We start from the raw sequence: 115,343 nt of genomic DNA on the forward strand, positions 1-115,343 counted from the left end.
CGGATTTACGCAGCCTGATCCTTGACCACAAGAGCTTCGCGATCTTGATTTACGCAGCCTGATCCTTGACCACAAGAGCTTCGCGATCTTTTGCTCGCTCGCCCTGATCGGCTTCGCCTTATATCCGGTTCTTGTCCATCGGCTCGCGGTTTCGATTCACGCTTCCTCCCCACACTCGGTCGCCCTCATGCAGTTGCGCTTCACTTCGTTCGCTGTGGTCAGCTTACGACGGGACTTTCACCCGCAAGATTGCGCCCATGCTGGGCGCACAAAAAAAGGGGAGCACATGCCCCCCCGAGGTTTAAAACGTTGTTATCGCGGCTGTTAACTCAGCCTTCGATCTCGATCAGAATCTCGCCCGGGTTCACCCGGTCGCCCTTGGCCACGTGAATGGCGGTGACTTTACCGGCGATGGCCGCCTGGACTTCGGTTTCCATCTTCATCGCTTCGGTGATCAACACGGCCTGGCCTGCCTTGACGGTGTCGCCCTCCTTGACCAGCACGTCGACGATGTTGCCCGGCATGGTGGTGCTGACGTGACCCGGTGCAGTGGCTTGCTTGCGCTTGCTGCTGCCGCCGCCAACGAATTCATTGAGCGGTTCGAACACCACTTCTTCCGGCATGCCGTCGATGGACAGGTAGAAGTGACGCTTGCCTTCAGCCTTGACGCCGACACCGGTGATGTCGACGCGGTAGGTTTCGCCGTGAACGTCGATGACGAACTCAGTCGGTACGCCTTCGCCACCAGCCGAGGCGACGCCGCCGGCTTCAGGAATCGGCAACAGCACTTCAGGTGTCAGGGTGCCCGCAGCACGCTCTTCGAGGAACTTGCGGCCGATGTCCGGGAACATGGCGAAGGTCAGCACGTCCTCTTCAGACTTGGCCAGTGCGCCGATGTCGGCACGCAGCTTGGCCATTTCCGGCTTCAGCAGATCGGCCGGGCGAACGTCGATCACTTCTTCGCTGCCGATGGCCTGGCGACGCAGTTGTTCGTTCACGGTGCCCGGCGCCTTGCCGTAGCCGCCTTGCAGGTACAGCTTCACTTCGTTGGTGATGGTCTTGTAGCGCTCGCCGGCCAGCACGTTGAAGAACGCCTGGGTGCCGACGATCTGCGAAGTCGGGGTCACCAGCGGCGGGAAGCCGAGGTCTTCACGAACACGCGGAATTTCGGCCAGCACTTCGCTCATGCGATTCAGTGCGCCCTGCTCTTTCAACTGATTGGCCAGGTTGGAAATCATCCCGCCCGGTACCTGGTTGACTTGAACACGGGTGTCGACGGCGGTGAATTCGCTTTCGAACTGGTGGTACTTCTTGCGCACGGCGTAGAAGTACAGACCGATCTCCTGCAGCAGCTCCAGGTTCAGACCGGTGTCGAACTCGCTGCCTTTAAGGGCGGCGACCATCGACTCGGTGCCCGGGTGGCTGGTGCCCCAGGCGAAGCTGGAGATCGCGGTGTCGATGTGATCGGCGCCGTTTTCGATGGCCTTCATCTGGCACATCGCAGCCAGGCCAGCGGTGTCGTGGGAGTGAATGAACACTGGCAGCGACTGCTCGGCTTTCAATGCCTTGACCAGTTCGCCGGTGGCGTACGGGGTCAGCAAACCGGCCATGTCCTTGATCGCCACCGAATCGCAACCCATGGCTTCCATTTGCTTGGCCTGGTTCACGAAGGCCTCGATGGTGTGCACCGGGCTGGTGGTGTAGGCGATGGTGCCCTGGGCGTGTTTGCCGGCGGCTTTCACCGCTTCGATGGCCACGCGCAGGTTACGCACGTCGTTCATGGCATCGAAGATGCGGAACACGTCGATGCCGTTGACCGCTGCCTTGGCGACGAAGGCTTTGACCACGTCGTCGCTGTAGTGGCGGTAGCCCAGCAGGTTCTGGCCGCGCAACAGCATTTGCAGGCGGGTGTTAGGCAGCGCGGCGCGCAGTTGGCGCAGACGCTCCCACGGGTCTTCTTTCAGGAAACGTACGCAGGCGTCGAACGTTGCGCCGCCCCAGCACTCCAGCGACCAGTAGCCGACTTTGTCGAGCTTGTCGCAGATCGGCAGCATGTCTTCGGTGCGCATGCGGGTCGCGAGCAGCGATTGGTGGGCGTCGCGCAGGATCGTGTCGGTTACATGAATTTTCTTGGACATTGTTCTATTCCTCACAGGCCTGCGTGGGCGGCGATGGCGGCGGCGATGGCCAGGGCCAGCTCTTCGGGTTTGCGCTTGATCGAGTAGTTGGTCAGTTCAGGGTGGCTTTCAACGAAGCTGGTGTTGAACTGGCCGCTACGGAATTCCGGGTTACGCAGGATTTCCTGGTAGTACGCGGCGGTGGTCTTGACCCCTTGCAGGCGCATGTCGTCCAGGGCGCGCAGGCCACGGTCCATCGCCTCTTCCCAGGTCAGCGCCCACACCACCAGTTTCAGGCACATCGAGTCGTAGTACGGCGGGATGGTGTAACCGGTGTAAATCGCCGTGTCAGTGCGCACGCCAGGGCCGCCGGGGGCGTAGTAACGGGTGATCTTGCCGAAGCTCGGCAGGAAGTTGTTCTTCGGGTCTTCGGCGTTGATCCGAAATTGCAGGGCGAAACCACGGTGCTGGATGTCTTCCTGCTTCACCGAAAGCGGCAGGCCGGAGGCAATGCGGATCTGCTCGCGGACAATGTCGATTCCGGTGATTTCTTCGGTGATGGTGTGTTCCACCTGCACCCGGGTGTTCATCTCCATGAAGTACACCTCGCCCTCGGCGAGCAGGAACTCCACGGTGCCGGCGTTCTCGTAACCCACGGCCTTGGCTGCGCGCACCGACAGGTCGCCGATGTAGGCGCGCTGTTCCGGGGTCAGTTGCGGGCTCGGGGCGATCTCGATCAGTTTCTGGTTGCGGCGCTGGATCGAACAGTCACGCTCGAACAGGTGCACCACATTGCCGAAGCTGTCGCCAAGAATCTGCGCTTCGATGTGCTTCGGATTGACGATGCATTTTTCCAGGAACACTTCCGCCGAACCAAAAGCCTTGGTGGCCTCGGAAATGACCCGTGGGAAAGCCTGTTCAAGTTCTTCACGGCTGTTGCAGCGACGAATGCCGCGGCCGCCACCACCGGAAGTGGCCTTGAGCATCACCGGGTAACCGATGCGATCACCTTCGGTCAGGGCTTCTTCGATGCCCGACACGTTGCCTTCGGTGCCCGGTGTAACCGGGACGCCGGCCTTGATCATACTGCGGCGGGCTTCGGTCTTGTCGCCCATGCGGCGAATGACTTCAGCCGATGGACCAATGAATTTGATTCCGCGCTCGGCGCAGATCTCCGCCAGTTCGGCGTTTTCCGAAAGGAATCCGTAGCCTGGGTGCAACGCATCACAGCCGGTTTCCACCGCCAGGTTCACCAGCTTGCGCGGGTTCAGGTAACCGGCCAGAGGTTCGGCACCAATGCTGTGGGCCTCATCTGCACGCTTTACGTGCAGGGCATGACGGTCGGCGTCGGAGTAGATCGCGACCGAGCGAATCCCCATTTCGGCGCAGGCACGTACGATTCGTACGGCAATCTCACCACGGTTGGCGATCAGGATCTTTGTTATCACTTGGAGGTTCCCTTGAGCCGGTGTACCCACGACCTGCTAGACCAGGTCGACGAGTGACCAAATGTTTCAGTTTGGTCGCAGGTCCACACTAGCGCCCACAAGGGATTAACAAAAATGAATAAAAATTGGGTCGTGCATAAGTAAAGACTTATAGTTGATTCACCAGCCAGCGACGAGAGTGACCAGATAATGCGTAAGTCATTGATGCGTATGACTTTACGGCAATTGCAGATCTTCAACGAGGTCTGTGATTTGCGGTCCTACAGCCGTGCGGCCGAGGAAATGTCGCTCACACAACCTGCCGTCAGCCTGCAGATTCGTCAACTTGAAGAGCTGATTGGCCAGCCTTTGTTCGATTACGTCGGCAAAAAACTCTACATGACCGAAGCGGCTGAAGCGTTACAGCGGGCCAGTCGGGATATTTTCGGGCGCCTGGAAAACCTCGACATGCAGCTGTCGGACATGCAGGGCTCGTTGCAGGGGCAACTGAAACTGGCGATCGAATCCAGCGCCAAATACTTCGTACCGCATCTGTTTGCCGCGTTCAAACGCCAGCACCCGGAAGTGAACCTGCAATTGACGGTGGTCAATCGTGGCCAGGTCATTCGGCGCCTGTCGGACAACCGCGACGACCTGGTGATCATGTCCATGGTGCCGCAGGACATGGGCCTGGAATTCCTGCCGTTCCTGAACAACCCGATCGTCGCCGTGGCGCCACCGGATCACCCGCTGTGTCATATGGGGCCGCTGCGCCTGCAGGATCTCGAGCCCTACACCCTTCTGCTGCGCGAACCCGGCTCGGGGACGCGGCTTGCGTGCGAAGAATACTTCAAGGAGAAGCGCGTGCACTTCAACCAGACTCAGGAAGTCTCGTCTGCCGAAGCTCAGCGCGAATGTGTACTGGCAGGCCTGGGCGTTGCGCTGTTGACGCGCCACGCCCTGAGCCTTGAGCTGGCAACCGGTGGACTGATCGAGCTACCGGTCGAGGAGCTGCCACTGTTTCGCAGTTGGTGCCTGGTGCAGGCCAAGGCGAAACGCCTGTCACCGGTGGCGCACGCCTTCCTGGCGTTTATCCGTAGCGAACGGCTTCAGATCAGCGCGCTGGCTGAGCGCTTCGACGGGAAGTCGAGGCAGATGCCTGCCAGAAGTTGAGTTCCAACTCCGGAAAATCGCCAATTTCGGCCAGAAGCTGACGGCGTTCGCAGCGATCTTCGATGGCGCGGCGGAATTCCATGCGGCGCTGATCTTCTTGCTGACGACGGGTTCTGACAGCGCTGTTGCGTTCTTCGTAGGGCATGGCCATTTCGAGTCTCCCAAGGCGAGTACGGGAGTTTCAAGATAGGCGCGGGGGATGACGGTTTGGCGGCTCGGGCGTTACAGGCTGATGAAAGTTGCGGTGTATTCTAGGCCGCCATCGCGAGCAAGCTCGCTCCCACAATGGATCTCGAGCGCTGCACAAATTGCATTTACAGCACTGAACCCTGTGGGAGCGAGCCTGCTCGCGATTAAGGTCGGAACGACCTTACGACGACGTCAGTCGTCCAGCGCTTTCACCGACTTGGGCGACAACCGCAAGCTGCGCAGGCTGCGCTTGACGCTCTTGAGGTGGTTGACCAGGCTCGGGCCACGGGCCATGGCCACGCCCATCGCCAGCACATCGATCACCACCAGGTGGGCGATCCGCGAAGTCAGCGGCGTATAGATTTCAGTGTCTTCATGCACATCGATCGCCAGATTGACCGTAGACAGCTCGGCCAATGGCGTCTGGCTCGGGCACAAGGTAATCAACGAGGCACCGCTTTCACGCACCAGGTTGGCGGTGATCAACAGGTCCTTGGAGCGCCCGGACTGGGAAATGCAGATCGCCACGTCGGTTGGCTTGAGCGTTACGGCCGACATCGCCTGCATGTGCGGGTCGGAATAAGCCGCTGCTGTCAGCAGCAAACGGAAGAACTTGTGCTGGGCGTCCGCCGCAACCGCACCCGAGGCGCCGAAGCCGTAGAACTCGACACGCTGGGCCTGGGACATCAGTGTCACTGCCCGCTGCAATTCCAGCGGATCGAGCTTCTCGCGAACCTCCATCAGGGTATGCAGGGTGGTGTCGAAGATTTTCAGGCTGTAGTCGGCGACCGAATCGTCTTCGTGGATCGCAAACTGGCCGAAACTCGCACCTGCCGCCAGGCTCTGGGCCAGCTTCAGCTTCAGGTCCTGAAAGCCGGAACAACCGATGGCACGGCAAAAACGCACGATGGTCGGTTCGCTGATGCCCACGCTGTGGGCCAGGTCAGCCATGGAGCTGTGCATCACGGCCGCAGGATCGAGCAGCACGTGGTCGGCGACCTTGAGCTCCGACTTGCGTAACAGGTGGCGAGACTGGGCGATGTGTTGCAGCAGGTTCAAGGGGCTGGACTCTTTGTTATTGGCAGGTGCCGGTGATGTAGCACGCTTGTAGTTATACTACATGAATCGGCTTTTTGCCTGCTCAATGCGTAACCGAATCCCTCGATTTCAGGTGCCCGCGCTTCATGTAGCACTCATGGCGCCTGTCCAGGTGCGCCGAGTGCGCGTTTAAATGGACAAAAGCGCCTTACGTATCCTCGTCAGCTTGCGGCTTGCGTGTGCAGTAAACCCGCCAATGTCTCGGCCTCAACCGGGCGACTGATCAAATAGCCCTGTACTTCATCGCAGCGCTCGGCTTTCAAAAACTCAAGCTGTTCTCCCCGCTCCACCCCTTCCGCCACGACCTTCAGAGACAGGCCATGAGCCATGGCAATGATCGCCCGGGTGATCGCCGCATCCTCGGCGCCCTCACCCAAGCCACGGATAAACGCCTGATCAATCTTCACGTAATCCACCGGGATCCGCTTGAGATAGCTCAGGGATGAGTAGCCAGTGCCAAAATCATCAATGGCCAGTTTCACCCCGAGATCACGCAATTGCTGGAAGGTTGCGATGATGTGCTCGACGCTGTCCAGCAACTGGCTTTCGGTGAGTTCCAGCTCCAGGAGATGCGGTGCCAGCCCGGTTTCTTCCAGCACCTGTCGCACCAGGCTGACCAATTTGCCCTGGCGCAATTGATGCACCGACAAGTTGACCGACACTCGAATCGCTTCAAGCCCCTGCCGCTGCCACTCACAGGCTTGCCAGCAGGCCTGACGCAGCACGAACTCACCGATCGGGCCGATCAATCCGGTTTCTTCAGCCAGGCCGATGAAATCCCCCGGCGGCACACGGCCCATGGTCGGATGATCCCAACGCACCAAGGCTTCAGCGGCATTCAACCTGCCCGTAGCAAGGCACAGTTTCGGTTGGTAAAACACCTTCAGTTGTTTGTCTTCGATGGCTTTGCGCAAGTGGTTTTCCAGCTGTAAACGCTCCAGCGTGCTGGCTTGCAAACTGTCGGTATAAAACTGGAAATTATCACCACCCAGGTGTTTGGCGTGCTGCATGGCCATGTTCGACTGACTGACCAATGCAGAAATTTCCCGGGCGCTGTCCGGCAACAAGCTGATGCCCATCGACACGCTGACCACCAGTTCATGCCCCTCAATGGTCACCGGCAAACGCAACTTGCTCGCCAGGCGAGTCGCCACCCGGGCCAGGCTCGAAAGGTTGCCGTAAGCGTTGAACAGCACGGCAAACTCATCACCGGAAAGGCGCGCGATGGTGTCTGCTTCAGGCAATGCATTCACCAGCCGCCGGGCCATTTTCTGCAGCAACTGATCGGCGACTTCATGCCCGAGGCTGTCGTTGAGTTGCTTGAACCGATCGAGATTGATGTGCAGCAATGCCAGGCTGCGATAACCGCCCTGTCGCACTCGTTGATGAGCCTCGCTGAGTCGTTCGCGAAACATCGCGCGGTTGGCCAGACCGGTCAGTTCGTCGTAGTGGGTCAGATAGCGCATGCGCTCTTCGGATTCTCGACGGGCTGAGAGATCGGCGAAAAAGCCCACAATATGGCTGACATTTCCCCGAGTATCGCGCACAGCATTCAGTTGCAGCCATTGCGGATACATCTCGCCGCTCTTGCGGGTTTCCACCAATTCGCCTTGCCAGCTGCCTTGCTGTTCCAGCGCCTGATGTATTGCGGCGTAATGCCGACGCGCATCGCGACTGCATGGCAGTTCAATGACATTACGTCCGATCATGTCTTCGATGTCATAGCCGGTCACCCGACTAAAGGCTTGATTGATCGCGATCAGGGCGTAGTTCGGATCGAAAATCACGATCCCTTCGCTGGCCGCCTCGAACACGGTCGCTGCCAGTTGCTGCTGCTCTTCCAGGCCTTTGCTGACGCTGATGTCGCGGCGAGTGCCGACCATGCGAATCACCCGGCCGTTCTCGGCGCGCTCGACCGCCCGCCCGCGGTCCTCGATCCAGACCCAGTGGCCGTCGCCATGCCGCACGCGATACTCGATTTGATAGTCCTCGGTGCGGCCCTTCAAATGCTCGACCAGCGCCCGTTTCAGCGCAGGAAGATCCTCGGGGTGAAGGCGCGGCTTGAGGTGACGCAATATCGCCGTGACCTGTTCCGGCTCCAGGCCGAACAATTCCTGAATCTGCGTGTGATGGACTTCGTCGGTTTGCAGATTCCAGTCCCACAACCCCAACTCGCTGGCCTTCAATGCCAGCGCCAGACGCGCCTCACTCTTGCTCAGTGCCTGGTTGGCGGCATCCAGTTCCAGGTTGCGCTGAGCGACACGGTTTTCCAGGTCGATCTGGATTTCTCGCAATTCATCCTCGGCACGTCGACGCTGTTCAATCTCCTTGGCCAACTTCTGATTGAGCTGATCACTGCAGCTTTGTGCCTGCTGCAGATGCTCGATCAGCGCCTGATTCTGAAAGCGCCGCATCAAGCCCCGATCGATCAATCGATTGACTTGCCAGGCAACCACGCTCAATGCACCGAGCAGGATCAGCCCGAACCAGCCCCAACCTTGCTGCTGTTCGTCAGCCCCCCAAAACATATAGGCGATGGCCGGCAACAGGCAGGGCAAGGTAAATGACAGAAAGGCCGGCAAACTGACCGCATAAGCAACACTGGCCGAGAGCGCTGCGGCACCGATGAGGCCGAAGACCCAGGCTTGCTGAATGAAGTTATCGGCGGGAACCAGGGCGATGCCGGCACCAGCCAGGGTCAGACCGGTGAGGCCGGAGCCCAGCAAAAACATCCGTCGCCAAATGGGATGGGCCTGACGATTGGGAATGGCCGAATCGAAGGCTGCGACCTGAATCACCCGCAACGCCACCAATGACAATAACCACACCAGCCAGACACTGACCAGGAAATAGCGCTGCGGACTCCAGAGCAAACCGGCGCAGACCAGGCCATTGATCAGCATGAACAACGTGGGCAACAGCGAGCCCTGATACAACAGGCGCGTGCGTTCGACCGCCATTTCCATGGCGTACTGTTTACGGATGACCCTGGGCTCCACAATGGGGCCCGACAGGTCGAAGCTGAGGGTCATAGGCGATGTTCTTGTTCTTATAATGATGAGCATGGGCCCGAAACTGCTCGGAGCATACACAAGCAATTGCCCGGACCAAACTGCTGCAGATCAATAAATGGCCAAATTTTTTCAGCCGCCGATCCCCCTGAAAACGCTACGGACACGCCCCGCCAACGCCTGCAGCCAATGACCGACCGGTCGTCCTTCACTTAACTTTCATCGGCTAAAGCAAAGTGGAGTTTGCCCGGTGTGTCGCCGCCCCCTAGAATGCCCCGATGCGCGATGATCTCTCCCTTCTGCTGAACTCCCTCAACGATGCCCAACGCCAGGCTGTAGCAGCCCCCGTGGGTCGTCAGTTGGTCCTGGCCGGTGCTGGTTCCGGTAAAACCCGAGTGCTGGTGCACCGTATCGCCTGGCTGATCCAGGTCGAAAACGCCTCGCCCCACTCCATCCTGTCGGTGACCTTCACCAACAAGGCCGCTGCCGAGATGCGCCAGCGCATCGAACAGCTGATGGGTATCAACCCGGCCGGCATGTGGGTCGGCACCTTCCACGGCCTGGCGCACCGCTTGCTGCGGGCGCACTGGCAGGAAGCGGGCTTAAGCCAGACGTTCCAGATTCTCGACAGCGACGACCAGCAACGGCTGGTCAAGCGGGTGATCCGCGAGCTCGGCCTGGACGAACAGCGTTGGCCGGCCCGTCAGGCCCAGTGGTTCATCAACGGGCAGAAAGACGAAGGCCTGCGTCCGCAACACATTCAAGCCAGCGGCGACCTGTTCCTGGCGACCATGCGCGGCATTTATGAAGCCTACGAGGCCGCTTGCCTGCGCGCAGGCGTTATCGACTTCTCCGAGTTGCTGCTGCGTGCTCTCGATCTGTGGCGGGACCATCCGGGGCTGCTGGCGCACTATCAGAAGCGCTTCCGGCACATTCTGGTGGACGAGTTCCAGGACACCAACGCCGTGCAATACGCCTGGTTGCGCCTGCTGGCCAAGGGTGGCGACAGCCTGATGGTGGTGGGCGACGATGACCAGTCGATCTACGGCTGGCGCGGCGCGAAAATCGAGAACATCTACCAGTACTCCGAAGACTTCCCGGACGCCGAAACCATTCGCCTGGAGCAAAACTATCGCTCCACCGCCGGCATCCTGAAGGCTGCCAACGCCTTGATCGCCAATAACACCGGGCGCTTGGGCAAAGAGCTATGGACAGACGGCGGCGACGGCGAAGCGATCAACCTGTACGCCGCCTTCAACGAACACGACGAAGCACGCTACGTTGTCGAAACCATCGAAAGTGCGCTGAAAACCGGCTTGTCTCGCAGCGATATCGCGATTCTATACCGCTCCAACGCCCAATCGCGGGTTCTGGAAGAAGCCTTGCTGCGCGAGCGCATTCCCTATCGCATCTATGGCGGCCAGCGCTTCTTCGAACGCGCCGAAATCAAGAACGCCATGGCCTACATGCGCTTGCTCGAAGGCCGTGGCAACGATGCGGCTCTGGAGCGGGTCATTAACGTGCCGGCCCGTGGCATCGGCGAGAAAACCGTCGAAGCGATCCGCGACCATGCGCGCCACAGCGATGTGTCGATGTGGGAAGCGATGCGCCAACTGGTGGCCAACAAAGGCCTGACCGGTCGCGCGGCCGGTGCCCTTGGCGCGTTTATCGAGCTGATCGAGAACCTCGCCGCCAAGTGCATGGAAATGCCGCTGCACCTGATGACCCAGACCGTCATCGAGCAGTCGGGGTTGATCGCCTATCACGAAGCGGAAAAAGGCGAGAAAGGCCAGGCCCGGGTGGAAAACCTCGAGGAACTGGTCAGCGCCGCGCGCAACTTCGAAAACAGCGAAGAAGACGAAGACCTGACGCCATTGGCGGCGTTCCTCGGTCACGCGTCGCTGGAGGCCGGCGATACGCAGGCCGACGAGCACGAAGACAGCATTCAACTGATGACCCTGCACAGCGCCAAGGGCCTGGAATTCCCTTACGTGTTCCTGGTGGGCATGGAGGAAGGCCTGTTCCCGCACAAGATGAGCCTGGAAGAACCCGGCCGCCTTGAGGAAGAGCGTCGTCTGGCCTACGTCGGCATCACCCGGGCCATGCAGAACCTGGTGATGACCTATGCTGAAACCCGGCGCCTTTATGGCAGCGAGACCTACAACAAGGTGTCGCGCTTCGTACGCGAAGTTCCGAAAGGCCTGATTCAGGAGGTGCGGTTGTCCAACAGCGTCAGCCGTCCGTTCGGTGGCAACCAGTCGATGAGTGGCAGCAACCTGTTCAGCGGCAGCGAGATTCCGGAAACCGGCTTCAGTCTGGGTCAGACTGTGCGCCATTCGATCTTCGGTGACGGCGTGATCCTCAACTTCGAGGGCGCCGGTGCACAGGCCCGGGTGCAGGTGAACTTCAGCGAAGGCAGCAAGTGGCTGATGCTGGGTTACGCCAAGCTGGAAGCGATCTAGCTTTTCTGTGGGAGCAAGCTCGCTCCCACAGGTTGTAGACAGGCTCCAGGCCGATATCTGAATTTAAAGGTGCGATGAGATGGGCTCAGGCTTTTTTTCTTCCTGGACATTCTGGGCCCTGTTATCGGCGGCATTCGCGGCGATGACCGCCATTTTCGCGAAAGTTGGCATCGAAAACGTCAATTCCGACTTCGCCACCCTGCTACGTACGATAGTGGTATTGGTCAGCCTGGCCTTGATTTTGTACGCCACGGGCCAATATCAGTCATTGGGATCGATCTCTGCAAAGAGCTACCTGTTCCTGCTGTTGTCCGGTCTGGCTACTGGTGCGTCGTGGATCTGCTATTTCCGCGCACTCAAGGTCGGTCCGGCGTCACTGGTTGCCCCGGTGGACAAACTCAGCGTGGTGCTGGTGGCCGTTCTTGGCGTAGTCCTGCTGGGTGAAAAACTCGACCTGCGTCAATGGGGCGGAATCGGTCTGATCACGGCCGGAGTCGTCATGCTGGCATTACGTCGCTAGGCGACCGTCCTACAAAACTTATCCACTCATCTGACATATCAAAGTCAAAAGGCCCTATTGCGCTGACTGAAGCTGAATGAAACCTGTCAGGCAAAAGCCCGAAACACTCTGCCGCTAGCCAGTAACACTTCAGCTGTGCAACATGGCGCGCGTGCCTTCCACAAATGGGAATTCCCTTTATGAAACGTTTTCTTAGCATCGCCATGGCGTTGTGCATCGGCCTGACGATGAGTCTCGACGTCAATGCCGCCAAGCGCTTCGGTGGTGGCAAAAGCGCCGGCGCTGCGCCGACACACCAGACCAGCCAGATGGCTCCTTCTTCTCCAGGCATGGGCGGCGCTGCGGCGACCGCTGGTGCTGCCGGCGCCGCTGGCGCCGCCGCCAAGGCCGGTGGCGCCTCGCGCTGGCTCGGCCCTCTGGCCGGTATCGCGGCCGGTGGCCTGCTGGCCTCCATGTTCATGGGTGACGGCTTCCAGGGCATGCAGATCTTCGACATCCTGATCATGGCGGTTATCGCGTTCCTGGTCTTCCGCTTCATCGCCGCCCGTCGTCGCAAGCAGCAGGAGCATTACGCTCCGGCCGGTCATGCGCCGATGCAGCGTGAAGCGTTCGAACAAAAGCCTGCCGGCGGTTCGATCTTCGGTGGTTCGGCTGCGCCTGTTGCCGCTCGTCCAGTGATCAATGCTCCAGCCTGGTTCAACGAAAGAAACTTCGTCGAAGCGGCTCGCAATCACTTCCAGTCCCTGCAACAGCACTGGGACGCCAACGAAATGGACAAGATCGCCGAGTTCGTGACCCCGCAAATGCTGGAATTCCTCAAGCGTGAGCGTGCTGACCTGGGTGACGGTTTCCAGTCCACCTACATTGATAACCTCAATGTACAACTGGACGGCGTGGACGATCGCGCCGACAAGACCATCGCTACCCTGACCTTCACTGGCGTGTCGAAAACCTCGCGTTTCGACCAGGGCGAAGTCTTCAGCGAAAGCTGGAACATGGAACGTGCACAGGGCGAAAACCAGCCTTGGCTGGTGGCTGGTATCCGCCAGAACGGCTGATCCCGCGTAGAACTTCACTTGCTGTAAACAAAACCCCGGCTCAGGCCGGGGTTTTCTATTTCGCGGTTGCATCTATAGCGAGCTACTGTATAAACCGCCCCATATAAACCGCGCCATACAAGCAAGAGGATCCCGGACGTGGAAGAAATCATCGAACAACTGCGTGAAGCCAACGAACCGGTACCGGTCCCCTTGGAATTGCCTGACGAAGACCTGCTGGTCGAAATCGAAGAACAACTGTTCATCGACATTCCGTTCGTCTTCAGAGAGTTTCTGCTGACCGTCAGCGACGTGGTCTACGGCAGCCTGGAACCGGTCACCGTGACCGACCCGCAATCCCACACCTACCTGCCCGACGTTGCCGCCAACGCCTGGGACGCCGGCGTCGATCGCAGCCTGATCCCGATCTGCCAGGACGGTGATGACTACTATTGCGTCGAAGAAGACGGCACCGTGGTGCTTTGGCAAGCCGAAGAAGAGCTGATCGCCGAAGAAACCTGGGAATCGGTGTGGCACTGGGCACGGGACGTCTGGCTGGAAAGCTGACCCAGTCAACGCCGCAGGGTGGTCAATGCCCGGACGACTCTTTGTGATTGTCGAGGGTTTCCAGCAACGCCACCTGCATCCGCGTATGCACACGAATGAACCAGCGCCACAGCAGCGCCGCTACGGCGGCCGCGACCACGGCGATCAGCACCAGCAACTTGTTGGTCGGCAGAATACTGGCCGACAAGGCTGCCAGCAGTAAAAAGATCACCAGCAACGACAGAATCGGGATCACTTCGGCGATCACCCGGCGCACTCGCTGCGTGTGGCGCCCGGCCATCTCCGGCTTCACGCCCATTTCCGCCAGCAACATCGACAGTGCCTTTAGCTTGCGGTACGCCGCAATCAAAAACGGCAGCGATAACAGCAGCGCCCCACCCCAGATCAACGCCTTTTGCCAGCTTGGATCGCTGATCCAGCCTTGCAGGTAAGCTGACATACGTTCGGCGAAGTATGCCCCCGAGAAGAAGATCGCGATCACGAGCGCCAGATTGACTCCCACCTGCAGCAAAATCCGCCGAATCATGGATGCCAGTAACGCCCTCTCACCCTGAGGCTGGATGCTGCGCAGCCATTCGCCGTACATCCCCAACACTCGTCCCAGGCGTTCTGGCATGACACCGGCGAGCTTGATCGACAATGGATCAGCCGCACGGATCAGATAGGGCGTCAGTAAGGTCGTGATCACCGAAACCGCCACAGCCACGGGGTATAAAAAGTTACTGGTGACCTGCAGCGTCATGCCCAGTGCCGCAATGATGAAAGAGAATTCGCCAATCTGTGAAAGACCCATCCCGACTCGCAGTGAGGTGCGTCCGTCATTGCCGGCGATAAATGCACCAAGGCCGCAGGACAACATCTTGCCGAGCACCACGGCTACGGTGATTACGGCGATTGGCCAAGCGTATTGAAGCAGGATCGCCGGATCGAGCATCAACCCGATGGCCACGAAGAAAATCGCACTGAAAAGATCACGAACCGGTTCAATCAAGCGTTCAATTTTCGGCAGTTGCCGGGATTCAGCCATGATTGCGCCGATCAGGAACGCCCCGAGGACCATGCTGTATTCAAGCTTGACCACCAGCAGGCAGAAGCCGAAACACAGGCCCAGCACGGTAATCAGTAGCATTTCGTTGCTGTCGAATCTGGCCACGTAGGCCAGCAACCGCGGCACCATCAGAATACCGATGACCAATGCGACGATCATGAACAGCGACAGCTTGCCGACTGTAGAAAACACTTCGCCGGAGCTGACCGTACCGCTGACAGCGATACTGGATAACAGCGCGATGATGCCAATGCCCAGGATGTCTTCGACGATCAGCACCCCGAATATCAACTGGGCAAACCGCTCGTTTTTCAACTTCAGGTCGTTGAGCGCCTTGACGATGATGGTGGTCGAGGAAATCGCCAGGATCGCGCCGAGGAACAGTGAGTCCATGGTGTTCCAGTCGAACCAGCGACCGATTTCGTAGCCGATCCAGATCATCAGCACGATTTCCAGGAATGCCGCGATGAATGCCGTGGCACCGACCTTGAACAACTTGCGCAGGCTGAATTCCAGGCCCAGGCAGAACATCAGGAATATCACCCCGAGTTCGGCCAGGGTCTTGATGGTTTCTTCGTCATGGATCAGGCCGAATGGCGGGGTGTGCGGGCCAATGATGAAACCGGCGACGATGTATCCCAGCACCACCGGTTGTTTCAGGCGATGGAAGACCACGGTGACCACTCCTGCGATCAACATGATCACTGCCAGATCCTGAATGAAACTGATGGCATGCATGGCGTGAGACTCCCTGGATGGCATTGCTCGATCCCCGTCCGCAGGAAAAGTCTGATCGAGCAGAACAAAAATCGGAATTGCACGTAGGAAATGCCCTTAAGTCAGGGCTTTTTGCAGGGTAACACCGCGACTTCTGGCAGAAAGGCGGTGCAATATATGGAAACAGATCGATCCGGCGTGACGGCGACTCCGCACCCGGCGTCCCGATAACTGTTGGTTTGAAAAAACCGCCGAGGCACCCGCAGAGGTGCATCCCTCAAACCTGGCCTTGACCCGTGAGAATGCTATGGAACCCGGAAACGCCCAGCTGTCGATGACGGTATTGATGACCCCCGACATGGCCAACTTCTCTGGCAATGTTCACGGCGGCACCCTGCTCAAATACCTCGACGAAGTGGCCTACGCCTGCGCCAGCCGTTATGCCGGCCGCTATGTGGTGACCCTGTCGGTGGATCAGGTCATTTTCCGTGAGCCGATCCATGTCGGCGAACTGGTGACCTTTCTCGCCTCGGTCAACTACACCGGCAACACCTCCATGGAGGTGGGAATCAAAGTGGTGACCGAGAACATCCGCGAACGCTCGGTGCGTCACACCAACAGTTGCTTCTTCACCATGGTCGCGGTGGATGACCAGCGTAAACCTGCCTCCGTACCACCGTTGCAACCGGATAACAGCGAGAGCAAGCGCCGCTTCATCCAGGCTCAGCAGCGCCGGCAGATTCGTCAGGAGCTGGAAAAGCGTTATCAGGAGATCAAGGGCGACGCCTAAGGCGGGTCGCTCTTGCGTGATCTTCGGACCGCTATCGCGAGCAAGCTCGCTCCCACAGGTACAGCATTAACCCTGTGGGAGCGAGCTTGCTCGCGATGGGGGCAGCGCCGAATCAAAGGCTGATCGACGTCGCCTCGAACCTCACCCGCGGATGGGCAATCCGGTCCTGAGCCCGAACCAGTTCCAACTCGTAGCTGGCACACGCCTGGGTTTCCAGCAGCACTTCATGCACCGCCGATGCCGTGAACTCGAACGCGGCCACCAGGCTGTCGCCCAACAGCACACGCGCCAGGAACAGACCAGACGTCAGATCGCCCACGCCCACCGGCTGACGCGGGAACGCCAGCAACGGGCGCTGCAAATGCCAGCTGCCTTCGGCCGTCACCAGCAGCATCTCGAAGACCTCTGCCGATTTGCCTGGGTAGTCCAGATGCTTGACCAGCACCGCTTTCGGGCCGCGCACCAGTAATGCACGCGCCATGGCCAGGCAATCGAACAGCGATTGCGGCTTGCGCCCGGAGAAGCTGTCCAGCTCCAACTGGTTCGGGCACATGAAGTCCGCCACGGCGGCGGCCTCTTCCAACAGGAAATCACTGACCTCCGCCGGAACACTGCAGCCCTTCTCCGGATGCCCCATGACCGGGTCACACAGGTACAGCGCCTTGGGATTCATCGACTTGATCCGCGCCACCCCTGTCAGGATCGCCCGGCCCTGGGCCGCACTGCCGAGGTAACCGGAGAGCACCGCATCGCAGTTGCCCAACTCGCCAATCGCCGCGATGCCTTCGACCAGGTCCGGGATCTGGTGCGGCGCCAGCACTTCACCGGCCCACTGACCGTACTGGGTGTGATTGGAGAACTGCACGGTGTTGAGCGGCCAGACATTCACCCCGACCCGTTGCATCGGGAAAACCGCGGCACTGTTGCCGGCGTGACCGAATACCACGTGGGACTGGATAGCGAGCAAATGCGGAGTACGTTTCATGCGGTGGATTTCCGTAAAACGATTGAAATTCTAGCCGCGCAGTATGCGACTAAACGCAGCCTGTACGACAGACCAGCGACGCAGTTAAGCTGACACTATCTTGTTGGAGCACCCTGTTGATGCTGACCCTTGGAAATATATTCGTGCTGATGCTGTTCGCCACTGCCGGCGCATGGCTATGGCACAACCACGGCTTGCGCGAGCGCGCGCTGGAGCGGGTGAAGCAGCATTGCGGCAAACTCGGGATCGAATTGCTTGACGGCAACGTGGCCTTGAAAAGAATCGCGTTCATCAGGGATGCCAGTGGTCGCCGACGCCTGGCCCGTGTGTATAACTTCGAATTCACCGTGACGGGCGAAACCCGCCACAACGGCACCATCACCCAGTTCGGTGCTCACAGCGCACAGATTGAGCTGGCACCCTACCCGGTCCCGTTCGACGAAACCGAACCAGTGGTCGAAGTGGCGAAACCTCGCGCGGAAGTGATCGAGCTGAGCCAGTGGCGTCAGGACCATACCAAGTGGCGGCCTTGAGCCGTTAACCCGATCCGGATCGGCACGCTGCCAGCTCACGCTGCAGTCGTTCTGCATTCTGCGCTTCACTGAAAATCAGCTCGATACGCGAATCCTGCCGCCATTCACTGGGCCGCCAGTCCAGCACCGAGTTATCCACCGCGTTCGCCGAGACCCACCTGTGCGAGCTGTGGATAACCAGCTTCGCCCGCCTCCATCCAAGACTTTCAAGCCACCGGCTCACCAGAGCGACATCAAATACCTGGCTTGGGTGCCAACGCCATCCGATGCTCCAGCCACCGTCCTGTTCCTGACTCAAGCAAATGGGCAACGCGGGATCGCTCCAGACCGCCGGCAACTGCGCCAATCCCTTGGGTACGACGAAGTTATTCACACCTGCCAGTGCTTTGGTATTCAGCCCCGGCAACTCGCTTAAGGGTAAAGCCGCCTGTTGCGTCCAGCACAGGGGGAGCGGCGGCAATTGTCCGGCGATTCGCTGGCGGCTTTCTTCTTCGAGACCTTCAGACTTGTTCAACAGCAGTAGCCCCGCATGGCCCAGCGCTTGCTGTTGCGCATCCGGCAATGGCTTGCCTGCGGCGAGCGCCTGGGCGTCCAGCACCAGCACACAAGGCTGAACAGCCAACACGCCTTGCCACGGCGCTTCACTCAATTGCCTGAGCAACTGCGCCGGATGCCCCAGCCCTGAGGGTTCGATGAATAGCCGATCCGGTTGTGCCTTGCGCAACAAACGCCCAAGACCAATCTGAAACGGCGCACCGTTGACGCAACACAAGCAGCCCCCGGCCACTTCCCCCAGTGCGATACCATCGGCGTCCTGGGTCAGTAGCGCAGCGTCGAGACCGATCTGGCCAAACTCATTGATCAACACCGCCCAGCGCTCGCCAGCCGGGCGCTGGGCCAGCAAGTGCTTGATCAGGCTGGTCTTGCCGGCGCCCAACGGTCCGGCAATGACATGAGTGGGGATATTCTGCAGCATGGTTGATGATTTCTGAGGAGGTGGTGGATGCGGTTGATTGGCTTGTCGTTGCTCCTGGCACTCGTTTCAGGCGAGGTGCTGGCCCAGGCTTGTGTGGTTCACAGCCAGGGCGAGCGGCTTGATGTCCAGGTTTGCCAGCAGAACCGCAACATCCCGCCAAAGCTCTTTGCCGACGGCTTCTGCCAGCCGAACCTGGCGGGGCAGAAAGTCGAGGTGCAGTATGTCGATCAATGCCCCGGCGGCGCATTTGGTATCTGCAGCAACGCCCAAGTCGCCAATATGCCCTACCGCCAGGATATTCACTATTACGGCGTTGCCACCGACGCGGCATATTTGCAGCCGTACTGCGAGGCCCAGAGCCAGGGCACCTGGCTCAAGCCCTGAAGCGCCAGTAGAGGATCAGGCGGCCTCTTCGTACCAAGGGCCGAATGGATCGGGCAGCAAACGCCAGCCCTCTACGCCCAGCGCCATTTCCTCTTCGGTCAGCAGGCAGGCGTCCAGTTCGGCCGTGAGCTGCGTGAAGTCGATGTTCTGGCCGATGAACACCAGTTCCTGACGACAGTCCCCGCTGTCGGCAGTCCAGTTTTTCATGATCCCGGCGGTACTTTCTGCGTCCTGCGGCCACTGGTTTTTCGGTACGAAACGCCACCAGCGCCCGGCAAAACCATAGCGCATCAAACCACCGGCCTGGGACCAGCTGCCAGCGTCCATTTGCTTGCTCGCCAGCCAGAAAAAGCCCTTGGAGCGCAGCAGTTTGCCGTTGTCCCAGGGACCGTCGATGAAGTTGAAGAAACGCTGTGGATGGAACGGCCGGCGAGCCCGGTAAGCACTGGAAGCGATACCGTACTCTTCGGTTTCCGGCACATGTTCACCGCGCAGCTCCTGCAACCATCCCGGTGCCTGGGCAGCCTTTTCGAAGTCAAAACGACCGGTGTTGAGAATCTTGTTCAAGGGGATTTCGCCCATCGACATCGGAATGATTTCCGCCCGGACGTTGAGCCGTTCAAGAATGGCGATCAATTCTTCGCGCTGGTGGCTGCTGATCAAGTCGATCTTGCTGAGCAAAATCACATCGGCGAACTCGACCTGCTCAATCAACAGATCGGTAATCGAACGCTCGTCTTCCTCCCCTAGGGTTTCTCCTCGGGAAGCCAGGCTTTCGGCAGCCTGGTAGTCGAGCAGGAAGTTCATGCCATCGACCACCGTGACCATGGTGTCGAGACGTGCGATGTCGTTGAGGCTCTGGCCGTTTTCATCGCGGAAGGTGAAGGTTTCCGCCACAGGCAGCGGTTCGGAAATCCCGGTGGACTCGATCAGCAGATAGTCGAAGCGACCCTCCCTGGCGAGTTGACTCACCTCCTCCAGCAAGTCTTCACGTAACGTACAGCAAATACACCCGTTACTCATCTCCACCAACCGTTCTTCGGCTCGGTTCAGGCTGACATCGCGCTGGACTTCGGTGCCATCGACGTTAATTTCGCTCATATCGTTGACGATGACTGCCACTCGCAATCCATCGCGATTACGTAGTATGTAATTAAGAAGTGTACTTTTTCCGGCGCCTAAAAAGCCGGAGAGAACGGTCACGGGGAGTCGATTGGACATCTGCATATTCCTCACAGGGTGCCCGGTCGCTGCGTCGGGCTTACACAATGTTATACTGTAACAACAACAATATGCCATCCCCTCTTGCCCGGTAGGGCAAAGGACACGATGCTGTACGCGTTCCTTCCATGAGAAGCCCTATGCACAACGTCCTGAAACCTGCACTGATCATGCTTTCCCTGCTGGTGGCTGCCGACGCGATGGCCCAGATCCCGAGCCTGGCCAAGTGCACCCGTAGCGCCAACCTGTTGGCCTGCGTGGATGCGGATGGCAACGCCTACAGCGTCAATACCGCCGGAAGCACCATCTATCTGCGGGGTTTCGAAACGGCCGGAAAACGCTATTGGGCGCAGACCAACAGCCGCTACGGCCAGTTTGTATTTTTCACCGGTATCGCTTCCGATGGCGAGGCCTGGGTTGGCTACAACCAGCGCGTCGGCTGGACCACAATCAACCGGTTTTCCAGCTCCGGCGGCAGCAGCGCCAGGTTCACTTGCAGCCGGATCGCTGGCTGTTAAACCTCTTTGTTTTTCTGTTGATGGCGTGAAATCAGGCTGAGCATGTGGCGGTTGCGCATGATGAAAGTCCGCTCATGAAAAAGGCATCGCCGACTTAGTTGTTATGATATAACATTTTAAGTCAACTCTCTCGATGGACCTGCTCATGAATGCGCTGACTCTGCCGGATATCGCCGCGCAGGCCTCACGCCAAGCCCTGCCACTGGAGTGGGTGGGCATGTGCGGCATTGCTCTACCTGTTTTGTTTGATGGCCAACGATTGAATGCAAAGGTCGATGCCGGCGTGAGTCTCGACGATGGCAACGCGCGCGGCATTCACATGTCACGGCTCTATCTGGCGCTTGAATTGCTGGAGCAGGAAAACCTTTCTCCGGCTTTATTGAGGAGGGTTCTGCAGCGTTTTCTTGAGAGCCATGAAGGGCTTTCCAACAGTGCTCACTTAGCCATTCACGCCGATTTATTGCTGAAAAGGCCGGCGCTGATCAGTCCATTGTCTGGCTGGAAAAGCTATCCGGTGAACATCGAAGCACGTTTGAAAAACGCAATGTTCCACGTGGAACTAAAAGTCGATGTGTCTTATTCCTCAACCTGCCCGTGTTCCGCGGCCCTTTCTCGACAGCTAATTCAGCAGCACTTCGTCGACGATTTCGCCAACAAGGCACTGCAACACGCCGACGTTTTAGCGTGGCTCGGCTCCACGAACGGCATCGTCGCCACACCTCACAGCCAACGCAGCAGCGCAAAGTTGCGCGTACGGTTGGCTGATTTTTTGGACGATCTGCCTCTGATCGCCGTCATCAACGACGCCGAAGCCGCACTCGGCACCGCCGTTCAAACAGCGGTAAAACGCGCCGACGAACAAGCCTTCGCCCTGGCCAATGGTCAGAACCTGATGTTCTGCGAGGACGCCGCACGCCGTTTGAATCTGGCCCTGAAACGCTCCACAGGCATCAATGCCTTCCACATTCGTGTCACCCACGCCGAAAGCCTGCACGCCCATGACGCCGTAGCCGAAAGCCGTTTCAACTGGGAGGTCGCATGATTGGTTGCCAGGCCTTGCGCTGGGGCGCACCGGGGCAGCCACTCACGCCAGCGCTGGACTTCGAACTGTCGAAGGGCAGCCTGACCGCCATCATCGGCGCGAACGGTTCCGGGAAAAGCAGCCTGTTGAAGGTCATCGCCGGCTTGCAAAAACCGTTGGCCGGAAAGGTGCGACTGAGTGTTCCAATCAAGGGCGGTGTGTCGTTCCTGCCCCAGCAACAACACCTGGACAGGCAATTTCCGATCAGCCTTCAGGCATTGGTCGCCGCCGGTTTCTGGGGCAACAAAAAGTCGCCGGAGATCCGCAGCCAACGACTGAAAACCGTCCTCGAAAATTGGTGCCTGAACGGTCTGGAAGATCGACCCTTGATGGCCCTCTCCGGCGGCGAATTGCAACGCGCCCTGCTCGCCCGATTGAGCCTGACCGACGCACCCGTACTGTTGCTCGATGAACCCCACGCGGCCCTCGATGAACTCGGCCAGGTATTGCTCTGGAAGCACATACACGATTGGCACCTCGAAGGCCGGACACTGGTGATCGTATGCCATGACCTGGCCGCCGTCCGCGAGCACATCCCATGCACGTTGCTGATCAAAAGCAGCGGTTGTGCATTCGGCCCGAGCACCGAACTGATCCGCCAACTACCACAGGCACAGGTGGCCTGATGATCGCTACCGCGCATCTCTGGCAACCGTTCCACGAGTTCGTGTTCATGCGTCGGGCGCTGCTCGGCGGCTTGCTCCTGGCGTGCAGTACGGCGCCCCTTGGGGTGTTTCTGATCCTCAGGCGCATGAGCCTGATCGGCGATGCCGTCGCCCACGGCATCCTTCCCGGTGCGGCGCTGGGTTTCTGGTTTGCCGGGTTGAGCCTCCCGGCGTTGACCATAGGCGGTCTCGGCGCCGGCCTGAGCATGGCTGGCCTCGCGGCCTGGATTACGCGACGCACCGGCCTGCGAGAGGACGCCAGCCTCGCGGCGATTTACCCGATATCCCTGGCCGGTGGCGTGCTGATTCTCGGCATCGCCGGCAAACGCCTGGACCTGTTGCACCTGCTGTTTGGCTCGGCTTTGGCTGTCGACGGTCCGACCTTGACCGGCATGCTTTGGGTCTCGGGCCTGAGCCTGATTGCCATGACACTGATCTACAAACCACTGCTGCTCGACACCCTCGACCCGCTTTTTCTGCAAACCGTCAGCCGACTCGGCCCATTGGCCCACGGCGTGTTCCTGACGCTGGTGGTGTTGAATCTGGTCATCGGCTTCCAGGCGATCGGTGCGTTGATGGTAGTCGGCCTGATGATGTTGCCTGCCGCCGCGGCACGCTTCTGGAGCCGCCGCCTGCCGGTGCTGATCGTCGTCGCCGCGTTGCTCGGCAGCCTCTCGGTGTGGATGGGTTTATTGATCTCGTTCTATTACTCACTGCCCAGTGGCCCGGCAATCGTGCTGGTGGCCGGCGGCGGGTATCTGTTGTCCGTGGTGTTCGGGCCGGTGCACGGCTTGCTGCGCCGCCCACCTTTGCTCACATCCCAATGAGGTGTTACCCGATGCGCGCTTTACTCGTGTTGTTCAGCTTGATGGTGTCGATGTCGCTGTCTGCCGCCGAAAAACTTCAGGTGGTCACCAGCTTCAGCATCCTTGCCGACATGACCCGACAGATCGGCAAGGATCATATCCAGATCACCAACATGGTCGGCCCGGACGCGGATGCCCATACCTACGAGCCGACACCGGACGACGCTAAAGCACTGCTCAAAGCCAGACTCATCATCAAGAACGGCCTGGGTTTCGAGCCCTGGCTGGATCGCCTGGTGACGAGCACAGAGACCCGGGCGCCGGTCATCAGCGCGAGCCGCGGCGTTATACCGCGTAGCCTGGATGAAGACGGCGAAACCGTTCCCGACCCGCATGCCTGGCATAACCTGGCGAACACCGAACTGTACATCGCCAACATCACCAGGGCGCTGATCGCCGCCGACCCGGCGAACACCGCCGACTATGAGCGCAACAGCCAGATGTACCTGAAACAGGTCTACGCCCTGCTCGCCGAAGCCAAGGCCAAACTCGGCTCACTGCCACCAGGCAACCGCAAGATCGTGACGTCCCATGACGCCTTCGGTTATCTCGGCCAAGCTTACGGTATCGAGTTCATGGCGCCTCAAGGTCTGTCTACCGAGCGCGAACCTTCAGCCGCCGAAGTGGCCGCACTGATTACCCAGATTCGTCAGGCCAAGGTCAAGGCGGTGTTCATGGAAAATATCAAGGACGCCCGCCTGCTCAAGCAAATCGCAGATGAAAGCGGCGCGCAGATCGGCGGTACGCTGTACTCCGATGCCCTCGCGGCGAGCGGTCCGGCCAGCACCTTCACCGGGTTGTTCGAGTACAACCTCAACACCCTGTACAACGCGTTGAGCCAGCCATGATCCGCAGGAACCCTTCCGGAGATTTACCGCTGATTGCCTGGCACGACAAACGTCTTAATGACAACCGCCAGGGTTTTCCCCTACGGTTTATGCGATAACGCTCGTTAGAAGCACCTGAGTACGCCGACCATGATCCAGATCACCCTGCCCGACGGTTCATTGCGTGAGTACGACCAGCCGCTGTCCGTGCACGAGGTTGCCGCCAGCATCGGCCCCGAACTGGCCAGCGCGGCTGTGGCGGGCCGGGTCAATGGGGTCCTGGTGGACTGCGAATACATGATCGAGGCAAATGCCCGGGTCAGCATTGTCACCCCCCGGGAGCCGGACGGCCTGGAGATCTTGCGCCGCTCCTGTGCCTTGATGCTGGCAATGGCGGTCAAGCAACTCCACCCGCATGCGCAAATGCGTGTGGGCAAGGAATTGGGCGACGGTTTCTTTTACGAGTTTGCCGTCGAGCCACCGCTGACCGTGGCAGACCTGCCCCTCATCGAAGCGCGCATGCAATCACTGGCAGCGACCAATCACTCGATCCGTCGTCGGCCGGTGCGCGAAGCAGTGTCGCTGTACCGTCTGGGGGACACCGAGTACCAGAGCCATGGACCGCACGTCCCCACCACCAAAGTCTTGCAGGCGTTTACCCTCGACCACATCAACGGCACGTTACAACAACGGATCTACGGCACTTGCTGGTCCAGCCATCAGGAACTGCAACAGTGGAGCGTTCCACCCCACGTGGTCGTTGTGAGCATGGATGATCGCCAGGCGACTTATGCACAAGCGGTGACCGAATCCTTGCGCCAACGGGGCGTACGCGCCAGGGCCGACCTGCGTAACGAAAAAGTTCACTACAAGATTCGCCAGCACAGCCAGACCGTGCCGTACCTGGTGGTGGTGGGCGAGAAAGAACAAGCTGGGGGATTTGTCAGTGTGCGCAGCCGCACGGGGGAAGATTTTGGCCGGATGCCTGTCGAGGCGGCGTGTGAATGGTTGAGTCGGCCGGGGATTTAGGGCGGCTTGCGGACGCCCTCGCGAGCCGGCTCGCTCCCACAGAGAAAGCACAATCAATGTGGGAGCGAGCCTGCTCCGGGCGGCGATCCGACGAAGCTTTTAAGCTCTTGGCTTCACAGTACCGCAATCCTGCCCCAGCCAGACGGCGCGGGATTCGAGGCTGCCCTTCTGCTGAATGCCGGTGGCGTTGAACGTCCCGTTGACCTTGGTGGTGAACTCGCGATCACTGAGGAATGTCGCCACGCCCGCACCCTGGGCTCTCGGGCAGCTGAAACGGAATTTCCACTGATTGCCGGAGCGGTCGGTGATTTCCTGCTTGCAGCCCGACTGCGGATCGGTCAGAGGAATGTTGTCGGTCTTGACTTGCTCCGGGGTCAGGCACGCCCGGACCCCTTTACCGCCCATAGTGATGCCCTGTTTTTCCAGCTGTGCACGCTGCTCAGGGGTCATCTGGCTCTGGAGCTGACCAAGGATCAATTGCAGGTCCGGCATATTCTGTTCATCGACCTTCATGTTGCTCGTAGTCAGCTCCCACAATCCTGGTTGCAGCATTTGCGCGTGAGCCGCAACAGGAAGTGCCAAACCCAGTGCCATGGCCAAACCCAGCAGACGAACGTTCATCGAGTAACTCCTGATCAGTAGTGGCCGTTAGACGTCAGCCGCGCGCTTCGGTTCATGGGCCAATTAATTAGCGACATTCTGTACGGAACATGGTCTGTTAAGCATTGAATCTTCAGGAGCAAGGCAGCCCCCATGGATTATTTCGGACCGCATATTTTCGGTTATACCATCGCCCTGTTGCACTCGCTGGGCATGATCGCGGCCATACACGCCGTGTTGACCGTCCGTACCGCCCAAGGCTCGATCGCCTGGGCGCTGTCGCTGTTTTTCATCCCTTACTTCACGCTGATCCCGTACCTGATGTTCGGCCGCAGCACCTTCGATGGCTACATCAAGGCCCGGCGGCAGGCCAACGAAGAAATGCGCAAGGCTGTTTCCGAACTCAACTGGCGACCCTGGGTAGAAGAGGCGCTCACCGCCCGCGCTTCTTCTGCATACGCCTCACTCAGAGCGATGCCCAAGCTCGGACAGATGCCCTGCCTGGCCAACAACCAAATGCGTCTGTTGATCAACGGTCAGAACACGTTCGAGGCCATTTTCGATGCCATCAGCCAGGCGAAAGAAGCCGTGCTGATCCAGTTTTTCATCGTTCACGACGATCGCCTCGGCCAGCGCCTGCAAAACCTGCTGTTGAAGAAAGCCGCCGAAGGCGTGGCGATTTACCTGTTATATGACCGAATCGGTAGCCATTCCCTGCCCCACGGCTATGTGCAGGCCTTGCGTGATGGCGGGGTCGAGGTCAAAGCCTTCGCCACCCGCAGTGGCTGGCTCAATCGCTTTCAGGTGAACTTCCGCAACCACCGCAAGATCGTGGTGGTGGACGGCATTCTCGGCTTCGTCGGCGGGCACAACGTCGGTGACGAATACATGGGCGAGAAACCGCCCCTGGCGCCCTGGCGCGATACCCACGTACAAGTGCGCGGGCCGGTGGTGGCGTGCATGCAGGAGTCTTTCGCCGAAGACTGGTTCTGGGTGGCTCGTGTACTGCCGCCGCTGATCCTGCCCGAGGTTTATCCGGAAGACGGCGTACTGTGCCAGTTGCTCGCCAGTGGGCCGGCAGACGCCTGTGAAACCTGTTCTCTGTTCTTTGTCGAAGCGATCCATGCGGCGACGGAAAGGGTCTGGATCACCAGCCCGTATTTCATCCCCGATGAAGCCGTGTTCGCAGCATTGCGCCTGGCGGTACTGCGCGGCGTGGATGTGCGCCTGCTGTTGCCATCCCGGCCCGATCATCGAATCGTCTACGCCGCCTCAAGCCTCTACGCCTTCGAAGCGGTGCGCGCCGGTGTGCGGGTATTCCGTTACCAACCCGGGTTCCTGCATCAGAAAGTGGTATTGATCGACAGCGAAATCAGCGCCATCGGCAGTGCCAACATGGACAACCGTTCGTTCCGGCTGAATTTCGAAGTGATGTTGCTGACCGTCGACCGCGCGTTCGCCGCCGAGGTGGAAGAGATGCTCAACGATGACTTTGCCAACGCCCACGAAATCGCCAAGGAAGAAGGCCGGGAGACCCGCCGCGTCCAACAGGTCGGCATGCGGGTCGCCCGGCTTATTTCGCCGATTCTCTAGAGGTAGATATCGTCACGGGTCCATGGCAGTTCATGACTGCCATCGGCGTGGGCCTTCACTGCGAGAATCTGGTGCAGGTTGATCCAGCCCCGGGCGAACGCGTAAGCGCAACCGGCCAGATAAAGCCGCCAGATACGCAGGACCTGTTCCGGTACGAGTCTGGAGGCCGCTTCGAGGTTGTCTTCCAGGCGTTCGCTCCAGTGATCGAGCGTGCGTGCGTAGTGCAGGCGCAAGCTTTCGACGTCGACGATTTCCAGTCCGGCCTCACTGATCTCGGCAGAAATCATCGACAGATGCGGCAGCTCGCCGTTGGGGAACACATATTTCCCGATGAAATCACCGGCACCGCGTCCCACCGGACGGCCATCGGTGTATTTGGCGGTGATCCCGTGGTTCATCACCAGGCCGCCCTCTTTCACCGCGCCGAACAAGGTATTGCAGTACTCGGCCAGATTGGCATGACCAACGTGTTCGAACATACCGACGCTAACCACTTTGTCGAAACGGCCATCCTGCGGCAGATCGCGATAGTCGAGCAGTTGCAGTTCGACCAGGTCCTCCAGGCCCTCCGCTTTTACGCGCTCCCGGGCCAGGGCCAACTGCTCCTTGCTGAGGGTGATACCGAACACTCTCGCGCCAAATTCCCGCGCCGCAAAACGCGCCAATCCGCCCCACCCGCAACCCACATCCAGCAGATATTCGCCGGGCTGCAGGCGCAGCTTGCGGCACAAATGACGGAACTTGGCTTGCTGGGCTTGTTCCAGGGATTCGCTGCCGGTCTCGAAATAGGCGCAGGAATACGCCATGTCGCTGTCGAGCCACAGCTGATAGAACGCGTTGGAAAGGTCGTAGTGGTAGGAGATCGCCTTGGCGTCCGTCTCTTTGTCGTGGACGCTACGCACAGGCAGATTGTCGTAGTTTTCATCCAGCAACGCCTGGCTCCACTCATCGCAGACGCGGATCACATCGCTGATGGAGCCTTCGAGTTCCAGTTTGCCTTCGACAAATGCAGCGCCAAGGGTGTCCAGGCTGGGATGGGTAAACTGGGTGACCATCTGCGGATCCTTGACCACAATCGTGACACTGGGCGTCGGCCCCAGATTGAGTTCATGGCCATCCCAGAGTCTCAGGCGAAGCGGTAACTGCAGATTCTGTAAGGCCGGTGGAAGATGCGCGAGCATGGAGAATCTCCCTTGTTTCAGACGTCTAAACAGAGGGTAGACCATCTTTGAAAAATAGCTGGCTATCGAATTAATAGCCGTTTTCAATGATTCGCGACGCCTACAGCTGCCGCCGCGAACGCACAAAAATGATGTGCCCTCATCTTCAATGACTACGAACCGGGCGCACAGTTCTAAAAAGTTGAAGCCCCGTGATTACCCGGTTTAGAGCGTTCGCCTTCAGGTTTCGTCCTTGAGCTTGAGCAACGGCTCCTGGAACCGCAGCAAACGACCGGCATTGCCCAACACCAGCAAGGTGCTGAGGTTATGCAGCAACGCCGCAATCATCGCCCCTGCAGCGCCAAGCCAGCCGAAAGCGGCGAAGGCTACGATCGCCAGGGTCCAGCCCAATCCGATGATCACATTGACCTGCAACGTCTGGCGGCATTGACGACTCAGGCGCACGCAGGTGCCGAGGCGGCGCAGGTCACTGCCGATCAGCACGATGTCCGCCGATGCCAGGGCAATGTCCGCACCGCCCGCGCCCATGGCCACACCGACTACTCCAGCCTTGAGGGCCAGGGAGTCGTTGATGCCATCGCCGACCACCATCGGCCGGAAGCCGCTGTCGATTTCCTTGAGCACGCGGTTGAGTTTGTCTTCGGGCAAGGCTTGTGCTTCGACGTCACTGATCCCGACATCCCGGGCCAACGTCTGCGCGACGCTGTGCCGGTCACCGGTGAGCAACAACTGGCGGCCCAAACCCAGATCACGCAACTCACCCAAGGCAAACTGCGCCTCGGGTTTGACGCTGTCGGCCAGCAACAGCCAGGCAAGAAACTCCCCGTTGAGCGCCAGCCCGGCAATCGGGCCGTCGTGATCGGGAATCTCCGTTGTGCTGATGCCCAGTTGCGCGAACAACTCCGGCCGGCCAAGCGCCGCCTCACCCTGCCCGGTCATCGCCACCACACCGAGGCCCTGGCGTTCACGAATGTCGGAAAGCAGCAGGAAATGCTCCTGGGTCACCAACCCCGCGAGCGCACGGCTGACCGGGTGACTGCTGGCCGAGCCGAGGCTGGCGGCGAGCTTCATGACATGGCTGCGATCCTCAAGCGGACTGTCGATGGATTGCAGGCGCAAGGTGCCGAATGTCAGCGTCCCGGTTTTGTCGACTACCAGCGAGGTCAGGTCCGCCAACTCTTCAAGGAACGCAGAACTGCGGATCAGAATCCCGTGGCGTGCTGCTACCGCCACCCCGGCAATAGCCGTCGCCGGTGCCGACAACACCAGCGCACAAGGACAGGCCGCCACCAACACCGCGAGCATCGCTTGAGCGTTGTTGGTGATGAACCAGGTCACCGCCGCCAACAGCAACACCAGCACCATATAGCTGCCCGCGTAACGCTCCAGCAAACGAGTGATCGGCGGTTTCGAGCGCTCGGCGTTTTGCATCAGGGCGATGACTTTGCCGAGGGTCGATTCCTGGCCGGTACGGGTCACTTCGATTCGCAGCAGACCGTCGAGGTTAATTGCGCCACCGAACACCGACATGCCGACGCCCGCCTCTATCGGCACCGATTCGCCGGTAATGGAGGCAGTATCGAGACTGGCCTGACCGGACAATACCCGGCCATCCGCCGGCACCCGGTCCCCGGCGCGCACCTCGACCAGATCGCCCGCCTTGAGCGTGCCGTTGTCGACTTCGATGATGGAGCCGTCCACCTGCACCTTGCGTGCGTGGCTGCGGGTCAGTTTGCCGAGGGCGTGAATCGCTTCCTGGGAGCCGATCACGCTGCGCTCTTCCAGCACATGGCCGAAGATCATGATGATCGGCAACAGCGCCGCCGTCAGCAGATCTCCGGTGGCCCAGGCACCCAGCATGGCCAGGGCAATCAATTGATCGGTGATGCCGTGCAGGCTCGGATAGCGCAGGCTGTACCAGGCCGAACGCATGACCGGTATGGCGACCAGCAGCGAGGCAAAACCCAGCAGCAGCTGACTGACGCCGGTTTGCTCTGACGACAACCAGCGCCAGATCAGTCCCAAGGCCAGCAAGCCCAATGCGAGCATGGCCAGGGTCAGTTGGCGCGCGGCGCTACGTTGTTCTGTCGAAGACAACATGCTCGACGCGGTGGCGGTTTGCGCAGTCATTGTGCTGCTCCCTGAATGATCAGGCGGGAATCGTCTTTAGGGTCGACCGTCGTGACAGAACCGGCCTGGCCGAGGATCTTCGGCATTCGTTCACGGTAAATGCGCAACAGCATTTGCGGATCGGTGCCCTGTTGCTGCGCCTTGGCCAGGCTCAACACCGTGGCCGTGTCGGTGGATGCTTTGGCCAGTCGTTCACTCGCCTGGGCATGGGCAACTTGTAGTGTTCTGTCGGCTTGCTCGTTGGCAGTTTGCGTCAGCTTTTCGGCTTCGGTACGCGCATTGGCCACGGCTTTGTCGGCCTGCTGACTGGCTGTCAGGACCGCATTGAAGGCATTGACCGCCGGGCTTGGCAGACTCGATTGCACATCGACTCGCGCCACCTCGATCCCCAGTCCCTGCCCCGTCGCTGTGAGTTCGGCAAGACGCTGGTTGACGCCCTGCACCAGATCGCCACGCAAGCGTTCGCGTCTTTCAGCCGCCTGACTGTCAGCGCCGATCAGCTCTGGCCGGGCTACCAGAATCGTGTCCAGATCGCGTGCGGCGGTGAGTGCCACAGCGCTGCGGGTGACCAACCGATCCAATGCCGGCAACACATGTTCACCCTGAAGCACGAATGCATAGGGCTCGGTGACTTTGTAGAAAACCCGCACATCGAGTTGCACCACTCCGGCATCACCCGTTAACAGATAGCCTGAGCCTGCAAGGGCATCGCTGATGGGCGTGGCAAAACTGGCCACGCGATCTGCCTGCATCGCGGCACCACTGCGCAACAGACTGTCCACTCGCCGCTCGATCACCCGGTCCGCCGCCGGCAACAAAATCACCTGCTCGAAGGGTTGCGGCCAGGCCAATAACAACCCGGCATTCTGAATGCGATCCAGCGCCCCGAAATGCAAAACCACGGCGCGATTTTGTGGATCGATCTGCCGCACATTGGAAAACGCCCACGCCAATGCCGCCAATACCGTCACCGCGTACAGGGCGAGAAACGCCAAGCGCCCGGCCTGAATCCAGGGGCTGCTCAACTCATTTGTTCCACGTGGAACCAAACTCATGGCTGCGATCCGGACTTGTTGTCGAGGCTCGGCGGACCGTCAACCAACACCCGGAACGGTGCGGCATCGGTGCGCAGAATCAGCTTGGTCCCCGGCGTTACCACCGTGCCCAAGGTATCGAGCGAGCGCAGCAGGTTGTAGAGCTGCGGCGATCCCGCATAGGCACGACCATAAATCTGCGCCGCTTCGACGCGCGATTGCGCTTCGATATCTGCCGCTTTCACTGTGGCATCGGCCTGCACAATCCGCGCATCACGTTCGGCGGCGGAACGAATTTGCGCGGCTTCACGCTTGCCGATCGCCGTGCGCTCAGTAGCGATGGTTTCACGCTCGGCACGCATCCGGTCGACCGTCGCGGTGAGCGTCACCGAAGGCAGCGTCAATCGTTCGATACCGACCTGCAATACGCGCACGCCATAAGTGGTGAGCAACTGCTGATCGATTTGCTTGCGCAGTTGTGCTTCGAAATCGGCGATGCGCACCTGGCTGGCATCGGTGTTCACCAGATTCGCCAGATCAAAACTGCTGGCGGTGGTTTCCAGTGCGGAGCCGACAAAAGTGCGAATCTGCCGTGCAGCTTCATCGGGCTGGTTCTGCACCGCGCGCATGAAACGTTGCACGTTGTCCGGATCACCCTGCACCTGCCACGCCACGTAGGCCTGAACGATGATGCGCAAACCATCCCGCGTGCCCACATCCTGCAAACCGCTGGACGTGGTGCGCAGCCGCAGATCCACCGGGATCGCCGCCTCGAACGGTGCCGGCCAGCGCCAACCCAGTCCCGGCTCCAGCAAGACTCGCGATGGATTGCCGAAGCGTGTGATCACCGTAGCTTCACCCGAACGCACCTGCACCAGACTCGCGGCAGCGACTGCAAACACCACCAGCAATGTCGCCCAACCTATCCGACGCCATGGAAATGGACCGGCCTCCTGCGGATCGCCGTGATGATGGTGGTGGCCGTGGTGATGATGCCCGCCATGGCCGTGATCGTGGCCGGCGTGGTCATCGTGATCGTGCGTATGGGACTGGCTCAATTGGCAGCTCCTGGCTGAGCGGTTTTACGCGACGGCGCAGGGTCAACCGGCAGCGTGAAAGTACGGAGGTCGATGGTTGGCGCATTACTGCTGCCGCCCAGACGATGATCGAGCACCAGCAATTTGGCATTGGCCAAACCCTGGGACAACTGACTGAAATACTGCTCCAGCACGAAGGCTTGGCCAGCGCTGGCATAGGCTTTTTGCTCGGCGTTGAATTTCAGGTCCGCGGCCTCGGCGCCAGCATTGATCTCACGGGCGCCGGCCGTCGCCTGATCGCGGGCGATGCTGGCCTGCAACTGCGCCTGATTGGTGGCCTCGGCAGCGGCGCCGCGTTCACGGGCGATCAAGGCTTGCGCGCCAATCTGCGCCGCTTGCACGCCGTGATAGGCATTGGCTGCACCGGCCGGAGGGTGAATCGCCTCGACCACGGTGGCGAGAATTTCCACGCCGCTGTCGAGTTTTTGCAGGTCCGCCTGAACCGCGCGGCCGATTTCTTCGGCCAGCCCTACCCTGTCCTCGCCAAGCAAACCGTCGAGGGTGCGCGAGGCGAAATCGTGAACCAGGATTCGGCTGGCGGTGCTGCGAATCAACATCGGCACATTGGCACTGTTATAGGTTGCGGCCAACGCCGCCTGATCACTCAGACCGATGCGATAGACGAAGCGCACGTCCATGTTGACGATCTGAAAGCTCTGCTTGTCGGCTCGGCTGCTGGCGATCACCTGAGATTTGTCGTTCACATGGCTGGCGTCCCACAAGCGATTGGCAATCGCCGGGGCCGGGCCTTCGGCGGGGTCGGCCTGAGCGGGGGCCGAGGTTTCGCCAACACTGGTGGCCAACTCGTGAACTACCCCATTCTCGACGCTCAACACGCGGCCCAATGGCCAAGGCAAACCCATGTGCAAACCTGGGCCAAACACCTCCACCGGTTTGCCGAATCGTTCGTAAATGCCACGCCCTTGCAGGGCAATTTCGTGAATGCCGGTCAGCGACCAGCCAACCAGCGAAACCACCGCCAGCACCGGCAGGAACGCCCGACGCATGTAAGAGAAGGCCCAGATCTGCCGCAGATCGATGCCGAAGCGGTTATGCAATTCGTGCTGCAACGCCAGCAAAGGCTGTGGCGGCCAGCGCAGCATGTCGGCGACAAAACTGCGTGCCAACAACTCCGGTTCAAGGCGTTCGCGGCGTGGGCTGAACAATGACAACAGCGCACGCAGCAACAATTCTGCCGCCACCAGCCCCGGCAGCAGTCCGATCAACACCGCCAGGCGTGCAGGCCATACCGAGGTTTCATCGGCAAACAACAGACAAAAAGCACCGAGCACCAGGCTGATGATCGCCACACGGATCAATTGCGCCAACGTAGCGGCTTCAGGCCATTGCGCGGTATTTTCCTGCGCCAGATGGCGCTCCATCACCAACAGGCCGAACGCCAACAGCAAGGAGCACGCTGCCCCGACAGTGGCCGACAGGCCCAGCGCTGCCGGGGGCAATGTGAGGTTCCAGGCCTGTTCGACACCCAATACCGCCAACAATGCCCAGCCGCCAAGCCACAACGTCGGCGCGCCGATTTGCCCGAGCAAGTGCTGCGATTTCCGGCTGATCCGGTCCAGCAAACGTTCATACCACCCCGAAGGCGCGACAGACTCGTCGACAACAACCACCGGCACTACGGGATTCATGGCGCGGGCACGCCACTGGGTTACCCACCAGGCCGATTGCAAACCGGCCATCAACACCACAGACGCAGCACTCAGGTTCAGCAGCAACGCCGGCCACAGTGTTTGCGAGGAAAACAGCCCGGCAAAAAGCGCCAGCAGCACACCCACCATCGCGAATACGCCCGCACCGATGGCGAACTGGCGCAAACGCCGCCCTTGAATGAACGCCTGCTGAAAGCGCGGCAACCCGGCTAACGGAGCTTCATCAACATCGAGATCGACTTGCATACCACCCCAGTGTGTCTTCGCTGACAGCGACAATTCGTTACGATATAACGGAAATGGTGAAATTTCCGTACTCACGCGCGCTATCTAAAGATTCCCAACCTGTCGCTTACCTGAAGCCTTGACCGAAATGCGGCAGAACGCACATATTACGTTCGTAATTTTATCCGGGAACTACTTTTACCCATCCTTCCCCTTTCGATCCAGGAGTACATCCATGAGCACTTATGACGTCGTGATACTCGGCGGTGGCCCCGGCGGTTACAACGCGGCGATCCGCGCCGGACAACTGGGTCTGAAAGCCGCCTGCGTGGAAGGACGCGCCACACTCGGCGGCACCTGCCTGAACGTCGGCTGCATGCCGTCCAAGGCGCTGCTGCATGCCTCCGAACTGTACGACGCGGCCATGGGTGCGGAATTCGCCAACCTGGGGATCGACGTCAAACCCAGCCTCAATCTCGCCCAGATGATGAAGCAAAAGGATGAAAGCGTTACCGGGCTGACCAAGGGCATCGAGTTTCTTTTCCGCAAGAACAAAGTCGACTGGATCAAAGGCTGGGGCCACATCGACGGGCCGGGCAAAGTCACGGTGACCGATAGCGCCGGCGGCAAGACTGAGTTGCACGCCAAGGACATCATCATCGCCACCGGCTCCGAGCCCACGCCCCTGCCCGGCGTGGACATCGATAACAAACGCATACTCGACTCCACCGGCGCCCTGGCGCTGACCGAAGTGCCCAAGCATCTGGTGGTGATCGGCGCCGGCGTGATCGGCCTGGAGCTGGGCTCGGTCTGGCGACGCCTTGGGGCACAGGTGACGGTGGTCGAGTTCCTCGACCGGATCTGCCCCGGCGTGGACATCGAAGCCGGCAAAACCCTGCAGCGTTCCCTGAGCAAGCAAGGCTTGAGTTTCAAGTTGAGTTCAAAAGTGACCAGCGCCACCACCTCCGCCTCCGGTGTGCAGCTCAGCATCGAGCCTGCCGCAGGCGGTGCTGCAGAGTTGCTGGAAGCCGATTACGTGCTGGTGGCCATAGGGCGCCGACCTTATACACAGGGCCTGGGGCTGGAGAACGTCGGCCTCGCGACGGACAAACGCGGCATGCTCGCCAACAAGGGTCATCGCACCGAAGCCGCCGGGGTCTGGGTGATTGGAGACGTGACCTCGGGTCCCATGCTCGCCCACAAGGCCGAGGACGAAGCCATGGCTTGCGTCGAGCAAATCGTCGGCAAGGCTGGCGAGGTCAACTACGACCTGATCCCCAGCGTGGTCTACACCAGACCGGAGCTGGCCAGTGTCGGCAAGACCGAAGAGCAGCTCAAGGCTGAAGGTCGGGCGTACAAGGTCGGCAAGTTTCCCTTCACCGCCAACAGCCGGGCGAAGATCAACCATGAAACCGAAGGCTTCGCCAAAGTGCTGGCCGATGAGCGCACGGACGAAGTTCTCGGCGTGCATCTGGTCGGCCCGAGCGTCAGTGAAATGATTGGCGAGTATTGCGTGGCCATGGAGTTCAGCGCCTCGGCCGAAGACATCGCCCTGACCTGCCACCCTCACCCGACCCGCTCCGAGGCCTTGCGCCAGGCGGCGATGAATGTGGAGGGGATGGCGACGCAGATGTAAGGCCCACAGGGCTTGGGTGCCTGGTCTAATGCCATCGCGAGCAAGCTCGCTCCCACATTGGATTTGTGGTGTTCACACAATCACTGTGGGAGCGAGCTTGCTCGCGATGGCAGGCAACTCGGTCTACAGCGGCAGATGCTCCAGCGGCAACGCCCCCGGCGCCTTCACCGTATGAATCGCAAAATTGCTGCGGATATCGCTCACCCCCGGCAGCTTCAGCAAACGCCCGGTGAGAAACCGGTCATAGGCACGCAAGTCCGGCACCACCACCTGCAGCAGAAAATCCGACTCCCCTGACACCAGAAACGCCGAAATCACCTCGGGCAATGCCGTCACCGCCAGGCGAAAGCTTTCGGCTTGTTCGTCGTTATGACGCTCGACCTTGACCCCGACAAACACCGTCAGCCCTAACCCCACCTCATCGCGATCCAGATTGGCCTGGTAGCCGCGAATCACCCCCGCGTCTTCAAGCATCCGCACCCGGCGCAAGCAGGGTGACGCCGACAGGCCGATCTCGTCTGCCAGTTGCACATTGCTCAGGCGGCCGTCCCGTTGCAGTGCGGCGAGAATCTTGCGGTCGTAGGCATCGAGTTTCATGGTTTGGCAGATCCTGATGGTTCAAGCTTGATTAAGTGGCAGGTTATGCCAATACACGTCCTGATAGAAGCTGACAACGCAAGCACCTGCCCCGCCCTCCAGCCCTAGACTGGTACGACCGAATCGACAACGAATGGGGGTACAACATGCAAGGGCTCTGGCTGTTTTTCATGGCGCTGGCGGTGGTCTACCTGTTGCCGGGGCCCGACATGATCCTGCTATTGCAGACCGGTGCCCGCCAGGGCAAAGGCGCCGCGCTGGCCACGGCCGTGGGGTTGGGCATCGCCCGGGGTTGTCATGTGGCATTGGCGGCGCTGGGGCTGGCGGCACTGTTCAAGGCGGCGCCCTGGACCTTCGATGTGGTGCGCCTGGCAGGCGCCGCGTACTTGCTGTGGATCGGCATTCAGTGCCTGCGAACCACGATGCTGCCGAGCTTGACCAGCACTGACACAGCCGGCGAAAAACCACGCTTGGGCGCAGCCATCCGACGCGGACTGCTGACCAACCTGCTCAACCCCAAGGCACTGTTGTTCTGCTCGGTGCTGCTACCGCAATTCATCAACCCACAGGCCGGGCCGGTGCTCGGGCAATTTGCGACGTTGGGCGTGGTGCTGGTCGGCGTCGGTTTGCTGTTCGACAGCGCCTACGCCCTGGTCGGTGCGGCACTCGGCCGGTGGCTGCAACGCAGCCCCTCTGCCCAACGCTTGCAGCAATGGTTGTTCGGCAGCCTGTTGATCGGTTTCGCCGTGCGGCTGACCTTTGTGCAACAGGCTTGAACCTCACTGCGCCTTGCGCCGACGATTGATCAGGAACAATGCCGCCGCCGTGACCACAATCACACCGCCATACTGAAGCGGCTTCTTGTACGGCCGCAGCGCTGAACGCGCGGCATCGGTAACCTGGGTCACGTAGCGCTTGTCGGCGTTCTGGAAGTCGGGATAGGGGCACTGATGACCGAAATGGAACGCCCAATCCACGTACGGCCCCTCTTTGACATGGCGCTGGTAGAAAGCGTGTTCCTCTTCAGGGCTGCTGTTCCAGCCTGCTGCCGCGCACAGCACTGCCGCAAAGGCCTGGCTGGAGTGAGGCAAATTGTCAGCCGCACGACTGGCCAATGCCGTGGCTATAAAACGATAGTGATAACGCTCATCGGGCTGAGCAACGCTGGCCTGCTGGCGCTTCACTTCGTCCTCGGTCGTTAACGGCCCGACCTTGAGCTCAGTGCTTTCCAGGCTGTAGTTGCCGCCGAATGTGGCGAAATCCGGGGCCATTTCATATCCCAGGATTTCCATTCCCCACGTGCGCGCGGCCCAGGCCGAGTTAAATAGCGCAGCAGCGCGAGTCGTGGGCCACCAGGCAGCATCCGCCTCCTTGCGTAATATTCCGTATGACTTGGCCTTGTTCTGTAGTTCAACGTTATCGAAGTACGCCGGCGCCTCCTCATAGTGCCCCTCACGCAACAAACGCCGCCCCAGCAGATTGCGCAGGCTCGCCGCCACCGGCAAGGGCACGTAGTTGTCGCGGTCCTGCTGGCTGAGCGGTGGGGGTGCCGGCACTTGTGTGTCGACGTAGTGCTTGAGTTCTTCGAGGGTCAACACTCGCTCGGCAACGGTGGCGGCATCGAACCAGTAAATGCTTTGGCTGCGATACAGTTGATCGAAGGCTTGCAGGTAATCCCCGCGTTGCAGGGCGAGGATCGCACTTTCACCCTCGACCCGGCATTTGGGCTGAAGCGTTTCGTAATCGTAGTCCGGGGTCCGTCGCTCACCCCAGGATTCATTCTTCGGGAAGGCCTGGGCCGCTTTGGCGTAGGCTGCGGCGGCCGCGATTTTATCGCCGTCGCGCACTGCCAGTTTTGCCCGCAGCCACCAGGCCAACCCGCCATCGCCGGCATGCTCGAGGAAAGCCTTGGCGCTGGCGTAATCGCCCTGTTGATAATTCATCGCCGCCAGACGATCGGCGTTTTCGAGACTGCCGCGGGTGCTGTTTTGCAGCAGCTTGATCATTTTTTGTTCGTTGGCAGGTTGGTCGCCAAACGACCAACCCAACCGGCTGATCAGCGACGCGGTCACCAACTGCTGCACGGGCTGCCCCTTGAGCAACTCGGCCACTTGATCCTCCGGCAGCGTCATCAGGTCCGCCATCAACAACTTCAACGAGGTGTAGCCCACCGAGGAGCCGTGCAGATTCTGCGTGGCGTACAGCTCGATGGCGCGGTTCCAGTCGCCGGCGGTACGCACCACCCGGGCTTCTTCGCCGAGGCTGGCGACGCCCAGTTCCAGTGGATCGCTGAAGCCGTCGATGCTCAGCTGCCGGGTTTGCTCAAAGGCCTTGCGCGATTGTTCGAGCAGATCCGGGGCCGCATCGGCTTCGACGCTCATAGCGAACAACGCACGCCCCAGCGAGTAAGCCGCCCAGGTACTGCGCGAGGCCCTTTGCTCGGCTGGCAAGGCCAGCACTTTCTTGAAATACCCGGCGGCCAAGGCAGGATCACCCGCGCCAAATGCCACGGCACCCGCCAGGTACAATTTGAGTTCGGGCGGCAGTTGCGCCCCTTGGGTTTCAACCTGGCGGGCATCCGTCAGGCTGCGCAGGTGTTTCACCAACACTTGTTGCTCAGCGGAAAGTCCGGCCTGCTCGGCCTGATCGCGCAGCGCTACTGGGTCAGGTTCTTCCGCGTAGTTGGCGCCAGCGGTCACGTTCTTCAACCCGTTGATGGCGTGGCCGAGGCGGCCGATCTCGAAGCTGAAGTTGCCTTCTGGCAGTTCCGCCAGCGACTGGCCACGGTTATCCAGCAGGCGCATGGGGAAGTCCGGGCCGCAGGCCAGCGCCGAACCCAGTGGCAGGCTGAGGCTCAGGCAAAGCAAATGACGCGGCCAGTTACGGGTGAACATTCGAACCTCCTTGATCAATGTGTGCGCAGCGAGCCCAACCAATGGCACGCTGTCCGCCGGCCGTTATTCGGCCATCGCGCAGGCGGGTGAAGGTAAGCAGATCCGGGCTCTGTTGCAACGCGTAACCGGCCAGGGCATCGGCCCCCTCACAACCACTGACTGCCAGTGTCAGGCGTTCGGGCCAGACGCGGTCGAGATTGCCCTGGTTGCTGATACCGATGTCATAGAGGCCATTGTCGGCCGAGAGTTGCAGTTTCAGTTGACTGTCGAGGGCATCACCACGCGCCACCGCGCGCAAGGTTGTCAAACTCCAGGCCCGACGGTCGTTGGCCAATGGCAGGCGAAACCAGATCAGGCCCGCCAGATGTTTCGGTGGATCGGCACGCAACTCGGTGCCGAGGGTGCGCAACGCCTGCGGATCGGCGAGTAATTCCCGACGCTGGCCTGCACGCTCCAGCGTCACTTCGCTTTCCACCACAGGTGCGCCGTCCGCCGACGGCAGCAACGCCACGCCATAGGCCGGCAGCGCCAGATAGAAAGGTTTCGTCGTGACGCGGCTCCAGGCTTTCGCCCATTGCCGGGCCTGTTCGGCATCAAACAAACCACGACGCGGATCGCTCACCGCATGCACCTGCAACACGCTGCTGTCGACTGTGGATAACAACGCCGGCAGTTCACGACTGTCGAGCCAGGACGGCAACGCGGTGATGCTCAACGGCAGCGAAGTCGGCAACGCTTCGCGCAAATGCGCGAGAAACTCGCGATACGCCGGTAGCCGGGCATTGCTGGCATCGTGGTCGATTTCCACCCCGGTGAGGTTCAACCCCTGTCCCCGCCAATCGCTGATCACCCGGCGGATCTGTGCAGTGACTTCCTCCTGATCCAGCGCCTTGAGCTGTCCGTCCAGGCGAACCACCGCAATCACCGGCCGGCCATCACGCTTGAGCAGTGCCGGGTCAATTCGGGCCCGACTCCAGCCTGCGTTGGGGAAAGCCTGCAAGGCCAGCACTCGCAACGTCGAAAAGTCGGCGCGGCTGTCCCGGAGGGCTGCGTCGTGGGCCTGCGTCCACTGCCGCTGCCAGACGTAGAGTTGCTGATCCAGCGGCGGTGCATCCTGTCTTTCGCATCCGGTGGTGAGCGCCAGCGCCATCAGCAAGGCGATCGAGCGAGTGAAAAAAACCATTGAAACGCCTGTTCCTGAAATGCAGAAAGGGCCATTGCGGCCCTTGTTCGTTCTGCCCCTACCCTACCCAGCCATCGACCGGCGGGCAATGTTCACCAGCAATCATCCTTCAGATATCGAGCACCAACGGCTGCGCCCCCTGCGCCGGAATCGCACAGCAAATCAGCACTTGTCCCTCATCCGGCACCTCCGCTGGCGGCAGAGGGTAATGCACCTGACCGCTGACCAATCGCGTCTTGCAGGTGCCGCAAGAGCCGCCGCGACAACTGAATTCCGGGCGCAGGCCACGGCTTTCCGCCAACTCCAGCAAGCTGCCGCCCTCCGGCTGCCAGCGCGCCTCCTTGGCCGAGCGCTGGAACACCACGGGCACCGACGTGGTGGCGGCTGGCGGTTGCTCGATGACCACGGCATCGGGGTCTGGACGCCGGCGCAAGGTGGATGGGCCGAAAGTTTCGGCGTGAATCCGCGAATCGCGAATGTCCAGTTCGCGCAAGCCGTCGTACAACGCCTGGGTAAAACTTCCGGGGCCACAGACGACAAAATCCAGCTGATCGTAGTCCTCGACTGTCAGCAGATCCTTGAGCAGCGCGACGTCGATCCGTCCACGGAGGTCGAAGTCCTCTCCTTGCATCGCCTCGGCTTCCGGTTGGCTGAGCAAACGCACCACCCGCACCGCGTCACCGGCGTCTTCGAGCAAGCGATCCAGCTCCCGGCGAAACGGCTGGTCAGCCAGTGTGCGCGAACTCTGGATAAACCATGTCGGGCGGATACGACGGGTGCGCAATCCCTGGTAAACCACCTCCCGCAACATCGACAACAGTGGCGTGATACCGACCCCGGCCGCCAGCAATACCAAAGGCCGACGCTCATGGGGCGCCACGGTGAAATGCCCTTGCGGCGCCCGCGCCTCCAACAGGTCGCCAACACGAATCTGCTCATGCAAATGCGTAGACACCCGCCCGTCACGCTTCACGCTGATGCGGAAAAAATCATCGGACGGCGCGCTCGATAAACTGTACGTGCGGATGTGCACATCGCCGTCAATGTTGAAACGCAGGGGCAAATGCTGTCCGGCCTGAAACAGTGGCAACCCGGCTCCGTCGGCAGGCTCCAGGTAAATCGAGCGAATGTTGTGGCTTTGCGCTTCAATCCGCGCCACCCGCAACGGCCGCCATTGATCCCCCATGGCTTTGGCCTGCAAACGCGCCGTGGCCTGCTCCCATGTGCCGGTGAGCAAACTGGTGGGTGACACGCCATCGAAGCGCCAGCGCAAGGCCAGGGCGCCGGGGCGACGTACCACCTGCTCGACATCGATTGTCCACAGCCGCTCGGCTCCCTGGAACGCCTCGACCTGCGGGCCCTCCAGAATGATTTCGGTCCGCCCGCTGAGCTGCAGCAAATCACCGCTATTGAAATCGATGAACAACAGTCCGGCCCGGGGGTTGAGCAACAGGTTGCCCAAGGTGTTGAAATGCAGGTTGCCGGCGAAGTCCGGAATGGTCAGGCGATTGCCTTCCACGCGTACGAAACCGGCCTGACCGCCGCGATGAGAAACATCCACCGAACGTTCACCGTCGACATCCACATAACTGGCAACGAAGAACGTGTCTGCCTCGGCGATCATGGCTTTGGCCGCGTCATCCAGTTCGTTGAAATGCTGGGCGGCACGCGTCGAAGGATCGGTCAGCGGCACCGAGCGAAACTGGCGCAACTGAATGTACTGCGGGCAATTGCCGAAGGACTGGTCTACCGTCACCGCGAAACCACCCGTAGTCATGGCGCGGACATGGCCATTGATGCGGTTGCGACGGCGAGTGTGCAGCTCGATACCCAACAGGCCAATGGCCGAGCCATCGCTCATCTGCGCGGGATCGTCAACGGCAGGCAGGCTGCGAAATTGCAGCAAGCCCGGTTCTGGCGAGTGGGCGAAACCAGGCTCACCTTCAAGGATGCTGGCCCAGGGATGACCGTCGGCATCCACCGCCCCGTACAGCATGAACGGCAATTGCTGATAGAACGTGCGGTGCTGGTCCGGCATCTCGCTGCGAATCACCTTACGACCAAACGTCTCCATTCGTTCGGCAACGCCCACATGCGCCTGCAACTGTTTTTCGCCGGCATGCCAGGGTGAACGGTCCATACGGCTGCTCCCTTGCGCCAGTGGCGCAGAACGGGGCGGCCCGGTAACTCCGGGCCGCCAGTATCAGGCGGTTTTTTGCAGACCGGCAACGGTGCGCGGCATGCCGACAAAACCCGGCAAGGCTTCGATGCGGGCCAGCCAGGCGCGAATGTTGGCGTACTCGTCCAGCGACACATTGCCCTCGGGCGCATGGGCGATGTAGCTGAAGGCGGCGACGTCGGCAATCGTCGGTTCAGTGCCGGCCAGATACGGCGTATTGGCCAGTTCGTGATCGATCACTTTGAGCACGGTATGGGCGTAAGCAATCACTTCTGCAGCGTTGTAAGGCGCGCCAAACACGGTGATCAATCTTGCCCGGGCAGGGCCGAAGGCAATCGGGCCGGCAGCCACCGACAACCAGCGCTGGACCTTGGCCGCACCCACCGGATCAGCCGGCAGCCAGCGACCGTTGCCGTACTTTTGCGCCAGATACACCAGAATCGCGTTGGAGTCGGCCAACACCACACCCTGATCATCAATCACCGGCACTTGGCCGAATGCATTGAGCACCAGGAACGCCGGTTGCTTGTGCTCGCCCTTGGCGAGGTCAACGAAGATCAGTTCGGTCGGCAATTTCAGCAGGGACAGCATCAACTCGACACGGTGAGCGTGGCCGGAACGTGGGAAGTTGTAGAGTTTGATCGCTTGCATGGTCGACACCTCGGGTCAGTGGTGCTGCTCAGGAAGACCAGCGCCGATGGGTCGTATCTTCCACCTACGACCAAAACAACAGAATCACCAGCAAACGCAATCCATTATTTCAGTGGGTGAAATAACTCAACGCGCGAGCGCCGGATGCTCGCGCAGGGTCTTCACCGCGAAATCAACAAAACTGCGCACCCGGGCCGGCGCCTTGCGTCCGCCCTGATAGACCACATGGATGGGCAACGGCGGCAGTTCGAAGTCGGCCAGAATGATTTCCAGCTCTCCGGCAGCCACCTTGCTCGCGACTTGATAAGACAGTACCCGCGTGAAGCCCAACCCCAGACAGGCTGCCGTGATGGCCGCCTGATTCGCTGTCACCACCAGTCGTGGTTCAGCCCGGACACTCAAGGTTTCGCCGTCTTCAATGAATGGCCAACTCCTGAGTTGGCCAATGGCCGATGTCGCGATAATCGGCGCCTGGGCCAGCTCCCGGGGATGCCTGGGCCGACCATGGCTGGCCAGAAACTGTGGCGAGGCGCAGATCACCCGCCGCACCTCACCCACCCGGATCGCATGCTGATTGCTGTCGGGTAGCTCGCCGATGCGAATGGCCACATCGACGCCCTCCTCGACCACGCTCACCACCCGATCCACCAGCAGCGCGTTGATGCAGACCTCGGGGAATTGCGTCAGGTAACTCACCATCAGCGGCGTAACAAACAGCTCGCCAAACAAGACCGGTGCGGTGATGGTCAGTTGCCCACGAGGATGGATATGGCTGCCCGCAGCCGAGTCCTCGGCTTCCTGCACCTCGGCGAGAATTCTCCGACAGTCCTCCAGATACCGCTGACCGGCCTCACTCAAATACACGCTGCGCGTGGTACGCGTGAGCAGTTGCGTGCCAATACGCTGCTCCAGCGCCGCCACCGCTCGGGTGACGCTGGCCGCCGACAGCCCCAAACGCCGCGCCGCCGCCGAAAACCCCTGTTCCTGGGCGACGGCAGCGAAGACCTGCATTTCCTGGAAACGGTCCATGGGCATGTCCTTATTTCAGATAGATAAATCGCAATAAAAGGCCGGGATGTTAAACGCAAGTGCTCAATAACAAAGTTGGGCGTCCGACCATCAAGTAAATCAATGGGCTACTGCACTCTAGCGCCTGCGCTGTAAAAACCAAGCGTGGCACAAACCTCAAAGACCAGGCCGGGGGATTATTGATAATTAATGAGGGTTATTTTCTTGCGACAGGTGCGACTGTTCGTAATTATCCGGACCCGCCCGCTGCAACGGCTAATGCCTGACAGGGAAAAAGAGCCACTGGCTCGGCTCCCAACCCGTTTCCAGGCATGGGCTCGTCAGCGGACGATATCCACAGCGGCAGAATTCCAGCCTGCATAAACAGGCGGAATATACGACTGCTCCTATACTACAAGCCACCCTGTTACCTATTGAGTATTAGTAGGTACCTCGTTGAAATCTTTCCTACGTGAAATAAGGCGTTAGTTGTTAACGCTTGGACGCCTGTCCATCGATCCTGCTTTCAAGAGTCACTGAGTAGGGAAGAGTGAACTTCAACTAGCTGGCTAACCTGGTGACACCGCAAGGAGTTCGAGAATGTTGCGCACAAACATTTCCGCAAGAGCACTGTCCGGTGGTTTGCTCGATGTACTGATACGCGCCGGGCTGATTACCGTGCTGGTGCTGTTCTGCTTCCAGATCTTCCACCCGTTCCTCAACCTCATGCTCTGGGCGCTGATTCTGGCCATCACCCTGTATCCACTGCATGCGCTCATCAAGCGCAAGGTGGTCAACAAGGACGGTCGTGCCGCCACCCTCATTGTGGTAGTCGCCCTGGCCTTGCTGATGGTGCCGATCTACCTGCTGGGCACCTCGATCAGTGAATCGATCCAGGGCACTCTGGCGATCCTCAAGTCCGATACGCTGCAGATTCCGCTCCCCAGCGAAAAAATCGCTTCCCTGCCGCTCATTGGCCAACCGCTCTATGGCTACTGGATGCAGGCTGCCACCGACATGAGCAGCGTGGTGATGAAGGTGATGCCCTATATCAAGTCCGTCGGCCTGACCTTGTTGGGCAAGATGGCCGACGTCGGCGTGGGCTTTCTGTTGTTCATCGGCGCCCTGATCATTGCCGGCGTGCTCATGGCCTATGGCGAAAACGGCGAAAGAAGTGCCCTGGCCATCACCTCGCGCCTTTCCGGACCGGAACGTGGCCCACGCATTACCGAGCTCTGCACTGCCACCATCCGCGCGGTCGCCCAGGGCGTGGTGGGCATCGCGTTCATTCAGATGTTACTGGTGGGCGTGGGCTTCGTGCTCATGGGTGTCCCCGGTGCCGGCCTGCTGGCGATGGTTGCGCTGTTGATGGGGATCATGCAATTGCCGGTGCTGCTGGTAACTCTTCCGGTGATCGCGTATGTCTTCGCCACCGAAGGGACCAGCCTGGCCACCATTGTGTTTGGCATCTACAGCCTGATTGCCGGGATGGCCGATAACGTCCTCAAGCCGTTGATGCTAGGCCGCGGCGTCGATGTCCCGATGCCGGTGATTCTGATTGGCGCCCTGGGCGGTATGGTGAGCGGCGGCTTCATTGGTTTGTTCATCGGGCCGGTTGCGCTGGCGGTGGGCTACCAACTGTTCTGGCAATGGGTCCAGGACCAACCGTCTGCCGAGGTAATGAACGAGACACCCGAGATCGAGGCGTTGAACGAGACACCGAAGACAGAGGCAATGAACGATCAGCGTCCTGTCTGAGGAGTTTGCGCTTGATGCCACGCCCTGCTCGCATCAGCCGGCTTCTGCTCTGTGGCACCGTCGTTCTGGGGGGCTGTGTGCAACTGGGCCCGGATTTCCAGTCGCCGGCCCAGCCCTGGGTCGACCACTGGAACACCCCGGCCCTGGAGATCGCCGGCCAACAACACGCGCAACCTGACAGCCGCCAATGGTGGCGCGTGTTCAACGACCCGGTGCTGGACCATTTGATGGCCGAAGCCGATGCCCACAACCCCGACCTGCAGGTCGCTGGCCTGCGGGTTATGGAGTCCCGCGCACAATTGGGCATCGCACTGGCCGGCCGCTACCCGCAATTGCAACAGGCCAGCGCCGACAGCCTGTACCTGAACCGTCGACAGTCGGGCGGCACTAACCCCCAGGACACGCATTTCTGGCAACACAGCGTCGGCTTCGATATCGGCTGGGAACTGGATTTCTGGGGGCGTTTCAGCCGTGCCATCGAGTCGGCCGACGCCTCCTGGTTTGCCGCCCAGGCCAACTACGAAAATGCCCTGGTGCTGTTGCACGCGCAACTGGCGCAAAACTACTACGCCTTGCGCACCGCTGAGGCGCGCCTGGCCATAGCCCGCAGTAACGCCAAATTGCAAAAACGCAGCTACGAGATCACCGAGCGCCTGTTCAACAGCGGGGCCGAAGCCGAACTCGATCTGCAACAAGCCAAGACCCAGTACCTGGGCACCCTGAGCACCATCCCGGATTTCGAAAGCCAGGTGGCAAGCTTGCGCAATGCGCTGTCCACCCTGATCGGCCAGCCACCTGGCTCGATCCCTGACCTGGATCGCAACACCGGAGTGGTGCCACTGCTCGATACCGCGGTCTTGCAGGATGTGCCGGCCAACCTGCTGGTGCGGCGCCCCGATGTTCGCGCTGCCGAGCTGCAAGTGGCAGCGCAGTCGGCGTTGATCGGTGTGGCCGAGACCGACCTGTACCCCTCCATCAGCCTGCTGGGCAGCATCGTCTGGTCCGCCAGTTCGCTCAACGGTGCGCCCAATACCCTCGATATGGTGGCCGGCCCCAGCCTGCGCTGGGACATCTTCGATCACGGCCGGATCACCAACAACGTCCGTGTGCAGGATGCCCGCTTGCAGCAGTTGATCGTTATCTATCAGGACAGCGTGCGCCAGGCGGCGCGCGAGGCTGACGATGCCGCTACCGGTTTGATCAAAGCGTTGGAGCGCGACCGAATCCTCAGCGAGGCCTCGGTAGCCGCCGAACGTTCAGTGACCCTGGCCAATGCCCAATACCGCGAAGGCTATTCGGATTTCCAGCGCGTGCTGGATGCCCAGCGCGCCCTGTTTGCCCAACAGGATATCTATCTGGTCAACCGTGGCACCGCGGTCAACAGCCTGATCGCCCTGTACAAGGCCCTGGGCGGTGGCTGGTACAGCGACCAGCCGATGATCGACCCGGCCACCCGCCAACAGATGCAACAACGGACTGATTGGGGCGATTTGCTCGATGAACCGAAGGAAAGTGCCCATGACTGACAGCCAACAACCGGTCGACGAGAAAGCCCCGGCACCCGCCGCCGACCCTGCGAAAAAAGCGATCAATTGGGTGGTGCTGCTGATCATTCTGAGCCTGGTCTGGTACCTGATGGCCGACCGTTACACGCCCTACACGCAACAGGCACGGGTGCAGGCCTTCGTTGTTCCGGTGGCGGCTGAGGTATCGGGCCGGGTGACCAAGGTGCATGTACGCAACAACCAGGACGTCAAGGCTGGCGAGTTGCTGTTTGAAGTCAATCCCGAGCAGTACCAGATTGCCGTCGATCGTGCCCGCGCCGACCTTGAGTCGACCCGTCGCCAGGTGGGCGCCAACACCGCCGGCGTCGACTCCAAGCAAGCGTCCCTGCGCGCGTCCCAGGCCAACGAGCTCAAGGCACGCCAGGACATCCAGCGACTTGAACGCCTGTACCGCGAAGACCCGGGCACCATCTCGCTGCGACGCCTGGAGATATCCCGCGCCACCCTGGAAGAATCCATAAGCCAGGTCGCCGCGGCCAAGGCCGAAGTGCAACGTGCGCGCGAACAACAGGGCGGTAACGAAGACGAAAACGCCCAGTTGCTCAGCGCCGCCAGCAACCTTGAAAAAGCCGAGCTGGACTTGAGCAATACCAAGGTCCACGCACGCTCGGCCGGCCTGATCACCGATCTGCGCACCGATGTCGGCCAGTTCGCCGCTGCCGGTGCGCCGGTGATGACCCTGATTGCCATCCACGATGTGTGGATCAGCGCCGACATGACCGAAAACAACCTGGGAAGCGTTCAGCCCGGGACGCCGGTGTCCATCGTCCTCGACGCCCTGCCGGGGAAAATTTTCAAAGGCCATGTACGCAGCGTCGGCTATGGCGTTGATATCGGCCAGACCACCCAACCGGGCAGCCTGCCAAAAGTGGAGAACAGCCGCGATTGGCTACGTCCTGCCCAGCGCTTTCCAGTCATCATCGAGTTCGAGCCCGGTGAGTTGACCAGCCCGCAAGGCATCAGGTCCGGCGGGCAGGCCGAAGTCATGGCGTTCCCGAGCGAAGGTAACCCGCTGAATATACTGGGTCGCCTGTTCCTGCGCCTGATGAGCTGGATGTCCTATGCGTATTGAGCGTCCGGCCCGGGTCCAGCGCGCCCTGCGCCTGGGCTTCGGTACGGCACTGTGCCTGGCGGCGAGCTTCGGTCTGGCCCTGCCCATCCCGTTCCTCGCGCCGATGTTGGCGCTGATGATGCTGGCAGCGATGAACCGACCGTTGCCGTTCAAGGCCAGCCTGGGCCTGATCCTGATCCTTATGCTGACCACCGGGACCGGCCTGCTGCTCATTCCCCTGCTGCGTTACTACCCGTTCAGTGGTGTGCTGCTGGTCGGACTGTGCCTGTTCATGGCCTTCGGGTATGGCTTGCGCGGCGGCAACCCGCTGGTGGCGACTTTCCTGGTGGTGGGCCTGACCTTGATCAGTTCGGCCGGAACCGCTGAATTCGCCCTGGCGCTTGAGGTGATCGTGGCCCTGGTCAAGGGACTGTTCCTGGCCGTCACCACGCTGACCATCAGCCATTGGCTGTTTCCCGACCCCGCCAGTGCCCCCGCGGCCAAACCCGGCCCGAGCCTTACCCCAACCGAAAGCGGCTGGCTGGCTCTACGTGCCACACTGGTGGTGCTGCCGACGTTCCTGCTGGCCATGATCGACCCGGCCAGCTACCTGCCGATCATCATGAAAGCCGTCAGCCTCGGCCAACAAAGCTGCGCGACCAGCGCCCGCACCGCCGGCCAGGAATTACTCGGCTCGACCTTGCTCGGAGGGCTGATGGCGATCCTTTTCTGGTGCGCGCTGAGCCTGTTCGTCAACCTGTGGATGTTCTTTCTGTGGATGTTGCTGTTCGGATTGCTGGCGGCCAGAAAGCTCTATGGCCTGGCCCGGACCCGACAACCACCGAGTTTCTGGCTCAACAGCCTGGCGACCCTGATCATTCTGCTTGGCCAATCGGTGCAGGACAGTGCCGCGGGCAAGGATGTCTACACCGCCTTCGCTATCCGCATGGGCCTGTTCATTCTGGTGACTTTGTATGCCTGTGTGATGGTCCACTTGCTGGATACGCGGCGGCAACGTCGAATTACGACCGCCTAGAAACAGAAAAACCCCCTGAAGAGGGGGTTTTTCATTGTGGATAACTTATTCCACAGTGACCGACTTCGCCAAGTTGCGCGGCTGGTCAACGTCGGTGCCCTTGAGCACGGCAACGTAGTACGACAGCAGTTGCAGCGGGATGGTGTAGAGGATCGGCGACAGGATGTCGTGGATGTGCGGCATATGCACCACGTGGGTACCTTCACCGTTGGTCATGCCGGCCTTCTCGTCTGCGAAGACGATCAACTGGCCACCGCGGGCACGGACTTCCTGGAGGTTGGACTTCAACTTCTCCAGCAGTTCGTTGTTCGGCGCCACGGTCACCACTGGCATGTCGTTATCCACAAGCGCCAACGGGCCGTGTTTCAGTTCACCGGCCGGGTAGGCTTCGGCGTGGATGTAGGAGATTTCCTTGAGCTTGAGTGCCCCTTCCATCGCTACCGGGAACTGAGCACCACGGCCGAGGAACAGCGTGTGGTGTTTCTCGGCGAACAGCTCGGAGATTTTTTCCACGGTGCTGTCCATGGCCAGCGCTTCGCCCAGACGGGTTGGCAAACGGCGCAGTTCTTCGACCAGCGTCGCTTCGACGCCTTTGGCCAAGGTGCCACGAACCTGGCCCAGGGAAAGCGTCAGCAACAACAGGCCAACCAATTGCGTGGTGAAGGCTTTGGTCGAAGCCACACCGATTTCGCGACCGGCCTGGGTCAACAGGGTCAGGTCGGATTCACGTACCAGCGAGCTGATGCCGACGTTGCAGATCGCCAGGCTGGCGAGGTAACCCAGTTCCTTGGCGTTGCGCAGTGCGGCCAGGGTGTCGGCGGTTTCGCCGGACTGGGAAATGGTCACGAACAAGGTGTCCGGCTGCACCACCACCTTGCGGTAGCGGAATTCGCTGGCGACTTCGACCTGGCAAGGAATGCCGGCCAGCTCTTCGAGCCAGTAACGCGCGACCATGCCGGCGTGGTAGCTGGTGCCGCACGCGACGATCTGTACGTTACGCACTTTGGCGAACAGCTCGGCCGCCTGTGGGCCGAATGCCTGTACCAGTACCTGGTTCTGGCTCAGGCGACCTTCCAGGGTGCGCTGCACCACGGACGGTTGCTCGTGGATTTCCTTGAGCATGAAGTGGCGGAACTCGCCCTTTTCAGCGGCTTCGGCACCGTCGCGATACTGCACGGATTCGCGCTCGACAGCCTGGCCGTCAACGTCCCAGATCTGCACGCTGTCGCGGCGGATTTCGGCGATATCGCCTTCTTCCAGGTACATGAAACGGTCAGTGACCTGACGCAGGGCCAACTGGTCGGACGCCAGGAAGTTTTCCCCCAGACCCAGGCCGATCACCAACGGGCTGCCGCTGCGGGCTGCGACCAGGCGATCCGGTTGCTGCGCGCTGATCACTGCCAGGCCGTAAGCACCGTGCAACTCTTTGACGGTTGCCTTGAGGGCCACAGTCAGATCGCGCAGATCCTTGAGTTTGTGGTTCAGCAGGTGGGAGATGACTTCAGTGTCGGTGTCCGAAGTGAACACATAGCCCAGGGCTTTGAGTTGTTCACGCAGGGCTTCGTGGTTTTCGATGATGCCGTTGTGCACCACCGCCAGGTCACCGGAGAAATGCGGGTGAGCATTGCGCTCGCACGGTGCACCGTGGGTGGCCCAGCGGGTGTGGGCGATACCCAGACGACCGACCAGCGGCTCGGTGGCCAATGCCTGCTCCAGCTCACTGACCTTGCCCGGACGACGCACGCGCTCGAGTTTTTCGTCATTGGTGTAGACCGCCACACCAGCACTGTCATACCCACGGTATTCCAGGCGCTTCAGGCCTTCGACGAGGATGGCGGTGATGTTACGTTCTGCGACTGCGCCGACAATTCCACACATGCTATTTCTCCTGACTGACAGCCGCGCAAATCAAATTGATGCCGCGGGCCTGAATCTGATCGCGAGCCTCTAGCGGCAGGCGTTCATCCGTAATAAGGGTATGGACACTGCTCCAGGGCAGCTCCAGGTTGGGAATCTTGCGGCCGATTTTGTCGGCCTCCACCATCACGACCACTTCGCGGGCGACTTCGGCCATGACCCGGCTCAACCCGAGCAGTTCGTTGAAGGTGGTTGTACCGCGAACCAGATCGATGCCATCGGCCCCGATGAACAGCTGGTCGAAGTCGTAGGAGCGTAGTACCTGCTCGGCAACCTGCCCCTGAAAGGACTCGGAATGTGGGTCCCAGGTGCCACCGGTCATCAATAGCACCGGTTCGTGCTCAAGTTCGCTCAGGGCATTGGCGACATGCAGCGAGTTGGTCATCACCACCAGACCGGGTTGCTGTCCGAGTTCCGGGATCATCGAGGCGGTGGTACTGCCACTGTCGATAATGATGCGCGCATGCTCGCGAATCCGCGCGACGGCGGCACGGGCGATGGCTTGCTTGTATATGGAAACCGGCTGACCAAGATCCGCGACCAGCTCCTGAGGCATGGTGATCGCCCCGCCGTAACGACGCAGCAACAGACCATTGCTTTCAAGTGCTGCCAGATCCTTGCGAATCGTAACTTCCGATGTTTCGAAGCGCTTGGCCAACTCATCCACACTGACTTCGCCCTGCTCATTGAGCAAGGCGAGGATGTTGTGGCGACGCTGAGGTGTGTTGCGCTTTGACATGAGCTGATAAGTTTCGTTTCGAAAGATAGCGGAAGCAATCAAAACCTATCAGCGAAACTTCGTCAAGCGCCATGCGATAAAAAGAGCTGTGGATAAAAGCATCGCGGGCAAGCCCGCGAATGCAATTGATCAGACTGTGAATAACTACAGTCGATCATTGGGCTGTGGATAACTCAGCTCTTCTTGATTTTCTCCGGCCGCTTCCAGCCGTCGATGTTCTTCTGGCGAGCACGTCCGATGGCCAACTGGGATTTATCCACAGTCGAGGTGATGGTCGAACCGGCCGCTGTCGTTGCACCGGCGAGGATATCCACAGGCGCCACCAACGAGTTGTTGGAACCGATGAACACGTCTTCACCCAACACGGTTTTCCACTTGTTGGCGCCGTCGTAGTTGCAGGTGATGGTACCGGCACCGATGTTGGAGCGCGCGCCCACCTCGGCATCGCCCAGATAGGCCAGGTGACCGGCCTTGGCGCCTTCGCCCAAGTGAGCGTTTTTCAGCTCGACGAAGTTACCCACATGCGCCCGGGCTTCCAGCACGGTGCCTGGACGCAGACGGGCGAATGGGCCGGCATCGCTGCCTTCACCCAGAATGGCACCCTCGATATGGCTGTTGGCCTTGATGACCACGCCTTTGCGCAGGGTGCTGTCCTTGATCACGCAGTTCGGGCCGATCACCACGTCGTCTTCGATGACCACCTTGCCCTCGAGGATCACGTTGATATCGATCAGCACGTCGCGGCCAACGGTGACTTCGCCGCGTACATCGAAACGAGCCGGGTCGCGCAGTGTCACACCTTGGGCCATCAAACGACGGCCGGCGCGCAGCTGATAGTGGCGCTCGAGTTCGGAAAGCTGCTTGCGGTCGTTGGCGCCCTGCACTTCCATGGCGTCGTGGGGTTGTTCGGTGGCCACTACCAGACCATCGTTGACCGCCATTTCGATCACGTCGGTCAGGTAATACTCACCCTGAACATTGTTGTTCGACAGGCGGCTCGTCCAGTCGGCCAAGCGATCGGCAGGAACAGCGAGGATGCCGGTGTTGCCTTCGCGGATCGCGCGTTGCGCTTCGTTGGCATCCTTGTGTTCAACGATGGCAGCGACTTTACCTTCAACGTCGCGCACGATGCGGCCATAACCGGTCGCATCGTCAAGTTCGACAGTCAGCAGGCCCATCTGTCCTGGCACTACCTGAGTCAGCAGGCGTTGCAGGGTTTCCACTTCAATCAACGGTACGTCACCGTAAAGAACCAGCACGGTGTCGGATTTGATGAAGGGAACTGCCTGGGCCACGGCGTGGCCGGTTCCCAGCTGTTTGTCCTGCAGAACGAAGTTCAGGTCGTCAGCGGCCAGACGTTCGCGCACGGCGTCGGCACCATGACCAATCACGACGTGGATGCGCTGTGGATCAAGTTGCCGGGCGCTGTGGATAACATGGCCGAGCATCGAATTGCCGGCAATCGGGTGCAAGACTTTCGGCAAGGCAGAACGCATGCGCGTGCCTTGGCCAGCAGCGAGAATAACGATTTCAAGGGACATGACTGGCTACCAATCCAGGGTGGTCAGCGACTGCGACCAAGGTTATAAAATGTCGAAAAAGAAAAAGGGTAGCCGAGGCTACCCTTTTTTATCAATCACACAACAAGCGCTGCCTTAATGGCCGAACTTCTTGCGGATCTGCTGGACGGTGCGCAGCTGAGCTGCAGCCTCGGCCAGTCGAGCAGCAGCAGAACCGTAATCGAATTCCGCGCCCCGCTCATGCAAGGCTTTCTCGGCAGCCTTAACGGCTTCCAGAGCTGCGGCTTCGTCCAGGTCGGCAGCACGTTGCACGGTGTCGGCAAGAACCTTGACCATGTTCGGCTGAACCTCGAGGAAACCACCGGAGATGTAATACACCTCCTCTTCCCCGCCCTGCTTGACCAGGCGGATCGGACCTGGCTTCAGATTAGTGATCAGCGGCGCGTGACCCAGGGCGATACCAAGATCACCCAGTGCACCGTGCGCAATCACCATCTCGACCAGACCGGAAAAGATTTCTCCTTCCGCGCTGACGATATCGCAATGGACTGTCATAGCCATCTGATTGCCTCAACCTAAATTAGCGCCCGTTGCCGGGCGCCGGGATTACAGTTTCTTGGCTTTCTCGATCGCTTCTTCGATGCCGCCAACCATGTAGAACGCTTGTTCTGGCAGGTGGTCGTAGTCACCGTTGAGGATGCCTTTGAAGCCAGCAATGGTGTCTTTCAGGGAAACGTATTTACCCGATGCACCGGTGAAGACTTCAGCCACGAAGAACGGCTGCGACAAGAAACGCTGGATCTTACGAGCACGGTTTACCAACTGCTTGTCGGCTTCCGACAGCTCGTCCATACCCAGGATCGCAATGATGTCCTTCAGTTCTTTGTAACGCTGCAGAACGTACTGAACACCGCGAGCGGTATCGTAGTGGTCCTGGCCGATTACGTTCGGGTCCAGCTGGCGCGAAGTCGAGTCGAGTGGATCGACCGCCGGGTAGATACCCAGGGAAGCGATGTCACGGGACAGAACGACGGTAGCGTCCAAGTGGGCGAAGGTGGTCGCTGGCGACGGGTCGGTCAAGTCGTCCGCAGGTACGTATACCGCCTGGATCGAGGTGATCGAACCTTCCTTGGTCGAAGTGATACGTTCTTGCAGAACGCCCATCTCTTCAGCCAGGGTCGGCTGGTAACCTACTGCCGAAGGCATACGGCCCAGCAGTGCGGATACTTCAGTACCGGCCAGGGTGTAACGATAGATGTTGTCGACGAACAGCAGAACGTCGTTACCTTCGTCACGGAACTTCTCGGCCATGGTCAGGCCGGTCAGTGCTACGCGCAGACGGTTACCCGGCGGCTCGTTCATCTGACCGTAAACCAGTGCCACTTTGTCCAGAACGTTGGAGTCCTTCATCTCGTGGTAGAAGTCGTTACCCTCACGAGTACGCTCACCCACACCGGCGAACACGGAATAACCGCTGTGCTCGATGGCGATGTTACGGATCAGTTCCATCATGTTTACGGTTTTGCCTACACCGGCACCACCGAACAGACCGACTTTACCGCCTTTGGCGAACGGGCAAACCAGGTCGATAACCTTGATGCCGGTTTCCAGCAGGTCGTTGCCGCCTGCCTGTTCAGCGAACGAAGGCGCTGGACGGTGAATGCCCCAACGCTCTTCGGTGTCGATCGGACCAGCTTCGTCGATCGGGTTACCGAGGACGTCCATGATCCGGCCCAGGGTCGCTTTACCGACCGGTACGGAGATGGCTTTGCCGGAGTCGATGACGTCCAGACCGCGCTTCAAGCCCTCGGTGGAACCCATCGCAATGGTACGAACCACGCCGTCGCCCAGCTGCTGCTGAACTTCCAGGGTGGTCCCGGCCGCGCTTTGAACTGTCAGCGCGTTGTAGATGCTCGGTACGCTGTCGCGTGGAAATTCCACGTCGATAACGGCGCCGATGATTTGAACGATACGTCCGCTACTCATAGCTGGATCCTCTGAATATTTGAACCGTTAAACCGCGGCAGCGCCGCCGACGATTTCCGAGATCTCTTGGGTGATCGCAGCCTGACGCGCCTTGTTGTAGACCAGCTGCAAATCGCTGATCAAATCACCGGCGTTGTCGGTAGCGTTCTTCATCGCGATCATCCGCGCAGCCTGTTCAGCCGCGTTGTTCTCGACCACCGCCTGGTAGACCTGCGACTCGACGTAACGGACCATCAAGCCATCAAGCAGCTCTTTGGCGTCCGGTTCGTAGAGATAGTCCCAGTGGTGCTTGAGTTCTTGATCCGGGGTTGCCACCAGTGGAATCAACTGCTCCACGGTAGGCTGTTGCGTCATGGTGTTGATGAACTTGTTGGACACCACGGACAGGCGGTCAATACGGCCGTCCAGGTAGGCATCCAGCATCACCTTGACGCTGCCGATCAGATCATTGATCGACGGCTCTTCACCCAGGTGGCTGATAGCTGCTACGACGTTACCGCCGAAGTTGCGGAAGAAAGCCGCACCCTTGCTACCAACTACACACAGATCGATCTCGACGCCGTTTTCGCGGTTTACCGCCATGTCCTTGACCAGAGCCTTGAACAGGTTGGTGTTCAAGCCACCACACAGACCACGGTCACTGCTCACTACGACATAACCAACTCGCTTTACTTCACGGTCGATCATGAACGGGTGGCGATATTCCGGGTTAGCGTTGGCCAGATGACCAATAACCTGGCGGATGCGCTCCGCGTAAGGACGGCTAGCAGCCATGCGCATTTGTGCCTTGCGCATTTTACTGACCGCCACTTTTTCCATGGCGCTGGTAATCTTTTGCGTGCTTTTGATGCTCGCAATCTTACTGCGAATCTCTTTTGCGCCTGCCATGTAACACCTATCAGGTTAGCAAGCGGGAGCCTTGCGGCTCCCGCTGCGGCTTACCAGGTTTGGGTGGCCTTGAACTTCTCGATACCGGCTTTCATGCCAGCGTCGATTTCGTCATTGAAGTCACCTTTCACGTTGATCTTCGCCATCAAATCGGCGTGATCGCGGTTGAAGAAAGCAATCAGCGCTTGTTCGAAGCTGCCGATCTTGGCGATTTCAACGTCAGTCAGGAACCCACGCTCAGCGGCATACAGCGACAGCGCCATGTCAGCGATCGACATTGGTGCGTATTGCTTCTGCTTCATCAGCTCGGTAACGCGCTGACCATGCTCAAGTTGCTTACGGGTCGCTTCGTCCAGGTCAGAAGCGAACTGGGCGAATGCCGCCAGTTCACGGTACTGAGCCAGAGCGGTACGGATACCACCGGACAGCTTCTTGATGATCTTGGTCTGAGCGGCACCACCCACACGGGATACCGAAACACCGGCGTTCACTGCAGGGCGGATGCCCGAGTTGAACATGGCCGATTCCAGGAAGATCTGACCGTCAGTGATGGAAATCACGTTGGTCGGAACGAACGCGGAAACGTCGCCAGCCTGGGTTTCGATGATCGGCAGTGCGGTCAGGGAACCGGTTTTGCCGGTCACTGCGCCGTTGGTGAACTTCTCTACGTATTCTTCCGAAACGCGGGATGCGCGCTCCAGCAGACGGGAGTGGAGATAGAACACGTCGCCTGGGTAAGCTTCACGGCCTGGTGGACGGCGCAGCAGCAGGGAAATCTGGCGGTAAGCCACTGCTTGCTTGGACAGATCGTCATAAACGATCAGCGCGTCTTCACCGCGGTCGCGGAAGAATTCACCCATGGTGCAACCGGAGTACGGTGCCAGGAATTGCAGCGCAGGAGATTCCGAAGCACTGGCAGCCACGATGATCGTGTTGGCCAGGGCGCCGTTTTCTTCCAGCTTGCGAACCACGTTGGCGATGGTCGATTGTTTCTGACCGATAGCTACGTAGACGCAGAAAATGCCGCTGTTCTTCTGGTTGATGATCGCGTCGATCGCCAGAGCGGTTTTACCGATCTGACGGTCACCGATGATCAGCTCACGCTGACCACGGCCGACCGGGATCATGGCATCGACAGCCTTGTAGCCAGTCTGTACAGGCTGGTCTACCGACTTACGCCAGATCACGCCTGGAGCAACTTTCTCGACCGCGTCGGTCTCGGTGTTGCCCAACGGACCTTTGCCGTCAACAGGGTTACCCAGTGCGTCGACAACGCGACCCAGCAGTTCCTTACCAACTGGAACTTCCAGGATGCGGCCGGTGCACTTGGCGCTCATGCCTTCAGCCAGAGACTGGTAAGCGCCCAATACAACGGCACCTACGGAGTCTTGCTCCAGGTTGAGGGCCATGCCGAAGACGCCGCCCGGAAACTCGATCATCTCGCCGTACATAACGTCGGCCAGACCGTGAATCCGCACGATACCGTCAGATACGCTGACGACAGTGCCTTCGTTACGGGCTTGGGAGGTCACATCGAGCTTGTCGATGCGGCCCTTGATAATTTCACTTATTTCGGAAGGATTGAGTTGCTGCATTGCTCTGCTGCCCCTTCAAACTCAAGATTTCAATGCTTCGGCCAGTTTCGCGATTTTGCCGCGAATCGAGCCATCGATAACCAGGTCGCCGGCGCGGATGACGACACCACCAATAAGGGCAGCGTCCTCCGCAACTTGCAGGCGCACTTCCCGGTTGAGTCGTGCACTGAGAACCTTGGCGAGTTTGTCTTGCTGTTCTTGGTTCAATGCAAAAGCACTGGTCACTTCAACGTCTACCGACTTCTCTTGCTCGGCCTTGTACAGGTCGAAAAGAGCGGCGATCTCCGGCAATAGCAGGAGACGGTCGTTTTCGGCAACGACATTGATGAAGTTCTGTGCCTTGGCATCAAACTTGTCGCCACACACGTCAATGAACGTGGTGGCCTTTTCTGCGCTCGTCAGTCGCGGGGCCTTGAGCACGCGCTGCAGGGTGTCGTCTTGCGACACCGCCGCAGCCAGGCCGAGCATGGCTGACCAATTGGCCAGTTGCTGGTGGGCCTGAGCGTGCTCGAAGGCCGCCTTAGCGTAAGGTCGGGCCAACGTGGTCAGTTCTGCCATGATCGCCCTCGCTTAGATTTCAGCAGCCAGTTGGTTAACCAGCTTTGCGTGCGCGTTTTGATCGATTGTGGCACCCAGGATCTTCTCGGCGCCTTCGACTGCCAGCAAGCCCACTTGGGCACGCAGCATGTCTTTGACGCTGTTCAGTTCCTGTTCGATCTCGGCCTGAGCCTGAACCTTCACACGGTCAGCGTCGACACGGGCTTTTTCAACAGCCTCTTCGACAATCTGATTACCGCGTTTCTTGGCTTGCTCGATGATTTCAGCTGCCTGAGCTTTCGCTTCGCGCAGTTGCTGACCCGCTTTCTCTTGGGCCAACTCCAGGTCGCGAGCTGCACGGCTGGCAGCGTCCAGACCATCAGCGATCTTCTTTTGACGTTCGTGCAGTGCCGCAATGACCGGAGGCCATACGAACTTCATGCAGAACAGTACAAAAATCAGGAACGCAACGGACTGGCCAATCAGGGTCGCATTAATGTTCACGCCAACACCTCGCAGTTACGTTGTCCATCACACCAAATTACCCGGAAGATCCGAGTAATCAGCCAGCGATTTGACCAACGAACGGGTTCGCAAAGGTGAAGAACAGAGCGATACCAACACCGATCATGGTTACGGCGTCGAGCAGACCGGCAACGATGAACATTTTAACTTGCAGCATTGGAACCATTTCTGGCTGACGCGCTGCGCCTTCCAGGAACTTGCCGCCCAGCAGGCCGAAACCAATTGCGGTACCCAGTGCGCCCAGGCCGATCAACAGTGCAACAGCGATAGCGGTTAGACCAACTACAGTTTCCATCTTTCCTCCCGACTTTTACGTCGTATGGTTTAGGTTTTTTTAATTTAAAGCGGTAAAACAAATCGTTTCAGAGGCCCCGTTAAGAGCCCCCTCCCGTTTAACGGGGAGGGACATCAGACTAGTCGAGACTGGTCTTAATGGTTTTCTTCGTGTGCCATCGACAGGTAGACGATGGTCAGCATCATGAAGATGAACGCCTGCAGGGTGATGATCAGGATGTGGAACACAGCCCACGCCCACTGCAGAACGACGCCCAGGCCGCTGAGCCAGAGCAGACCGCTGCCGAACATCACAGCAATCAGAATGAAGACCAGCTCGCCGGCGTACATGTTGCCGAACAGACGCAGAGCCAGGGAGATCGGCTTGGCGATCAGGGTCACGAATTCCAGCAGGAAGTTCACCGGGATCAGCAGGGCCTGAAGGAAGATGTTCTTGCTGCCGAACGGGTGCAGGGTCAGCTCGCCGATGAAGCCGCCGAGGCCCTTGATCTTGATGCTGTAGAAAATGATCAGCGCGAACACCGTGAAGGCCATGGCCAGAGTCGCGTTCGGGTCGGTGGTCGACACGGCGCGGAACGGGATGTGGTGGTCGCCGGAGATCAGGATGGCCAGCTGAGGAATCCAGTCGACCGGTACCAGGTCGACGGCGTTCATCAGGAACACCCAGACGAAGATGGTCAGTGCCAACGGTGCAATCACCGGGCTACGGCCATGGAAGCTGTCTTTCACGCTGCCATCGACGAATTCGACCAATACTTCAACGAAGTTCTGCAAAGCACCAGGAACACCGGTAGTCGCCTTCTTTGCCGCCATGCGGAAAAGAAGAACGAAGATCAGACCCAATGCGACCGACCAGCCGAGAGTATCGACGTGGAAAGCCCAGAAGCCCATTTCCTTGGCTTCTGCTGCGGTGTGGGCAAAGCCCCAGCCGCCGGTAGGGAGCTGACCGAAGGTCAGGTTCTGCAAGTGGTGCTGGATATAGCCCGAAGCGGTTGTTTCTGCCATGGTTGCCTCAAACGCCCTAAGGTCTCGAAAGTCTTGTTCTCATCAGCAGGGGAGCGAACCAGCTGACCAGTTGGGTCAGCACGAAGACGCCGAATACAGCTAGCGGCGCCAATGGCTTCACACCTGCGAACGTCAATGCAAAAAGCACCGCCGTCAAAATCAGTTTGCCCGCCTCGCCGGCATAAAATGACCGGACGATGGCTTGAGCTGCCCGGGCGCCGGTAAACCGAAATGCCCTGTGAGCGAAATAAACATTGGGAAGCAAGGCTATCAGGCCTCCGCAGAGCCCCGAGTACCCGGCAACGACTCCATACCGTTGCCAGAGCGCCAAAGCGGCAATGAGCAGAACGACAAATTGAGCCATTAACACCGGAAAAACTGCCAGACGATGGAAGGGCAGGCGGTTTGGCGTGCGGGTTTCCATCACTTTTACTCCCCAATGGTCGGCTGCCGAAACTCACTAACTTGGCATAATTTGTGCCGACAAAATGCGCGCAGAGTATAGGGGCGGTTCTGCCCCTATTCAACTGTCAGGTAGTGATTTCCGACTGCGCGCTACATGAGGAAATGTTTCAGCGGATATGTGCAAGTACGCCTTGAAGCTCATCCAGAGAGTTGTAACCAATCACCAACTGCCCTTTACCCTTCTTACCGTGGCGAATCTGCACCGCAGAGCCTAGGCGCTCGGCCAGGCGCTGCTCGAGGCGGGCGATATCCGGGTCCGGTTTTGCCGGTTCAACAGGCTCCGGTTTGCCACTCAACCACTGGCGAACCAGTGCCTCGGTCTGGCGCACGGTCAGTCCGCGTGCGACAACATGTCGCGCCCCTTCAACCTGTTGAATTTCCGGCAAACCGAGCAAAGCACGGGCATGACCCATTTCCAGGTCGCCGTGGGACAACATGGTCTTGATGACTTCCGGCAAGGAAATCAGGCGCAGCAGGTTAGCCACGGTCACCCGGGACTTACCCACCGCCTCGGCCACCTGTTGCTGGGTCAGCTGGAACTCCTGCTGCAAACGCTGCAGGGCCACCGCTTCTTCAATCGGGTTCAGGTCTTCGCGCTGGATGTTCTCGATCAGCGCGATGGCGATCGCGGTTTCATCGGGTACATCGCGAACCATCGCCGGGATGGTTTCCTGGCCGGCTTGCTGGCTGGCGCGCCAGCGACGTTCGCCGGCAATGATTTCAAAGCGGCCGCTGCCGATCGGGCGAACCACGATGGGCTGCATGACGCCCTGGGCCTTGATCGACTGTGCCAGCTCTTCGAGCGCCTGCGGATCCATGTCACGACGCGGCTGGTACTTGCCGCGCTGGAGCAGATCCAGGGGAAGGTGCTGCAGCTCTCGCTGATCGGCTTGCGCCGCTTGTTCCTCCAGCGAGTTGACAGTCGGACCACTCAACAGAGCATCCAGTCCACGTCCGAGACCTCGTTTCTTGACGGCCATGGGGATTCCTTAAGTTGCCTGAGCAGCGGCGATGCGTGAGTTTTTGCGTTGACGACGAACCATTTCGCCCGCCAATGCCAAGTAGGCAACGGCGCCTCGCGATGCTTTGTCGTACGCCAGCGCCGGCATGCCGTAGCTTGGTGCTTCGGCCAGACGGATGTTGCGCGGAATGACGGTGTCGTAGAGCTGTTCGCCGAAGTGTTCCTTGAGCTGCGCCGAGACATCGTTCATCAGGCTCAGGCGCGGGTCGTACATCGTCCGCAGCAGGCCTTCGACCTTGAGGTTCGGGTTCAGCAGTTCAGCGATACGCTTGATGTTATCCACAAGGTCGCTCAAGCCTTCGAGTGCGAAGTACTCGCACTGCATGGGGATAATGACCCCGTCGGCGGCAACCAGTGCGTTCAGGGTCAGCATCGACAGCGACGGCGGGCAGTCGATCAGGATGTAATCGTAGTTTTCCCGGATCGGCGCCAGCGCACTGCGCAGACGGCTTTCCTTCATCTGCATTTCCAGCAGCACCACTTCGGCCGCGGTGAGGTCGCGGTTAGCCGGCAACAACTGGTAACCACCGTGTTCGGAGAAGTGCATGGCCTGGGCCAGATCACATTCGCCGATCAGCAGATCGTAGACCGAGTTTTCCAGGCCATGTTTATCCACACCGCTACCCATGGTGGCGTTGCCCTGTGGATCAAGGTCGATCAACAGCACCCGACGCTTGGTCGCGACCAGGGATGCTGCGAGGTTGATGCAGGTGGTGGTTTTGCCCACGCCACCCTTTTGGTTCGCAATCGCGAATACCTTAGCCATTCTTGCTTGTGTTCCCAATCATGCCGTGCGGCGCAGTATCAGCAGATGGCGTTGGCCTTGGCAACCAGGTACGGCCAGGGCGTGTTCGCTATCGAGGTGGAAGTCTGCCGGCAATGCTACCAGCTCATCGGCCGGATGAACGCCCTTCATTGCCAGCCAGCGTGTTTCGTTATCGCCGAGGTGGCGAGTCCAGTTGCTGAAGTTCTCCATGCTGCTGAACGCCCGGGAAATGATCCCGTTGAACGGCTGGGCAGGCTGGAAGGCTTCGACGCGACTGTGGATAACTTGCAGGTTATCCAGTTTGAGTTCGAGTTTGACCTGGGTCAGGAAGCGGGTTTTCTTGCCATTGCTGTCCAGGCAGGTCACCTGGGACTCGGGAAACAGGATCGCCAGCGGAATGCCAGGCATGCCGCCGCCACTGCCGACGTCGAGCCAGCGTCCGTTTTCGATGAATGACATCACGCTCAGACTGTCGAGCAGGTGACGGGAGACCATTTCGTCCGGATCACGCACGGCGGTGAGGTTGTAAGCCTTGTTCCATTTGATCAACAGGGCCAGGTAACCCAGCAGTTGCGCGTGCTGGGTTTCTGTCAGTGTGACGCCAAGCTGGCGGGCACCTGTGGATAACTCTTCTGCGTGTTGCGAAGTGACCAACGAACTCAAGCGCTTTGCTCCAACTGACGGCCCGCGCCGCGTTTTTTCAAATGAATCATCAACAGCGAAATGGCCGCTGGCGTTACGCCCGGGATACGCGAGGCCTGGCCCAAAGTCTCTGGACGGGTCGCACCGAGCTTGCTCTGGATCTCTTTGGAGAGACCGGAAATGTTCGTGTAATCGATATCCACAGGCAGTTTGGTGTCTTCGCTGGCGCGCAAGCGGGCGATTTCATCCTGTTGACGATCGATGTAGCCGGCGTACTTGGTCTTGATTTCGACCTGCTCGGCAACCTGTGGATCTTCTGCGCCCCCACCAGTCACGGCGATCAGACCAGCGTAGTCGATTTCCGGACGGCTCAGCAGGTTGAGCAAATTGTATTCGTGGGTCAGCGGCGTACCGAACTTCTCGGAAATCGCATCGCCCTGCTCGGTGCCTGGGCGAACCCAGGTACTTTTCAAGCGTTGCTCTTCCAGTTCGATGCTTTCGCGCTTTTTGCAGAAAGCTGCCCAACGCTCGTCATCCACCAGGCCCAGTTCGCGACCTTTTTCGGTCAAGCGCAGGTCGGCGTTGTCTTCACGAAGGATCAAGCGGTACTCGGCACGGGACGTGAACATCCGGTATGGCTCTTGAGTACCAAGGGTAATCAGGTCGTCGACCAACACGCCGATGTAGGCCTCGTCGCGACGCGGGCACCAGGCATCTTTGCCTTGTGCACGCAGTGCTGCGTTGGTCCCGGCCAGCAAACCCTGGGCGCCGGCTTCTTCGTAACCGGTGGTGCCGTTGATTTGCCCGGCAAAGAACAGGCCGCCGATGACTTTGGTTTCCAGGCTGTACTTCAGGTCGCGCGGGTCGAAGTAGTCGTACTCGATGGCGTAGCCCGGACGCACGATGTGCGCGTTTTCCATGCCGCGGATCGATTGCACGATCTGCAGTTGCACGTCGAACGGCAAGCTTGTGGATATCCCGTTCGGATACAGCTCGTTTGTCGTCAGGCCTTCCGGTTCGATGAAGACCTGGTGGCTTTCCTTGTCGGCAAAGCGATGGATCTTGTCTTCGATCGACGGGCAATAACGCGGACCGATCCCTTCGATCTCACCGGCAGCGGAATACATCGGCGAACGGTCGAGGTTCGCGGCAATGATTTCGTGGGTGCGCGCATTCGTGTGGGTAATCCAGCAACTGACCTGCCGTGGATGCTGTTCTTTGTTGCCCATGAACGACATCACCGGGATCGGCGTATCGCCCGGTTGTTCGGCCATCACCGAGAAATCCACAGACCGGCCGTCGATACGCGGCGGAGTACCGGTTTTCAAACGACCCACACGCAATGGCAGTTCACGCAGACGGTGAGCCAGCGCAATCGACGGCGGATCACCGGCGCGACCGCCGGAAAAATTCTGCAAACCGATGTGGATAAGTCCACCGAGGAACGTACCGGTGGTCAACACCACCGAATCGGCGAAGAAACGCAGGCCCATTTGGGTGACAACACCACGGACTTGTTCCTGCTCGACGATCAGATCGTCAGCGGCCTGTTGAAATATCCACAGGTTCGGCTGGTTTTCCAGGATTTCGCGAACAGCGGCCTTGTACAGAACCCGGTCTGCCTGTGCGCGGGTTGCACGTACGGCCGGGCCTTTGCGGCTGTTCAACACGCGAAACTGGATACCGCCTTTATCGGTAGCCATGGCCATCGCGCCACCGAGGGCATCGATTTCCTTGACCAGATGGCTTTTGCCGATCCCGCCAATGGCCGGGTTGCAACTCATGGCACCGAGGGTTTCCACGTTATGCGTCAGCAACAGGGTTTTAACCCCCATACGTGCTGAGGCCAGTGCTGCCTCGGTACCGGCATGACCGCCGCCGATGACGATCACTTCAAAACGGGAAGGGAAATCCACCACGCACCTCGTGCCTGCTTAAGTAGGTAATTCAGGAATAGTTTGAGCTCAGGTTTTTGGACCTGGTCGACAAGTATAGGGACTTCGCCCTTCCTAAAGAACCCTTTGCACAAAATTTAACCAGCTGTGGAAAACTCGGGGTTATAGAAATTAAAAAGAAAGAAATTTATTAAATCTTTGTTTTTATGTTTATTTCTATGCACATGCCTTTCTGTGGATAGATCTATACAGCCCTTTGTTTTCAATGTGTACAGAGATTCAAAACCCTGTGTCCATGTGCCAATGAGGCCCTTGGATAACCGGTGTAAGCCTGTGGATGAAACGGGTGGTTATCCACAGAGGTGGTTATGTTCAGTTTTCAGGCCCTGTTATCAACTGACCTTAGCCGCGGTTATTCACAGGGCTTAATCCACAGAAAAGCGCCGTTTGCCCGAAATCCGGGTACAGGAATTGCGCCCAAGCAGACGAAGTCCGCTCGGCACTGGAGGTTTTTTCAGAAAAGGAGAGAGCAGACAGGCACGAATGGCCTGTCTGTGAATAACAGGAGGGCTACTTACCGATACAGAAGCTGGAGAAAATTCGCCCCAGCAGGTCGTCAGAGCTGAAAGCACCGGTGATTTCACCCAGCGACTGCTGAGCCTGGCGCAAATCCTCGGCCAACAACTCGCCAGCACCGGCCAGGGTCAATTGGGCACGACCATGCTCGAGAGCAGCACTGGCATGACGTAGCGCCTCCAGGTGGCGCCGGCGAGCACTGAAACTGCTTTCGGACGTCTGTTCATAACCCATGCAGGCCTTGAGGTGATCACGCAGTAGCTCCAGGCCGACACCACCAGACTTGGCGCTAAGGCTGATGGTGACGTGACCGTCGTCGCTGACCTCCAGGGCAATGGCTTCGCCCGTAAGGTCGGCCTTGTTGCGGATCAGGGTGACTTTCGCGGGATCGGGACGGATTTCGAGAAATTCCGGCCACAGCGCGAACGGATCGAGGGCTTCCGGTGCCGAAGCATCGACCACCAGCAATACTCGATCTGCTTCGCCGATGGCTTTCAGGGCTCGCTCGACGCCGATTTTTTCCACATGATCATCGGTATCGCGCAGACCGGCGGTATCCACCACGTGCAACGGCATGCCATCAATGTGGATATGTTCACGAAGCACGTCCCGGGTGGTGCCGGCAATTTCGGTCACGATCGCCGCTTCACGCCCGGCCAGGGCATTGAGCAGGCTGGATTTACCGGCATTCGGACGACCGGCAATCACCACGGTCATGCCGTCACGCAGCAAGGCGCCCTGCCCGGCTTCGCGCATGACGGTGGATAACTCGTCGCGCACTTTGTCGAGCATGCTCAGTACGTGGCCATCGGCGAGGAAGTCGATTTCCTCTTCCGGGAAATCGATGGCCGCTTCGACATAGATGCGCAGGCCGATCAATTGCTCGGTGAGGTTGTGCACACGTGACGAGAAAGCCCCCTGCAGGGAGCGCAACGCGTTTCTCGCAGCCTGGGCAGAACTGGCTTCAATCAGGTCGGCAATGGCTTCGGCCTKAGCCAGATCAAGTTTGTCGTTGAGGAAGGCGCGCTCACTGAATTCCCCCGGTCGGGCGAGCCGGCAACCCAGTTCCAGGCAGCGCTTGAGCAGCATATCCAGAACGATCGGGCCGCCGTGGCCTTGCAACTCCAGCACATCTTCGCCAGTGAAAGAGTTCGGGCCCGGGAAATACAGGGCGATGCCTTGGTCCAGTACTTCATCGTTTTCACTTAAAAACGGACCGTAGTGAGCAAATCGCGGCTTGAGTTCGCGACCGCTGAAAGCCTTGGCCGCAACGCTGGCCAACGGCCCGGAAATACGGACGATGCCTACACCGCCGCGACCTTGAGCGGTGGCGACGGCGGCGATGGTTTCACGAGGAGCGCTCATAAACCGGTATCCAGACAAAAGTGACAGATAGCAAAACGCCCCACTAGGGGGCGTTTTGAGTGGTTATCCACAGTGTAAATCAGGCAGCTGCTTTGGTAGCCGCTTCGATCTTACGAGTGATGTACCACTGTTGGGCGATCGACAGGCAGTTGTTCACTACCCAGTACAGCACCAGACCCGCCGGGAACCACAGGAAGAAGAAGGTGAAGATGATTGGCATCAGCTTCATCACCTTGGCCTGCATCGGATCCGGTGGAGTCGGGTTCAGCTGCTGCTGGATGAACATGGTTGCACCCATGATGATCGGCAGAATGAAGAACGGATCCTTGATCGACAGGTCAGTAATCCACAGCATGAACGGCGCCTGACGCATCTCGACGCTTTCCAGCAGAACCCAGTACAGCGAGAGGAAAACCGGCATCTGCACGAGGATTGGCAAGCAACCACCCAGCGGATTGATCTTCTCTTTCTTGTACAGCTCCATCATGGCTTGCGACATTTTCTGCCGGTCATCGCCATGTTGCTCTTTCAGCGCTGCCAGTTTCGGTGCCACTGCACGCATGCGCGCCATGGATTTGTAGCTGGCAGCCGACAGTGGGAAGAAAATCCCTTTGATCAGCATGGTCAGGAAGATGATCGACCAGCCCCAGTTACCCACAATGGCGTGGATGTGTTGCAGCAACCAGAAGATCGGTTGGGCGATGAACCACAGAATGCCGTAGTCGACGGTCAGTTCCAGACCTGGGGACAACTCTTTCAGCACAGCCTGGCTTTTCGGACCTGCGTACAGAACAGCGCTGGTCTCAGCCTTGGCACCCGGTGCAACACTCATCGATGGGCCGGTGTAGCCAATGATGTAGTTGCCTTTGCTGTCTTTACGGGTCTGGACGACGTTGTTTTCGCCCTTGGCCGGAATCCATGCGGTCACGAAGTAGTGCTGCAACCAGGCAACCCAACCGCCAGTGACGGTTTCTTTCAACGGCGCCTTGTCCATGTCCTTCATGGACACTTTCTTGTACGGCTCCGAACTTGTCCACAGGGCGGCGCCCAGGTAAGTCGCGGTGCCGGTAGCCGTGGTCGACGAAGGATCGGCGCTGGCGTCGCGCTTCAACTGGGCGAACATCGCACCGGTCCAGGGCTGGGCGCTCTGGTTGTCGATCAGGTAGGAAACGGTTACGTCGTACAGGCCGCGTTTCAGGGTGAAACGCTTGATGTAGTTGACGCCGTCCTTGCTGAACTTCAGGTCTACGACCAATTGGTCCTGACYGTCAGCCAGTTGATAAACCTTCTTCTCCGAGGAATAAACCGGACGACCGGCCGGATTTGCATCCGGACCGTTGCTTCCGATCAGACCGCTTTGCGCCAGATAAGTACGTTCGCCGCCATTATCGAACAGCTGGAACGGAATTTCCGGGTGATCCTGACGACGCGGATACAGCGGCAGGGTCAGCTGGGCAACATCGCCACCTTGTGGGTCGACAGCCAGGTCCAGTACATCCGTTTTGATCTGGATGAGGTCCTTGCTCACAGCCACCGGAGTTTCGGCAGGTGCGCTGGTGTCGCTTGCAGCACGTGGAATGTCGTCACTGGCGGAAGCGTTGGAGCCAGATGCCGTATCCGGCAGGCCCGATGCAGTCGTATTGGTGGCAACATTCTGAGTCGGCAGGGCAGCCTGGCCATAGTCCTGGTTCCATTTAAGAACCATAACGTAGGACACGATTGCCAGGGCGACGATCAGGATCGTGCGTTTGATATCCATGATTACTCGGCCATCGAAGAAGAACGGGAGGTAGGGATAGGTGGAACCGGGTCATAACCACCGGGATTCCACGGATGACAGCGACCTAAACGACGAAAGGTCAGCCAGCCACCGCGAAGAAGGCCATGATTTTCGATGGCTTCTAACGCGTAGCAGGAACAACTGGGGTAGAAACGACAGTGACTGGCCATCAGGGGACTAATGGCATAGCGATAAAACTGGATCGGAACGAGTGCCAGTTTACGCATCTGGACTGTCTACCCCTACAGTTTCGGTTTTGACTGCTGGTACCGGCGAACTGCGAGCCAGACGCTTCCAGAGTTTGCCGAAATGCTGAATCAATTCGGGGTTTTCTACATCACCCAAACCTTTGCGCGCGACGATAACGATGTCCCAGCCGACCAGAGAATCCTGGTTCAGGCGAAACGACTCGCGCATCAGACGTTTGAGGCGATTGCGCTCGACGGAGAGCTTTACGCTCTTTTTCCCGATAACCAACCCGAGACGGGGGTGATCAAGATCGTTGTTGCGCGCAAGGAGCAGGAGATTTTTCCCCGGAACCTTGCCGGTAGGGGAGTCAAAGACCGCCTTGAATTGCCGGGGGGTAAGCAGACGCTTTTCCCGACTGAAGTCCTGACTCACCTCCAGTGCCGGATTATCAAACTGCCAGACGCGCACGACCTTTGGCGCGACGACGCGACAGGACGGCACGACCGTTCTTGGTAGCCATGCGAGCACGGAAACCGTGGGTACGAGCGCGTTTGATAGTGCTTGGTTGGAAAGTACGTTTCATTGTCGTGTTACCTGGTTCGTCCACAACGGGCCGGAATGGCCCCCGTTTTAAGAGACCGGGGATTCTAGAGAAAGCAAGCCTTCAGGTCAATTTCCAACCAGCGTTTCCTTATAAATAGATCTCCGGACGTTTTCCGCTGAACGAACCGTCGGCAAATATAAAAATAAGAAAGGAAAGTATTTAAAGCTTTTCTGTAAAGCTTATAAAAGCTAGGCCCGCAGTCTTCTGTGGATAAGTCGATTCAGCCCTTGTTTTGTCTGCTGTACAGAGAATGACAACTACAGTGGAAAACAGTGTTCAGCCTGTGCTGCGCTGTCGGATAACCTGTGTGTGGAAGCTGGGTTTATCCACAGGCCGGTTATCCACCGAGTTTCGCCCCCACTTGTGCAATGACCTTAACCCCGGTTATCCACAGAGCTTATGCACAGACCACTGGTCGTCTTTTTTGCGTATGAAACGGCGATTCTTCTTGGTCGATGAACCACCTTCGTGTGGATAAGTCGGCGTCTGGTCGCTACAATGGCCGCTTGTTTTTGCCTCACCGGCTTTCAACTTAGGGGATATCCGTGTCAGTGGAACTTTGGCAGCAGTGCGTGGAGCTTTTGCGCGATGAGCTGCCTGCCCAACAATTCAACACTTGGATCCGTCCACTACAGGTCGAAGCTGAAGGCGACGAGTTGCGTGTCTATGCACCCAATCGTTTTGTTCTGGACTGGGTCAATGAAAAGTACTTGGGGCGTGTTCTCGAATTGCTCGATGAGCACGGCAATGGCATGGCGCCTGCGCTTTCCTTATTAATAGGCAGCAAACGCAGTTCGGCACCCCGTGCCGCACCCAATGCTCCCCTGGCTGCCGCGGCTTCCCAGGCCCAGGCTGCTCAAGCGCCCGCCAGTCCACCGCCAGCACCTGCCGCCGCGTCGACCAAGCGTGCGCCGCAAAAAGTGGCTGAGGTCACCGAGGAAGAACCTTCCCGTGACAGCTTCGACCCGATGGCCGGCGCCAGTTCGCAACAGGCACCTGTGCGCGCCGAGCAACGTACCGTGCAGGTTGAAGGTGCGCTCAAGCACACCAGTTACCTGAACCGCACCTTTACCTTTGAGAACTTCGTTGAAGGTAAATCCAACCAGTTGGCGCGCGCCGCCGCATGGCAGGTGGCAGACAACCCCAAGCACGGTTACAACCCGCTCTTCCTTTATGGTGGCGTCGGCCTGGGTAAAACCCACTTGATGCACGCTGTGGGTAACCATCTATTAAAGAAGAACCCGAATGCCAAGGTCGTATACCTGCATTCCGAGCGTTTCGTGGCGGACATGGTCAAGGCCCTGCAACTGAACGCGATCAACGAGTTCAAGCGCTTCTACCGTTCGGTGGATGCGTTGCTGATCGATGACATTCAGTTCTTCGCCCGCAAGGAGCGTTCCCAGGAAGAGTTTTTCCACACCTTCAACGCCCTGCTCGAAGGTGGCCAGCAGGTCATTCTCACCAGTGACCGCTACCCGAAAGAAATCGAAGGCCTTGAAGAACGGCTCAAATCCCGCTTCGGCTGGGGCCTGACCGTAGCGGTCGAGCCGCCGGAACTGGAAACCCGCGTGGCGATCCTGATGAAGAAGGCCGATCAGGCCAAAGTCGAGCTGCCTCACGACGCCGCGTTCTTCATTGCCCAACGTATTCGCTCAAACGTCCGTGAGCTGGAAGGCGCGCTCAAACGCGTGATCGCCCACTCGCACTTCATGGGTCGCGATATCACCATCGAGCTGATTCGCGAATCCCTTAAGGACTTGTTGGCGTTGCAGGATAAACTGGTCTCTGTGGATAACATTCAGCGCACTGTCGCCGAGTACTACAAGATCAAGATCTCAGATTTGCTGTCCAAACGCCGTTCGCGTTCGGTCGCTCGTCCGCGTCAGGTCGCCATGGCGTTGTCCAAGGAACTGACCAACCACAGCCTGCCGGAAATCGGCGATGTGTTTGGCGGTCGCGACCATACAACGGTCTTGCACGCGTGCCGCAAGATCAACGAACTTAAGGAATCCGACGCGGACATCCGCGAGGACTACAAGAACCTGCTGCGTACGCTGACCACTTGATGAATACCAGCGCAGCTTATTAAGGCAAGGGACTAGACCATGCATTTCACCATTCAACGCGAAGCCCTGTTGAAACCCCTGCAACTGGTCGCAGGCGTCGTCGAACGCCGACAGACCTTGCCGGTGCTTTCCAACGTGCTGCTGGTTGTCGAAGGCCAGCAACTGTCGCTGACCGGTACCGACCTGGAAGTCGAGCTGGTCGGTCGTGTTCAACTCGAAGAGCCGGCGGATCCGGGTTCCATCACCGTGCCGGCGCGCAAGCTGATGGACATCTGCAAAAGCCTGCCGAACGATGCGCTGATCGACATCAAGGTCGATGAGCAGAAGCTTGTGGTCAAAGCCGGCCGTAGCCGCTTCACCCTGTCGACACTGCCAGCCAATGACTTCCCTACTGTGGAAGAAGGCCCGGGTTCGCTGACCTGCAGCCTGGAGCAAAGCAAACTGCGTCGTCTGATCGAACGCACCAGCTTCGCCATGGCCCAGCAGGACGTGCGTTACTACCTCAACGGCATGTTGCTGGAAGTGTCCGCTGGCGTAATCCGCGCCGTAGCCACCGACGGTCATCGTCTGGCCATGTGCTCGATGCAGGCCGATATCGGCCAGCCGGATCGTCACCAGGTCATCGTGCCGCGCAAAGGTATCCTTGAACTGGCACGCCTGCTCACCGAGCCGGACGGCAATGTCAGTATCGTGCTGGGTCAGCACCACATCCGCGCCACCACCGGGGAATTCACCTTCACCTCGAAACTGGTCGACGGCAAATTCCCGGACTACGAGCGTGTTCTGCCTAAGGGCGGAGACAAGCTGGTGCTGGGTGATCGCCAGGCGCTGCGCGAAGCGTTCAGCCGGACCGCGATTCTGTCCAACGAAAAGTACCGTGGTATCCGTCTGCAACTGGCCAGCGGTCAGCTGAAGATCCAGGCGAACAACCCGGAGCAGGAAGAAGCGGAAGAAGAAGTGGGCGTTGAATACAACGGTGGCTCCCTGGAAATCGGCTTCAACGTGAGCTACCTGCTCGACGTACTGGGCGTGATGACCACCGAGCAGGTTCGTCTGATCCTGTCCGACTCCAACAGCAGCGCGCTGGTGCAGGAATCGGATAACGACGACTCGGCCTACGTTGTCATGCCGATGCGTCTGTAATCATTCTCAGCAGAAGCTAGATGTCCTTAAGTCGCGTCTCGGTCACCGCGGTGCGCAATCTGCATCCGGTGACCTTCTCCCCCTCCCCCCGCATCAATATTCTTTACGGCGCCAACGGCAGCGGCAAAACCAGTGTTCTGGAAGCCATCCATCTGCTGGGGCTTGCCCGTTCGTTTCGCAGCACCCGTCTGTTGCCGGTCATTCAATACGAAAAATTGGCGTGCACGGTCTTTGGCCAGGTTGAACTGGCGGAGGGTGGGCAAAGCGCCTTGGGCATTTCGCGGGATCGCCAAGGCGAATTTCAGATCCGTATCGATGGGCAGAACGCGCGCAGCGCCGCACAACTGGCCGAGATCTTGCCACTGCAATTGATCAATCCGGACAGCTTTCGATTGCTGGAAGGTGCGCCGAAGATTCGCCGGCAGTTTCTGGACTGGGGTGTGTTCCACGTGGAACCGCGCTTCATGTCAACCTGGCAGCGCTTGCAGAAGGCCCTGCGCCAGAGAAACTCTTGGCTGCGGCATGGTACACTTGACGCCGTTTCGCAAGCGGTTTGGGACAGGGAACTGTGCCAGGCCAGCGCTGAAATTGATGAATACCGCCGCGCTTATATCAAAGCCTTGAAACCAGTCTTTGAACAAACCTTGAGCGATCTGGTTGAGCTTGAAGGCTTGACGCTCAGCTATTACCGCGGCTGGGACAAAGACCGTGAACTGAGTGCCGTACTCGCTGGATCCCTTCAACGGGATCAGCAAATGGGGCATACCCAGGCCGGACCACAACGTGCTGATTTGCGTCTCAGACTGGGCGCGCACAACGCCGCGGACATCTTGTCCCGTGGCCAGCAGAAGTTGGTGGTTTGCGCATTACGGATTGCCCAAGGGCACTTGGTCAGCCAGGCTCGACGCGGTCAGTGTATTTATCTGGTGGATGACTTGCCGTCCGAGCTGGACGAGCACCACCGTCGCGCGCTTTGCCGCTTGTTGGAAGACTTACGCTGCCAGGTGTTTATCACCTGTGTAGATCACGAATTATTGAGGGAAGGCTGGCAGACGGAAACGCCAGTCGCTCTGTTCCACGTGGAACAGGGCCGTATCACCCAGACCCACGACCATCGGGAGTGAAGGCATTGAGCGAAGAAAATACGTACGACTCAACGAGCATTAAAGTGCTGAAAGGCCTGGATGCCGTACGCAAACGTCCCGGTATGTACATTGGTGACACCGACGATGGCAGCGGTCTGCACCACATGGTGTTCGAAGTGGTCGATAACTCGATCGACGAAGCTCTCGCCGGCCACTGCGACGACATCAGCATCATCATCCACCCGGATGAGTCCATCACCGTTCGTGACAACGGTCGTGGCATCCCGGTAGACGTGCACAAAGAAGAAGGCGTTTCGGCAGCCGAGGTCATCATGACCGTGCTGCACGCCGGCGGTAAGTTCGACGACAACTCCTACAAAGTATCCGGTGGTCTGCACGGTGTAGGTGTGTCGGTGGTGAACGCACTGTCCAAAGAACTGGTCCTGACCGTTCGCCGTAGCGGCAAAATCTGGGAACAGACTTACGTACACGGTGTTCCGCAAGAACCGATGAAAATCGTTGGTGAGAGCGAAACCACGGGCACCCAGATTCACTTCAAGCCATCGGCTGAAACCTTCAAGAATATCCACTTCAGCTGGGACATCCTGGCCAAGCGGATTCGTGAACTGTCCTTCCTAAACTCCGGTGTCGGCATCGTCCTCAAGGACGAGCGCAGCGGCAAGGAAGAGCTGTTCAAGTACGAAGGCGGCCTGCGTGCGTTCGTTGAATACCTGAACACCAACAAGACTGCGGTCAACCAGGTGTTCCACTTCAACATTCAGCGTGAAGACGGCATCGGCGTGGAAATCGCCCTGCAGTGGAACGACAGTTTCAACGAGAACCTGTTGTGCTTCACCAACAACATCCCACAGCGCGACGGCGGTACTCACCTGGTGGGTTTCCGTTCCGCACTGACGCGTAACCTCAACACCTACATCGAAGCAGAAGGCCTGGCGAAGAAGCATAAAGTCGCCACCACCGGTGACGATGCCCGTGAAGGCCTGACCGCGATCATTTCGGTAAAAGTGCCGGATCCGAAGTTCAGCTCCCAGACCAAAGACAAGCTGGTGTCTTCCGAAGTGAAGACCGCGGTCGAACAGGAAATGGGCAAGTACTTCTCCGACTTCCTGCTGGAAAACCCGAACGAAGCCAAACTGGTCGTCGGCAAGATGATCGACGCGGCTCGTGCCCGTGAAGCGGCGCGTAAAGCCCGTGAGATGACCCGCCGCAAAGGCGCGCTGGACATCGCCGGCCTGCCAGGCAAACTGGCCGACTGCCAGGAAAAGGACCCTGCCCTGTCCGAACTGTACCTCGTGGAAGGTGACTCCGCGGGTGGCTCTGCCAAGCAAGGACGTAACCGTCGGACCCAAGCCATCCTGCCGCTGAAGGGCAAGATCCTGAACGTCGAGAAGGCGCGCTTCGACAAGATGATCTCTTCGCAAGAAGTGGGCACCTTGATCACCGCGCTGGGCTGTGGCATCGGCCGCGACGAGTACAACATCGACAAGCTGCGCTACCACAACATCATCATCATGACCGATGCTGACGTCGACGGTTCGCACATCCGTACATTGCTGCTGACCTTCTTCTTCCGTCAATTGCCGGAGCTGATCGAGCGTGGCTACATCTACATCGCCCAGCCGCCGCTGTACAAAGTGAAGAAAGGCAAGCAAGAGCAATACATCAAAGACGACGACGCCATGGAAGAGTACATGACGCAGTCGGCGCTTGAAGATGCGAGCCTGCACCTGAACGAAGAAGCACCGGGTATCTCCGGTGAAGCCCTCGAGCGTCTGGTGACTGACTTCCGTCTGGTGATGAAGACCCTCAAGCGTCTGTCGCGCCTGTACCCACAGGAGCTGACCGAGCACTTCATCTACCTGCCAGCGGTGAGCATGGAGCAACTGTCCGATCACGCAGCGATGCAAGATTGGCTGGCTCAGTACGAAGTTCGCCTGCGCACCGTCGAGAAGTCCGGCCTGGTTTACAAAGCCAGCCTGCGTGAAGACCGTGAACGTAACGTTTGGCTGCCAGAGGTCGAACTGATCTCCCACGGCCTGTCGAACTACGTCACCTTCAACCGCGACTTTTTCGGCAGCAACGATTACAAGACTGTCGTTTCGCTAGGCGCTCAACTGAGCACCCTGCTGGACGACGGCGCGTACATCCAGCGTGGCGAGCGCAAGAAGCCGGTGACCGAGTTCAAGGAAGCCCTTGAATGGCTTATGGCTGAAAGCACCAAGCGTCACACCATCCAGCGATACAAAGGTCTGGGCGAAATGAACCCGGATCAGCTGTGGGAAACCACCATGGACCCAAGCCAGCGCCGGATGCTCAAAGTGACCATCGAAGACGCCATTGGCGCGGACCAGATCTTCAACACCCTGATGGGTGATGCGGTCGAACCTCGTCGTGACTTCATCGAAAGCAACGCCCTGGCGGTGTCCAACCTGGACTTCTGATCCCGGTCGATGCCAATGAAAAGGCCAACGCATTGCGTTGGCCTTTTTTATTGCCTGCGTTTCACTCGCGCGCCCCCACCACACTCTCCAACCGATACCCATACCCGTAAATCGTCAGCAACTGCCAACCGCGGTCCGCCGTCAGGCCAAGCTTGTTGCGCAGGCGATAGATGTGCGTATCCAGCGGCCGGGACGACGACATTTCTTCATGGGGCCAGAGTCGTTCGTACAGGTAATCCCGCGACAGCGGTCGGCCGAGGTTGCTGAACAGGCAATGCGCCAGGCGGTACTCGCGTTCGGTCATGACGATCGGTTTGCCGTCGCGAGTGACGGTCAGTTCGGCGTCGTCGAAAACGAGGCCATTGAAGCTCAACACTTCAGCAGTTGCGCGCTGCTGGGCATGGCGGCGCAGTACCGCGCCAACACGGGCTTTCAGTTCATTGGGGCGGAAAGGTTTGCTGACGTAGTCGTCGGCGCCAGCATTCAGGGCCTGAACGATATCGCTTTCGCCGTCGCGACTGGTGAGCATGATTGCCGCCGGCGGTGCTTCCATGTGTTCGCGGGTCCATAGCAGCAATGACAAACCCGTGAGGTCTGGCAGTTGCCAGTCGAGGATCAGCAGGTCGAAGGTCTCCCGACGCAATTGTCGCAACAGGTCTTCGGCCCGTTCGAAGCTGTGCAGCGACCACGGCTGCTTTCCGGCTTCGGCCATTTGTTGCAGGGTTTGTTCGACCCGGCGCAGTTCGGCGGGCTCATCGTCCAGAATCGCAACACGCATACAGGTGATTCCTTGTCGCTTGGGCAGCTCTTCATCGACCATAGCGGCTCAATCGATACAGTGAAAGCAAGCGCCCCGCCGTTGGTCGCGGCGTCCGCTATGATTCTTTGAGTCGAATCCTCAGGCGTAGGAATCATGAAACCGTTTACCCCGCCCTGCCCTGTTGGCCATGTTTGACCAACGTAGCCGTGAAAGCCGAGAGCCCAGCCAGGTACAGCGATTGTTTCGGCAATTGGTGCGCGAGTGGTTGTGGATAAGTCTTGTGCTGTTACCGCTGACGACGTTGCTGTCCTATCGCGTGCAAATCAACCTGGGTGATGCATCCCCGGGCTTGAGCGCAGGGCTTTCCCTTGGTCTGGTGACGTGCGTGCTCGGGTTGCTGCTGTGGCGCCCGCGCCTGGCGCTCTGGTTGACGCTCACGGGGATGGCTTGTGCGTTGCTGACCAGCGCCGGCCTTGCGGAGTTCAAGCGCTGGTGGTGGTCACCGACGCCTGCGGTGCTGGGGATGCTGTTTGGTTATCTGATCTGGAACTGGCGGCGCCTCAGTGTGGTGCTGACCTATTTCGGTTGGGAATTGGCGCGGTTGGACAGCGAGCCGAAAGTGTTTCCGGAGCGCCGTCGTGCCCAGTATCCCGGTGGCGACCGTTTGCAGAAGCAGATCATGGCGCTGGAACAAGCCATGAGCCTGACCCGCGATACCCACCGATTTATCGCCGATGGCCTGGAGTACTTGCCGGTGGCCACGTTGATCAGCGATCCCCAGGGGCAGATTCTGCTCGGCAACCGCAAGGCCCGCGACCTGTTTGGTGGCGATCTGGTCGGCGATGATGTGCTCGGGCGACTTAAACAGCTGGGTTATCCGGATATGAACCGTGGGCCGGGCTCATCTTTATCGACACTGCCGTTGCTGGAGTTTCGCGACCTAAAGGAACGCAGCCTGCGTCTGGAGCGTGCCGAGCTGTTACCAGTAGACGGGGAAACCCCTGTCGGCTGGTTGTGGAACCTGACTGACCTGAGTGTCGAACGTGATGCAGAAGAGCAACGCGCGGTCCTGTTGCGTTTTCTGTCCCACGACCTGCGGGCACCCCACTCGGCCATCCTCGCGCTGCTCGATGTGCATCGTCATCAGGTGGGCGGTGACCTGCAACTCTTCGATCAAATCGAAAGGCAGGTACGCCGGGCCCTGGAACTGACTGACGGCTTCGTTCAACTGGCGAGGGCCGAGTCCGAGGCTTATCAGTTTCAGCCGAGCCTGTTTGCGATGCTGGTACTGGATGTATTCGATCAGGCGCTGCCCATCGCGCAGCTGAAACAGATCGAACTGGTTCATCAAGTGGAAGAAGAGGCACAGGAAAGTCTGGTTCTGGCGGATCAGGCACTGCTGACCCGGGCGTTGTTCAATCTGCTGGAAAATGCCATCAAGTACAGTGTTTCAGGTACTCGTATCCATTTGCGCGTCAGTCAACGCGACGGCTGGCTGATCTGTGAGCTCATCGATCAGGGCAAAGGCATCACCGCAGAGGAGTTACCCGAACTGTTCAGCCAATACCGGCGCTTTTCTTCCGCCCAGGGTATCGATGGCGTGGGGCTGGGATTGTCGATGGTCAAAGCCGTTGTGGATCGGCACGGCGGGCGAATCAAGTGTCAGAGCGAGGTGGGTCGGGGCACGACATTCAGGCTGCAATTTCCGCTATTTACAGAATGAAAGCGAGCGACCCAGGTCGCCCTGTCATGTCGCCAGTCTGCGATTGTTCCGGGCATAAAAAAACCGGCTATATCAGCCGGTTTTTTTACGTCCGAAAAAAACTTATGCACGTTTTTATGATTTTTATCTCTCTGAGAAATATGTAAAAAAATCATAAACTTACGTACAAATAACGACGGTTTTCAGTGGAACGGTACACAGGTTATCCACAGAATCTCAGACAGCCACCTGATCGTTTGAAACCGGCGCTTGCGGAGCCGGTGGCAGCGAGCCCATTTCCCGTTGCATCTGCTCATTCCACGCCTGAACCCGGTCGTTCAATTCGGCAATGGCTCGTGGCCCGTTGCCTTCGGCATACATCGGTGCACCAATGATCACAGTGATGACGCCCTGCTTCTTCGCCCAACCGGTTTTCGGCCAGAACTTGCCTGCGTTGTGCGCAATCGGCAGCACCGGCAATTCGGCGTTGACCGCCAATGCGCTGCCACCGCGCGAGAACTTTCCGACGGTGCCGAAAGGAACGCGCGTGCCTTCGGGGAAGATCAGCACCCAGACATTGTCCTTGAGCAGTTCATCGCCCTTCTTCGCAACATGCTTGAGTGCGGCTTTCGGGTTGTCGCGATCGATGGCGATCGGTCGCAGCATGGCCATGGCCCAACCGAAGAACGGCACATAGAGCAGTTCACGTTTGAGCACCTGGCTCAGCGGTGAAAAGTAAGCAGAGAGAAAGAACGTCTCCCACGTGCTCTGGTGGTTCGACTGAATGACGCAAGGCCGTTCAGGTACGTTCTCGGCACCCTTCACTTCGAAGCGAATGCCCAGAAACACTTTGCTCAGCCATAAGGCGCAGCGGCACCAGTACACGTTGATAAAGCGGTAACGTGCCTTGAAGGGCAGAAACGGCGCGATAAAAAAGCTCAGGCTGCACCACAGCAAAGAGCTGGTGCCCAGCAGCAGGTAAAAGAGGAAGGTTCTGATGGCCTGCAATATCGACATGGTGACGTTTACCGTTGCGGGAAATACCCGCCTATGTAAAGCGCACTTCCCTATCATCCTATGCCAGGAATTTCAGAAGCGCACACTTAGTTAAGTGCATTTGTGCACAAGTTCTGCGGCAATCGCCGCCAGATCGTCAAAAATCAGCGTGCCAACCGGAAGGGTTTTACCCAAAGTCTTTTCGCCTTTCCCGGTCTTTACCAAAACTGGCTGTGAATCGACGGCTTTGGCGGCTTCCAGGTCACCAAGGCTGTCGCCGACGAACCAGAGATTGGTCAGCGACACGTTGTAATGAGCGGCGATGGTTTTCAACATCCCGGGTTTCGGCTTGCGGCAATCGCAGCCTTCGTCCGGCCCGTGGGGGCAGTAGACGATCAGGCCGACTTCACCGCCCTGCTCTGCCACCAGCGCGCGCAAGCGCTCGTGCATGGCATCCAGGGTGGCGAGGTCGTAATAGCCGCGAGCAATGCCCGACTGGTTGGTGGCGACCGCTACCGTCCAGCCGGCCTTGCTTAACTGCGCGATGGCTTCGATCGAACCGGGGAGCGGAATCCACTCCTCCACCGACTTGATGTAAGCGTCGGAGTCGTAATTGATCACTCCGTCCCGATCGAGAATCAGCAGTTTCAACAGCAATCCCTCAACCCAGCAGCGAAATATCGGCAACCCCGAGGAACAACCCACGCAGGCGCGCCAGCAACGCATAACGGTTGGCGCGGACTTTTGCGTCCTCCGCGTTGACCATCACGGCTTCGAAGAACGCATCCACCGGCTCGCGCAGTGCAGCCAGGCGTGCCAGGGATTCGCTGTACTGACGCGAGGCGGCCATCGGCTGTACAGCCTGGTCAGCCTGCTGGATCGCCGAGTACAGGGAGAACTCGTTGGCGTTGTCGAAGTACTTGGCTTCCACGACTGTCGGAACGGAGCCTTCGACCTTGCTCAGCAAGTTCGACACGCGCTTGTTCACCGCGGCCAATGCTGCGGCTTCCGGCAGTTTGCGGAAGGCCTGCACCGCTTGAACGCGCTGGTCGAAGTCCAGGGCCGAACCCGGCTTCAGGGCACGAACCGACAGATAGGTCGCAACATCGACGCCTTCGTCTTCGTAACGGGCACGCAGACGGTCGAAGATGAACTCCAGGACCGAATCGTTCAAGCCGGCAGCTTTGACCTTGGCACCGAATGCCGTCACGGCGAAAGCCACGGCGTCGTTCAGGTCCAGGTCCAGCTTCTTCTCGATCAGGATACGCAGCACACCCAGCGCTGCGCGGCGCAGTGCGTACGGGTCTTTGCTGCCGGTCGGCAGCATGCCGATACCGAAAATACCCACGAGGGTGTCGAGCTTGTCGGCGATGGCTACGGCCGCACCGGTCAGGGTGGACGGCAGTTCAGCGCCAGCACCGCGTGGCATGTACTGCTCGTTCAGGGCCAGGGCGACATCTTCCGGCTCGCCATCGTTGAGGGCGTAGTAGTAACCGGCGACACCTTGCATCTCCGGGAACTCGCCGACCATTTCGGTCGACAGGTCGCACTTCGACAGCAGGCCTGCACGAGCAGCCCACGACGCGTTGCCGCCAATGCGCGCCGCGATGTAGGCGGCCAGTTTGGAAACGCGCTCGGCCTTGTCGTAGACGCTGCCGAGTTTTTCCTGGAACACCACGTTCTGCAGGCGCAGGTTGAAGTCTTCGAGTTTCTGCTTCTTGTCTTGCTTGAAGAAGAACTCGGCGTCGGTCAGGCGTGGGCGAACCACTTTCTCGTTACCGGCGATGATCTGCTGCGGGTCTTTGCTTTCGATGTTGGCCACGGTAATGAAACGTGGCAGCAACTTGCCGTCGGCATCCAGCAGGCAGAAGTACTTCTGGTTGTCCTGCATGGTGGTGATCAGGGCTTCCTGTGGCACGTCGAGGAAGCGTTCCTCGAACGAGCACACCAGCGGCACCGGCCATTCGACCAGCGCGGTCACTTCATCGAGCAGCGCTGGCGGAACGATTGCCGTGCCTTCCTGACGGGTGGCCAGCTCTTCGGTGCGCTTGCTGATGATCTCGCGACGCTCGTTGGCGTCAGCCAGCACGTAGGCGGCACGCAGGTCGGCCAGGTAGCTGGATGGCGAACCGATGCGCACGCTTTCCGGGTGATGGAAGCGGTGACCACGGGAATCGCGGCCGGCCTTCTGGGCGAGGATGGTGCAATCGATGACCTGGTCACCGAGCAGCATCACCAGCCATTGGGTCGGACGAACGAATTCTTCCTTGCGCGCGCCCCAACGCATGCGTTTCGGGATCGGCAGGTCGTTCAGGGAATCTTCGACGATGGTCGGCAGCAGGCTCGCGGTCGCCTTGCCGGCGATGCTCTGGCTGTAGCGCAGTTTCGGGCCGCTCTGATCGATTTCGCTCAGTTCGACGCCGCACTTCTTGGCGAAGCCCAGGGCCGCCTGGGTCGGGTTGCCTTCGGCATCGAATGCGGCCTGGCGTGGCGGGCCGTCGAGGTTGATGCTGCGATCCGGCTGCTGGGTGGCCAGCGAGGTGATCAGCACGGCCAGGCGGCGCGGGGCGGCATAAACAGTTTTGCTTTCGTAGTTCAGGCCGGCGGCTTGCAGGCCCTTGTCGATACCGGCGAGGAACGCCTCGGCCAGGGTGTTCAGGGCTTTGGGTGGCAGTTCTTCAGTGCCCAGTTCAACCAGAAAATCCAGAGCACTCATTGTGCAGCCTCCAGCTTGGCCAGTACTTCATCACGCAGGTCCGGGGTCGCCATCGGGAAGCCCAGCTTGGCGCGAGCCAACAGGTAGGCTTGCGCAACGGAACGCGCCAGGGTGCGTACACGCAGGATGTATTGCTGACGCGCAGTCACGGAAATTGCCCGGCGCGCATCCAGCAGGTTGAAGGTGTGGGAAGCCTTCAACACCATTTCGTAGCTCGGCAACGGCAGCGGCTGGTCGAGTTCGATCAGGCGCTTGGCTTCGCTTTCGTAGAAATCGAACAGTTCGAACAGCTTGTCGACGTTGGCGTGTTCGAAGTTGTAGGTCGACTGTTCCACTTCGTTCTGGTGGAACACGTCGCCGTAGGTCACCTTGCCGAACGGGCCGTCAGCCCAGACCAGGTCGTAGACCGAGTCCACGCCTTGCAGGTACATGGCCAAACGCTCGAGACCGTAGGTGATCTCGCCGGTCACCGGGTAGCACTCGATGCCGCCCGCTTGCTGGAAGTAGGTGAACTGGGTGACTTCCATGCCGTTGAGCCAGACTTCCCAGCCCAGACCCCAGGCGCCGAGGGTCGGCGATTCCCAGTTGTCTTCGACGAAGCGGATGTCGTGGACCAGCGGGTCCAGGCCGACGTGCTTGAGGGAGCCCAGGTACAGTTCCTGGAAATTGTCCGGGTTCGGCTTCAGGACGACCTGGAACTGGTAGTAGTGCTGCAGACGGTTCGGGTTTTCGCCGTAGCGGCCGTCAGTCGGACGACGGCTTGGCTGCACGTAGGCGGCGTTCCAGGTTTCCGGGCCAATGGCGCGCAGGAATGTTGCAGTGTGGAAAGTGCCGGCGCCTACTTCCATATCGTAGGGCTGAAGTACCACACAACCTTGCTCGGCCCAGTATTGCTGGAGGGCGAGGATCAAGTCTTGGAAGGTACGCACGGCTGGCGTAGGCTGGCTCACGAAATTCACCTGTTTCTTGGGCTGCGATTTAAAGAGCGGGAGTATACCCGATTCGTTGCTGCGCACGCCCCCTGGAGCCTTATGCCACGCTGCTTTTGGTGTTCCGAAGATCCGTTGTACATGGCTTATCACGATCAGGAGTGGGGCACGCCGCTACGCGATGCGCAGGGATTGTTCGAGTTGCTTTTGCTCGAAGGGTTCCAGGCCGGGCTTTCCTGGATCACGGTGCTGCGCAAACGCGAGCATTATCGCCAGGTGATGTTCGGCTTCGACGTCCAGCGCGTAGCGCAGATGAGCGATGCCGAAATCGACGAATTGATGCTCGATCCGGGCATCATCCGCAACCGCCTCAAACTCAACGCGGCCCGGCGCAATGCCCAGGCCTGGCTGGCGCTGGAGGACCCGGTGGAGTTTCTCTGGTCGTTTGTCGGTGGCACGCCCGTGATCAATCATTTCAAGGATCGCAGCGAAGTCCCGGCCGTTACGCCGACCGCCGTGGAAATGAGCAAAGGCCTGAAAAAAGCCGGTTTCACGTTCGTCGGGCCGACCATTTGTTACGCGCTGATGCAGGCCTCGGGCATGGTCATGGATCACACCCGCGATTGCGACCGCTACGCGCAGTTGGCGAACGGCGGTTAGAATGGCCGCCTCGCGCACAGCACAAGATCAGGAGTGACCTGTGGATAAGTTGAAAGGCGCCTTGCTGGTAGGCGCTCTGCGGCTGTTTGCCCTGCTTCCGTGGAGGGCCGTGCAGACCGTGGGCTCGGCGATTGGCTGGGTCATGTGGAAAACCCCGAACCGTTCCCGCGACGTGGTACGGATCAACCTGTCCAAATGCTTTCCGGACATGGACCCTGCCGAGCGTGAGCGCCTGGTGGGCCAGAGCCTGAAGGACATTGGCAAGTCCCTGACCGAAAGCGCCTGTGCCTGGATCTGGCCCGCCCAGCGTTCCATCGACCTGGTGCGCGAGGTCGAAGGCCTCGACGTGTTGAAAGACGCCCTCGCGTCCGGCAAAGGCGTGGTCGGCATCACCAGTCACCTGGGCAACTGGGAAGTGCTCAACCACTTCTATTGCAGCCAGTGCAAACCGATCATTTTCTACCGTCCACCCAAATTGAAGGCGGTGGATGAATTGCTGCAAAAGCAGCGGGTGCAGTTGGGTAACAAGGTCGCAGCTTCCACCAAGGAAGGCATCCTCAGCGTCATCAAGGAAGTGCGCAAAGGTGGCGCAGTGGGCATTCCCGCTGACCCGGAACCGGCTGAATCCGCCGGGATCTTCGTGCCGTTCTTCGCCACTCAGGCGCTGACCAGCAAGTTCGTGCCGAACATGCTCGCCGGCGGCAAGGCGGTCGGCGTGTTCCTGCATGCACTGCGCCTGCCGGACGGTTCAGGTTACAAGGTAATACTGGAAGCCGCGCCGGAGGCCATGTACAGCACCGATACCGAAACCTCCTGCGCGGCCATGAGCCAGGTGGTCGAGCGCTATGTGCGGGCTTATCCGAGCCAGTACATGTGGAGCATGAAGCGCTTCAAGAAGCGTCCACCGGGTGAAGCTCGCTGGTATTGATGCAAAAAATCAAAAGATCGTCCGAACGCGGCCCGAGCCTTCGGACGATCTTTTGATCTTTATTGGCCTGCGTGCGCCTGACGCTCGAGCTTCTTCAGGAACACTGTCATTTCCTTCTCGGCCTGTTTGTCACCATGGCCGCGGGCAGCTTCCAGGCCTTGCTCCCAGGCTTGTCGCGCGGCCGCAAAGTCCGCCAGCGCCAGGTGGGCCTTGCCCAGTAGTTTCCACGCCGCCGAATACTTCGGGTCGAATTCGACGCAGCGTTGAAAATGCTCCACTGCCTTGGCGTTCTCCCCCAGATCCAGATAGCCCTTGCCCAAGCCGAAGCGTAGCAAAGCGTTATCCACACCCTTGGCGAGCATTTTTTCCAGGGATTCGATCATTGGTGGATTCCTTTTTGAGGTGTGTCAGGAAGATATCCGGGATCTGGAAGTCCGCTATCGCGAGCAAGCTCGCTCCCACAGTTGATCTTCAGAAACACAAATGGTGTGTACGACCGAGAACCCTGTGGGAGCGAGCTTGCTCGCGATGAGGCCAGCCTGATCACCGAAAAATCCGGATCAGAAGAAGCTCAACCCCACATGGAACAACTTCTCCACATCGCGAATATGCTTTTTATCCACAAGGAACAAAATCACATGGTCGCCCGTTTCGATCACGGTGTCGTCATGGGCAATGATCACTTCTTCGTCGCGGATGATCGCACCGATGGTGGTGCCCGGCGGCAGGCCGATGTTCTCGATGGCCTTGCCGATCACCTTGCTTGATTTCGCATCACCATGGGCAATCGCCTCGATGGCCTCCGCCGCGCCTCGGCGCAGTGAGTGCACGCTGACGATGTCGCCCCGGCGCACGTGGGCCAGCAAGGTGCCGATGGTGGCGAGTTGAGGGCTGATGGCGATGTCGATGTCACCGCCCTGGATCAGATCGACATAAGCCGGGTTGTTGATGATGGACATCACCTTCTTCGCACCCAAGCGCTTGGCCAGAAGCGACGACATGATGTTGGCTTCGTCGTCGTTGGTCAGGGCGAGGAACAGATCCGCGTCGGCGATGTTCTCCTCCATCAGCAGGTCGCGGTCCGAGGCGCTGCCCTGTAACACCACGGTGCTGTCGAGGTGGTCCGAGAGATGACGGCAACGGGCCGGGTTCATCTCGATGATTTTCACCTGATAACGGCTTTCGATGGCCTCGGCCAAACGCTCGCCGATTTGCCCGCCACCGGCGATGACGATGCGTTTATAGGTTTCATCGAGACGACGCATTTCGCTCATGACCGCGCGAATGTTCGCTTTGGCGGCGATGAAAAACACTTCGTCGTCGGCCTCGATCACCGTGTCGCCCTGGGGCAGGATCGGCCGGTCACGACGGAAAATCGCCGCGACACGGGTTTCAACGTTCGGCATGTGCTCGCGCAACTGCCGCAGTTGCTGACCCACCAGTGGCCCGCCGTAGTACGCCCGCACCGCCACCAGTTGCGCCTTGCCTTCGGCGAAGTCGATCACCTGCAAGGCGCCGGGGTGCTGGATCAGGCGCTTGATGTAGTTGGTAACCACTTGTTCCGGGCTGATCAGCACGTCCACCGGAATCGCTTCATTCTGGAACAATTGCTCTTCGCGGGTCAGGTACGCGGCTTCGCGAACCCGGGCGATTTTGGTCGGGGTGTGGAACAGGGTGTGGGCGACCTGGCAGGCGACCATGTTGGTTTCATCACTGTTGGTCACCGCGACCAGCATGTCGGCATCATCCGCTCCGGCTTGACGCAACACAGTCGGGAATGAGCCACGACCTTGTACCGTGCGGATGTCCAGGCGGTCGCCGAGATCGCGCAGGCGTTCGCCATCGGTATCGACCACGGTGATGTCGTTGGCTTCGCTGGCCAGGTGTTCCGCCAGTGAACCGCCCACCTGCCCTGCTCCGAGGATGATGATTTTCATCCAGTCACTCCATTGAATCCGTTTAACCGCGAGCGGCGGCGATCTTGATCAGCTTGGCGTAGTAGAAACCGTCGTGGCCGCCTTCCTGGGCCAGCAACTGGCGACCATGGGGCTGCTTGATGCCGGCTGCCGTGGCGAGGTCAAGCTCACGAGCACCCGGCGTGCGGGCGAGGAAGGCTGCGATGACTTCGGTGTTTTCGGTCGGCAGCGTGGAACAGGTGGCGTACAGCAGAATGCCGCCCACTTCCAACGTGTTCCACATGGCGTCGAGCAATTCGCCTTGCAGCACCGCCAACGCGGCGATGTCGTCGGGTTGGCGGGTCAGCTTGATGTCCGGGTGACGACGAATTACGCCAGTAGCCGAGCATGGCGCATCCAGCAGGATGCGCTGGAACGGCTTGCCGTCCCACCACGCCTGAGTGTCGCGGCCGTCGGCGGCAATCAGTTCGGCGCTCAGCTTCAGACGTTCGAGGTTTTCCCGCACCCGCACCAGGCGCTTGGCTTCCAGGTCTACCGCCACGACGCCGGCCAGTTTGGGCTCGGCTTCGAGGATGTGGCAGGTCTTGCCGCCCGGAGCACAGCAGGCGTCGAGCACCCGTTGGCCGGGGGCCAAGTCCAACAGATCAGCGGCCAGTTGCGCGGCTTCGTCCTGCACGCTGATCCAGCCATCGGCGAAACCCGGCAGGCCGCGCACGTCGGTGGCGGCTTCGAGCACGATGCCGTCGCGGCTATAGACACACGGCGTGGCGGCGATACCGGCATCTGTCAGCAAACCGAGGTAGGTATCGCGACTGTGATGGCGACGGTTGACCCGCAGGATCATCGGCGGATGCGCGTTGTTGGCGGCGCAGATGGCTTCCCATTGCTCCGGCCAGAACGCCTTCAGGGATTTCTGCAGCCAGCGAGGGTGAGCGGTGCGCACCACCGGGTCACGCTCCAGCTCGGCGAAAATCGTTTCGCTTTCGCGCTGAGCATTACGCAACACAGCGTTGAGCAGAGCCTTGGCCCAAGGCTTTTTCAACTTGTCGGCGCAACCGACCGTCTCGCCAATCGCGGCATGGGCCGGGACACGGGTATAGAGCAACTGATAGAGACCGACCAGCAACAGCGCCTCGACATCGGCATCGGCGGCCTTGAACGGTTTCTGCAGCAGCTTGTCCGCCAGCGCCGACAAGCGTGGCTGCCAGCGCGCGGTGCCGAACGCCAGGTCCTGAGTGAAGCCGCGATCACGGTCCTCCACCTTGTCCATCTGCGTTGGCAGCGAACTGTTGAGCGAGGCTTTTCCGCTCAGGACAGCGGCGAGTGCCTTGGCGGCGGCCAGACGCGGATTCATTGAGCGTCCGCCGCTTGACCGAGGATCGTGCCGGTGGCGAATTTCTCGCGGCGGCTGTTGAACAGGTCGCTGAAGTTAAGCGCCTTGCCGCCGGGCAACTGCAAGCGGGTCAGGCACAGGGCCTGTTCGCCGCAGGCGACGATCAGGCCGTCCTTGCTGGCGCCGAGGATTTCACCTGGGGCGCCTTTGCCTTCGGCCAGGTTCGCGGCCAGCACTTTCAGGGCTTCGCCATTCAAGGTGCTGTGGGTGATCGGCCATGGGTTGAAGGCGCGGACCAGACGTTCCAGCTCAACCGCCGGGCGGGTCCAGTCGATGCGCGCTTCGTCTTTGTTCAATTTGTGCGCGTAGGTCGCCAGGCTGTCGTCCTGCACTTCGCCCTCCAAGGTTCCGGCGACGAGGCCGGCAATCGCCTGGACCACGGCCGGAGGGCCCATTTCGGCCAGCCGATCGTGCAGGCTGCCGCCGGTGTCTTCGGCGCTGATCGGGGTGGTGACCTTGAGCAGCATCGGCCCGGTATCGAGGCCAGCCTCCATGCGCATCACCGTCACGCCACTTTGCGCATCGCCCGCCTCCACGGCGCGCTGGATCGGTGCAGCGCCACGCCAGCGCGGCAGTAGCGAGGCGTGGCTGTTGATGCAACCCAGACGCGGAATATCCAGCACCACTTGCGGCAGGATCAGGCCGTAGGCGACCACCACCATCAAGTCTGGCTTCAACGCGGCCAGTTCCGCTTGCGCGTCTCCATTGCGCAAGGTGGGCGGCTGCAACACCGGGATGTTGTTCTCCAGAGCAAGCTGCTTGACCGGGCTCGGCATCAGTTTTTGCCCGCGACCGGCCGGACGATCCGGTTGGGTGTAGACCGCGACGATCTCGTAAGGGCTGTCGAGCAGGGCCTTGAGGTGTTCGGCGGCGAATTCCGGGGTGCCGGCAAAGACAATGCGCAGTGGCTCAGTCATGGGTGTTCTCTATTGCAAAGCATCTTGAAAAGAAAAAGGCTTGCCGCAGCAAGCCTTTGAAGATGGGCATCAGGCGTTCTGGCGATGGAGCTTTTCCAGTTTCTTCTTGATGCGGTCGCGTTTGAGCGTGGACAGGTAATCAACGAACAATTTGCCGTTGAGGTGGTCGCATTCGTGCTGGATGCACACCGCGAGCAAATCTTCGGCGATCAGTTCGTAAGGCTGGCCGTCGCGGTCCAGCGCCTTGACCTTGACCCGTTGCGGGCGATCGACGTTTTCGTAGAAGCCCGGCACCGACAGGCAGCCTTCCTGATACTGGCCCATCTCGTCGGTCAGCGGTTCAAACTCGGGGTTGATGAACACTCGCGGTTCGGTGCGGTCTTCGGAGAGGTCCATCACGACGATACGTTTGTGCACGTTGACCTGGGTAGCGGCAAGGCCGATGCCAGGCGCTTCATACATTGTTTCAAACATGTCGTCGACCAACTGACGCACTTCGGCGTCCACTACGGCCACTGGCTTGGCGATAGTGCGCAGGCGCGGATCAGGGAATTCGAGGATGTTCAAAATGGCCATAAGCTTGATGATTGCACGTGTGAAGTAAGGTCGGGTCGATGGCCTGGCGGGTCCGAAGAAATGCAGGCTACCGTTGTAAAACGTAGCTCCCTTCTGTTGACAAGCAAGTTTTGACAAGCAAGCCGGGAGCGAGCCGTTGAGGGCTCTGGCGTTTCACGCGAACGTACATAATAAAGGGATTCACCGCATGAGGAAATCACTACTCACCCTGCTGCTCCTGGTCTCGGCAGGTTGGGCGCATGGGCAAGTGCAACTTCGGGAAGACATTCCCACCATTAAGCTCTCGCCTCAGGTGCGCAGTAGCCCGGTGACCGAGGCTATCCCCAGCATTGCGCTGAAATCGATCAACAGCTTTCTGCTGAGCAACCGCATCGTCGACAAGGCCGAGGACTTCGACAAGGCGCCCTACATCGTCGCCGGCGATGCCGAGCGCGTACTCAGCGGCGCGGGTGACCGCATCTTTGCCCGCGGCCATTTCGATCCGGCGCAACCGGCGTACGGCATCTTCCGCCAGGGCAAGGTCTACACCGATCCGCAGAGCAAGGAAATTCTGGGGATCAACGCCGACGACATCGGCGGCGGCGAGGTCGTGGCCATCGAAGGTGACGTCGCCACTCTGGCATTGCAACGCACGACCCAAGAGGTCCGCATCGGCGATCGCTTGTTCAGCGGTGAAGAGCACGCGATCAACTCGACCTTCACGCCCAACGCACCGAGCCACGAAATCAACGGTTTGATCATCGATGTGCCGCGTGGGGTCACGCAGATCGGCGAGTTGGACGTGGTTACGCTGAACAAGGGGCAGCGCGACGGTCTGGCCGAAGGCAATCTGCTTGCGGTGATGAAGACCGGCGAAACCGTGCGCGACCGGATCACTGGTCAGCCGTTGAAAATTCCTGATGAGCGCGCCGGTCTGCTGATGGTTTTCCGTACCTACGAAAAACTCAGTTATGGGCTGGTGCTTAGCGCTTCGCGCTCGCTGTCGGTGATGGACAAGGTGCGAAATCCGTAAGCGTGCTTCACAAGTTACCAACAGAGTTATCCACAGCTTATTCCCGTTTGTACGGGTGCTTATTACGATCAAGGATGATCCATGTCGCTGTCTACTGTTACACCGGTTTCCCCCGCGGAACTGGAAGCTCGATTACGTCTGCATCGTTTGCCGGAACTCGGTCCTGCGCGTTTCAAGAAATTGCTCGAAGCCTTCGGCTCGGCATCCAAAGCCCTCAGTGCGCCGGCCAGTGCCTGGCGTTCGCTGGGTTTGCCACTGGCCTGTTCCGAGGCCAGACGAAGCACTGAGATTCGTGACGGCGCCAGCCACGCATTGGCCTGGTTAGACCGCCCGGCCCAGCATTTACTGATGTGGGACCAGCCTGACTACCCGGCACTGCTGGCACAAATCAGCGATGCACCACCGCTGTTATTTGTCGCGGGCAATCCGGGCATTCTGGAAAAACCCCAACTGGCGATGGTCGGCAGCCGGCGCGCGTCCCGGCCGGGGATGGACACCGCTGCGGCGTTTTCCCGCAGCCTGGCCGGTGCCGGTTTTGTCATTACCAGCGGCCTCGCCCTGGGCATTGACGCCGCCGCGCACCAAGCCGCGCTCGATGTCGGCGGGCAAACGGTCGGTGTGCTCGGTACGGGGCTCGAGAAGTTTTATCCACAGCGAAATAGACGCCTGGCGGACGCCATGATCGCTTCGGGCAGCGCAGTGCTTTCGGAGTTCCCGCTGGATGCAGGCCCCAGCGCCGGCAACTTCCCTCGACGCAACCGGATCATCAGTGGTTTGTCTCTCGGGGTGCTGGTGGTCGAAGCCAGTGTCGCCAGCGGTTCGCTGATCACCGCGAGGCTGGCGGCGGAACAGGGGCGCGAAGTGTTTGCGATGCCCGGGTCGATCCATCACCCCGGCGCCCGCGGCTGTCATCAGTTGATCCGGGACGGTGCGGTGCTGGTGGAAACCATCGAACATATCCTCGAAGCCTTGCGCGGATGGCAGCGACTGCCGTTGTCCACAGAAACCTGCACCCCTGCAACGACTCACCCACTGCTGAAGCTGCTGCATGCCGCGCCTCTCACCAGCGAAGCGCTGGCCGACGCAAGCGGCTGGGCCTTGCCAAAAGTGCTGGCTGCGTTGACGGAACTGGAAATGGATGGCTGCGCCGTGTGCGAAAGCGGACGCTGGTTTGCGCGGGTGAGCTAGGTTTTATAAACAAGATCGGTAAACTGCGCAGAGCCTTATTCTGGAGTGTTTTTCATGGTCAACAGTTGGCGTGTGCAACAAGCCGCGCAAGCAATTCGCGCCGGGGCGGTGATTGCCTACCCAACCGAAGCAGTCTGGGGCCTGGGGTGCGACCCGTGGGACGAGGAAGCGGTGGAGCGTCTGCTGCTGATCAAGGGCCGGTCTGTGGATAAGGGGCTGATTCTGGTCGCCGACAACATCCGTCAGTTCGATTTCCTCTTCGAAGACTTTCCCGAGTTGTGGATGGACCGCATGGCCAGCACCTGGCCAGGTCCGAACACCTGGCTGGTGCCGCACCAGAACCTGCTGCCGGAGTGGATTACCGGGGTGCATGAGACGGTAGCGCTACGCGTCAGCGATCACCCGCTGGTACGGGATTTGTGCGCACTGGTCGGGCCGCTGGTGTCGACGTCGGCCAACCCGCAGGGGCGCCCGGCGGCACGTACGCGGATTCGCGTCGAGCAGTATTTCCGTGGCCAGGTGGATCTGGTGCTAGGCGGAAATCTGGGGGGGCGCAAGAACCCGAGCGTGATTCGCGATCTGGCGACCGGCAAGGTTGTGCGCCCGGACTGATACCGAGGCGACCCCAATCGCGGGCAAGCCCGCTCCCACAGTGTCTTCTGATGTTCACAAAATTTGTGGTCACCGCTGATCCTTGTGGGAGCGGGCTTGCCCGCGATGAGGCCCAGGCAGGCACTGAAAATGTTAAGGCAGCAGAACAACCGAACCGGTCGTACGCCGCGCCGACAACTCGGTCTGCGCCTTCGCCGCATCAGCCAGCGGATAACGCTGGCTGATGTCCACCGTCAACTTGCCGCTGGTGATCATCTCGAACAGTTCGTCGGCCATGCGCTGCAGGTTTTCGGCGTTGTTCGCATAAGTGCCGAGGGTTGGCCGGGTCACGTACAGCGAGCCTTTGCCCGCCAGGATCCCCAGGTTCACGCCGTCGACCGCACCAGATGCATTGCCGAAGCTCACCACCAACCCACGCGGCGCGGCGCAGTCGAGTGAAGTCAGCCAGGTGTCCTTGCCGACGCCGTCGTACACCACCGGGACTTTTTTGCCGTCAGTCAATTCCAGCACGCGTTGGGCGACGTTTTCATGGCTGTAGTCGATGGTCGCCCAGGCTCCGTTGGCCTTGGCCAGTGCAGCTTTCTCTGCCGAGCTGACCGTGCCGATCAGCTTCACGCCCAAGGCCCTGGCCCATTGGCAAGCCAGGGAACCGACACCACCGGCCGCGGCGTGGAACAGGATGGTTTCGCCACCCTTGAGTTCATAAGTCTGACGCAGCAGATACTGCACGGTCAGGCCCTTGAGCATCACCCCGGCGGCCTGTTCGAAGCTGATGGCGTCCGGCAGCTTTACCAGATTGGCCTCGGGCAACACGTGAACATCACTGTAGGCGCCCAGAGGGCCGCTGCCGTAGGCCACACGATCGCCGATCTTGAAGCGGGTCACGTCGCTGCCCACCGCCTCGACCACGCCCGCACCTTCCGAGCCGACACCCGATGGCAGGGACGGCGGCGGGTAAAGACCGCTGCGATAATAGGTGTCGATAAAGTTCAGGCCGATGGCCTTGTTGGTCACGCGCACTTCCCTGGAGCCTGGCTCGGCGGGTTGGTAATCCACATACTCGAGTACTTCGGGGCCGCCATGGGCGCGGAACTGGATACGCTTTGCCATCTGAACTCTCCATAGGTCGTTTTACCAAGCTCCCTATCGGACTCCTAAGCTTGATCTTCGTCAACTGCGGAGGGGTAACGTGCGATGTTATGCTACGGGCCCATTTGCGCAGACTGAGCTCCAATGGAGCGCCGCGTAGTTTTGCCCGATTCAAGGTGATGACATGACGACCCGCACCGAGGCCGTAAAAGCCTACCTGCTCGACCTGCAAGAGCGCATTTGCGCCGCCCTGGAAGCCGAAGACGGCGGCACGCAATTCGTCGAAGACGCCTGGACCCGGCCTGCCGGCGGTGGCGGTCGCACCCGTGTGTTTGAAAACGGTGCGGTGATTGAAAAGGGTGGCGTGAACTTTTCCCACGTCTTCGGTAGCGGTCTCCCACCCTCCGCCAGCGCTCATCGACCGGAGCTGGCGGGCCGTGGCTTTGAAGCCCTGGGCGTGTCGCTGGTGATTCACCCGCACAATCCGCACGTGCCGACTTCCCACGCCAACGTGCGCTTTTTCATCGCTGAAAAAGAAGGTGAAGAACCGGTGTGGTGGTTTGGCGGCGGCTTCGACCTGACCCCGTATTACGGCAACGAAGAAGACTGCATCCACTGGCATCGCGTCGCCAAGCAGGCCTGTGCGCCGTTCGGCCCGGACGTTTACCCGCGTTACAAGGCCTGGTGCGACAGCTATTTCCACATCAAGCATCGCCACGAGCCGCGCGGCATCGGCGGGCTGTTTTTCGACGACCTGAACGAGTGGGACTTCGACACCAGCTTCGCCTTCATGCGCGCCATCGGCGATGCGTACATCGACGCCTATCTGCCGATTGTGCAGCGCCGCAAGAACGATGCGTTCACAGCCAAGCAGCGCGAGTTCCAGGAATTCCGCCGTGGCCGCTACGTTGAATTCAACCTGGTCTATGACCGTGGCACGTTGTTCGGCCTGCAATCGGGTGGGCGGACCGAGTCGATTCTGATGTCGCTGCCACCACAAGTACGCTGGGGTTACGACTGGAAGGCCGAGCCTGGCAGCGAAGAAGCGCGCCTGACCGAGTATTTCCTGCAAGACCGCGATTGGTTGGCCGACGCCTGAACGAGGAAACCTGATGGACCGTTATGTCGTATTCGGAAACCCGATTGGCCACAGCAAGTCGCCGTTGATCCATCGCCTGTTCGCCGAGCAGACCGCGCAAAAGCTGGACTACAACACGCTGCTGGCGCCACTCGACGACTTTCCCACCTGTGCCCGGACGTTTTTCCTCGAAGGACGCGGCGCCAATGTGACGGTGCCGTTCAAAGAAGAGGCCTATCGATTGGCCAACAGCCTGACGGCACGGGCGCAGCGCGCCGGTGCGGTCAATACCTTGAGCAAACTGGCCGACGGCAGTCTTCTGGGCGACAACACCGACGGCGCCGGGCTGGTGCGGGACCTGACGGTCAACGCCGGATTCAGCCTCAAGGGCAAACGCATCCTGTTGCTCGGTGCTGGTGGTGCGGTGCGAGGTGCTTTGGAGCCGTTGCTGGCCGAGCAACCGGCATCGGTGATCATCGCCAACCGCACGGTGGAAAAGGCCGAGCTTTTGGCGGAACTGTTCTGTGATCTGGGACCGGTCTCGGCCAGTGGCTACGACTGGTTGCAGGAGTCGGTGGACCTGATCATCAACGCGACCTCCGCGAGCCTGACAGGCGATGTGCCGCCAATTGCGCCCAGCCTGATCGAACCGGGCAAAACGGTATGCTACGACATGATGTACGGCAAGGAACCGACCTCGTTCTGCCGCTGGGCCAGTGAACACGGGGCTGCGGTGGCGATGGATGGCTTGGGGATGCTGGCCGAACAAGCGGCGGAAGCGTTTTTCCTGTGGCGCGGCGTGCGCCCGGATACGGCGCCGGTACTGGCTGAATTACGGCGGCAATTGGCCCTTTGAAAGCTTGGCGAGCAAGCCTGCTCCCACACTGGATTTGTGAACGACACAGATCAAATGTGGGAGCGAGTTTGCTCGCGATAGCGGTATATCTGGCACATCAATGCTGGATGTACTGCCGTCATCGCGAGCAAGCCTGCTCCCACAGGGTTCAGAGTCAAGTCGGATTAATCCTCAAACCGGATCGGGCATTTCTCCGCCCCTTCCAGCTTCCTCAACTCTTCCACCACCTGCGGCCGGGCCCGGCGCAGGGTCAGGCTGCGATCTTGCCGCAGTAATCGCCGCGCTTCCTGATGCAGCATTTCCACCCCTGAATAGTCGATGAAGTTGATCTGCTGCGCCTCGATCACCACCCGCGCGCCGTGCATGCGTTGCAGGCGTACTTGCAAGTAATGGCTGGCACCGAAAAAAATTGAACCGCCCACCCGCAGAATGTCTTCCTCGCCATCTCGCACATGCTGCACCCGTGGCTGCGAGGTGCGCTTGAGGTAGAAAAAAAGCGAGGCCAGCACGCCGGCGTAGATCGCCGTTTGCAATTCCAGCAGCAGCGTGGCGACGCAGGTCAGCGCCATTACCACGAACTCAGCGCGGCTGACCCGCAACAACGCGCGAATGCCGCGGTGGTCCACCAGCCCCCAGGCGATCAACAGAATGCTCCCGGCCATCGCCGGGATCGGGATGTGCGCGATCAGGCTCGCGCCGAAGATTGCAAACAGCGCCACCCACAACGCCGAAAAAATCCCCGCCAGTGGCGAACAGGCTCCCGCTTCATAGCTCAGGCCTGAGCGAGTGAAAGAGCCGGCCGACAGCGATCCGGAAAAAAACGCCCCGACGATGTTCGACAGGCCTTGGGCACGAACTTCCTGATTGGCATCAAGTAATTGCTGCGAACGCGCCGAGATCGAGCGGGCAATCGACAGGCTGGTGACCAGCCCGAGCATACCGACCGCCACTGCACTGGGCAGCAGGCGCAGGATCAGATCGAGATCCAGCGGCAACGGACTGAAAGGCGGCAGCTTGCCGGTGAAGGCGCTGACCAGTTGCACATGGCCGAACATTGATGGCCAAAGCCAGACCAGCAATGCAGCCAGCACCAGCGTGATCAACAGCGTCGGCCAGCGTGGCAACCACAGCTTGAGGATCACGCCCACCACCACCGTCGCCAACCCCAGCGCCAGCGAAGGTTTGTCCATTTCGCCGAGATGGCGCAACAACGTGATGAAGCTATCCAGAGCGGTGGCCTGGCTGGGCAAATCCAGCCCCAGCAGGTTAGGCAATTGACCGATGGCAATCACCACGGCAGCACCCAGGGTGAAGCCGAGTACCACCGAGTGAGAGACGAAATTCACCAGTGCGCCAAACCGTAGTAAACCCAGCAGCCACTGGAAGATACCGGCAAGAAACGTCAGCAACAGGATCAACATGACGTAATCCTGCGAGGCTGGAACGGCCAGAGGACTCACGCTGGCGTACAGGACAATCGAGATGGCCGCCGTAGGGCCACAGATCAAATGCCACGACGAACCCCACAGGCAGGCGATCAACACCGGGATGATTGCCGCGTAGAGGCCGTATTCCGGTGGGAGACCGGCAATCAGTGCGTAGGCAATGGATTGCGGCAACGCGAGAATCGCGCCGCTGAGGCCGACGATCATGTCGCGCCCGACGCTGGCGCGGGTTTGCCGGGGTAGCCAGGTGAGGAAAGGGAAGAGTGAATGGCGGCTTGGCAGGGCCATGGGGCCTCTCGAGTGGGATTTTGCGCAAGGGTATCAGGACGAGATGACGATGTGCCCATGTGGGAGCGAGCTTGCTCGCGATGACGTATTCACATTCAGCAAATTTGCCGACTGTCCCATTGCCATCGCGAGCAAGCTCGCTCCCACAGGTATTGGTTACAACTTGGCTTTGACCGCCGGCAACGCATCCTTGCCATCCACGGTCTTCACCCCATCGAGCCATTTATCCAGCACCGCCGGATTGGCCTTGATCCAAGCCTTGGCCGCATCAGCGTTACTGATCTTCTTGTTCACCACCTCAGCCATGATGCTGTTCTCCATGTCCTGGGTGAAACTCAGGTTGGTCAGCAGTTTGCCGACGTTCGGGCAGGCCTGTGCATAGCCTTTGCGGGTCAGTGTATGCACGCTGCCGGTGTCACCGAAGTATTTTTCACCACCCTTGAGGTAATGCATTTTCAGCTGCACGTTCATCGGGTGCGGGGTCCAGCCGAGGAAGGTCACGAATTTCTGTTTCTTCACTGCGCGGGACACCTCGGCCAGCATTGCTTGCTCGCTGGACTCGACCAGTTTCCACTGACCCATGTCGAAATCGTTTTTCTTGATGATCTCTTGCAGCGAGATGTTCGCCGGCGCGCCGGAGCCGATGCCGTAGATCTTGCGGTCGAACTTGTCGGCGTATTTGTTCAGGTCGGCAAAGTCATGCACACCCGCGTCCCACACGTAATCCGGAACGGCGAGGGTGAATTCGGTGCCTTCGAGGTTCTTCGCCAGTTGCGTGACATCGCCGTTGGCGACGAACTTGTCATAGAAGCCTTGCTGCGCCGGCATCCAGTTACCCAGGAACACATCGACCTGGCCATCCTTGAGCCCGCCAAAGGTGATCGGCACCGCGAGGGTGTCGATCTTGGCCTTGTAGCCCATGCCGTCCAGCAGAAACCCGGTGATGGCATTGGTCGCGGCGATGTCGCTCCAGCCCGGGTCGGCCATTTTCACGGTCTCGCAACTCTGATCGGCAAACGCCGATGCACTGCCCAGAGCCAGGAGCCCGACCGTCAGTACTGTGGATAACCTTTGCATGGACTTCCCCTTAACATTATTGGTTTTGGCAGGGTTGTGGATAACGTGCTTTACGCTCCAGATCGTCGAGGTCGATGTGGTTGCGCATGTATTGCTGACTGGCGTCCACCAGTGGCTGGTGATCCCAGCTCTTCAGCTTGCCGAGGGTCAGCGCCTCGGCCACGAACCGCCGGCGCCGCTGGCTGGCGAGCACCTGCTGGTGAATCGCCGGAAAATTCCATTTGGCTCGCGCTTCGGCGAGAAAATCGTCGAACAGTTGGCGATGTTGCGGCGAATGACTGAGTTCTTCCAGTTCGCGAGGGTCATTGTGTACGTCGAAGAGCAGGCAAGGGTCATCTTCGCTGTAGATGAATTTGTAGGCGCCGCGGCGGATCATCATCAACGGGCTGATGGTGCCTTCGGCCATGTATTCGCCGAACACCTCGTCGTGACCGACCTGCCCTTGCAGGTGCGGGACCAGCGAGCAGCCGTCCAGCGGCAAGCCCGGTTCCAGCGAGCCCCCGGCCAGTTCAACGAAGGTCGGCAACAGGTCGGCCGTGGAAACACTGGCGCTGACCCTGCCGGCGCCGAATTGCCCCGGCGCGCTGATCAACAAGGGAACCCGTGCGGCCATTTCGAACCAATGCATTTTGTACCAGAGTCCACGTTCGCCGAGCATGTCGCCGTGGTCGCCGGAGAACACGATGATGGTATCGTCGATCAGCCCGGTATCCTCGAGGGTTTGCAGGAGTTTGCCGACGTTGCTGTCGATATAGCTACACGCGCCGAAATAGGCACGGCGGGCGTCGCGGATCTTATCCACAGGCAGCGGCTTGTCCCACAGGTCGTAGACCTTGAGCAAGCGCTGGGAGTGTGGATCGAGTGAATGCTGATCCGGGGTTGTGGGTAATGGAATGTCGGCATCGTCGTACAGATCCCAGAAAGCCTTGGGAATCGTGTACGGATCGTGTGGGTGAGTCATCGAAACAGTCAGGCAGAACGGCTGGTCGCCATCCTCGCGGATGTGGTCGAACAGGTACTGCTGGGCCTTGAACACCACCTCTTCGTCGAAATCCAGCTGATTGGTGCGCACGCACGGGCCGGCTTGCAGCACTGACGACATGTTGTGATACCAGGTCGGGCGCACGTCCGGTTCATCCCAGTTCACCGCCCAGCCGTAGTCGGCCGGGTAGATGTCACTGGTCAGGCGTTCTTCGTAGCCATGCAGTTGGTCTGGCCCGCAGAAATGCATCTTGCCCGACAGGGCAGTGCGGTAGCCGAGGCGGCGCAGGTAGTGGGCATAGGTCGGTACGTCGGCGGGGAAATCGGCGGCGTTGTCGTAGGCACCGATCTTGCTCGGCAACTGGCCACTGACCAGGGTGAAACGCGACGGCGCGCACAGGGGGCTGTTGCAATAAGCGGAGTCGAACACCACGCCTTGTGCGGCGAGGCGGCTGAGATGAGGCAGTTTGATGGGCGATGGGCCGTAGAACGGCAACATTGGCGCGGCCATTTGATCGGCCATGATGAAAAGAATGTTCTTGCGCTTCATGTGATCGCGGCATTCCATAGTGGATGTTTATGCGAGAGTGCTGGCTTCGAGAATGAAACCCTCGCACCTTGCGGTAAAGCCCACGCGCGACAATGACTAGGATAAGCACAGCTTATGTATGACGCCCTTGGTGACCTGTCTCTTGATCTGCTTCGCGCCTTCGAAGCGGCGGCCCGCCAACGCAGTTTCACCGCGGCGGCGGTTGAGCTGGGCACCACGCAACCGGCCATCAGCCAGCAGATCAAGCGCCTGGAAGAACAACTGGCGACCCGCTTGTTCGATCGCATTTATCGCGGTATCGAACTGACCGAGGCCGGGCAGATTCTTTTCGAACAGGTTCAGCTCGGTTTGCAGAATATCGACGCAGGATTGAGTGCAATCAACGCACAGCAACAGCATGAAGTACTGCAGGTTGCCACGGATTTTGCCTTCGCCGCCTATTGGTTGATGCCGCGACTGCACCGTTTTCACGCGGCCAATCCGCAGGTGGATGTCAGCCTGGTCACCAGTGAACGCAGCCATAACATGCTACGTACCGATATCGATGTGGCGGTGCTGTTCGGCGATGGCCGCTTCAAGCAGGGTGAAAGCCATTGGCTGTTCAGCGAGGAAGTGTTTCCGGTGTGCAGTCCGCAGTTGTTGGGTGAGCGTCCCCTACCCTTGCCGGCCCAGGCATTGCTGGAGTTTCCGTTGCTGCACCTGCGTGGGGAACACAGCAGTAACTGGTTCGACTGGAGTGGTGTGTTCCGCGAGTTGGGCATCACCTCGCCCCCGGCGCCCGGGCAGTTGCGCTTCGACAACTACACCCTGCTGATTCAGGCCGCGATTGGTGGTCAGGGCGTGGCCATCGGCTGGCGCCACCTTGTGGATAACTTGCTGGCGCAAGGGTTGTTGTGTCGGCCGATCGGCGAAACGGTGATGTCGAGACTGGGTTATTACGTGGTCCTGCCCCAGCGCAAACGACGCGGAGCGTTGATTCAACAGTTTGTGGATTGGTTGATGGCCGAACAGGCTGGCAGTGCGGAGTCGTTGTCGGGGTTGTCATTGCCTTCGATTGCAGTGTGAAACGTGAAAAGATCGCAGCCTGTGCCGCGTGATCTGCTCGACCGGATTTAGAGGATTTCAAATGCAACGCATAACGGGCTACCACGCCCATGTCTATTTCGACGCCAGTACCATCGATCAGGCGCGGGCCTTGTGTGAGCAGGCGGCGCAATTGTTTCCACTGAAAATGGGCCGCGTGCACGAGCGCCCTGTCGGTCCGCACCCGGACTGGAGCTGTCAGTTGGCGTTCGAGCCGCAGGTGCTGGGCGACGTGCTGCCCTGGCTGGCGCTCAACCGCCAGGGTCTGGTGGTGTTTCTGCACCCTGATACCGGTGACGATCTGCGCGACCACACCGAGCGTGCGATCTGGATGGGCGCAATACGCCCGCTGGATCTGTCTATTTTTTGATCAGAGTGTTTCTTCAGCCTCTCCGGGCAAGTGTTCGTCCAGGTGCAGCCACGGCAAGCGACTGTCGGTCCAGATGTGTCGCTCGGCCGGTGCTTGCTCGGGATGGTCGAGGGTGGCGATGGTCAGGTCGATGCTGTCCGGGCTCAGGTGCGTCACCAGCGCCAGTTGCGCCCCACAGTGTCCGCAGAAATATCGCGCGCAGGTGGATGAAGAATCGTACCTCGACGGCGTCCCGGCCAGCCATTGAAAGGCCGATGCCGGCACGGTGATCCAAGTGGTCACGATGCCGCCGCTGACCCGTCGGCAAATCGAGCAATGGCAGTGGGCGATATCGTGCAGCGGCCCGCTGAATTGATAGCGCAGTTGCCCGCAATGGCAGCCGCCGGTGTGAAGTTCGCCCATGTTCAACCTCCCACCCTGTGTTCAGGGGCTTGAAACCCAATCCGACGACCGGTTGCACATCCGGTCTTTGCTTTCATTGGCGAAAGCTGGCTGAAAGCTTCCCCGATTAGGATCGCCGCCACTACCGGCAAAAGACCGGTGGCCAATGCGAGCGTTTGACTGCTCGCCAGGCCCATTTAACAACAACAATGGTGATTCTGATGTCCTCTCCTATCCGCCGCTTCGCTGTAACTCCGTCCGTACGTCTCGTGCCTCCCGTTCTGCGCTGATCCCGCCCGGTCCGCCCATTCCCTAGCCGCGCTACGCCTGGAGTATTCCCATGCTGACTTTCCTTGGCTTCGCCATGGTCATCACGTTCATGTTCCTGATCATGACCAAGCGCCTGTCCGCGCTGATCGCCCTGATCCTGATTCCGATCATTTTTGCCCTGTTCGGCGGCTTTTCGCCGAAAATCGGCCCAATGATGCTCGAAGGCATCACCAAACTCGCGCCAACCGGCGTGATGCTGATGTTCGCTATTTTGTACTTCGCCCTGATGATCGACTCCGGCCTGTTCGACCCGGCCGTGCGCAAGATCCTCAAACTGGTCAAGGGCGACCCGTTGAAAGTTTCGGTCGGCACCGCCGTTCTGGCGCTCGTCGTTTCCCTCGATGGTGACGGCGCGACCACTTATATGATCTGCGTGGCCGCCATGCTGCCGCTCTACAGCCGTATCGGCATGAGCCCGCGGATCATGGCCGGCCTGATCATCCTCGCCGGTGGCGTGATGAACATGACCCCATGGGGCGGCCCGACCGCACGCGCTGCCAGTGCGTTGCATGTGGATCCGTCCGACATCTTCGTACCGATGATTCCTGCGATGCTGGCCGGTGTGGTGGCGATCCTGGTCATCGCTTACTGCTACGGCAAGCGTGAACGTGCACGCCTGGGTGAGTTGCACCTGGTGGGCGATGAAATCGACCACAGTGAAATCAGCGTTTCGCAGTTCCCGGATGCCCGTCGTCCGAAGCTGATCTGGTTCAATGGCGCCCTGACCCTAGCCCTGATGGGCACCCTGATTGCCGGCCTGTTGCCTTTGCCGGTGCTGTTCATGGTGGCGTTCAGTATCGCCATGATCGTCAACTATCCTTGCCTGCAACAGCAGAAGGATCGCGTCGCGGCTCACGCCGGTAGCGTGCTGGCGGTAGTCGGGTTGATCTTCGCGGCCGGTATCTTCACCGGTATCCTGACCGGCACCGGGATGGTCGACGCGATGTCGAAAAGCCTGCTGGCAGTGATTCCGGATGTCCTCGGCCCGTACCTGGCGGTGATCACGGCGCTGGTCAGCATGCCGTTCACCTTCTTCATGTCGAACGATGCATTTTATTACGGCGTGTTACCGGTACTTGCCGAAGCCGCCAGCCATTACGGTATAACCGCGGTGGAAATGGCACGTGCCTCGATCGTCGGTCAGCCCGTCCACCTGTTGAGCCCGCTGGTTCCATCGACTTATTTGTTGGTGGCCCTGGCCGGTATCGATTTCGGTGACCATCAACGCTTCACTCTCAAGTGGGCGGTGCTGGTTTGTATCTGCATACTGATTGCTGCAATGCTGTTGGGGACTTTCCCGGTGTTCAGCACTCTATAAGCTCAAGACTCACCACTTCGGGTCCAGGCTTCGCTGTTTGAAGCCCGGGCCCTTTGTGGTTTAACAATCGCTCAAAGGAATACACATGGAATGGCTGACCAACCCTGAAATCTGGGTTGCCTTCTTCACCCTGACCGCCCTGGAAATCGTCCTGGGTATCGATAACATCATCATGATTTCGATCCTGGTCAGCCGCATGCCCAAGCACATGCAGGCGCGTACCCGGATTTTCGGTCTTGGGCTGGCCATGATCACGCGGATCCTGCTTCTGCTGTCGATCACCTGGGTCATGCGCCTGACGGCGGATCTGTTCGAAGTGTTCGGCCAGGGTATTTCCGGACGCGACCTGATCCTGTTCTTCGGTGGTCTGTTCCTGCTGTGGAAAAGCTCGCAAGAGATGTACCACGCGTTGGAAGGTGAAGATGAAAGCAGCGACGAACCTTCGGGCAAGGGCGGCAACTTCCTCTACACCATCATCCAGATCGCGATCATCGACATCGTGTTTTCCCTGGACTCGGTGATCACCGCGGTCGGCATGGTCTCCCACGTACCGGTCATGGTCGCAGCGATCATCGTGGCCGTGCTGGTGATGATGTGGGCATCTGGCACCATCAGTGAGTTCATCGACAAGCACCCATCGCTGAAGATGCTGGCGCTGTCGTTCCTGTTGATCGTCGGTACGGTGCTGATCGCCGAAGCCTTCGACGTGCACGTGCCAAAAGGCTACGTCTACTTCGCAATGGCGTTCTCGCTGGCAGTGGAAGCGATCAACATCAAGATGCGCACCGCCATTGCGAAAAAAAAGAAACAGCAGGATCCGGTAAAGCTGCGCAAGGACATTCCGGGCCAGTAACCCGAAAGCGCTAAATTCGCAAAACCTGTGGGAGCGAGCTTGCTCGCGATGGCGGTCCGTCAGTCAACATCAATGTTGAAGCTGATGGCCTCATCGCGAGCAAGCTCGCTCCCACAGTGTTTTGTGTGGCTGGAAGATCGCCATTTTCATGACAGTTTTATTTCAATCCCTTCTTTGGCTATGCGATGCTGGCGCGCAGACCGTTAGCCAACTACAAGCTTAAGTACAGAACGTAGAACGTCGCGCGGTACCGTCAACTTGCTCCTTTGGAGCGCTACACCACAGGGGGCCTGTATGCTCACCCTGCTCAATTTACTTTCTGCCGTGGCCCTGCTGATCTGGGGCACGCATATCGTCCGAACCGGCATCCTGCGGGTCTACGGCACCAATTTGCGCCATGTCATTGGCCAGAACATGTCCAAACGCTGGCTGACTTTCGTCTCCGGGATCGTCGTGACGGCGATGGTCCAGAGCAGCAACGCCACCGCCATGCTCGTCACCTCCTTTGTCGGTCAGGGCCTGATGGCGCTGACGCCGGCACTGGTCACCATGCTCGGTGCCGATGTCGGTACGGCGCTGATGGCGCGGGTGTTGACGTTCGATCTGTCGTGGCTGTCGCCGCTGCTGATTTTTGTCGGGGTGATTTTCTTTCTGTCACGCAAGCAGACCCGACTCGGGCAGATGGGCCGTGTCGCCATTGGCTTGGGCTTGATCATTCTGGCGCTGCAACTGATTGTCGAAGCGGCGCATCCGATTACCCATGCCAAAGGGGTGAAGGTGATTTTCGCCTCGCTCACCGGCGATATCCTGCTCGACGCCTTGGTCGGCGCGCTGTTCGCGATGATTTCCTATTCCAGCCTGGCCGCTGTGCTGCTGACCGCGACCCTGGCGGGTGCCAAAGTGATCAGCTTGCCGGTAGCCATCGGACTGGTGATCGGCGCCAATATCGGCAGCGGCGTACTCGCCTTCCTCAGCACCAGCATGCAGAACCCAGCCGGGCGCCAAGTGGCGCTGGGCAGCCTGCTGTACAAACTGATTGGTCTTTTATTGATCATTCCGGTACTCGATCCGCTGGTGCACTGGCTCGATGGCCTGGATTTCAGCCCTCAGGAATTGGTCATCGGCTTTCACCTGCTCTACAACACCGTGCGCTGCCTGATCCTGCTGCCCAGTGTCGGGCCGATGGCCAGATTTTGTGCCTGGGTACTGCCGGAGCGCCCGCAGGCCAACGGCACGGCCAAGCCCCGGCACCTTGACCCCACAGCGTTGGTCACCCCCGGTTTGGCGCTGGCCAACGCGGCCCGGGAAACCCTGCGCATGGGCGACCTGATCGACAACATGCTCGAAGCCATGCTCGATGTGTTGCGCGGCAAGCAAACCGCCGTCACCCAGGAAATGCGCCGCCTGACCGACGATGTCGAAGCGCTCTACAGCGCGATCAAGTTGTATCTGGCGCAAATGCCCCGGGAAGATCTCAGCGATCAGGACAGCCGGCGCTGGGCGGAAATCATCGAGCTGGCGATCAACCTGAAACTCGCCAGCGACTTGATCGAACGCATGCTGCGTAAAGTCCAGCAGCAGAAAACCTCGCAGCGCCGATCGTTTTCCGAAGTCGGGCTGGACGAATTGACCGGGCTGCATACTCAGTTGATTTCCAGCCTGCGGCTCGGGATGTCAGTGTTTCTCAGTGGCGACCCGGAAAGTGCCCGCCAGCTGGTGCGTGAAAAACGTCGTTTCCGCGCACAGGAACGGCGCCTGGCCCATGCTCATGTCAGCCGCTTGCACCGTAAAATCGTGCAAAGTATCGAAACCAGTTCGTTGCACCTGGAGCTGATCGCCGACATGAAGCGTCTGAATTCGCTGTTTTGCAGCAGTGCCTACGTGGTGCTGGAAACATCGGATACCGGTGCGCTGGTGGTCGACGATTTGACTGACATTACTCATTCACCCTGAACGTCCACCATTACCTGAAGTCTGTTGAACTTACGCTGGCCGTATGGAAGTCCGTTATGCGTTGTTTGTTGTTCGCCTGCCTGTTGCTTGGTTCATTCCCGTCATTTGCCCTGGATCGCTTCCAGGTCGAGGGCTACACCCTGCGCAACGGTTTGCAGTTGCTACTCAAACCCGGCACTGACCGAGGGCATGTGGCGATCCGGCTGGTGGTCGGCGTTGGTCTGGACGATTTCAATTGCGAAGAAAAGGAATTGCCGCATCTGCTGGAACACCTGCTGTTCAGCGGCATCGACGCCAGTGGCGAAGGTGGCCTGGAAGAGCGCATGCAGGCCCTGGGCGGTGAGTGGAACGCCTTCACCAGTAATGCCGATACGACTTTCGTCATCGAAGCGCCGGCAAAAAACCAGCGCAAGGTGCTCGACCTGCTGCTGGCGCTGCTGACCCAGACCCGTTTCGACGACAACGCCATCCACGCGGCCAAGCAAGTGGTCGAGCGTGAAGACGGCGGCCACTACTCGCACCTGCAACGCTGGCTCGATCGTCAGGACCTCGGCCACACGGCCAGCAACCAGCTGGCCGTGGAGCTGGGCCTCAAGTGCCCGGAGCGTGCGCAAGTCGATGACCTGACCCATGAGCAACTGGAGCAGGTGCGCAAGGACTGGTATGCGCCGAACAACATGACCCTGATCGTGGTCGGCGACCTCGACAAGTTGCTGCCGGCCTATCTGGAACAGGCGTATGGCGCGCTGGAAGCGATTACCCCTGGCGAGCATCCTGCGCTGCCGCAAATCCAGGTCAGCGCTGCCCACGAGCGCACTCTGACCCACGGTCTGGTCGGCAACGGCGCCAAATTGCACTGGCTGGTGCCGGAGCCGGTGCTGGACGACGGGCACGACCAAACCTTCGATTTGCTCAAGGATTATCTGGATTGGGCGCTCTATCGCCAGCTGCGCCTGGCTCACGGTTTGTCCTACGGCCCGTGGGCGGAACGCGAGGTGTTCGGCGGCGTGGGTTTCATGAGCCTCAATGCCGACCTTGAACGCGACGACGTGCCCGCGGCCGAACAAGTGCTCGACGACTTGAAGGCCGCACTGCTCAAGGATGGCCTCAATGCCGACACCTTCAACCGCCTCAAGCAGGCCGCGATTGCCCGCCAGGCCTGGGCCGTGCAAGGCAACAGCGCGTTGGCCGACTACTACTGGAGCGCCATCGGTGATTACGAGGACGGCCACTTCGCCGACCCGGCCCGGGAGCTGCAAGGGGTGACGCTGGAAGAGGCGAACAAGGCCGTTCGTGAACTGTTGTTGCAGCCGGGGTATTTGCGGATCGAAAAGCCGTTGTTCAGTTATGACCAGTTGATGTGGTTGGTGGTCGGGGGATTGGGCATGATCGTGTTGATGTTGGTGGGCTGGCGTTTGCACCGCAGGAAGTAACCACTCTGTTTGGCAAGCAAACTCCTTGTGGGAAACACAATCCCACAGGTTGCGCGGCGTGACTGACCGCAAACTCTCGCCACAGCGCCGCGGCAACAGGTACCCTGTCGAGGTTTTTTTCCCACGACAACTGTGAACCCGCCGAATGCAAAACCTGACCCTTTTCGTACAGCGCATCCTCGAATTGATGAAGCGCTACCCTGGGGTCATTGCGCTCTGTGGTTTCATCTCCGGGGTGGGCAGTTTCATCCTGGTCGATCGCCAGCAAAGCCTGGCGAGCTGGATTGCCACGATCATGCTGATCAGCTGGATCTGGCTGATGCTGGAAAACAGCCTGACCAAGCTGTTCACACGCATTTTCAAGCGCGAAATTCCGGAACCGTTGCTGCGTTACGCAACGCAGATGATCCATCAGGAAAGCCTGTTCTTTGTCTTGCCGTTCTTCTTCATCACCACGACGTGGAACAGCGGCCAGTTGGTTTTCACCGGGCTGCTGGGCGTCGCGGCGCTGATTTCGATCGTCGACCCGCTTTACTACAAATGGCTGGCGCCACGGCGCTGGGCGTTTCTGGCCCTGCACACCCTGACCCTGTTCGCCGCGCTGCTCACCGCGTTGCCGGTGATCATGCACCTGACCACCGCGCAAAGTTTCAAATGGGCGCTGGGCATCTCGGTGCTGTTGTCGTTCCCGAGCCTGGCGTCGATCTTCCCGATTCGTACCGTGCGCAATGCGCTGGCGATTTTTGGTATCACCCTGGGCATCGGCGTCATTGGTTGGGAGCTGCGCTCGTGGGTGCCGCCGGCGACGCTGTGGATGACCGATGTGGCCATCAGCACGCAAATGCAGGACCGCACACCTGGCGCCAGCCTCGACGAAGTCAGTGCCGAGCAGATCCGCAATGGCGGGCTCTACGCGTACACCGCGATCAACGCCCCTCGTGGCCTGGACGAACGGATTTATCACGTCTGGCAGTTCAACGGTAAAGAGGTCGACCGCATTCCTCTGGATATTCGCGGCGGGCGTAAGGAAGGTTACCGGGCCTGGACCCACAAGCAGAATTTCCCGGGCAACCCGGCCGGCAAATGGCAGGTTCGGGTGCTGACCGAAGATGGCCAGGTCATCGGCGTGCTGCGCTTCAAAGTTACGGACAGCACATCGATCAAAGAAAAGTAGTGTGGTTCGTGCTATTACGTAAAACTGCGTAATCACTGAACAAGCACGGAGCTTATGATCAGCAGCACGATGGCCGGCAACGCCCGATTGGACACGTCGTTTACCCCTGCGCGGTTGCGGGTGACGGGCGACTGGACGCTTGCCCATTACGCGGACCTCAAACTGTTGAGCGAAAAGCTCCACGGCCAGTACGACGCCAACACCCCCGTCGACCTCAATGGACTTGGTGCCCTCGACACCGCCGGCGCCTCGCTGTTGGTAGAGCTGCTCGGCTCCGAGCGCCTCGGTCGCTCCGCCGAACATCCTGATTGCACGCTCTCCGCCGCCGATCGGGCGTTGCTGCAAACCGTCTACTGCTCGTTGACCGATTTCTGCGTACCGATCAAGGAGCCGGAAGTCAGCGTTACCATTCAGTTGCTGACCCGCATCGGCCGGGCGGTGGACGCCGTCTGGCAGGACACCCTGGAACTGCTGGGTTTCGTCGGCCTGATCATCGAGACCATCGTCCGCGGCCTGTTCCAGCCAAAACGCTGGCGCGTCACGGCGATGATCGCGCACATCGAGCAGACTGGCCTCGACGCCGCGCCGATTGTTGCCCTGCTGACCTTTCTGGTGGGCGCCGTGGTGGCGTTTCTCGGGTCGACGGTGCTGGCCACTTTCGGTGCCACTGTCTTTACCGTGGACCTGGTGGGGTTTGCCTTTTTGCGCGAATTCGGTGTGCTGCTGACCGCGATCCTGATGGCCGGGCGCACCGCCAGTGCGTTCACGGCGCAAATCGGTTCGATGAAGGCCAACGAAGAAATCGATGCCATCCGCACCCTGGGCCTCGACCCCGTGGAGTTGCTGGTGGTGCCGCGAGTCCTGGCGCTGCTGATCGCCCTGCCGATGCTGACCTTTCTGGCGATGCTGTCGGGGATTATCGGCGGTGGCGTGGTCTGCGCGGTGGCGCTGGATATCTCGCCGGCGATGTTCATATCGTTGCTGCAAACGGATATCGGCGTTCAGCACTTTCTGGTGGGCATCGTCAAAGCGCCGGTGTTCGCTTTCCTGATTGCTGCGATTGGATGCCTTGAAGGTTTCAAGGTCAGTGGCAGCGCTGAGTCGGTGGGCGCGCACACCACGTCGAGTGTGGTGCAGTCGATTTTCGTGGTGATCGTGATGGATGCGATCGCCGCGATGTTTTTCATGGAGATGGGTTGGTGAGTCGTATCCCCCGAGCGCCCTCCGAGGCGGTGATTGAAGTCTGTGGGCTGTGCAACCGCTTTGGAAGCCAGAGCGTGCACGAGAACCTCGACCTGGACTTGTACAAGGGCGAGATACTCGCTGTGGTCGGCGGCTCCGGCAGTGGCAAATCGGTGCTGCTGCGCAGCATTGTCGGGTTGCGCCAGCCCAGCGAAGGCGTGGTGAAAGTCTTCGGCAAGAACCTGCCAACCTTGTCCGAACACGAACGCTCGCTGGTGGAACGACGCTTTGGCGTGCTGTTCCAGAAGGGCGCGCTGTTTTCCTCGCTGACCGTGACCGAGAACGTCGCCCTGCCGCTGATCGAACACGCCGGCTTGAGCCGCAATGACGCCGAGCACCTGGCAGCGGTGAAAATGGCCCTGGCCGGGTTGCCGCTGTCGGCGGCAGAGAAATACCCCGCGTCGCTGTCCGGCGGCATGATCAAGCGTGCCGCGCTGGCCCGGGCGTTGGCGCTGGACCCGGACATCCTGTTTCTCGACGAGCCCACCGCCGGTCTCGATCCGATTGGCGCCGCCGCGTTCGACCAATTGATCCTGACCCTGCGCGATGCCCTGGGCCTGAGTGTCTTTCTGGTGACCCACGACCTTGACACGCTCTACACCATCACTGACCGGGTGGCGGTGCTGGCGCAGAAAAAAGTGCTGGTGGCGGACGCCATCGACAAGGTCTCGGAAACCAACGATGCGTGGATTCACGAATACTTCCATGGCCCTCGCGGCCGCGCGGCATTGACGGCCGCCCAACAGCTCAACGAGGTCTGACATGGAAACCCGAGCCCATCATGTATTGATCGGCCTGTTCACCGTGATTGTGGTGACGGCCGCGCTGCTATTCGGCCTGTGGCTGGCCAAGTCCAGTGTCGACACCGAGTTCAAGGACTACGAGGTCGTCTTCAACGAGGCGGTCAGCGGTTTGTCCAAGGGCAGTTCGGTGCAGTACAGCGGGATCAAGGTCGGCGACGTGATCTCGCTGCGCCTGGACCCGAAAGACCCGCGCCGGGTACTGGCGCGAATTCGCCTGGCCGGCGATACCCCGGTCAAGGAAGACACCAATGCCAAGCTGGCCCTGACCGGGGTCACCGGGACCTCGATCATCCAGCTCAGTGGCGGCACGCCTCAGAGCCCGACGCTCAGGGGCAAGGACGGCAACTTGCCGACCATTATCGCCTTGCCCTCGCCCATCGCCCGCCTGCTCAATGACAGCGAGGACCTGATGGCCGGGGTGACCACGCTGATGCATAACGCCAACCTGATGTTCTCCACGGAAAACATCGAGCGCATCAGCAACACCCTGGAGCACCTGGAGCAAACCACCGGGACCATTGCCGAGCAGCGCGGCGATATTCGCCAGGCCATGCAACAACTGGCCTCGGTCGGCAAGCAGGCCAACAACATGCTGGAGCAGACCACGGCGCTGATGCGCAATGCCAATGGGCTGCTCAACGAGCATGGCAAGGAGGCGCTGGGCAGCGCCGAGCAGGCGATGAAGTCGCTGCAGGAGAGCAGTGCCACCCTCAACAAACTGATCACCGCCAATCAGGATTCGCTCAACAGCGGCATGCAGGGCCTCAATGGCCTGGGCCCCGCCGTGCGTGAGATGCGCGAAACCCTGAGTTCGTTGCGCACCATTACCACACGCCTGGAAGCCAACCCCAGCGGTTACCTGCTGGGCAGTGAAAAGACCAAGGAATTCACGCCATGAAGCTGATTCGGATTGTCCTCCTCGCTGGCTTCACGCTGATCAGTTCGTGCTCGATCCTGCCCAAGCCCGAGCCTTTCGAGGTCTATCGATTGCCTTCGGCCCAGAGTGCATCGACCAGCCCTGGCACACCGCAGCGCTGGTCGCTGCGCGTGACCAAATTCCAGTCCAGCGAAGCGCTGAACAGTCCGAACATTGCAGTGATTCCCCAGGGCGATGTGATCAGCCATTACAAGGGTTCACGCTGGAGCGACCCGGCGCCGGTGCTGTTGCGCAATCGCATGCTGGAAGGTTTTCAGCATGACGGGCGGGTGCCGCTGTTGAGCACCGATGACAGCATTTTCCAGACCGATCTTGAATTGGGCGGCAGCCTGCAGGCGTTCCAGACTGAATACCAGGGCACGAATGCCAGCGTGGTCGTGCGTCTGGATGCGTTGCTGGTGCGCAGCTACGACCAGCGCATCCTTGCCAGCCGCCGCTTCGAAGTGCGCCAGCCTTTGAGCAATGTGCAGGTTCCGGCGGTGGTGGTCGGGTTCGGTCAGGCGAACGATCAGTTGACCGCGCAGGTGGTGAATTGGGCAGTCGAGCAAGGACAGAAACTCGCCCCGCCGCCCAGGCCTTGAAAGCCTGCGCAGCCCCCTGTGGGAGCGAGCTTGCTCGCGATAGCGGTATGTCAGACATATTTATTTTGAATGTGCGACCGCCATCGCGAGCAAGCTCGCTCCCACAGGGGTAAAGCCGTATCAGCGCTGCAAAAACGCCTGATGCATCTCTTCCAGCGTTTCAAAGTGATACGCCGGAGCCTCGGCGCTCAATTCTTCGTGGCTGCCGAACCCGTAACCCACCGCCGCCGCGTCCAGGCCATTGCTGCGTGCGCCGATCAGGTCGTGCTTACGGTCGCCGATCATCAGGGTGCTGGCCGGGTCCAGGTTTTCTTCGGCCATCAGGTGAGCAATCAGCTCGATCTTGTTGGTCCGGGTGCCATCCAGTTCGCTGCCGTAAATCACCTTGAAGTGTTTGGCAAAATCGAAATGCCGGGCGATTTCCCGGGCGAACACCCACGGTTTCGAGGTTGCGATGTACAGTTGCCGGCCTTGTCCGCTCAGGGTTTCCAGCAGCGGCGTGACACCATCGAACACCCGGTTTTCGTAGAGGCCGGTGACCTTGAAGCGCTCACGGTAGAAATTCACCGCCTCCCACGCCTTGGCTTCGTCGAAGTCGTAGAACTGCATGAACGCCTGCAACAGCGGCGGGCCGATGAAGTGTTCGAGTTTGGCCAGGTCCGGCTCATCGATACCCAGTTTGCCCAGGGCGAACTGGATCGAACGGGTGATACCCTCACGTGGGTCGGTCAGGGTGCCATCGAGGTCGAACAAAACGGTTTGGTAATGCATGTCGAATCCTGAATAAGAGGGCCGGGTCAAAGCTGGTCGTAACCTTCGGCCAGATGCAGGTCCTTGAGCTTCACGTAGTTCGCCGCGCTGTAGGTGAAAAAGGCGCGCTCCTTGTCGGTCAGCGGGCGGATCTGCTTCACCGGGCTGCCCACATACAGGAAGCCGCTTTGCAGATGCTTGCCCGGCGGCACCAGGCTGCCGGCACCAATGATCACATCATCGTCGACCAGCGCACCGTCCATGACGATGCTGCCCATGCCGATCAACACCCGGCTGCCCACCGAACAGCCATGCAACATGACTTTGTGGGCGATGGTCACGTCATCGCCGATCAGCAATGGAAAGCCATCCGGATTGAACGGACCGGCGTGGGTGATGTGCAACACGCAGCCATCCTGCACGCTGGTGCGCGCACCGATGCGGATGCGGTGCATGTCGCCACGGATCACTGTCAGCGGCCAGACCGAGCTGTCTTCACCGATTTCAACATCGCCGATCACCACCGCCGAGCCGTCTACAAAAGCGCCTTTACCCAGCAGCGGCGTGTGGTTCTGATACTTGCGAAGGTTCACGATAGGGTTTCTCTCTGTTGCTGATAGCTGCGGTGAACGTCGATTGTAATTAAGATGGTTGCATGTTTCTCCAGCCAAGGTATCAACCGTGAGCGTGAACAACCCTCTTTTGCAGTCCTATGACCTGCCGCCGTTCTCCGCCATCCGCGCCGAACACGTACAACCGGCCATTGAACAGATCCTGGCTGACAACCGCGCTGCCATCGTCGAGATCCTCAAGACCCAGGTCAAACAGCCAACGTGGGCCGGTCTGGTACTGGCGATGGACGAGCTCAACGACCGCCTGGGCGCCGCCTGGAGCCCGGTCAGCCACCTCAACGCCGTGTGCAACAGCGCTGAACTGCGTGAAGCCTACGAGTCGTGCCTGCCGGCCTTGAGCGCCTACTCCACCGAACTGGGTCAGAACCGCGAACTGTTCCAGGCCTTCGAAGCCCTGGCCAGCAGCCCGGAAGCGGCCGGTTTCGACGTCGCGCAGAAAA

At 59.6% G+C, this 115,343-nt stretch carries 103 protein-coding genes and 1 pseudogene (1 of these 104 running past the window's edge); 45 read left to right on the forward strand and 59 right to left on the reverse strand.

Annotated features, from left to right (window positions below):
• Nucleotides 1-329: 329 nt before the first annotated feature.
• Complete coding sequence (gene oadA, locus AC1DU9_RS06160; RefSeq protein ID WP_223459013.1) at nt 330-2,138, reverse strand: sodium-extruding oxaloacetate decarboxylase subunit alpha; 1,809 nt, start codon at nt 2,136-2,138, stop codon at nt 330-332.
• An 11-nt stretch (nt 2,139-2,149) separates the two neighbouring features.
• Nucleotides 2,150-3,565, reverse strand: a complete 1,416-nt coding sequence (locus tag AC1DU9_RS06165; protein WP_046038868.1) for an acetyl-CoA carboxylase biotin carboxylase subunit — start codon at nt 3,563-3,565, stop codon at nt 2,150-2,152.
• Between the two features lie 189 nt (nt 3,566-3,754).
• Here AC1DU9_RS06165 and AC1DU9_RS06170 point away from each other — a divergent pair, with 189 nt between their 5' ends.
• Nucleotides 3,755-4,717 carry a LysR family transcriptional regulator gene (locus AC1DU9_RS06170; protein WP_223459015.1) on the forward strand — a complete coding sequence of 321 codons (963 nt, stop codon included), beginning with the start codon at nt 3,755-3,757 and terminating at the stop codon, nt 4,715-4,717.
• On the opposite strand, the gene AC1DU9_RS06175 is transcribed toward AC1DU9_RS06170, so the two are convergent.
• The 3 genes from AC1DU9_RS06175 to AC1DU9_RS06185 form a co-directional block, all read right to left on the reverse strand.
• Nucleotides 4,659-4,868 carry a PA3496 family putative envelope integrity protein gene (locus tag AC1DU9_RS06175; protein ID WP_223459017.1) on the reverse strand — a complete coding sequence of 70 codons (210 nt, stop codon included), beginning with the start codon at nt 4,866-4,868 and terminating at the stop codon, nt 4,659-4,661. The two genes, AC1DU9_RS06170 and AC1DU9_RS06175, sit on opposite strands and share 59 nt — an antisense overlap.
• A 230-nt stretch (nt 4,869-5,098) precedes the next feature.
• Nucleotides 5,099-5,965, reverse strand: a complete 867-nt coding sequence (gene hexR, locus AC1DU9_RS06180; RefSeq protein ID WP_007954250.1) for a transcriptional regulator HexR — start codon at nt 5,963-5,965, stop codon at nt 5,099-5,101.
• Between the two features lie 200 nt (nt 5,966-6,165).
• Nucleotides 6,166-9,036: an EAL domain-containing protein gene (locus AC1DU9_RS06185; RefSeq protein ID WP_223459019.1), complete on the reverse strand. Its 2,871-nt coding sequence runs from the start codon at nt 9,034-9,036 to the stop codon at nt 6,166-6,168.
• A 257-nt stretch (nt 9,037-9,293) separates the two neighbouring features.
• Here AC1DU9_RS06185 and uvrD point away from each other — a divergent pair, with 257 nt between their 5' ends.
• From uvrD to AC1DU9_RS06205, 4 genes are all read left to right on the forward strand, one after another.
• On the forward strand, nt 9,294-11,477 hold the full coding sequence (uvrD, locus tag AC1DU9_RS06190) for a DNA helicase II (RefSeq protein WP_223459021.1): 2,184 nt from the start codon (nt 9,294-9,296) through the stop codon (nt 11,475-11,477).
• A 79-nt stretch (nt 11,478-11,556) separates the two neighbouring features.
• On the forward strand, nt 11,557-11,997 hold the full coding sequence (locus tag AC1DU9_RS06195; protein WP_007971691.1) for an EamA family transporter: 441 nt from the start codon (nt 11,557-11,559) through the stop codon (nt 11,995-11,997).
• Between the two features lie 179 nt (nt 11,998-12,176).
• A complete protein-coding gene (locus AC1DU9_RS06200; protein WP_104450320.1) occupies nt 12,177-13,055 on the forward strand; it encodes a Tim44 domain-containing protein in 879 nt (292 codons plus the stop codon).
• A gap of 138 nt (nt 13,056-13,193) precedes the next feature.
• A complete protein-coding gene (locus tag AC1DU9_RS06205) occupies nt 13,194-13,601 on the forward strand; it encodes an SMI1/KNR4 family protein (RefSeq protein WP_003187120.1) in 408 nt (135 codons plus the stop codon).
• 22 nt (nt 13,602-13,623) lie between these two features.
• Here AC1DU9_RS06205 and AC1DU9_RS06210 read toward each other — a convergent pair whose 3' ends face one another.
• Entirely contained in the window at nt 13,624-15,387 is a 1,764-nt protein-coding gene (locus tag AC1DU9_RS06210; RefSeq protein WP_223459023.1) for a cation:proton antiporter, read from the reverse strand.
• 286 nt (nt 15,388-15,673) lie between these two features.
• On the opposite strand from AC1DU9_RS06210, the gene AC1DU9_RS06215 reads away from it, so the two are divergent.
• Nucleotides 15,674-16,156: an acyl-CoA thioesterase gene (locus tag AC1DU9_RS06215; protein ID WP_056726807.1), complete on the forward strand. Its 483-nt coding sequence runs from the start codon at nt 15,674-15,676 to the stop codon at nt 16,154-16,156.
• Nucleotides 16,157-16,268: 112 nt separating this feature from the next.
• On the opposite strand, the gene pdxY is transcribed toward AC1DU9_RS06215, so the two are convergent.
• A complete protein-coding gene (gene pdxY / locus AC1DU9_RS06220) occupies nt 16,269-17,141 on the reverse strand; it encodes a pyridoxal kinase PdxY (RefSeq protein WP_046038853.1) in 873 nt (290 codons plus the stop codon).
• A gap of 119 nt (nt 17,142-17,260) precedes the next feature.
• Here pdxY and AC1DU9_RS06225 point away from each other — a divergent pair, with 119 nt between their 5' ends.
• Complete coding sequence (locus tag AC1DU9_RS06225; RefSeq protein WP_223459025.1) at nt 17,261-17,674, forward strand: DUF3301 domain-containing protein; 414 nt, start codon at nt 17,261-17,263, stop codon at nt 17,672-17,674.
• Nucleotides 17,675-17,678: 4 nt separating this feature from the next.
• Here AC1DU9_RS06225 and AC1DU9_RS06230 read toward each other — a convergent pair whose 3' ends face one another.
• Complete coding sequence (locus AC1DU9_RS06230; protein ID WP_223459028.1) at nt 17,679-18,650, reverse strand: CobW family GTP-binding protein; 972 nt, start codon at nt 18,648-18,650, stop codon at nt 17,679-17,681.
• Nucleotides 18,651-18,677: 27 nt separating this feature from the next.
• Between AC1DU9_RS06230 and AC1DU9_RS06235 the strand changes: the two genes are divergently transcribed.
• A complete protein-coding gene (locus tag AC1DU9_RS06235; RefSeq protein ID WP_223459030.1) occupies nt 18,678-19,034 on the forward strand; it encodes an NADH:ubiquinone oxidoreductase in 357 nt (118 codons plus the stop codon).
• 15 nt (nt 19,035-19,049) lie between these two features.
• Here the strand turns inward: AC1DU9_RS06235 and zigA are convergent, their stop codons facing one another.
• Entirely contained in the window at nt 19,050-20,255 is a 1,206-nt protein-coding gene (gene zigA / locus AC1DU9_RS06240; RefSeq protein WP_223459032.1) for a zinc metallochaperone GTPase ZigA, read from the reverse strand.
• Between the two features lie 140 nt (nt 20,256-20,395).
• On the opposite strand from zigA, the gene AC1DU9_RS06245 reads away from it, so the two are divergent.
• The 6 genes from AC1DU9_RS06245 to AC1DU9_RS06270 all read left to right on the forward strand — a co-directional run bounded on the left by AC1DU9_RS06245 (nt 20,396) and on the right by AC1DU9_RS06270 (nt 25,241).
• Nucleotides 20,396-20,773 carry a glutamine synthetase gene (locus AC1DU9_RS06245; RefSeq protein ID WP_223459034.1) on the forward strand — a complete coding sequence of 126 codons (378 nt, stop codon included), beginning with the start codon at nt 20,396-20,398 and terminating at the stop codon, nt 20,771-20,773.
• A gap of 145 nt (nt 20,774-20,918) precedes the next feature.
• On the forward strand, nt 20,919-21,815 hold the full coding sequence (gene folE2 / locus AC1DU9_RS06250; protein ID WP_223459036.1) for a GTP cyclohydrolase FolE2: 897 nt from the start codon (nt 20,919-20,921) through the stop codon (nt 21,813-21,815).
• Nucleotides 21,812-22,480 (forward strand): metal ABC transporter ATP-binding protein, encoded by a 669-nt coding sequence (locus AC1DU9_RS06255; protein ID WP_457266008.1) that lies wholly within the window; start codon nt 21,812-21,814, stop codon nt 22,478-22,480. The genes folE2 and AC1DU9_RS06255 overlap by 4 nt, the downstream gene beginning before the upstream one ends.
• Nucleotides 22,480-23,346 carry a metal ABC transporter permease gene (locus tag AC1DU9_RS06260; protein WP_223459040.1) on the forward strand — a complete coding sequence of 289 codons (867 nt, stop codon included), beginning with the start codon at nt 22,480-22,482 and terminating at the stop codon, nt 23,344-23,346. The genes AC1DU9_RS06255 and AC1DU9_RS06260 overlap by 1 nt, the downstream gene beginning before the upstream one ends.
• Nucleotides 23,347-23,357: 11 nt before the next feature.
• Nucleotides 23,358-24,233 (forward strand): metal ABC transporter substrate-binding protein, encoded by an 876-nt coding sequence (locus AC1DU9_RS06265; RefSeq protein ID WP_477809893.1) that lies wholly within the window; start codon nt 23,358-23,360, stop codon nt 24,231-24,233.
• A 129-nt stretch (nt 24,234-24,362) separates the two neighbouring features.
• A complete protein-coding gene (locus tag AC1DU9_RS06270; protein ID WP_457266010.1) occupies nt 24,363-25,241 on the forward strand; it encodes a His/Gly/Thr/Pro-type tRNA ligase C-terminal domain-containing protein in 879 nt (292 codons plus the stop codon).
• A gap of 99 nt (nt 25,242-25,340) precedes the next feature.
• On the opposite strand, the gene AC1DU9_RS06275 is transcribed toward AC1DU9_RS06270, so the two are convergent.
• The gene (locus AC1DU9_RS06275; protein WP_223459046.1) at nt 25,341-25,862 is read right to left on the reverse strand and encodes a DUF3617 domain-containing protein; all 522 of its coding nucleotides are present in this window, start codon (nt 25,860-25,862) and stop codon (nt 25,341-25,343) included.
• Nucleotides 25,863-25,994: 132 nt separating this feature from the next.
• Here AC1DU9_RS06275 and cls point away from each other — a divergent pair, with 132 nt between their 5' ends.
• Nucleotides 25,995-27,434 carry a cardiolipin synthase gene (gene cls / locus AC1DU9_RS06280; protein ID WP_223459049.1) on the forward strand — a complete coding sequence of 480 codons (1,440 nt, stop codon included), beginning with the start codon at nt 25,995-25,997 and terminating at the stop codon, nt 27,432-27,434.
• Here cls and cfaB read toward each other — a convergent pair.
• The 5 genes from cfaB to hflK (AC1DU9_RS06305) all read right to left on the reverse strand — a co-directional run bounded on the left by cfaB (nt 27,431) and on the right by hflK (AC1DU9_RS06305) (nt 34,792).
• The gene (gene cfaB, locus AC1DU9_RS06285) at nt 27,431-28,615 is read right to left on the reverse strand and encodes a C17 cyclopropane fatty acid synthase CfaB (protein WP_223459051.1); all 1,185 of its coding nucleotides are present in this window, start codon (nt 28,613-28,615) and stop codon (nt 27,431-27,433) included. The two genes, cls and cfaB, sit on opposite strands and share 4 nt — an antisense overlap.
• Before the next feature lie 219 nt (nt 28,616-28,834).
• The gene (locus tag AC1DU9_RS06290) at nt 28,835-30,745 is read right to left on the reverse strand and encodes a cation-translocating P-type ATPase (RefSeq protein ID WP_223459053.1); all 1,911 of its coding nucleotides are present in this window, start codon (nt 30,743-30,745) and stop codon (nt 28,835-28,837) included.
• Nucleotides 30,742-31,800 (reverse strand): protease modulator HflK, encoded by a 1,059-nt coding sequence (hflK, locus tag AC1DU9_RS06295; protein WP_223459055.1) that lies wholly within the window; start codon nt 31,798-31,800, stop codon nt 30,742-30,744. Before hflK (AC1DU9_RS06295) ends, AC1DU9_RS06290 begins: the two co-directional genes overlap by 4 nt.
• Complete coding sequence (gene hflC, locus AC1DU9_RS06300; RefSeq protein WP_477809894.1) at nt 31,797-32,837, reverse strand: protease modulator HflC; 1,041 nt, start codon at nt 32,835-32,837, stop codon at nt 31,797-31,799. Before hflC ends, hflK (AC1DU9_RS06295) begins: the two co-directional genes overlap by 4 nt.
• A complete protein-coding gene (hflK, locus tag AC1DU9_RS06305; protein ID WP_477809895.1) occupies nt 32,834-34,792 on the reverse strand; it encodes a protease modulator HflK in 1,959 nt (652 codons plus the stop codon). Before hflK (AC1DU9_RS06305) ends, hflC begins: the two co-directional genes overlap by 4 nt.
• A gap of 214 nt (nt 34,793-35,006) precedes the next feature.
• On the opposite strand from hflK (AC1DU9_RS06305), the gene lpdA reads away from it, so the two are divergent.
• Nucleotides 35,007-36,407: a dihydrolipoyl dehydrogenase gene (gene lpdA, locus AC1DU9_RS06310; protein WP_223459061.1), complete on the forward strand. Its 1,401-nt coding sequence runs from the start codon at nt 35,007-35,009 to the stop codon at nt 36,405-36,407.
• Between the two features lie 123 nt (nt 36,408-36,530).
• On the opposite strand, the gene AC1DU9_RS06315 is transcribed toward lpdA, so the two are convergent.
• The gene (locus tag AC1DU9_RS06315; protein ID WP_108218814.1) at nt 36,531-37,004 is read right to left on the reverse strand and encodes an Lrp/AsnC family transcriptional regulator; all 474 of its coding nucleotides are present in this window, start codon (nt 37,002-37,004) and stop codon (nt 36,531-36,533) included.
• 146 nt (nt 37,005-37,150) lie between these two features.
• Here AC1DU9_RS06315 and AC1DU9_RS06320 point away from each other — a divergent pair, with 146 nt between their 5' ends.
• Nucleotides 37,151-37,780, forward strand: coding sequence for a LysE family translocator (locus AC1DU9_RS06320; RefSeq protein ID WP_223459063.1), 630 nt, complete (start codon nt 37,151-37,153; stop codon nt 37,778-37,780).
• Nucleotides 37,781-37,783: 3 nt separating this feature from the next.
• Here the strand turns inward: AC1DU9_RS06320 and AC1DU9_RS06325 are convergent, their stop codons facing one another.
• The 5 genes from AC1DU9_RS06325 to AC1DU9_RS06345 form a co-directional block, all read right to left on the reverse strand.
• Nucleotides 37,784-39,898, reverse strand: coding sequence for a hypothetical protein (locus AC1DU9_RS06325; protein ID WP_477809896.1), 2,115 nt, complete (start codon nt 39,896-39,898; stop codon nt 37,784-37,786).
• The gene (locus AC1DU9_RS06330) at nt 39,885-41,081 is read right to left on the reverse strand and encodes a DUF3142 domain-containing protein (protein ID WP_477809897.1); all 1,197 of its coding nucleotides are present in this window, start codon (nt 41,079-41,081) and stop codon (nt 39,885-39,887) included. Before AC1DU9_RS06330 ends, AC1DU9_RS06325 begins: the two co-directional genes overlap by 14 nt.
• A gap of 109 nt (nt 41,082-41,190) precedes the next feature.
• The gene (locus AC1DU9_RS06335) at nt 41,191-43,221 is read right to left on the reverse strand and encodes a pyridoxamine 5'-phosphate oxidase family protein (RefSeq protein WP_477809898.1); all 2,031 of its coding nucleotides are present in this window, start codon (nt 43,219-43,221) and stop codon (nt 41,191-41,193) included.
• Between the two features lie 63 nt (nt 43,222-43,284).
• The gene (locus AC1DU9_RS06340) at nt 43,285-43,911 is read right to left on the reverse strand and encodes a glutathione S-transferase family protein (protein ID WP_477809899.1); all 627 of its coding nucleotides are present in this window, start codon (nt 43,909-43,911) and stop codon (nt 43,285-43,287) included.
• A gap of 126 nt (nt 43,912-44,037) precedes the next feature.
• Entirely contained in the window at nt 44,038-44,940 is a 903-nt protein-coding gene (locus AC1DU9_RS06345; RefSeq protein ID WP_223459074.1) for a LysR family transcriptional regulator, read from the reverse strand.
• A 579-nt stretch (nt 44,941-45,519) separates the two neighbouring features.
• Here AC1DU9_RS06345 and AC1DU9_RS06350 point away from each other — a divergent pair.
• The 4 genes from AC1DU9_RS06350 to AC1DU9_RS06365 are packed head-to-tail and all read left to right on the forward strand — an operon-like array spanning nt 45,520 to nt 50,329.
• Nucleotides 45,520-46,677 carry an AI-2E family transporter gene (locus tag AC1DU9_RS06350; protein WP_477809900.1) on the forward strand — a complete coding sequence of 386 codons (1,158 nt, stop codon included), beginning with the start codon at nt 45,520-45,522 and terminating at the stop codon, nt 46,675-46,677.
• Nucleotides 46,678-46,691: 14 nt separating this feature from the next.
• The gene (locus AC1DU9_RS06355; RefSeq protein ID WP_477809901.1) at nt 46,692-48,203 is read left to right on the forward strand and encodes an efflux transporter outer membrane subunit; all 1,512 of its coding nucleotides are present in this window, start codon (nt 46,692-46,694) and stop codon (nt 48,201-48,203) included.
• Complete coding sequence (locus AC1DU9_RS06360; RefSeq protein ID WP_223459080.1) at nt 48,196-49,314, forward strand: HlyD family secretion protein; 1,119 nt, start codon at nt 48,196-48,198, stop codon at nt 49,312-49,314. Before AC1DU9_RS06355 ends, AC1DU9_RS06360 begins: the two co-directional genes overlap by 8 nt.
• Nucleotides 49,304-50,329 (forward strand): DUF2955 domain-containing protein, encoded by a 1,026-nt coding sequence (locus AC1DU9_RS06365; RefSeq protein WP_477809902.1) that lies wholly within the window; start codon nt 49,304-49,306, stop codon nt 50,327-50,329. Before AC1DU9_RS06360 ends, AC1DU9_RS06365 begins: the two co-directional genes overlap by 11 nt.
• A gap of 45 nt (nt 50,330-50,374) precedes the next feature.
• On the opposite strand, the gene glmS is transcribed toward AC1DU9_RS06365, so the two are convergent.
• The 21 genes from glmS to rpmH form a co-directional block, all read right to left on the reverse strand.
• Nucleotides 50,375-52,207: a glutamine--fructose-6-phosphate transaminase (isomerizing) gene (gene glmS, locus AC1DU9_RS06370; RefSeq protein ID WP_223459085.1), complete on the reverse strand. Its 1,833-nt coding sequence runs from the start codon at nt 52,205-52,207 to the stop codon at nt 50,375-50,377.
• Nucleotide 52,208: 1 nt separating this feature from the next.
• Nucleotides 52,209-52,985, reverse strand: coding sequence for a DeoR family transcriptional regulator (locus AC1DU9_RS06375; RefSeq protein WP_204932607.1), 777 nt, complete (start codon nt 52,983-52,985; stop codon nt 52,209-52,211).
• Between the two features lie 173 nt (nt 52,986-53,158).
• The gene (gene glmU / locus AC1DU9_RS06380) at nt 53,159-54,526 is read right to left on the reverse strand and encodes a bifunctional UDP-N-acetylglucosamine diphosphorylase/glucosamine-1-phosphate N-acetyltransferase GlmU (RefSeq protein WP_223459088.1); all 1,368 of its coding nucleotides are present in this window, start codon (nt 54,524-54,526) and stop codon (nt 53,159-53,161) included.
• 114 nt (nt 54,527-54,640) lie between these two features.
• Nucleotides 54,641-55,066, reverse strand: coding sequence for a F0F1 ATP synthase subunit epsilon (locus tag AC1DU9_RS06385; RefSeq protein ID WP_007985046.1), 426 nt, complete (start codon nt 55,064-55,066; stop codon nt 54,641-54,643).
• A gap of 45 nt (nt 55,067-55,111) precedes the next feature.
• Nucleotides 55,112-56,491, reverse strand: coding sequence for a F0F1 ATP synthase subunit beta (gene atpD, locus AC1DU9_RS06390; protein WP_223459090.1), 1,380 nt, complete (start codon nt 56,489-56,491; stop codon nt 55,112-55,114).
• A gap of 27 nt (nt 56,492-56,518) precedes the next feature.
• Entirely contained in the window at nt 56,519-57,379 is an 861-nt protein-coding gene (gene atpG / locus AC1DU9_RS06395) for a F0F1 ATP synthase subunit gamma (RefSeq protein ID WP_007934344.1), read from the reverse strand.
• A 50-nt stretch (nt 57,380-57,429) separates the two neighbouring features.
• Nucleotides 57,430-58,974 (reverse strand): F0F1 ATP synthase subunit alpha, encoded by a 1,545-nt coding sequence (gene atpA / locus AC1DU9_RS06400; protein ID WP_030132553.1) that lies wholly within the window; start codon nt 58,972-58,974, stop codon nt 57,430-57,432.
• A 21-nt stretch (nt 58,975-58,995) separates the two neighbouring features.
• Complete coding sequence (locus tag AC1DU9_RS06405; protein WP_108218799.1) at nt 58,996-59,532, reverse strand: F0F1 ATP synthase subunit delta; 537 nt, start codon at nt 59,530-59,532, stop codon at nt 58,996-58,998.
• A gap of 12 nt (nt 59,533-59,544) precedes the next feature.
• Nucleotides 59,545-60,015 carry a F0F1 ATP synthase subunit B gene (locus AC1DU9_RS06410; protein ID WP_108218798.1) on the reverse strand — a complete coding sequence of 157 codons (471 nt, stop codon included), beginning with the start codon at nt 60,013-60,015 and terminating at the stop codon, nt 59,545-59,547.
• Nucleotides 60,016-60,073: 58 nt separating this feature from the next.
• The gene (atpE, locus tag AC1DU9_RS06415; RefSeq protein WP_003097235.1) at nt 60,074-60,331 is read right to left on the reverse strand and encodes a F0F1 ATP synthase subunit C; all 258 of its coding nucleotides are present in this window, start codon (nt 60,329-60,331) and stop codon (nt 60,074-60,076) included.
• A 134-nt stretch (nt 60,332-60,465) separates the two neighbouring features.
• Nucleotides 60,466-61,335 (reverse strand): F0F1 ATP synthase subunit A, encoded by an 870-nt coding sequence (gene atpB / locus AC1DU9_RS06420; protein WP_223459093.1) that lies wholly within the window; start codon nt 61,333-61,335, stop codon nt 60,466-60,468.
• Between the two features lie 16 nt (nt 61,336-61,351).
• Nucleotides 61,352-61,759: a F0F1 ATP synthase subunit I gene (locus AC1DU9_RS06425; RefSeq protein ID WP_223459271.1), complete on the reverse strand. Its 408-nt coding sequence runs from the start codon at nt 61,757-61,759 to the stop codon at nt 61,352-61,354.
• A 148-nt stretch (nt 61,760-61,907) separates the two neighbouring features.
• The gene (locus AC1DU9_RS06430) at nt 61,908-62,780 is read right to left on the reverse strand and encodes a ParB/RepB/Spo0J family partition protein (RefSeq protein WP_223459096.1); all 873 of its coding nucleotides are present in this window, start codon (nt 62,778-62,780) and stop codon (nt 61,908-61,910) included.
• A 9-nt stretch (nt 62,781-62,789) separates the two neighbouring features.
• Entirely contained in the window at nt 62,790-63,587 is a 798-nt protein-coding gene (locus AC1DU9_RS06435) for a ParA family protein (RefSeq protein ID WP_007969897.1), read from the reverse strand.
• A gap of 18 nt (nt 63,588-63,605) precedes the next feature.
• Nucleotides 63,606-64,250 (reverse strand): 16S rRNA (guanine(527)-N(7))-methyltransferase RsmG, encoded by a 645-nt coding sequence (gene rsmG, locus AC1DU9_RS06440; RefSeq protein ID WP_477809903.1) that lies wholly within the window; start codon nt 64,248-64,250, stop codon nt 63,606-63,608.
• Nucleotides 64,247-66,145 (reverse strand): tRNA uridine-5-carboxymethylaminomethyl(34) synthesis enzyme MnmG, encoded by a 1,899-nt coding sequence (mnmG, locus tag AC1DU9_RS06445; RefSeq protein ID WP_223459100.1) that lies wholly within the window; start codon nt 66,143-66,145, stop codon nt 64,247-64,249. Before mnmG ends, rsmG begins: the two co-directional genes overlap by 4 nt.
• Nucleotides 66,146-66,694: 549 nt before the next feature.
• Entirely contained in the window at nt 66,695-68,065 is a 1,371-nt protein-coding gene (gene mnmE, locus AC1DU9_RS06450) for a tRNA uridine-5-carboxymethylaminomethyl(34) synthesis GTPase MnmE (RefSeq protein WP_477809904.1), read from the reverse strand.
• A 79-nt stretch (nt 68,066-68,144) separates the two neighbouring features.
• Nucleotides 68,145-69,824: a membrane protein insertase YidC gene (yidC, locus tag AC1DU9_RS06455; RefSeq protein WP_477809905.1), complete on the reverse strand. Its 1,680-nt coding sequence runs from the start codon at nt 69,822-69,824 to the stop codon at nt 68,145-68,147.
• A 2-nt stretch (nt 69,825-69,826) separates the two neighbouring features.
• Nucleotides 69,827-70,072, reverse strand: a complete 246-nt coding sequence (gene yidD, locus AC1DU9_RS06460; RefSeq protein ID WP_010207715.1) for a membrane protein insertion efficiency factor YidD — start codon at nt 70,070-70,072, stop codon at nt 69,827-69,829.
• Nucleotides 70,065-70,466 (reverse strand): ribonuclease P protein component, encoded by a 402-nt coding sequence (gene rnpA / locus AC1DU9_RS06465; protein ID WP_056727027.1) that lies wholly within the window; start codon nt 70,464-70,466, stop codon nt 70,065-70,067. Before rnpA ends, yidD begins: the two co-directional genes overlap by 8 nt.
• Before the next feature lie 16 nt (nt 70,467-70,482).
• Complete coding sequence (gene rpmH, locus AC1DU9_RS06470) at nt 70,483-70,617, reverse strand: 50S ribosomal protein L34 (RefSeq protein WP_003213577.1); 135 nt, start codon at nt 70,615-70,617, stop codon at nt 70,483-70,485.
• Nucleotides 70,618-71,183: 566 nt separating this feature from the next.
• On the opposite strand from rpmH, the gene dnaA reads away from it, so the two are divergent.
• From dnaA to gyrB, 4 genes are read left to right on the forward strand one after another with little or no spacing between them, the layout of a single operon-like run.
• Entirely contained in the window at nt 71,184-72,704 is a 1,521-nt protein-coding gene (gene dnaA / locus AC1DU9_RS06475; RefSeq protein WP_223459104.1) for a chromosomal replication initiator protein DnaA, read from the forward strand.
• Between the two features lie 39 nt (nt 72,705-72,743).
• The gene (gene dnaN / locus AC1DU9_RS06480) at nt 72,744-73,847 is read left to right on the forward strand and encodes a DNA polymerase III subunit beta (RefSeq protein WP_007969885.1); all 1,104 of its coding nucleotides are present in this window, start codon (nt 72,744-72,746) and stop codon (nt 73,845-73,847) included.
• 20 nt (nt 73,848-73,867) lie between these two features.
• The gene (gene recF / locus AC1DU9_RS06485; protein ID WP_477809906.1) at nt 73,868-74,971 is read left to right on the forward strand and encodes a DNA replication/repair protein RecF; all 1,104 of its coding nucleotides are present in this window, start codon (nt 73,868-73,870) and stop codon (nt 74,969-74,971) included.
• A gap of 5 nt (nt 74,972-74,976) precedes the next feature.
• Nucleotides 74,977-77,394, forward strand: a complete 2,418-nt coding sequence (gyrB, locus tag AC1DU9_RS06490) for a DNA topoisomerase (ATP-hydrolyzing) subunit B (protein ID WP_095943029.1) — start codon at nt 74,977-74,979, stop codon at nt 77,392-77,394.
• 61 nt (nt 77,395-77,455) lie between these two features.
• Here gyrB and AC1DU9_RS06495 read toward each other — a convergent pair whose 3' ends face one another.
• Entirely contained in the window at nt 77,456-78,172 is a 717-nt protein-coding gene (locus AC1DU9_RS06495) for a response regulator transcription factor (protein WP_223459106.1), read from the reverse strand.
• 169 nt (nt 78,173-78,341) lie between these two features.
• On the opposite strand from AC1DU9_RS06495, the gene AC1DU9_RS06500 reads away from it, so the two are divergent.
• Nucleotides 78,342-79,877 carry a sensor histidine kinase gene (locus AC1DU9_RS06500; protein WP_477809907.1) on the forward strand — a complete coding sequence of 512 codons (1,536 nt, stop codon included), beginning with the start codon at nt 78,342-78,344 and terminating at the stop codon, nt 79,875-79,877.
• A gap of 216 nt (nt 79,878-80,093) precedes the next feature.
• Here AC1DU9_RS06500 and AC1DU9_RS06505 read toward each other — a convergent pair whose 3' ends face one another.
• The 4 genes from AC1DU9_RS06505 to glyQ form a co-directional block, all read right to left on the reverse strand.
• Nucleotides 80,094-80,873: a lysophospholipid acyltransferase family protein gene (locus tag AC1DU9_RS06505; RefSeq protein WP_477809908.1), complete on the reverse strand. Its 780-nt coding sequence runs from the start codon at nt 80,871-80,873 to the stop codon at nt 80,094-80,096.
• A gap of 90 nt (nt 80,874-80,963) precedes the next feature.
• Nucleotides 80,964-81,509 (reverse strand): D-glycero-beta-D-manno-heptose 1,7-bisphosphate 7-phosphatase, encoded by a 546-nt coding sequence (gene gmhB, locus AC1DU9_RS06510; RefSeq protein ID WP_223459112.1) that lies wholly within the window; start codon nt 81,507-81,509, stop codon nt 80,964-80,966.
• 4 nt (nt 81,510-81,513) lie between these two features.
• Entirely contained in the window at nt 81,514-83,568 is a 2,055-nt protein-coding gene (gene glyS, locus AC1DU9_RS06515) for a glycine--tRNA ligase subunit beta (RefSeq protein WP_477809909.1), read from the reverse strand.
• The gene (gene glyQ, locus AC1DU9_RS06520; RefSeq protein WP_003187265.1) at nt 83,565-84,518 is read right to left on the reverse strand and encodes a glycine--tRNA ligase subunit alpha; all 954 of its coding nucleotides are present in this window, start codon (nt 84,516-84,518) and stop codon (nt 83,565-83,567) included. Before glyQ ends, glyS begins: the two co-directional genes overlap by 4 nt.
• A gap of 81 nt (nt 84,519-84,599) precedes the next feature.
• Here glyQ and tag point away from each other — a divergent pair, with 81 nt between their 5' ends.
• Together tag and AC1DU9_RS06530 are read left to right on the forward strand one after the other, a co-directional pair.
• The gene (tag, locus tag AC1DU9_RS06525) at nt 84,600-85,157 is read left to right on the forward strand and encodes a DNA-3-methyladenine glycosylase I (RefSeq protein ID WP_204932641.1); all 558 of its coding nucleotides are present in this window, start codon (nt 84,600-84,602) and stop codon (nt 85,155-85,157) included.
• Between the two features lie 40 nt (nt 85,158-85,197).
• Nucleotides 85,198-86,085 carry a lysophospholipid acyltransferase gene (locus tag AC1DU9_RS06530; protein WP_223459116.1) on the forward strand — a complete coding sequence of 296 codons (888 nt, stop codon included), beginning with the start codon at nt 85,198-85,200 and terminating at the stop codon, nt 86,083-86,085.
• Nucleotides 86,086-86,144: 59 nt separating this feature from the next.
• On the opposite strand, the gene AC1DU9_RS06535 is transcribed toward AC1DU9_RS06530, so the two are convergent.
• The 5 genes from AC1DU9_RS06535 to def all read right to left on the reverse strand — a co-directional run bounded on the left by AC1DU9_RS06535 (nt 86,145) and on the right by def (nt 90,887).
• Complete coding sequence (locus tag AC1DU9_RS06535; protein ID WP_223459118.1) at nt 86,145-86,468, reverse strand: tetratricopeptide repeat protein; 324 nt, start codon at nt 86,466-86,468, stop codon at nt 86,145-86,147.
• 177 nt (nt 86,469-86,645) lie between these two features.
• Nucleotides 86,646-88,022, reverse strand: coding sequence for a Trk system potassium transporter TrkA (gene trkA / locus AC1DU9_RS06540; RefSeq protein ID WP_223459120.1), 1,377 nt, complete (start codon nt 88,020-88,022; stop codon nt 86,646-86,648).
• Nucleotides 88,023-88,044: 22 nt separating this feature from the next.
• The gene (rsmB, locus tag AC1DU9_RS06545; RefSeq protein WP_223459122.1) at nt 88,045-89,355 is read right to left on the reverse strand and encodes a 16S rRNA (cytosine(967)-C(5))-methyltransferase RsmB; all 1,311 of its coding nucleotides are present in this window, start codon (nt 89,353-89,355) and stop codon (nt 88,045-88,047) included.
• Entirely contained in the window at nt 89,352-90,311 is a 960-nt protein-coding gene (gene fmt, locus AC1DU9_RS06550; RefSeq protein ID WP_477809910.1) for a methionyl-tRNA formyltransferase, read from the reverse strand. Before fmt ends, rsmB begins: the two co-directional genes overlap by 4 nt.
• A 69-nt stretch (nt 90,312-90,380) precedes the next feature.
• Nucleotides 90,381-90,887 (reverse strand): peptide deformylase, encoded by a 507-nt coding sequence (def, locus tag AC1DU9_RS06555; protein WP_108218782.1) that lies wholly within the window; start codon nt 90,885-90,887, stop codon nt 90,381-90,383.
• 265 nt (nt 90,888-91,152) lie between these two features.
• Between def and AC1DU9_RS06560 the strand changes: the two are divergent.
• The 3 genes and pseudogenes from AC1DU9_RS06560 to tsaC form a co-directional block, all read left to right on the forward strand.
• Nucleotides 91,153-91,899 (forward strand): annotated as a pseudogene (locus AC1DU9_RS06560) (peptidoglycan-binding protein); the annotation flags it as partial.
• A gap of 81 nt (nt 91,900-91,980) precedes the next feature.
• Complete coding sequence (gene dprA, locus AC1DU9_RS06565; protein WP_223459129.1) at nt 91,981-93,087, forward strand: DNA-processing protein DprA; 1,107 nt, start codon at nt 91,981-91,983, stop codon at nt 93,085-93,087.
• Nucleotides 93,088-93,141: 54 nt separating this feature from the next.
• Nucleotides 93,142-93,699 (forward strand): L-threonylcarbamoyladenylate synthase type 1 TsaC, encoded by a 558-nt coding sequence (tsaC, locus tag AC1DU9_RS06570; RefSeq protein WP_057397341.1) that lies wholly within the window; start codon nt 93,142-93,144, stop codon nt 93,697-93,699.
• Between the two features lie 132 nt (nt 93,700-93,831).
• Here the strand turns inward: tsaC and AC1DU9_RS06575 are convergent, their stop codons facing one another.
• On the reverse strand, nt 93,832-94,809 hold the full coding sequence (locus AC1DU9_RS06575) for an NADPH:quinone reductase (protein ID WP_223459131.1): 978 nt from the start codon (nt 94,807-94,809) through the stop codon (nt 93,832-93,834).
• A 163-nt stretch (nt 94,810-94,972) separates the two neighbouring features.
• Here AC1DU9_RS06575 and hemF point away from each other — a divergent pair, with 163 nt between their 5' ends.
• Together hemF and aroE are read left to right on the forward strand one after the other, a co-directional pair.
• Nucleotides 94,973-95,887, forward strand: a complete 915-nt coding sequence (gene hemF, locus AC1DU9_RS06580) for an oxygen-dependent coproporphyrinogen oxidase (RefSeq protein WP_223459133.1) — start codon at nt 94,973-94,975, stop codon at nt 95,885-95,887.
• Nucleotides 95,888-95,900: 13 nt separating this feature from the next.
• Nucleotides 95,901-96,722: a shikimate dehydrogenase gene (gene aroE / locus AC1DU9_RS06585; RefSeq protein WP_223459135.1), complete on the forward strand. Its 822-nt coding sequence runs from the start codon at nt 95,901-95,903 to the stop codon at nt 96,720-96,722.
• Between the two features lie 164 nt (nt 96,723-96,886).
• On the opposite strand, the gene AC1DU9_RS06590 is transcribed toward aroE, so the two are convergent.
• The 3 genes from AC1DU9_RS06590 to betC all read right to left on the reverse strand — a co-directional run bounded on the left by AC1DU9_RS06590 (nt 96,887) and on the right by betC (nt 101,063).
• On the reverse strand, nt 96,887-98,455 hold the full coding sequence (locus AC1DU9_RS06590; RefSeq protein WP_223459137.1) for a SulP family inorganic anion transporter: 1,569 nt from the start codon (nt 98,453-98,455) through the stop codon (nt 96,887-96,889).
• 156 nt (nt 98,456-98,611) lie between these two features.
• The gene (gene choX / locus AC1DU9_RS06595) at nt 98,612-99,532 is read right to left on the reverse strand and encodes a choline ABC transporter substrate-binding protein (protein WP_223459139.1); all 921 of its coding nucleotides are present in this window, start codon (nt 99,530-99,532) and stop codon (nt 98,612-98,614) included.
• 16 nt (nt 99,533-99,548) lie between these two features.
• Complete coding sequence (betC, locus tag AC1DU9_RS06600; RefSeq protein WP_223459141.1) at nt 99,549-101,063, reverse strand: choline-sulfatase; 1,515 nt, start codon at nt 101,061-101,063, stop codon at nt 99,549-99,551.
• Nucleotides 101,064-101,177: 114 nt separating this feature from the next.
• On the opposite strand from betC, the gene AC1DU9_RS06605 reads away from it, so the two are divergent.
• The gene (locus AC1DU9_RS06605; protein ID WP_223459143.1) at nt 101,178-102,128 is read left to right on the forward strand and encodes a choline sulfate utilization transcriptional regulator; all 951 of its coding nucleotides are present in this window, start codon (nt 101,178-101,180) and stop codon (nt 102,126-102,128) included.
• A gap of 61 nt (nt 102,129-102,189) precedes the next feature.
• On the forward strand, nt 102,190-102,516 hold the full coding sequence (locus AC1DU9_RS06610) for a DOPA 4,5-dioxygenase family protein (protein WP_477809911.1): 327 nt from the start codon (nt 102,190-102,192) through the stop codon (nt 102,514-102,516).
• Here AC1DU9_RS06610 and AC1DU9_RS06615 read toward each other — a convergent pair whose 3' ends face one another.
• Complete coding sequence (locus AC1DU9_RS06615) at nt 102,517-102,918, reverse strand: GFA family protein (protein WP_223459147.1); 402 nt, start codon at nt 102,916-102,918, stop codon at nt 102,517-102,519.
• Nucleotides 102,919-103,237: 319 nt separating this feature from the next.
• On the opposite strand from AC1DU9_RS06615, the gene AC1DU9_RS06620 reads away from it, so the two are divergent.
• The 9 genes from AC1DU9_RS06620 to AC1DU9_RS06660 all read left to right on the forward strand — a co-directional run bounded on the left by AC1DU9_RS06620 (nt 103,238) and on the right by AC1DU9_RS06660 (nt 113,521).
• Entirely contained in the window at nt 103,238-104,545 is a 1,308-nt protein-coding gene (locus AC1DU9_RS06620) for a CitMHS family transporter (protein WP_223459149.1), read from the forward strand.
• A gap of 85 nt (nt 104,546-104,630) precedes the next feature.
• A complete protein-coding gene (locus AC1DU9_RS06625; RefSeq protein ID WP_223459151.1) occupies nt 104,631-105,398 on the forward strand; it encodes a TerC family protein in 768 nt (255 codons plus the stop codon).
• Nucleotides 105,399-105,692: 294 nt separating this feature from the next.
• The gene (locus AC1DU9_RS06630) at nt 105,693-107,351 is read left to right on the forward strand and encodes a Na/Pi cotransporter family protein (protein WP_223459152.1); all 1,659 of its coding nucleotides are present in this window, start codon (nt 105,693-105,695) and stop codon (nt 107,349-107,351) included.
• Nucleotides 107,352-107,407: 56 nt separating this feature from the next.
• Entirely contained in the window at nt 107,408-108,784 is a 1,377-nt protein-coding gene (locus AC1DU9_RS06635; RefSeq protein WP_223459153.1) for a M16 family metallopeptidase, read from the forward strand.
• Between the two features lie 145 nt (nt 108,785-108,929).
• Entirely contained in the window at nt 108,930-109,958 is a 1,029-nt protein-coding gene (locus AC1DU9_RS06640) for a DUF5924 family protein (RefSeq protein ID WP_223459154.1), read from the forward strand.
• 54 nt (nt 109,959-110,012) lie between these two features.
• The gene (locus tag AC1DU9_RS06645; protein WP_223459155.1) at nt 110,013-111,161 is read left to right on the forward strand and encodes an ABC transporter permease; all 1,149 of its coding nucleotides are present in this window, start codon (nt 110,013-110,015) and stop codon (nt 111,159-111,161) included.
• On the forward strand, nt 111,158-111,961 hold the full coding sequence (locus tag AC1DU9_RS06650) for an ABC transporter ATP-binding protein (protein ID WP_477809912.1): 804 nt from the start codon (nt 111,158-111,160) through the stop codon (nt 111,959-111,961). Before AC1DU9_RS06645 ends, AC1DU9_RS06650 begins: the two co-directional genes overlap by 4 nt.
• Before the next feature lies 1 nt (nt 111,962).
• Nucleotides 111,963-112,901 carry an MlaD family protein gene (locus AC1DU9_RS06655; protein WP_223459157.1) on the forward strand — a complete coding sequence of 313 codons (939 nt, stop codon included), beginning with the start codon at nt 111,963-111,965 and terminating at the stop codon, nt 112,899-112,901.
• On the forward strand, nt 112,898-113,521 hold the full coding sequence (locus AC1DU9_RS06660; RefSeq protein ID WP_223459158.1) for an ABC-type transport auxiliary lipoprotein family protein: 624 nt from the start codon (nt 112,898-112,900) through the stop codon (nt 113,519-113,521). Before AC1DU9_RS06655 ends, AC1DU9_RS06660 begins: the two co-directional genes overlap by 4 nt.
• 120 nt (nt 113,522-113,641) lie before the next feature.
• Here AC1DU9_RS06660 and AC1DU9_RS06665 read toward each other — a convergent pair whose 3' ends face one another.
• Both AC1DU9_RS06665 and AC1DU9_RS06670 read right to left on the reverse strand, forming a co-directional pair.
• Complete coding sequence (locus AC1DU9_RS06665) at nt 113,642-114,292, reverse strand: HAD family hydrolase (protein ID WP_223459160.1); 651 nt, start codon at nt 114,290-114,292, stop codon at nt 113,642-113,644.
• 26 nt (nt 114,293-114,318) lie between these two features.
• The gene (locus tag AC1DU9_RS06670) at nt 114,319-114,864 is read right to left on the reverse strand and encodes a gamma carbonic anhydrase family protein (RefSeq protein ID WP_223459162.1); all 546 of its coding nucleotides are present in this window, start codon (nt 114,862-114,864) and stop codon (nt 114,319-114,321) included.
• An 88-nt stretch (nt 114,865-114,952) separates the two neighbouring features.
• Between AC1DU9_RS06670 and prlC the strand changes: the two genes are divergently transcribed.
• Nucleotides 114,953-115,343, forward strand: partial view of an oligopeptidase A gene (prlC, locus tag AC1DU9_RS06675; RefSeq protein ID WP_477809913.1) — the start only. Its footprint extends 1,661 nt past the window's final position; only the first 391 of its 2,052 coding nucleotides appear in the window; its start codon is at nt 114,953-114,955; its stop codon lies beyond the right edge, outside the window.

This window comes from Pseudomonas sp. P4_C1 (genome assembly GCF_056402155.1).

Bases quoted from the DNA above. Each gene is read 5' to 3' on its own strand.
- oadA (WP_223459013.1), bottom strand. From the start codon at position 2,138: ATGTCCAAGAAAATTCATGTAACCGACACGATCCTGCGCGACGCCCAC.
- AC1DU9_RS06170 (WP_223459015.1), top strand. From the start codon at position 3,755: ATGCGTAAGTCATTGATGCGTATGACTTTACGGCAATTGCAGATCTTC.
- AC1DU9_RS06175 (WP_223459017.1), bottom strand. From the start codon at position 4,868: ATGGCCATGCCCTACGAAGAACGCAACAGCGCTGTCAGAACCCGTCGT.
- AC1DU9_RS06185 (WP_223459019.1), bottom strand. From the start codon at position 9,036: ATGACCCTCAGCTTCGACCTGTCGGGCCCCATTGTGGAGCCCAGGGTC.
- uvrD (WP_223459021.1), top strand. From the start codon at position 9,294: ATGCGCGATGATCTCTCCCTTCTGCTGAACTCCCTCAACGATGCCCAA.
- AC1DU9_RS06195 (WP_007971691.1), top strand. From the start codon at position 11,557: ATGGGCTCAGGCTTTTTTTCTTCCTGGACATTCTGGGCCCTGTTATCG.
- AC1DU9_RS06200 (WP_104450320.1), top strand. From the start codon at position 12,177: ATGAAACGTTTTCTTAGCATCGCCATGGCGTTGTGCATCGGCCTGACG.
- AC1DU9_RS06210 (WP_223459023.1), bottom strand. From the start codon at position 15,387: ATGCATGCCATCAGTTTCATTCAGGATCTGGCAGTGATCATGTTGATC.
- AC1DU9_RS06215 (WP_056726807.1), top strand. From the start codon at position 15,674: ATGGAACCCGGAAACGCCCAGCTGTCGATGACGGTATTGATGACCCCC.
- pdxY (WP_046038853.1), bottom strand. From the start codon at position 17,141: ATGAAACGTACTCCGCATTTGCTCGCTATCCAGTCCCACGTGGTATTC.
- AC1DU9_RS06225 (WP_223459025.1), top strand. From the start codon at position 17,261: ATGCTGACCCTTGGAAATATATTCGTGCTGATGCTGTTCGCCACTGCC.
- AC1DU9_RS06230 (WP_223459028.1), bottom strand. From the start codon at position 18,650: ATGCTGCAGAATATCCCCACTCATGTCATTGCCGGACCGTTGGGCGCC.
- AC1DU9_RS06235 (WP_223459030.1), top strand. From the start codon at position 18,678: ATGCGGTTGATTGGCTTGTCGTTGCTCCTGGCACTCGTTTCAGGCGAG.
- zigA (WP_223459032.1), bottom strand. From the start codon at position 20,255: ATGTCCAATCGACTCCCCGTGACCGTTCTCTCCGGCTTTTTAGGCGCC.
- AC1DU9_RS06245 (WP_223459034.1), top strand. From the start codon at position 20,396: ATGCACAACGTCCTGAAACCTGCACTGATCATGCTTTCCCTGCTGGTG.
- folE2 (WP_223459036.1), top strand. From the start codon at position 20,919: ATGAATGCGCTGACTCTGCCGGATATCGCCGCGCAGGCCTCACGCCAA.
- AC1DU9_RS06255 (WP_457266008.1), top strand. From the start codon at position 21,812: ATGATTGGTTGCCAGGCCTTGCGCTGGGGCGCACCGGGGCAGCCACTC.
- AC1DU9_RS06260 (WP_223459040.1), top strand. From the start codon at position 22,480: ATGATCGCTACCGCGCATCTCTGGCAACCGTTCCACGAGTTCGTGTTC.
- AC1DU9_RS06265 (WP_477809893.1), top strand. From the start codon at position 23,358: ATGCGCGCTTTACTCGTGTTGTTCAGCTTGATGGTGTCGATGTCGCTG.
- AC1DU9_RS06270 (WP_457266010.1), top strand. From the start codon at position 24,363: ATGATCCAGATCACCCTGCCCGACGGTTCATTGCGTGAGTACGACCAG.
- AC1DU9_RS06275 (WP_223459046.1), bottom strand. From the start codon at position 25,862: ATGAACGTTCGTCTGCTGGGTTTGGCCATGGCACTGGGTTTGGCACTT.
- cls (WP_223459049.1), top strand. From the start codon at position 25,995: ATGGATTATTTCGGACCGCATATTTTCGGTTATACCATCGCCCTGTTG.
- cfaB (WP_223459051.1), bottom strand. From the start codon at position 28,615: ATGCTCGCGCATCTTCCACCGGCCTTACAGAATCTGCAGTTACCGCTT.
- AC1DU9_RS06290 (WP_223459053.1), bottom strand. From the start codon at position 30,745: ATGACTGCGCAAACCGCCACCGCGTCGAGCATGTTGTCTTCGACAGAA.
- hflK (WP_223459055.1), bottom strand. From the start codon at position 31,800: ATGAGTTTGGTTCCACGTGGAACAAATGAGTTGAGCAGCCCCTGGATT.
- hflK (WP_477809895.1), bottom strand. From the start codon at position 34,792: ATGCAAGTCGATCTCGATGTTGATGAAGCTCCGTTAGCCGGGTTGCCG.
- lpdA (WP_223459061.1), top strand. From the start codon at position 35,007: ATGAGCACTTATGACGTCGTGATACTCGGCGGTGGCCCCGGCGGTTAC.
- AC1DU9_RS06315 (WP_108218814.1), bottom strand. From the start codon at position 37,004: ATGAAACTCGATGCCTACGACCGCAAGATTCTCGCCGCACTGCAACGG.
- AC1DU9_RS06320 (WP_223459063.1), top strand. From the start codon at position 37,151: ATGCAAGGGCTCTGGCTGTTTTTCATGGCGCTGGCGGTGGTCTACCTG.
- AC1DU9_RS06325 (WP_477809896.1), bottom strand. From the start codon at position 39,898: ATGTTCACCCGTAACTGGCCGCGTCATTTGCTTTGCCTGAGCCTCAGC.
- AC1DU9_RS06330 (WP_477809897.1), bottom strand. From the start codon at position 41,081: ATGGTTTTTTTCACTCGCTCGATCGCCTTGCTGATGGCGCTGGCGCTC.
- AC1DU9_RS06335 (WP_477809898.1), bottom strand. From the start codon at position 43,221: ATGGACCGTTCACCCTGGCATGCCGGCGAAAAACAGTTGCAGGCGCAT.
- AC1DU9_RS06340 (WP_477809899.1), bottom strand. From the start codon at position 43,911: ATGCAAGCGATCAAACTCTACAACTTCCCACGTTCCGGCCACGCTCAC.
- AC1DU9_RS06345 (WP_223459074.1), bottom strand. From the start codon at position 44,940: ATGGACCGTTTCCAGGAAATGCAGGTCTTCGCTGCCGTCGCCCAGGAA.
- AC1DU9_RS06350 (WP_477809900.1), top strand. From the start codon at position 45,520: ATGTTGCGCACAAACATTTCCGCAAGAGCACTGTCCGGTGGTTTGCTC.
- AC1DU9_RS06355 (WP_477809901.1), top strand. From the start codon at position 46,692: ATGCCACGCCCTGCTCGCATCAGCCGGCTTCTGCTCTGTGGCACCGTC.
- AC1DU9_RS06360 (WP_223459080.1), top strand. From the start codon at position 48,196: ATGACTGACAGCCAACAACCGGTCGACGAGAAAGCCCCGGCACCCGCC.
- AC1DU9_RS06365 (WP_477809902.1), top strand. From the start codon at position 49,304: ATGCGTATTGAGCGTCCGGCCCGGGTCCAGCGCGCCCTGCGCCTGGGC.
- glmS (WP_223459085.1), bottom strand. From the start codon at position 52,207: ATGTGTGGAATTGTCGGCGCAGTCGCAGAACGTAACATCACCGCCATC.
- AC1DU9_RS06375 (WP_204932607.1), bottom strand. From the start codon at position 52,985: ATGTCAAAGCGCAACACACCTCAGCGTCGCCACAACATCCTCGCCTTG.
- glmU (WP_223459088.1), bottom strand. From the start codon at position 54,526: ATGTCCCTTGAAATCGTTATTCTCGCTGCTGGCCAAGGCACGCGCATG.
- AC1DU9_RS06385 (WP_007985046.1), bottom strand. From the start codon at position 55,066: ATGGCTATGACAGTCCATTGCGATATCGTCAGCGCGGAAGGAGAAATC.
- atpD (WP_223459090.1), bottom strand. From the start codon at position 56,491: ATGAGTAGCGGACGTATCGTTCAAATCATCGGCGCCGTTATCGACGTG.
- atpG (WP_007934344.1), bottom strand. From the start codon at position 57,379: ATGGCAGGCGCAAAAGAGATTCGCAGTAAGATTGCGAGCATCAAAAGC.
- atpA (WP_030132553.1), bottom strand. From the start codon at position 58,974: ATGCAGCAACTCAATCCTTCCGAAATAAGTGAAATTATCAAGGGCCGC.
- AC1DU9_RS06405 (WP_108218799.1), bottom strand. From the start codon at position 59,532: ATGGCAGAACTGACCACGTTGGCCCGACCTTACGCTAAGGCGGCCTTC.
- atpE (WP_003097235.1), bottom strand. From the start codon at position 60,331: ATGGAAACTGTAGTTGGTCTAACCGCTATCGCTGTTGCACTGTTGATC.
- atpB (WP_223459093.1), bottom strand. From the start codon at position 61,335: ATGGCAGAAACAACCGCTTCGGGCTATATCCAGCACCACTTGCAGAAC.
- AC1DU9_RS06425 (WP_223459271.1), bottom strand. From the start codon at position 61,759: ATGGAAACCCGCACGCCAAACCGCCTGCCCTTCCATCGTCTGGCAGTT.
- AC1DU9_RS06430 (WP_223459096.1), bottom strand. From the start codon at position 62,780: ATGGCCGTCAAGAAACGAGGTCTCGGACGTGGACTGGATGCTCTGTTG.
- AC1DU9_RS06435 (WP_007969897.1), bottom strand. From the start codon at position 63,587: ATGGCTAAGGTATTCGCGATTGCGAACCAAAAGGGTGGCGTGGGCAAA.
- yidD (WP_010207715.1), bottom strand. From the start codon at position 70,072: ATGCGTAAACTGGCACTCGTTCCGATCCAGTTTTATCGCTATGCCATT.
- rpmH (WP_003213577.1), bottom strand. From the start codon at position 70,617: ATGAAACGTACTTTCCAACCAAGCACTATCAAACGCGCTCGTACCCAC.
- dnaN (WP_007969885.1), top strand. From the start codon at position 72,744: ATGCATTTCACCATTCAACGCGAAGCCCTGTTGAAACCCCTGCAACTG.
- recF (WP_477809906.1), top strand. From the start codon at position 73,868: ATGTCCTTAAGTCGCGTCTCGGTCACCGCGGTGCGCAATCTGCATCCG.
- AC1DU9_RS06495 (WP_223459106.1), bottom strand. From the start codon at position 78,172: ATGCGTGTTGCGATTCTGGACGATGAGCCCGCCGAACTGCGCCGGGTC.
- AC1DU9_RS06500 (WP_477809907.1), top strand. From the start codon at position 78,342: ATGTTTGACCAACGTAGCCGTGAAAGCCGAGAGCCCAGCCAGGTACAG.
- AC1DU9_RS06505 (WP_477809908.1), bottom strand. From the start codon at position 80,873: ATGTCGATATTGCAGGCCATCAGAACCTTCCTCTTTTACCTGCTGCTG.
- glyS (WP_477809909.1), bottom strand. From the start codon at position 83,568: ATGAGTGCTCTGGATTTTCTGGTTGAACTGGGCACTGAAGAACTGCCA.
- tag (WP_204932641.1), top strand. From the start codon at position 84,600: ATGCCACGCTGCTTTTGGTGTTCCGAAGATCCGTTGTACATGGCTTAT.
- AC1DU9_RS06535 (WP_223459118.1), bottom strand. From the start codon at position 86,468: ATGATCGAATCCCTGGAAAAAATGCTCGCCAAGGGTGTGGATAACGCT.
- trkA (WP_223459120.1), bottom strand. From the start codon at position 88,022: ATGAAAATCATCATCCTCGGAGCAGGGCAGGTGGGCGGTTCACTGGCG.
- rsmB (WP_223459122.1), bottom strand. From the start codon at position 89,355: ATGAATCCGCGTCTGGCCGCCGCCAAGGCACTCGCCGCTGTCCTGAGC.
- fmt (WP_477809910.1), bottom strand. From the start codon at position 90,311: ATGACTGAGCCACTGCGCATTGTCTTTGCCGGCACCCCGGAATTCGCC.
- def (WP_108218782.1), bottom strand. From the start codon at position 90,887: ATGGCCATTTTGAACATCCTCGAATTCCCTGATCCGCGCCTGCGCACT.
- dprA (WP_223459129.1), top strand. From the start codon at position 91,981: ATGTCGCTGTCTACTGTTACACCGGTTTCCCCCGCGGAACTGGAAGCT.
- tsaC (WP_057397341.1), top strand. From the start codon at position 93,142: ATGGTCAACAGTTGGCGTGTGCAACAAGCCGCGCAAGCAATTCGCGCC.
- AC1DU9_RS06575 (WP_223459131.1), bottom strand. From the start codon at position 94,809: ATGGCAAAGCGTATCCAGTTCCGCGCCCATGGCGGCCCCGAAGTACTC.
- hemF (WP_223459133.1), top strand. From the start codon at position 94,973: ATGACGACCCGCACCGAGGCCGTAAAAGCCTACCTGCTCGACCTGCAA.
- aroE (WP_223459135.1), top strand. From the start codon at position 95,901: ATGGACCGTTATGTCGTATTCGGAAACCCGATTGGCCACAGCAAGTCG.
- AC1DU9_RS06590 (WP_223459137.1), bottom strand. From the start codon at position 98,455: ATGGCCCTGCCAAGCCGCCATTCACTCTTCCCTTTCCTCACCTGGCTA.
- choX (WP_223459139.1), bottom strand. From the start codon at position 99,532: ATGCAAAGGTTATCCACAGTACTGACGGTCGGGCTCCTGGCTCTGGGC.
- betC (WP_223459141.1), bottom strand. From the start codon at position 101,063: ATGAAGCGCAAGAACATTCTTTTCATCATGGCCGATCAAATGGCCGCG.
- AC1DU9_RS06605 (WP_223459143.1), top strand. From the start codon at position 101,178: ATGTATGACGCCCTTGGTGACCTGTCTCTTGATCTGCTTCGCGCCTTC.
- AC1DU9_RS06610 (WP_477809911.1), top strand. From the start codon at position 102,190: ATGCAACGCATAACGGGCTACCACGCCCATGTCTATTTCGACGCCAGT.
- AC1DU9_RS06615 (WP_223459147.1), bottom strand. From the start codon at position 102,918: ATGGGCGAACTTCACACCGGCGGCTGCCATTGCGGGCAACTGCGCTAT.
- AC1DU9_RS06620 (WP_223459149.1), top strand. From the start codon at position 103,238: ATGCTGACTTTCCTTGGCTTCGCCATGGTCATCACGTTCATGTTCCTG.
- AC1DU9_RS06625 (WP_223459151.1), top strand. From the start codon at position 104,631: ATGGAATGGCTGACCAACCCTGAAATCTGGGTTGCCTTCTTCACCCTG.
- AC1DU9_RS06630 (WP_223459152.1), top strand. From the start codon at position 105,693: ATGCTCACCCTGCTCAATTTACTTTCTGCCGTGGCCCTGCTGATCTGG.
- AC1DU9_RS06635 (WP_223459153.1), top strand. From the start codon at position 107,408: ATGCGTTGTTTGTTGTTCGCCTGCCTGTTGCTTGGTTCATTCCCGTCA.
- AC1DU9_RS06640 (WP_223459154.1), top strand. From the start codon at position 108,930: ATGCAAAACCTGACCCTTTTCGTACAGCGCATCCTCGAATTGATGAAG.
- AC1DU9_RS06645 (WP_223459155.1), top strand. From the start codon at position 110,013: ATGATCAGCAGCACGATGGCCGGCAACGCCCGATTGGACACGTCGTTT.
- AC1DU9_RS06655 (WP_223459157.1), top strand. From the start codon at position 111,963: ATGGAAACCCGAGCCCATCATGTATTGATCGGCCTGTTCACCGTGATT.
- AC1DU9_RS06660 (WP_223459158.1), top strand. From the start codon at position 112,898: ATGAAGCTGATTCGGATTGTCCTCCTCGCTGGCTTCACGCTGATCAGT.
- AC1DU9_RS06665 (WP_223459160.1), bottom strand. From the start codon at position 114,292: ATGCATTACCAAACCGTTTTGTTCGACCTCGATGGCACCCTGACCGAC.